105 protein-coding genes, 4 tRNA genes, 1 other RNA gene and 1 other annotated feature are annotated in these 99052 nt (G+C 52.5%); of the genes, 93 read left to right on the plus strand and 17 right to left on the minus strand.

Annotated elements, in window-relative coordinates; genetic code table 11:
• Positions 1 to 49: 49 nt before the first annotated feature.
• The 4 genes from AC3WJN_RS10735 (at position 50) to AC3WJN_RS10750 (ending at position 2652) form a co-directional block, all read left to right on the plus strand.
• Positions 50 to 358 carry a hypothetical protein gene (locus AC3WJN_RS10735; protein WP_007776236.1) on the plus strand — a complete coding sequence of 103 codons (309 nt, stop codon included), beginning with the start codon at positions 50 to 52 and terminating at the stop codon, positions 356 to 358.
• A complete protein-coding gene (locus AC3WJN_RS10740) occupies positions 303 to 845 on the plus strand; it encodes a hypothetical protein (RefSeq protein ID WP_007776239.1) in 543 nt (180 codons plus the stop codon). The genes AC3WJN_RS10735 and AC3WJN_RS10740 overlap by 56 nt, the downstream gene beginning before the upstream one ends.
• Before the next feature lie 139 nt (positions 846 to 984).
• Complete coding sequence (locus AC3WJN_RS10745; RefSeq protein WP_157179487.1) at positions 985 to 1518, plus strand: hypothetical protein; 534 nt, start codon at positions 985 to 987, stop codon at positions 1516 to 1518.
• A gap of 474 nt (positions 1519 to 1992) precedes the next feature.
• Positions 1993 to 2652: a hypothetical protein gene (locus tag AC3WJN_RS10750; RefSeq protein WP_492329262.1), complete on the plus strand. Its 660-nt coding sequence runs from the start codon at positions 1993 to 1995 to the stop codon at positions 2650 to 2652.
• A 106-nt stretch (positions 2653 to 2758) separates the two neighbouring features.
• Here AC3WJN_RS10750 and AC3WJN_RS10755 read toward each other — a convergent pair whose 3' ends face one another.
• Positions 2759 to 3169, minus strand: coding sequence for a DoxX family protein (locus AC3WJN_RS10755; protein ID WP_025848840.1), 411 nt, complete (start codon positions 3167 to 3169; stop codon positions 2759 to 2761).
• A gap of 200 nt (positions 3170 to 3369) precedes the next feature.
• On the opposite strand from AC3WJN_RS10755, the gene AC3WJN_RS10760 reads away from it, so the two are divergent.
• A complete protein-coding gene (locus AC3WJN_RS10760) occupies positions 3370 to 3720 on the plus strand; it encodes a winged helix-turn-helix transcriptional regulator (RefSeq protein WP_005830589.1) in 351 nt (116 codons plus the stop codon).
• Between the two features lie 176 nt (positions 3721 to 3896).
• Here AC3WJN_RS10760 and AC3WJN_RS10765 read toward each other — a convergent pair whose 3' ends face one another.
• On the minus strand, positions 3897 to 4259 hold the full coding sequence (locus tag AC3WJN_RS10765; RefSeq protein WP_005830587.1) for a helix-turn-helix domain-containing protein: 363 nt from the start codon (positions 4257 to 4259) through the stop codon (positions 3897 to 3899).
• A gap of 167 nt (positions 4260 to 4426) precedes the next feature.
• Here AC3WJN_RS10765 and AC3WJN_RS10770 point away from each other — a divergent pair, with 167 nt between their 5' ends.
• Both AC3WJN_RS10770 and AC3WJN_RS10775 read left to right on the plus strand, forming a co-directional pair.
• Positions 4427 to 4645, plus strand: coding sequence for a helix-turn-helix domain-containing protein (locus AC3WJN_RS10770; protein ID WP_005830585.1), 219 nt, complete (start codon positions 4427 to 4429; stop codon positions 4643 to 4645).
• Positions 4646 to 4670: 25 nt separating this feature from the next.
• Positions 4671 to 4880: a hypothetical protein gene (locus tag AC3WJN_RS10775; protein WP_237716569.1), complete on the plus strand. Its 210-nt coding sequence runs from the start codon at positions 4671 to 4673 to the stop codon at positions 4878 to 4880.
• Between the two features lie 141 nt (positions 4881 to 5021).
• On the opposite strand, the gene nagE is transcribed toward AC3WJN_RS10775, so the two are convergent.
• The 6 genes from nagE to AC3WJN_RS10805 form a co-directional block, all read right to left on the minus strand.
• Positions 5022 to 6461: an N-acetylglucosamine-specific PTS transporter subunit IIBC gene (gene nagE / locus AC3WJN_RS10780; protein ID WP_026556980.1), complete on the minus strand. Its 1440-nt coding sequence runs from the start codon at positions 6459 to 6461 to the stop codon at positions 5022 to 5024.
• A 153-nt stretch (positions 6462 to 6614) separates the two neighbouring features.
• The gene (ptsP, locus tag AC3WJN_RS10785; RefSeq protein WP_221843006.1) at positions 6615 to 8333 is read right to left on the minus strand and encodes a phosphoenolpyruvate--protein phosphotransferase; all 1719 of its coding nucleotides are present in this window, start codon (positions 8331 to 8333) and stop codon (positions 6615 to 6617) included.
• Between the two features lie 24 nt (positions 8334 to 8357).
• Positions 8358 to 8624: an HPr family phosphocarrier protein gene (locus AC3WJN_RS10790; RefSeq protein WP_197187092.1), complete on the minus strand. Its 267-nt coding sequence runs from the start codon at positions 8622 to 8624 to the stop codon at positions 8358 to 8360.
• 28 nt (positions 8625 to 8652) lie between these two features.
• Complete coding sequence (locus AC3WJN_RS10795; protein WP_007776262.1) at positions 8653 to 9150, minus strand: PTS sugar transporter subunit IIA; 498 nt, start codon at positions 9148 to 9150, stop codon at positions 8653 to 8655.
• Positions 9151 to 9297: 147 nt separating this feature from the next.
• A complete protein-coding gene (gene glcT, locus AC3WJN_RS10800) occupies positions 9298 to 10158 on the minus strand; it encodes a glucose PTS transporter transcription antiterminator GlcT (RefSeq protein ID WP_005830572.1) in 861 nt (286 codons plus the stop codon).
• Between the two features lie 341 nt (positions 10159 to 10499).
• On the minus strand, positions 10500 to 10997 hold the full coding sequence (locus AC3WJN_RS10805; RefSeq protein ID WP_005830569.1) for a ribonuclease H-like YkuK family protein: 498 nt from the start codon (positions 10995 to 10997) through the stop codon (positions 10500 to 10502).
• Positions 10998 to 11300: 303 nt separating this feature from the next.
• On the opposite strand from AC3WJN_RS10805, the gene tadA reads away from it, so the two are divergent.
• Positions 11301 to 11780, plus strand: a complete 480-nt coding sequence (gene tadA / locus AC3WJN_RS10810; protein ID WP_035988327.1) for a tRNA adenosine(34) deaminase TadA — start codon at positions 11301 to 11303, stop codon at positions 11778 to 11780.
• Positions 11781 to 11843: 63 nt separating this feature from the next.
• Here tadA and AC3WJN_RS10815 read toward each other — a convergent pair whose 3' ends face one another.
• Positions 11844 to 12563 (minus strand): pseudouridine synthase, encoded by a 720-nt coding sequence (locus tag AC3WJN_RS10815; RefSeq protein ID WP_005830564.1) that lies wholly within the window; start codon positions 12561 to 12563, stop codon positions 11844 to 11846.
• A 160-nt stretch (positions 12564 to 12723) separates the two neighbouring features.
• On the opposite strand from AC3WJN_RS10815, the gene AC3WJN_RS10820 reads away from it, so the two are divergent.
• The 10 genes from AC3WJN_RS10820 to AC3WJN_RS10865 all read left to right on the plus strand — a co-directional run bounded on the left by AC3WJN_RS10820 (position 12724) and on the right by AC3WJN_RS10865 (position 19270).
• Positions 12724 to 12812: transfer RNA gene (locus tag AC3WJN_RS10820), tRNA-Ser, on the plus strand.
• Positions 12784 to 13191 carry a hypothetical protein gene (locus AC3WJN_RS10825; protein WP_005830562.1) on the plus strand — a complete coding sequence of 136 codons (408 nt, stop codon included), beginning with the start codon at positions 12784 to 12786 and terminating at the stop codon, positions 13189 to 13191. The genes AC3WJN_RS10820 and AC3WJN_RS10825 overlap by 29 nt, the downstream gene beginning before the upstream one ends.
• Before the next feature lie 668 nt (positions 13192 to 13859).
• A complete protein-coding gene (locus AC3WJN_RS10830) occupies positions 13860 to 14447 on the plus strand; it encodes a sulfurtransferase TusA family protein (protein ID WP_007776268.1) in 588 nt (195 codons plus the stop codon).
• Positions 14448 to 14460: 13 nt separating this feature from the next.
• Complete coding sequence (locus tag AC3WJN_RS10835; RefSeq protein WP_007776271.1) at positions 14461 to 15621, plus strand: MBL fold metallo-hydrolase; 1161 nt, start codon at positions 14461 to 14463, stop codon at positions 15619 to 15621.
• Between the two features lie 14 nt (positions 15622 to 15635).
• Entirely contained in the window at positions 15636 to 15860 is a 225-nt protein-coding gene (locus AC3WJN_RS10840) for a sulfurtransferase TusA family protein (protein ID WP_007776275.1), read from the plus strand.
• Between the two features lie 324 nt (positions 15861 to 16184).
• The gene (locus AC3WJN_RS10845) at positions 16185 to 16973 is read left to right on the plus strand and encodes a sulfite exporter TauE/SafE family protein (RefSeq protein WP_007776291.1); all 789 of its coding nucleotides are present in this window, start codon (positions 16185 to 16187) and stop codon (positions 16971 to 16973) included.
• Between the two features lie 88 nt (positions 16974 to 17061).
• Positions 17062 to 17553 carry a DsrE/DsrF/DrsH-like family protein gene (locus AC3WJN_RS10850; protein ID WP_005830548.1) on the plus strand — a complete coding sequence of 164 codons (492 nt, stop codon included), beginning with the start codon at positions 17062 to 17064 and terminating at the stop codon, positions 17551 to 17553.
• Positions 17554 to 17663: 110 nt separating this feature from the next.
• Complete coding sequence (locus AC3WJN_RS10855; protein WP_005830547.1) at positions 17664 to 17930, plus strand: metal-sensitive transcriptional regulator; 267 nt, start codon at positions 17664 to 17666, stop codon at positions 17928 to 17930.
• A 21-nt stretch (positions 17931 to 17951) separates the two neighbouring features.
• Positions 17952 to 18341 carry a rhodanese-like domain-containing protein gene (locus AC3WJN_RS10860; RefSeq protein WP_005830545.1) on the plus strand — a complete coding sequence of 130 codons (390 nt, stop codon included), beginning with the start codon at positions 17952 to 17954 and terminating at the stop codon, positions 18339 to 18341.
• 293 nt (positions 18342 to 18634) lie between these two features.
• A complete protein-coding gene (locus AC3WJN_RS10865; protein WP_005830543.1) occupies positions 18635 to 19270 on the plus strand; it encodes an NAD(P)-dependent oxidoreductase in 636 nt (211 codons plus the stop codon).
• Between the two features lie 83 nt (positions 19271 to 19353).
• Here the strand turns inward: AC3WJN_RS10865 and AC3WJN_RS10870 are convergent, their stop codons facing one another.
• Positions 19354 to 19662 (minus strand): DUF4870 domain-containing protein, encoded by a 309-nt coding sequence (locus AC3WJN_RS10870; RefSeq protein WP_007776298.1) that lies wholly within the window; start codon positions 19660 to 19662, stop codon positions 19354 to 19356.
• A 239-nt stretch (positions 19663 to 19901) separates the two neighbouring features.
• On the opposite strand from AC3WJN_RS10870, the gene AC3WJN_RS10875 reads away from it, so the two are divergent.
• Both AC3WJN_RS10875 and AC3WJN_RS10880 read left to right on the plus strand, forming a co-directional pair.
• A complete protein-coding gene (locus AC3WJN_RS10875) occupies positions 19902 to 20489 on the plus strand; it encodes a class I SAM-dependent methyltransferase (RefSeq protein WP_007776301.1) in 588 nt (195 codons plus the stop codon).
• Between the two features lie 22 nt (positions 20490 to 20511).
• Positions 20512 to 21168 carry a DedA family protein gene (locus AC3WJN_RS10880; protein ID WP_007776306.1) on the plus strand — a complete coding sequence of 219 codons (657 nt, stop codon included), beginning with the start codon at positions 20512 to 20514 and terminating at the stop codon, positions 21166 to 21168.
• A gap of 51 nt (positions 21169 to 21219) precedes the next feature.
• Here AC3WJN_RS10880 and AC3WJN_RS10885 read toward each other — a convergent pair whose 3' ends face one another.
• Positions 21220 to 22116 (minus strand): EamA family transporter, encoded by an 897-nt coding sequence (locus tag AC3WJN_RS10885; RefSeq protein WP_007776309.1) that lies wholly within the window; start codon positions 22114 to 22116, stop codon positions 21220 to 21222.
• A 222-nt stretch (positions 22117 to 22338) separates the two neighbouring features.
• Here AC3WJN_RS10885 and AC3WJN_RS10890 point away from each other — a divergent pair, with 222 nt between their 5' ends.
• The 10 genes from AC3WJN_RS10890 (at position 22339) to AC3WJN_RS10935 (ending at position 31030) form a co-directional block, all read left to right on the plus strand.
• Positions 22339 to 24111, plus strand: coding sequence for an HD domain-containing phosphohydrolase (locus AC3WJN_RS10890; protein ID WP_007776312.1), 1773 nt, complete (start codon positions 22339 to 22341; stop codon positions 24109 to 24111).
• A gap of 55 nt (positions 24112 to 24166) precedes the next feature.
• An RNA gene (ffs, locus tag AC3WJN_RS10895) (signal recognition particle sRNA large type) lies at positions 24167 to 24431 on the plus strand.
• A 230-nt stretch (positions 24432 to 24661) separates the two neighbouring features.
• Entirely contained in the window at positions 24662 to 26092 is a 1431-nt protein-coding gene (locus AC3WJN_RS10900; protein ID WP_007776315.1) for a PAS domain-containing sensor histidine kinase, read from the plus strand.
• A gap of 129 nt (positions 26093 to 26221) precedes the next feature.
• Positions 26222 to 27931 (plus strand): DNA polymerase III subunit gamma/tau, encoded by a 1710-nt coding sequence (gene dnaX, locus AC3WJN_RS10905; RefSeq protein WP_007776318.1) that lies wholly within the window; start codon positions 26222 to 26224, stop codon positions 27929 to 27931.
• A 48-nt stretch (positions 27932 to 27979) separates the two neighbouring features.
• Positions 27980 to 28291 (plus strand): YbaB/EbfC family nucleoid-associated protein, encoded by a 312-nt coding sequence (locus AC3WJN_RS10910; RefSeq protein WP_005830527.1) that lies wholly within the window; start codon positions 27980 to 27982, stop codon positions 28289 to 28291.
• A 27-nt stretch (positions 28292 to 28318) separates the two neighbouring features.
• Complete coding sequence (recR, locus tag AC3WJN_RS10915; protein WP_005830525.1) at positions 28319 to 28915, plus strand: recombination mediator RecR; 597 nt, start codon at positions 28319 to 28321, stop codon at positions 28913 to 28915.
• 64 nt (positions 28916 to 28979) lie between these two features.
• Positions 28980 to 29468: an SRPBCC family protein gene (locus AC3WJN_RS10920; RefSeq protein ID WP_003843412.1), complete on the plus strand. Its 489-nt coding sequence runs from the start codon at positions 28980 to 28982 to the stop codon at positions 29466 to 29468.
• Between the two features lie 59 nt (positions 29469 to 29527).
• Positions 29528 to 30502: a CPBP family intramembrane glutamic endopeptidase gene (locus AC3WJN_RS10925; protein WP_005830521.1), complete on the plus strand. Its 975-nt coding sequence runs from the start codon at positions 29528 to 29530 to the stop codon at positions 30500 to 30502.
• Positions 30503 to 30517: 15 nt separating this feature from the next.
• The gene (locus AC3WJN_RS10930) at positions 30518 to 30748 is read left to right on the plus strand and encodes a DUF2508 family protein (protein WP_007776336.1); all 231 of its coding nucleotides are present in this window, start codon (positions 30518 to 30520) and stop codon (positions 30746 to 30748) included.
• Positions 30749 to 30760: 12 nt separating this feature from the next.
• A complete protein-coding gene (locus AC3WJN_RS10935; RefSeq protein WP_005830517.1) occupies positions 30761 to 31030 on the plus strand; it encodes a pro-sigmaK processing inhibitor BofA family protein in 270 nt (89 codons plus the stop codon).
• Positions 31031 to 31036: 6 nt separating this feature from the next.
• Here AC3WJN_RS10935 and AC3WJN_RS10940 read toward each other — a convergent pair whose 3' ends face one another.
• Positions 31037 to 31567: a hypothetical protein gene (locus tag AC3WJN_RS10940; protein ID WP_005830515.1), complete on the minus strand. Its 531-nt coding sequence runs from the start codon at positions 31565 to 31567 to the stop codon at positions 31037 to 31039.
• Positions 31568 to 31961: 394 nt separating this feature from the next.
• On the opposite strand from AC3WJN_RS10940, the gene AC3WJN_RS10945 reads away from it, so the two are divergent.
• The 12 genes from AC3WJN_RS10945 to rsmI all read left to right on the plus strand — a co-directional run bounded on the left by AC3WJN_RS10945 (position 31962) and on the right by rsmI (position 40783).
• Positions 31962 to 32978 (plus strand): Rossmann-fold NAD(P)-binding domain-containing protein, encoded by a 1017-nt coding sequence (locus AC3WJN_RS10945; RefSeq protein WP_007776340.1) that lies wholly within the window; start codon positions 31962 to 31964, stop codon positions 32976 to 32978.
• Between the two features lie 59 nt (positions 32979 to 33037).
• Positions 33038 to 33220 carry a sigma factor G inhibitor Gin gene (locus tag AC3WJN_RS10950; RefSeq protein ID WP_005830511.1) on the plus strand — a complete coding sequence of 61 codons (183 nt, stop codon included), beginning with the start codon at positions 33038 to 33040 and terminating at the stop codon, positions 33218 to 33220.
• Between the two features lie 131 nt (positions 33221 to 33351).
• Positions 33352 to 34824, plus strand: a complete 1473-nt coding sequence (locus AC3WJN_RS10955) for an aminotransferase class I/II-fold pyridoxal phosphate-dependent enzyme (protein ID WP_005830509.1) — start codon at positions 33352 to 33354, stop codon at positions 34822 to 34824.
• Positions 34825 to 34872: 48 nt separating this feature from the next.
• Positions 34873 to 35514: a dTMP kinase gene (gene tmk, locus AC3WJN_RS10960; RefSeq protein WP_005830508.1), complete on the plus strand. Its 642-nt coding sequence runs from the start codon at positions 34873 to 34875 to the stop codon at positions 35512 to 35514.
• A gap of 132 nt (positions 35515 to 35646) precedes the next feature.
• The gene (darA, locus tag AC3WJN_RS10965) at positions 35647 to 35976 is read left to right on the plus strand and encodes a cyclic di-AMP receptor DarA (protein WP_005830506.1); all 330 of its coding nucleotides are present in this window, start codon (positions 35647 to 35649) and stop codon (positions 35974 to 35976) included.
• Positions 35977 to 36120: 144 nt separating this feature from the next.
• The gene (locus AC3WJN_RS10970; protein WP_005830505.1) at positions 36121 to 36567 is read left to right on the plus strand and encodes a YaaR family protein; all 447 of its coding nucleotides are present in this window, start codon (positions 36121 to 36123) and stop codon (positions 36565 to 36567) included.
• A 16-nt stretch (positions 36568 to 36583) separates the two neighbouring features.
• On the plus strand, positions 36584 to 37564 hold the full coding sequence (gene holB / locus AC3WJN_RS10975) for a DNA polymerase III subunit delta' (RefSeq protein WP_035316603.1): 981 nt from the start codon (positions 36584 to 36586) through the stop codon (positions 37562 to 37564).
• A 3-nt stretch (positions 37565 to 37567) separates the two neighbouring features.
• On the plus strand, positions 37568 to 38383 hold the full coding sequence (locus AC3WJN_RS10980) for a PSP1 domain-containing protein (RefSeq protein WP_005830502.1): 816 nt from the start codon (positions 37568 to 37570) through the stop codon (positions 38381 to 38383).
• A gap of 28 nt (positions 38384 to 38411) precedes the next feature.
• On the plus strand, positions 38412 to 38783 hold the full coding sequence (gene yabA / locus AC3WJN_RS10985; protein ID WP_005830500.1) for a DNA replication initiation control protein YabA: 372 nt from the start codon (positions 38412 to 38414) through the stop codon (positions 38781 to 38783).
• 95 nt (positions 38784 to 38878) lie between these two features.
• Positions 38879 to 39646: a tRNA1(Val) (adenine(37)-N6)-methyltransferase gene (locus tag AC3WJN_RS10990; protein ID WP_005830499.1), complete on the plus strand. Its 768-nt coding sequence runs from the start codon at positions 38879 to 38881 to the stop codon at positions 39644 to 39646.
• The gene (locus AC3WJN_RS10995; protein WP_005830497.1) at positions 39597 to 39896 is read left to right on the plus strand and encodes a GIY-YIG nuclease family protein; all 300 of its coding nucleotides are present in this window, start codon (positions 39597 to 39599) and stop codon (positions 39894 to 39896) included. The genes AC3WJN_RS10990 and AC3WJN_RS10995 overlap by 50 nt, the downstream gene beginning before the upstream one ends.
• Positions 39893 to 40783, plus strand: a complete 891-nt coding sequence (gene rsmI / locus AC3WJN_RS11000; RefSeq protein WP_005830496.1) for a 16S rRNA (cytidine(1402)-2'-O)-methyltransferase — start codon at positions 39893 to 39895, stop codon at positions 40781 to 40783. Before AC3WJN_RS10995 ends, rsmI begins: the two co-directional genes overlap by 4 nt.
• Before the next feature lie 153 nt (positions 40784 to 40936).
• On the opposite strand, the gene AC3WJN_RS11005 is transcribed toward rsmI, so the two are convergent.
• Positions 40937 to 41188 carry an AbrB/MazE/SpoVT family DNA-binding domain-containing protein gene (locus tag AC3WJN_RS11005; protein WP_007776347.1) on the minus strand — a complete coding sequence of 84 codons (252 nt, stop codon included), beginning with the start codon at positions 41186 to 41188 and terminating at the stop codon, positions 40937 to 40939.
• Positions 41189 to 41613: 425 nt separating this feature from the next.
• Positions 41614 to 41869 (plus strand) — a binding site (T-box leader).
• 53 nt (positions 41870 to 41922) lie between these two features.
• On the opposite strand from AC3WJN_RS11005, the gene metG reads away from it, so the two are divergent.
• The 11 genes from metG (at position 41923) to spoVG (ending at position 51605) form a co-directional block, all read left to right on the plus strand.
• A complete protein-coding gene (gene metG, locus AC3WJN_RS11010) occupies positions 41923 to 43947 on the plus strand; it encodes a methionine--tRNA ligase (RefSeq protein ID WP_007776349.1) in 2025 nt (674 codons plus the stop codon).
• 27 nt (positions 43948 to 43974) lie between these two features.
• Positions 43975 to 44745 carry a TatD family hydrolase gene (locus tag AC3WJN_RS11015; protein ID WP_005830491.1) on the plus strand — a complete coding sequence of 257 codons (771 nt, stop codon included), beginning with the start codon at positions 43975 to 43977 and terminating at the stop codon, positions 44743 to 44745.
• A 369-nt stretch (positions 44746 to 45114) separates the two neighbouring features.
• Positions 45115 to 46212, plus strand: coding sequence for a resuscitation-promoting factor (locus AC3WJN_RS11020; protein ID WP_007776352.1), 1098 nt, complete (start codon positions 45115 to 45117; stop codon positions 46210 to 46212).
• 177 nt (positions 46213 to 46389) lie between these two features.
• Positions 46390 to 46938, plus strand: coding sequence for a ribonuclease M5 (gene rnmV / locus AC3WJN_RS11025; RefSeq protein ID WP_025848799.1), 549 nt, complete (start codon positions 46390 to 46392; stop codon positions 46936 to 46938).
• A 3-nt stretch (positions 46939 to 46941) separates the two neighbouring features.
• Positions 46942 to 47838 (plus strand): 16S rRNA (adenine(1518)-N(6)/adenine(1519)-N(6))-dimethyltransferase RsmA, encoded by an 897-nt coding sequence (gene rsmA / locus AC3WJN_RS11030; RefSeq protein WP_005830486.1) that lies wholly within the window; start codon positions 46942 to 46944, stop codon positions 47836 to 47838.
• Positions 47839 to 48127: 289 nt separating this feature from the next.
• Positions 48128 to 48400, plus strand: a complete 273-nt coding sequence (veg, locus tag AC3WJN_RS11035; protein ID WP_005830485.1) for a biofilm formation stimulator Veg — start codon at positions 48128 to 48130, stop codon at positions 48398 to 48400.
• Positions 48401 to 48519: 119 nt separating this feature from the next.
• A complete protein-coding gene (locus AC3WJN_RS11040; protein WP_005830483.1) occupies positions 48520 to 48699 on the plus strand; it encodes a small, acid-soluble spore protein, alpha/beta type in 180 nt (59 codons plus the stop codon).
• A 233-nt stretch (positions 48700 to 48932) separates the two neighbouring features.
• Positions 48933 to 49811 carry a 4-(cytidine 5'-diphospho)-2-C-methyl-D-erythritol kinase gene (gene ispE, locus AC3WJN_RS11045; protein WP_025848795.1) on the plus strand — a complete coding sequence of 293 codons (879 nt, stop codon included), beginning with the start codon at positions 48933 to 48935 and terminating at the stop codon, positions 49809 to 49811.
• A gap of 55 nt (positions 49812 to 49866) precedes the next feature.
• Complete coding sequence (gene purR / locus AC3WJN_RS11050; RefSeq protein ID WP_007776362.1) at positions 49867 to 50700, plus strand: pur operon repressor; 834 nt, start codon at positions 49867 to 49869, stop codon at positions 50698 to 50700.
• 6 nt (positions 50701 to 50706) lie between these two features.
• Entirely contained in the window at positions 50707 to 51090 is a 384-nt protein-coding gene (locus AC3WJN_RS11055) for a RidA family protein (protein WP_005828663.1), read from the plus strand.
• A 227-nt stretch (positions 51091 to 51317) separates the two neighbouring features.
• Positions 51318 to 51605: a septation regulator SpoVG gene (spoVG, locus tag AC3WJN_RS11060; protein WP_005828662.1), complete on the plus strand. Its 288-nt coding sequence runs from the start codon at positions 51318 to 51320 to the stop codon at positions 51603 to 51605.
• A 56-nt stretch (positions 51606 to 51661) separates the two neighbouring features.
• Here the strand turns inward: spoVG and AC3WJN_RS11065 are convergent, their stop codons facing one another.
• Entirely contained in the window at positions 51662 to 52672 is a 1011-nt protein-coding gene (locus tag AC3WJN_RS11065) for a CobW family GTP-binding protein (protein WP_005828660.1), read from the minus strand.
• Positions 52673 to 52867: 195 nt separating this feature from the next.
• Here AC3WJN_RS11065 and glmU point away from each other — a divergent pair, with 195 nt between their 5' ends.
• The 12 genes from glmU (at position 52868) to AC3WJN_RS11125 (ending at position 68431) form a co-directional block, all read left to right on the plus strand.
• Positions 52868 to 54253 (plus strand): bifunctional UDP-N-acetylglucosamine diphosphorylase/glucosamine-1-phosphate N-acetyltransferase GlmU, encoded by a 1386-nt coding sequence (gene glmU, locus AC3WJN_RS11070; RefSeq protein ID WP_005828658.1) that lies wholly within the window; start codon positions 52868 to 52870, stop codon positions 54251 to 54253.
• Between the two features lie 22 nt (positions 54254 to 54275).
• Entirely contained in the window at positions 54276 to 55226 is a 951-nt protein-coding gene (locus AC3WJN_RS11075) for a ribose-phosphate diphosphokinase (protein WP_005828656.1), read from the plus strand.
• Positions 55227 to 55317: 91 nt separating this feature from the next.
• On the plus strand, positions 55318 to 55923 hold the full coding sequence (locus AC3WJN_RS11080; protein WP_007776371.1) for a 50S ribosomal protein L25: 606 nt from the start codon (positions 55318 to 55320) through the stop codon (positions 55921 to 55923).
• A gap of 112 nt (positions 55924 to 56035) precedes the next feature.
• On the plus strand, positions 56036 to 56605 hold the full coding sequence (gene pth, locus AC3WJN_RS11085; protein WP_005828653.1) for an aminoacyl-tRNA hydrolase: 570 nt from the start codon (positions 56036 to 56038) through the stop codon (positions 56603 to 56605).
• Between the two features lie 106 nt (positions 56606 to 56711).
• Positions 56712 to 56942, plus strand: a complete 231-nt coding sequence (locus AC3WJN_RS11090; RefSeq protein ID WP_007776375.1) for an anti-sigma-F factor Fin — start codon at positions 56712 to 56714, stop codon at positions 56940 to 56942.
• Positions 56943 to 57096: 154 nt separating this feature from the next.
• Positions 57097 to 60645, plus strand: coding sequence for a transcription-repair coupling factor (gene mfd / locus AC3WJN_RS11095; RefSeq protein WP_007776378.1), 3549 nt, complete (start codon positions 57097 to 57099; stop codon positions 60643 to 60645).
• A 37-nt stretch (positions 60646 to 60682) separates the two neighbouring features.
• Positions 60683 to 61759, plus strand: a complete 1077-nt coding sequence (locus tag AC3WJN_RS11100) for a peptidylprolyl isomerase (protein WP_005828647.1) — start codon at positions 60683 to 60685, stop codon at positions 61757 to 61759.
• Positions 61760 to 61997: 238 nt separating this feature from the next.
• On the plus strand, positions 61998 to 62540 hold the full coding sequence (gene spoVT, locus AC3WJN_RS11105) for a stage V sporulation protein T (RefSeq protein WP_005828646.1): 543 nt from the start codon (positions 61998 to 62000) through the stop codon (positions 62538 to 62540).
• 162 nt (positions 62541 to 62702) lie between these two features.
• On the plus strand, positions 62703 to 64337 hold the full coding sequence (locus tag AC3WJN_RS11110; RefSeq protein ID WP_007776380.1) for a putative polysaccharide biosynthesis protein: 1635 nt from the start codon (positions 62703 to 62705) through the stop codon (positions 64335 to 64337).
• Between the two features lie 5 nt (positions 64338 to 64342).
• The gene (gene yabN, locus AC3WJN_RS11115) at positions 64343 to 65848 is read left to right on the plus strand and encodes a bifunctional methyltransferase/pyrophosphohydrolase YabN (RefSeq protein WP_051353861.1); all 1506 of its coding nucleotides are present in this window, start codon (positions 64343 to 64345) and stop codon (positions 65846 to 65848) included.
• Between the two features lie 2 nt (positions 65849 to 65850).
• Positions 65851 to 66147, plus strand: a complete 297-nt coding sequence (locus tag AC3WJN_RS11120) for an RNA-binding S4 domain-containing protein (RefSeq protein WP_005828643.1) — start codon at positions 65851 to 65853, stop codon at positions 66145 to 66147.
• A gap of 124 nt (positions 66148 to 66271) precedes the next feature.
• A complete protein-coding gene (locus AC3WJN_RS11125) occupies positions 66272 to 68431 on the plus strand; it encodes a GDYXXLXY domain-containing protein (protein WP_237716570.1) in 2160 nt (719 codons plus the stop codon).
• A gap of 31 nt (positions 68432 to 68462) precedes the next feature.
• On the opposite strand, the gene AC3WJN_RS11130 is transcribed toward AC3WJN_RS11125, so the two are convergent.
• Complete coding sequence (locus AC3WJN_RS11130) at positions 68463 to 69752, minus strand: MFS transporter (protein ID WP_221842998.1); 1290 nt, start codon at positions 69750 to 69752, stop codon at positions 68463 to 68465.
• Between the two features lie 107 nt (positions 69753 to 69859).
• Here AC3WJN_RS11130 and AC3WJN_RS11135 point away from each other — a divergent pair, with 107 nt between their 5' ends.
• The 18 genes from AC3WJN_RS11135 to nadA all read left to right on the plus strand — a co-directional run bounded on the left by AC3WJN_RS11135 (position 69860) and on the right by nadA (position 89793).
• The gene (locus AC3WJN_RS11135) at positions 69860 to 71650 is read left to right on the plus strand and encodes an SgrR family transcriptional regulator (protein WP_007776385.1); all 1791 of its coding nucleotides are present in this window, start codon (positions 69860 to 69862) and stop codon (positions 71648 to 71650) included.
• Between the two features lie 164 nt (positions 71651 to 71814).
• Entirely contained in the window at positions 71815 to 73839 is a 2025-nt protein-coding gene (locus AC3WJN_RS11140; protein WP_122952821.1) for a copper amine oxidase N-terminal domain-containing protein, read from the plus strand.
• Between the two features lie 103 nt (positions 73840 to 73942).
• Positions 73943 to 74227, plus strand: coding sequence for a sporulation protein YabP (gene yabP, locus AC3WJN_RS11145; protein WP_005828636.1), 285 nt, complete (start codon positions 73943 to 73945; stop codon positions 74225 to 74227).
• A complete protein-coding gene (gene yabQ, locus AC3WJN_RS11150) occupies positions 74224 to 74796 on the plus strand; it encodes a spore cortex biosynthesis protein YabQ (RefSeq protein ID WP_005828634.1) in 573 nt (190 codons plus the stop codon). The genes yabP and yabQ overlap by 4 nt, the downstream gene beginning before the upstream one ends.
• A 17-nt stretch (positions 74797 to 74813) precedes the next feature.
• Positions 74814 to 75122, plus strand: a complete 309-nt coding sequence (locus AC3WJN_RS11155; RefSeq protein WP_005828633.1) for an FtsB family cell division protein — start codon at positions 74814 to 74816, stop codon at positions 75120 to 75122.
• 43 nt (positions 75123 to 75165) lie between these two features.
• Entirely contained in the window at positions 75166 to 75531 is a 366-nt protein-coding gene (locus tag AC3WJN_RS11160; protein ID WP_005828631.1) for a S1 RNA-binding domain-containing protein, read from the plus strand.
• 292 nt (positions 75532 to 75823) lie between these two features.
• On the plus strand, positions 75824 to 78298 hold the full coding sequence (gene spoIIE, locus AC3WJN_RS11165; RefSeq protein WP_007776400.1) for a stage II sporulation protein E: 2475 nt from the start codon (positions 75824 to 75826) through the stop codon (positions 78296 to 78298).
• Positions 78299 to 78362: 64 nt separating this feature from the next.
• Entirely contained in the window at positions 78363 to 79124 is a 762-nt protein-coding gene (locus tag AC3WJN_RS11170) for a vWA domain-containing protein (protein ID WP_005828628.1), read from the plus strand.
• On the plus strand, positions 79114 to 80052 hold the full coding sequence (prkT, locus tag AC3WJN_RS11175; protein ID WP_026556965.1) for a serine/threonine protein kinase PrkT: 939 nt from the start codon (positions 79114 to 79116) through the stop codon (positions 80050 to 80052). The genes AC3WJN_RS11170 and prkT overlap by 11 nt, the downstream gene beginning before the upstream one ends.
• A 15-nt stretch (positions 80053 to 80067) precedes the next feature.
• The gene (locus AC3WJN_RS11180) at positions 80068 to 80814 is read left to right on the plus strand and encodes a threonine/serine exporter family protein (RefSeq protein ID WP_005828626.1); all 747 of its coding nucleotides are present in this window, start codon (positions 80068 to 80070) and stop codon (positions 80812 to 80814) included.
• A gap of 5 nt (positions 80815 to 80819) precedes the next feature.
• Positions 80820 to 81272, plus strand: a complete 453-nt coding sequence (locus AC3WJN_RS11185; RefSeq protein WP_005828624.1) for a threonine/serine exporter family protein — start codon at positions 80820 to 80822, stop codon at positions 81270 to 81272.
• A complete protein-coding gene (gene tilS / locus AC3WJN_RS11190; protein ID WP_007776407.1) occupies positions 81244 to 82671 on the plus strand; it encodes a tRNA lysidine(34) synthetase TilS in 1428 nt (475 codons plus the stop codon). The genes AC3WJN_RS11185 and tilS overlap by 29 nt, the downstream gene beginning before the upstream one ends.
• Positions 82668 to 83207: a hypoxanthine phosphoribosyltransferase gene (hpt, locus tag AC3WJN_RS11195; protein WP_005828622.1), complete on the plus strand. Its 540-nt coding sequence runs from the start codon at positions 82668 to 82670 to the stop codon at positions 83205 to 83207. Before tilS ends, hpt begins: the two co-directional genes overlap by 4 nt.
• A 69-nt stretch (positions 83208 to 83276) precedes the next feature.
• Positions 83277 to 85202, plus strand: coding sequence for an ATP-dependent zinc metalloprotease FtsH (ftsH, locus tag AC3WJN_RS11200; RefSeq protein WP_005828620.1), 1926 nt, complete (start codon positions 83277 to 83279; stop codon positions 85200 to 85202).
• Between the two features lie 95 nt (positions 85203 to 85297).
• Complete coding sequence (locus tag AC3WJN_RS11205; protein WP_492329264.1) at positions 85298 to 86167, plus strand: HAD family hydrolase; 870 nt, start codon at positions 85298 to 85300, stop codon at positions 86165 to 86167.
• 446 nt (positions 86168 to 86613) lie between these two features.
• The gene (locus AC3WJN_RS11210; protein ID WP_492329263.1) at positions 86614 to 87450 is read left to right on the plus strand and encodes a helix-turn-helix domain-containing protein; all 837 of its coding nucleotides are present in this window, start codon (positions 86614 to 86616) and stop codon (positions 87448 to 87450) included.
• Between the two features lie 54 nt (positions 87451 to 87504).
• Positions 87505 to 88713 carry an alpha/beta hydrolase-fold protein gene (locus AC3WJN_RS11215; protein ID WP_081494673.1) on the plus strand — a complete coding sequence of 403 codons (1209 nt, stop codon included), beginning with the start codon at positions 87505 to 87507 and terminating at the stop codon, positions 88711 to 88713.
• Positions 88714 to 88848: 135 nt separating this feature from the next.
• Positions 88849 to 89793 carry a quinolinate synthase NadA gene (gene nadA / locus AC3WJN_RS11220; RefSeq protein WP_007776421.1) on the plus strand — a complete coding sequence of 315 codons (945 nt, stop codon included), beginning with the start codon at positions 88849 to 88851 and terminating at the stop codon, positions 89791 to 89793.
• A 205-nt stretch (positions 89794 to 89998) separates the two neighbouring features.
• Here nadA and AC3WJN_RS11225 read toward each other — a convergent pair whose 3' ends face one another.
• Entirely contained in the window at positions 89999 to 90490 is a 492-nt protein-coding gene (locus AC3WJN_RS11225) for a PCYCGC domain-containing protein (protein ID WP_005828610.1), read from the minus strand.
• A gap of 193 nt (positions 90491 to 90683) precedes the next feature.
• Here AC3WJN_RS11225 and AC3WJN_RS11230 point away from each other — a divergent pair, with 193 nt between their 5' ends.
• The 7 genes from AC3WJN_RS11230 to AC3WJN_RS11260 all read left to right on the plus strand — a co-directional run bounded on the left by AC3WJN_RS11230 (position 90684) and on the right by AC3WJN_RS11260 (position 97436).
• Complete coding sequence (locus tag AC3WJN_RS11230; RefSeq protein WP_007776422.1) at positions 90684 to 91691, plus strand: metal ABC transporter substrate-binding protein; 1008 nt, start codon at positions 90684 to 90686, stop codon at positions 91689 to 91691.
• 180 nt (positions 91692 to 91871) lie between these two features.
• Positions 91872 to 92642, plus strand: coding sequence for a metal ABC transporter ATP-binding protein (locus AC3WJN_RS11235; protein ID WP_005828605.1), 771 nt, complete (start codon positions 91872 to 91874; stop codon positions 92640 to 92642).
• Between the two features lie 37 nt (positions 92643 to 92679).
• A complete protein-coding gene (locus tag AC3WJN_RS11240) occupies positions 92680 to 93519 on the plus strand; it encodes a metal ABC transporter permease (RefSeq protein WP_005828603.1) in 840 nt (279 codons plus the stop codon).
• Between the two features lie 38 nt (positions 93520 to 93557).
• Positions 93558 to 93983 carry a Fur family transcriptional regulator gene (locus AC3WJN_RS11245; RefSeq protein WP_005828601.1) on the plus strand — a complete coding sequence of 142 codons (426 nt, stop codon included), beginning with the start codon at positions 93558 to 93560 and terminating at the stop codon, positions 93981 to 93983.
• Between the two features lie 218 nt (positions 93984 to 94201).
• On the plus strand, positions 94202 to 95824 hold the full coding sequence (gene nadB / locus AC3WJN_RS11250; RefSeq protein WP_005828599.1) for an L-aspartate oxidase: 1623 nt from the start codon (positions 94202 to 94204) through the stop codon (positions 95822 to 95824).
• Positions 95814 to 96659, plus strand: coding sequence for a carboxylating nicotinate-nucleotide diphosphorylase (nadC, locus tag AC3WJN_RS11255; protein ID WP_005828597.1), 846 nt, complete (start codon positions 95814 to 95816; stop codon positions 96657 to 96659). Before nadB ends, nadC begins: the two co-directional genes overlap by 11 nt.
• 12 nt (positions 96660 to 96671) lie before the next feature.
• Positions 96672 to 97436 (plus strand): type III pantothenate kinase, encoded by a 765-nt coding sequence (locus AC3WJN_RS11260; protein ID WP_005828595.1) that lies wholly within the window; start codon positions 96672 to 96674, stop codon positions 97434 to 97436.
• 59 nt (positions 97437 to 97495) lie between these two features.
• On the opposite strand, the gene AC3WJN_RS11265 is transcribed toward AC3WJN_RS11260, so the two are convergent.
• A complete protein-coding gene (locus tag AC3WJN_RS11265; protein ID WP_007776427.1) occupies positions 97496 to 97924 on the minus strand; it encodes a GNAT family N-acetyltransferase in 429 nt (142 codons plus the stop codon).
• 790 nt (positions 97925 to 98714) lie between these two features.
• Here AC3WJN_RS11265 and AC3WJN_RS11270 point away from each other — a divergent pair.
• The 3 genes from AC3WJN_RS11270 to AC3WJN_RS11280 all read left to right on the plus strand — a co-directional run bounded on the left by AC3WJN_RS11270 (position 98715) and on the right by AC3WJN_RS11280 (position 99052).
• Positions 98715 to 98807: transfer RNA gene (locus AC3WJN_RS11270), tRNA-Ser, on the plus strand.
• Between the two features lie 11 nt (positions 98808 to 98818).
• Positions 98819 to 98892 (plus strand) — tRNA-Glu (locus tag AC3WJN_RS11275).
• A gap of 84 nt (positions 98893 to 98976) precedes the next feature.
• Positions 98977 to 99052, plus strand: a tRNA-Val gene (locus tag AC3WJN_RS11280).

The raw sequence follows: 99052 nt of genomic DNA on the forward strand, positions 1-99052 counted from the left end.
GTTATATTTTGCCTTGTAAAAAATTACATTTTTAGAAGGGTTGTACAAAATGAAAAAATTCCTTTCTGCATTCCTTGCTTTTTCTATGCTTGCGCTTGCTGTCACACCAGTTTCAGCAAGCAAAAGTCAAACAGCAATAACAAGCGAAACACAAGTTCAGGCCGAAGCGTACAAGGGTGTCAAGCACTTGAACGAAGAGTCCGACGAGTCTTTAATTAAGTTGAACGAAAGAACAGAAGATATTGGCGTAAATCAATCTGAAAGTAAAAACGAACTAAGAAGAGGAGGAGTCATAAACACAGTTGCCAGGATTATCCTGTATTCAAAACATAAAATTCATATTAAAAAATGGAGATGAACTTTTCTTTGACCAAGAAGATCCAGATAAAGCGGGTGAGGCTCTAAAAGAGTACTATCTGGACAATGGCACTTTTGATAGAGGAGACATTCGTGATCGAGGAGAAGGATTACCAAAATCTTCGGCTATCATTAGGTTTTATGATTTACCGAATAGTTCAGAACAAGTGTACTTAGCCTATGGGGACGTAACTATGGGAATGCTGCACATTGTTACGAGACACTTCCCAGAGTACTGGTCGACATTTAGTACATATCAAAAGGCAAAAAATTCATTTTTTAATCCGGGTACTGAATTCTCTTACGTTGAAGATGTTATTGAAAGCGTGATTGATTATTCGTTTAACGGGAAGGAAATGGCGAAAAACATCAATAACAAAAAAGTAATCCCATATGATGGATATCATAAAGGCAAGGTATACAGAGTCATCATGTCAGGTGAGCGTGTGGTTTCTGTATTCCCTATTAGTTATAATCAAGCGGAATAGATAACAAATCCCAACGAAAAGAAAGCCTTTATCTAGAATGGATAAGGCTTCTTTCTCACATTTCACGAAAAATATCGCGAAAATACCGTACTATAGTGTGGAATATAACGAAAAATAAGATAAGGGAGTTCCTATGAATATGATTGATATGAAGCTATACATTACTCTCCCCTCAGATAACATCGATTTTCGCTGTATCGAAAAAGTTCTTATCCCTATTCAAAACAAAACTGAAATTCAGGGAGCTATTGATCCAAGCGATAGCAATTTTATGGAAGCACTGGTGATTACGAGTCAGGGTAAACAAGTATCTGATTTCCGGTTTTGCGAAGCCAGGCTGCTCACGCAACTGATTGCATTGGTTGAGGATTACTACCTAAGTGCTGAAAAAGCAATTAGCGATAACGTTTACGGGTTAAGTGTAATCACAATTGGTTTGAGGAAAACAGGTGAAAATAAGCTGTTGTTGACAGCAACAAGAGACGGAAACAGGATTGTACAGGTTGAACTACCAGAGAAAGAATTGATAGATAATCTGTTTTCACTAGCTAAGGAATATTTCTCCTATCTTATTGAATATGGGATTTCTACGTCATTTCATGCAAAAGAACTATCCATTGTTTGCGAGTATGAAACCAGGTACAAGGATATTTACAGAAAAAGTCTTGATTAAGATTAACCCGAGTGATTTCAAGGAAGGAATCACTCGGGAGTCAAAAGTAGTCTCGTCTGCTTGACTGACATTTATATACAGATCATCTAGAATTCTAAATGCTAATGGACGAAAATACCTTTGTGGATCACTCCGTTTTTTAGCCAATTGAAAACAAAGTAACGTTCAGAAAAATCGTTTTTTTTTTTGGAAACAAAACATCATCAAACAACGTACTAACATTAGTGAAAATCATCCCGCCCTCTTGAATCATATCCTTCATCGAGCGAATTGCGATTGTTATTGTCGATGAGCAATGTTTGCTTCTTCCTTTTCGCTCTCCAATCGACTAAGCTCCCAATCAGCAAAAGACCCACGCAAATGATTGTGACCAGTAACCAGACAGGCATAGCTAGCACCTCCGTTCTTATTAGTTCGACTCTAAAAATGTAAAAATGTTGCAGCGATGAAAAGATAAAGCAGGAGGCATGACCCATGAGACGATTAGTATGTATGGCAATGGCCGTAATGACAGCGAGCATACTTGCAATCGGCTGTTCCCCCGAGGCGAGTGTTCCCGTGCCCCCGGAGGCCAAACCGACAGACGGGCAGCAGCCAAAACCAGAGTCCCCTGTCCAAAACGAGAACAACGGAGCGGGGCAAAACGAAGCGAACAACGAGAAGCCATTGCCAGCAGAGCAGCCGGGTTTAACAGCGCAACTGATTTTAGACGACAACTTTTTAAAGCTGCTCGCAAATAACGAAATCAACGGCTTCGATATTTCAATCGGAATGAAAAAGGAAGAAGTCGTCAAGCGGTACGGCGCGGTGGTCAAGAAAGACTTCTTGGATGGCGGGCAGTATGCTGTCCTGGAAAAACTGGACGATGGCATCGTCTTTTTTGACGGGGCGGATCGCGTATATGCGATTGACTTGGAGGGCAGTCGCTTGGGGACGGCCACACTGGAAACGATTCAGCAGGGATGGGGTACGCCTGTAGATGAAGGCGAAAGCATGGTAGACGGGGAGTATCTGCTTCTGTATGAAGCGGGGGACAACTCGGTGTTTATCAGTGCGGAAAACAAGAACTCGCCGCCAGAAAAGATCAGGATCATCAACAAAAAAATGCTGGATGAGTTCCCGCAAAAATTTTAATGGCTCCCCGGTTCCGGCCCATTGTGAAAAAGCCAGTGGAGAAGGCAGACACACCGCCTTTTGCTCACTGGCTTTTTTGCGTGGGATCAAGAGGCTACGCTACACCTTACTCAACCGATCTTTTTCCAAACAAAATTTGATCGAGTCCAAACTTGGAGCTGCCGCTAATGCTGAGCGCGAGCAGGATGGCGAACAGCGCAAGCTCCAGCTCATAGCCAGCGCCGCTTTCTCCACCCATGAAGCCGGCTGCCAGCTTTGCTTTGGCAACGGCACCAATCATGACGACAGCCAGCGCGGCGGAAAAGACGCGAGTGCCAAGTCCGGCGATCAGGGCGATCCCGCCGACAACCTCCAGGAAAGCAACCAGATAGGCGATAAATGCAGGCAATCCCAGCGTGCCAAAGAATCCGGCCACGTTTTCGAGTCCCATCTGAAATTTGGCGACGCCGTGGATGGCAAACGTAAGGCCAACGACGATGCGCAAAACAAGAGCGCTCCATTCAAAACGATTTTCCATGTATGATTACCTCCGAATCAGTTTATATCAGTAACATAGTTACTTTTCGTTAGTAAGTATATATTAATTATTGTATATGTCAATACGTTATGGAAAATTTACAAACGCTGGAAAGTGCGAATTATTAGGCACAAAGTAATCATTCATTTTGATGGATTGAAGAAAGAGCGGTATACTGAAAGGAGAATGAGGTGATACGAATGAAACAGTCTTCCCTCTGTCCGAAGTTTGAAAAAGGCATGCAACTGCTGGGAAAACGATGGACAGGGTTAATCTTGTACCAGTTGCTTTCTGGACCACAGCGTTTCTGTGCGTTGGAAGGGGCCCTGCCGGTAAGCGGAAGGCTACTTTCTGAACGGCTGAAAGACCTCGAAAAAGAAGGGCTTGTGCATCGGCAAGTGTTTACAGACTCGGCGCCTGTACGGGTAGAATATTCTTTGACAGAGATGGGGAAGGCTCTGGAGCCAGTAATCAAGGGGATCGAATCATGGGCCCAGAGCTGGATTGAGCTGGACCAGACGACAGCGCAGAGTAAAGCAGAACATACATGAAAAAAAGGCTTCGCCGGGCTGTTGACGGAGCCTGTGTTGTACGTATTTCATTCCACGCAAAAACCCCTGTGGCCCAGGGGTTTTCTAATGCCTATACCATTTGAACGCGATGACGAAGCGCTTCAGCGTCCGTTTGCCCCTCCACGATCAGGTTGGAGAGAGGTTTTCACGGTTCTCTAGTTGTCTTCTTGCGACCCGTTCTGTCTCGATTTCCATTTTACAAATTCGATATGCCGCTTGATTTCGGTAAGTTCCTCTTCCGTTAACCCGTCTATGTCCAAGAAGGGAATAGGTGTTTCCCGCACAGATGCTTGCCGCCAAAATGGCGTGGGGTTATCTGTTCTTCCATGAAGGTAATCGGTCGATACGTCAAACAGGTCGGCGACTTTGGAGATCAACTGGGAATCTACGCCTTTCTTTTCGCCCGATTCAATTCGCGACAAAACTGTGTTGTGAATGCCAAGCTTTTCAGCTAATTGGATTTGTGACCACTGCTTTTGCTCGCGCAGCCATTTTATCCTTTGACCGACTATGGACATCGTGAAACCACCTTTTTCGTTTTGGCAATATCATTCTAACAATTTTCCATAACGGAAAAAACAAGATTGCTAAAACGACAAATAATGTGTTGACTTTGCTGAAATTGAAACGATATCATGTAACTATAAATATTTGCCATTTCTGCAAAGGAAGAGGGAAACTGAATATGGAACGTCTAAACCTCCCATTTATCGCAAAACGTAGGAGTGAGTGCAAGCTCACGCTGCAGGAAATGGCGGAGTCACTCGGTTTTCGCAATGCTTCCACATACTTGAAGTACGAGAAGGGAGAGTACGATTTCAAGGCAAACCATCTGCCGATTTTAGCAAAGAAGCTGAAATGTAGCCTGAATGAACTTTTTATGAGTTTGTTTTTGTTGTTTTAGCAAAGGTATATCAGATAAGGGGTGGGTGGAATTGGAAGCATGGGAGGCGAATAGGAGACAGCTTGAATTATGGAAAAAAACATTATCCTACGAAATCGAGATGATGGCGCCATACAGCGAATCGGCATGCGCAGGATTTTTGGATCGGCTCATGCGGTTTGAAACCGAGTTGGAGCAAAAGGAGCTGTTCCCGTCAGAACGGGCGCTCGTTGGCTCCAATGCCCGGCATTTTTAGAGAAGCTGCGTCATTTTTTCCGGGTTCATGAGGCAGGCAAAACCAAGCATCTCATTCGAACGAGGGGACTCTATGCCAATACGAAAAAGCCCGGTACGGCTGTTGCCAATACCGGGCATATTTATTGGGGAAAAGCAAAGCCTACAGCTTTTTGATTTCGTCCTTCAACAGCTCGGACTGCGTCCCGAAGACGACCTGCACGCTGCCCTGGCCGAGCTTCATGACTCCTGCTGCCCCCAGGTCTTTCAACCCTTTTTCATTGACGATCTTGTCGTTTTTCAGCACGAGGCGCAGGCGGGTAATGCACGCGTCGACGCTGACGATGTTTTCTTTTCCGCCGATGAGGGCGAGCACTTTTAGCGCCTTTTCCTGCGTGGAGTTGCTGCCGGAAGCTGCGCTTTCCACTACTTCATCGTCTTCGCGCCCCGGCGTTTTGATGTTGAACTTGACGATCAGGATACGGAACAGGAAGTAGTAAACGACGGCAAACGCCAGACCGATCGGAATGATCCACCATGCGTTTGTGGAGAGCGGGAAGTTCAGTCCGTAGTCAATCAGACCCGCGGAGAAGCCAAATCCGTGCTTGATGCCCATCGCGGTCACGATATACCCGGAAACCCCGGTCAAAATCGCATGCAGCACATACAGCAGCGGAGCGGCGAACATGAACGCGAACTCCAACGGCTCGGTAATCCCGGTCAGGAAGGAAGCGAGCGCGGTACCGATGAACACAGAAGCGATTGCTTGGCGTTTTTCCGGCTTGGCTGAGTGAATGATGGCCAAGGCGGCCGCTGGCAGCGCGAACATCATGATCGGGAAGAAGCCTGTCATGAACATGCCTGCTGATTTGTCGCCAGCGAAGAAGCGGTGCAGGTCGCCGTGTACGACTTTCCCGGTCGTGTCGGTAAAATCGCCAATCTGGAACCAGGCAATTGCGTTGAGCACGTGGTGCAGACCGAATGGAATGAGCAAACGGTTAAAGAAGCCGAACAGACCTGCTCCAAGAGCGCCAAGGCTGACAATCCAGTTCCCCATATTGTTGAGCGCGTCCTGGATCGGACCCCAGATGATCCCGAACAACAGACCGATGATAACCATGCTAAGCGAAGTGATGATCGGTACGAATCGTTTGCCGCCGAAAAATCCGAGCCACTCCGGTAGCTTGATGTTATGGTAGCGGTTGTAGCAGTAGGAAGCGACTCCGCCCGCCAAAATACCGCCAAGCACTCCCATGTTCAGCTTGACGTCGTCCGCGATAAACGGCATGGCAGCGGGAACTTTGGAAAGCACCGAGGTTAACACCATGTAGGCGATCACGGCAGCCAGTGCGGCGACGGCATCCCCGGCAAGCCCGATCGCGACACCGACGGCGAAAATCAGCGGCAGGTTGTCAAAGATGGCCGATCCGCCTGCGAACAAAAAGGGCGCGATGTACTGATTCAAAAAACCGCCAACAGATTCGCCGAGACGAAATTCAGTCACGTAGTTGATGGCGCCAAAGCGGAGCAAAAGCGCCGCTGCTGGCAAGGTGGCGACGGGAAGCATGAGTGCTTTCCCAATCCGTTGCAAAAAGGCAAGCATAAGTAAAACCTCCTTGGAATGAGATGTCTATCAAAAAAGCTGCTCTCCGGATGAGTACAAGAGATGAGGACATAACAAACAGGCCGGAGAGAAACTGTTTTGATCGGAAAAAGAACGGTGAAATCGCTTACAAACAATGAGGGACAAAACCGTTTATTCGGTTTTGTCTCGCAAAAACTGCACGACCTCTTCCACGGTCGAAAGCGTCAGAGCGTACTCTGCGAGTCGCTTCGCTTTTTCCATGCTTGTGGCACGAATGCGCTCCTTGACCTTTGGCATTACCGAGGCCGCACCGCTGAACTCGTCGAGGCCCAGGCCAAGCAAAAGCTCGGTCGCGAGCGAATCGCCCGCCATCTCTCCGCATAGCCCGGTCCATATTCCCGCGCGGTGAGAGGCTTCGATGACGTGCGAGATGAGGCGCAGCACCGCAGGGTGGTAGTAGCTGTAGAGGCTGGCTACGTTCGCGTTCATTCGGTCTACGGCGAGCGTGTATTGCACGAGATCGTTGGTCCCGATGCTGAAGAAGTCTACCTCTTTGGCAAAGGCGTCCGCTTGCAGGCAAGCGCCCGGAATCTCCATCATCATGCCGACTGCGATCTGTTCGTCAAAAGCGATCCCTTTTTCCCGCAGCTCCGCTTTTGCCTGTTCGAACAATTGCTTGGCTTGCCGCAACTGCTCCAGGTGGGAAATCATCGGGAACATGATGAGCAGGCGTCCAAAGGCACTGGCGCGCAATAGCGCCCGTAACTGAACGAGGAACAGCTCTGGCCGGGCCAGGGAAATGCGCATCGCCCGAAAGCCGAGGAACGGATTATCTTCCTGCGGCAGTTCGAGAGCCGGCAAATGCTTGTCGCCGCCGACGTCGAGCGTGCGAATGATGACAGGTTTTTCGCCAAAGGCTGTAGCGACCTGCTTGTAGGCCGCAAACTGTTCTTCCTCGTCTGGCAGCGTGCTGCGGTCCATGAACAAAAACTCGGAGCGGAACAAACCGATTCCTTCTACGCCGGAAGCGGCGAGCGCTGCTGCCTCTTCGGGAACCGCCATGTTGGCCATTAAATGAACGCGATGGCCGTCGATCGTTTCGGCGGGCAATTCCTTCAATACCGCGTAGGCTGCACGCTCAGCGGCTTCCTTGGCGGCTTTTTCCTCGTAGCGTGCCAATGTTTTCGCGTCTGGCGCTGCGATCAGCTCGCCTGTAGCGCCATCGAGAATCAGCAGGCTGCCAGCAGCTACTTTTTCCAGCAGTTGTTCCCCGGCGCCCATGACAGCCGGAATCCCCAGAGAACGGGCCAAAATCGCTGCGTGCGAGGTCGCGCCGCCTTTTGCCGTGACAATGCCCCGCACAAATGCGAGCGGAAGCTGCAGCGTTTCCGAAGGAGTGACATCCCACGCGGCCAAAATAAACGGTTCTTCCGGGAAGACTGCCTCCTGTCCTGTGCCGGAGAGGTTGCGAATCAGGCGGCGGCTCACATCGCGAATATCGTCCGCCCGTTCTTTCATATAGGCGTCGTCCATGCTTTCAAACAGGGCGACAAACTGGTCGGACACTTGCTGTACGGCAGCAGCAGCGGCCACCTGCCTGTTTTCGATCAGAGAGGTCATTTCCCCGACAAAAGCGGGGTCCTCCAGAAAAGCAATATGCGCGGAGAGAATCGCTGCTTTTTCTGCGCCTAATTGCTCCTCTGTTTGCTCTCTCAACTTTTCCAACTGTTCGCGCGACTGCTCCACGCTTCTGGCGAGCAGCTCCAGCTCTTTGCTTGTGTCTGCCGGCGCGCCTTGCGCGGTCACAGCCGGAGCAGCCGGAGCATCGTGTGCCAAAATGACGACAGGGGCGATCGCGATGCCAGAAGAAACCGGGATTCCTTTCAACATGCCTGTTTCACCTTCTTTCACCGCTCATTCGCTCTCAAAAGACTGTTCAAAAAATTGCTGGAGCGAGGAAGCTACTTTTTCCTCATCTTCTCCCTCCACCGAGACGATCAGCTTGTCGCCTTGGGTCACGCCCAAGGTCATGATCCCCAAAATGCTGCGGCCGTCCGCTTGCTTGTCACCTTTGCTCAAGGTGATTTTCGCTTGGGATTGCGCCGAGCGATTTACCAAAAGAGCGGTCGGGCGAGCGTGCAGCCCGCCTTCAACCGTGACCGTTACTTCGAATTGAATCATGGTGTACCTCCCCCAACAGGTGCTTCTTCTATTTCAGGACAACAGTCATCAGCGGCTCCTGGCCTGCCGCGACATTGCCTTGTGCTACCACGTTTTTTTCCGCGACGACATCGCCGTTGGTAATGACGATCGGGGTGACGATCGGGCATCCTGCCTCCTGCAAGACGGCGATATCGAACTGAATCAGCTTGTCGCCTGCTTTCACCTGGTCACCTACCGAGACGAACGGGGTAAAGCCTTTGCCCTGCAATTTCACGGTATCAATCCCGATATGCATGAGCAGCTCCACGCCGCTGTCTGTCGACAAGCCAATGGCGTGATGGGTAGGGAACAGATGAGTGACCTTTGCGTCGACAGGAGCGTACAAGACGCCCTCCGCAGGCAGAATCGCAGCGCCGTCGCCTACGACCTTCCCGGCAAAGACGGGATCGGGCACTTCCGACAAAGGGACAACACTCCCGGTCAAAGGAGCGAGGAAAGTGATTTCTTGTTGTTGTTTTTTACGGGAAAACAGACTGCGTAGCATAAGTTCCTCCTTTTGCGTCTGAACGAAAATAGGCATGAGACGGTCTGATCCATACGACGACATACTTACTATGTCCGTATGATCTCACCGCTCATGCCTAGTCGAACTAGTAACACGCAGGATTATCATCAATTTGAATTTGTGGGATTACGGTTGTTGCTGCAACAAGCGATAAACATGCAAGGCCATGTAGCCGACCTCGTCTTCCGGGACAGTGACCTCCAGCCGGTTGGAAATATAGGCAGCCAGCTCGGACGCCAGCTCGTAGGCTTCCGGAATCGTCGTTTTGACCCGGTCGAGAAGCGGGTTGTGAATGGTCTTTTGCTGGCGGATGCGCTCCACAGCAAAACGCAGATGGGTAATGAGCCGGACGTAATCGACGGTGCTTCGTTCGATGGTTCTGTCTGTCCGCTGCTCGATCATGCTGACCAATTCGCTGATGACGTTCGTAAACTGTACCGCCTTTTTGACAGGCAAGTAACTGATCGCCGAGTGAATGTGCAAGGCGAGAAAACCGATTTCGCTATCTGGAATATCCAGATCGAATGCCTTTTTAATCATGTCCGCTGCCCGTTTTGCCAGCGTGTACTCTTTTGTGTAGAGCGTCTGGATTTCAAACAGGAACGGATTCACGATCTCCATGCCGTTGCGCAAGCGGTAAATCGCGAACTGGATATGGTCGGGCAGAGCGACGTGGACGTGTTCGTTGAGCTGCGGTGTAATTTCACTGGCGATGAGCGCGATAATTTCTTCCGCGATCCCTACCACAGCAGGATCGACCTGACTGAGTATGGTTTGGTACTGTTTTTGGTGGCTTTCATTTTCCAGCCTGAAGCGCTTCTCCACACGAGGGTCATGGGCGGGGATCGTGTTCCCAGGCTTTGCGCCAAAACCGATTCCTTTTCCGAACAGCACAATTTCCAGCTTGGTGCCGGGTTCTTCCACCAGTACGACGTTATGGTTCAACACACGCGTAATCGCATATGTTTTTTCCTGTTCACGGGACACGTAATTCCACCACCTTTAGACAAAAAAGAGCCGAAAAAACCTTTTTCAAGAAAAAGATCTTCTCGGCTCATGCCTGCATTACCAGTAACACGCCTTGTGAAAACGCTTCAATTAATGCTTATAATAGCTTACATGCCCGAGCGTTGTCAATCACCCTGTTTTATACAGGATGTGTACCAAAAAACAGTCTATGTATCCGGTTATGGACCTGGCAGAAGGATTTTCGCCTGCTTGTCCAGAAGTACGTGACCCGATGAGCGAAGAATCCAAACAAAGCGGGCGGATGCGTCCAACAGCAATCCGCCTGCACGCTTTGTTCAAGGAAGAATGGATGCTCTTCATTACTTCGTGAACTTGTCAGCAATCGTAGACGCACAGAAGGAGTTTGGTTTGATTTCCGCCCGGAAGTGGTTGGTTTCTGCTAGGCTCAGAAGCGACTGGATAAACTTACGGGTAGGGCCATTCCTGCCGATGTCAAAGTGCAAGCGGATGGGGGCATCGAGCTGATGATCGCGCAAATATTGCCGAACCTCCGTAGCCAGACCTACCGCGTACATGGCCTCTTGAAAAATCCGCTGCTGCAAGGATGAATAGCGCCGTTCCTGAAACTTGTGATAAAAGAAGGTCCCACCATGTCCGGGGCGAATCACCGTAATGACCAAGGCGAAAAACGTTCCGCGACTTTTCAACTGGGAATCGGCTCCCACAATAATCTCAAACGGTCCATTCATTGAAGAGAGAGTTTGTTCAATGTGGGAAAACACGTCTTCTTTCGCCAGTTGTCCTCTCGTCGGACTGTGAAAACGATCAAACAAAGTGCTTGCAGAGGTTAAGCCCACTCGCATCCCTCCAGATAGAGGCTATCTGTGAATTACAAACATCTTCCGTACATCATTAATGTATGTAATCTCGCAGAGAGTATGTGAGCAGGTATGGACAAAAACTTCGCGATGCCACAATTTGCCCGGATTGCTGCTGATTTATGCGGGGATTGGCTGGTCATGTGAAGCGTTCCTAGCGCTTCAAGTGATCGAATGCCATGCTGCCGGCAAGCGCATACAAGCGCACAATCGACCGGGAAAAGGCAGGCTGTTCTCTGACCGTAATTTGAAAATGTCTATAAAGGAGTTTTAACCATCGTGATGGAAGCAAACAAACACGAAGCATACATGCGAGCCGCCATGGAAGAAGCGCAAAAGGCGGCGGCGCTCGGCGAGGTGCCGATTGGCGCTGTCATCGTCCGCGACGGGGAAATTGTCGGGCGCGGCTACAATTTGCGGGAAACGCAAAAAGACCCTACGCTGCACGCGGAAATGATCGCGATCCGCGAGGCCAGCGAACGGCTGGGCGGCTGGCGGCTGATCGGCTGCACGCTGTACGTCACACTAGAGCCTTGTCCGATGTGCGCCGGGGCGATCGTGCAAAGCCGCATCGAGCAGGTAGTGTACGGAGCGGGCGATCCAAAGGCAGGGTGTGCCGGGACATTGATGAATCTGCTGGCCGAGCCGCGCTTCAATCACCAGGTGCCTGTTTTGGCGGGCGTTTTGGCGGAGGAATGTGCCCAGATGCTCAAAGACTTTTTCCGCGGTTTGCGCAAAAAAAGACAGTCGGAAAAGTGCTGATCCGACTGTCGCGGGCGCCGTCCGGCTCGCTTGCAGGCAGCATGCCGGGCATCTGGCGCCTAATTATTTGTTTACGTTTTGCAGCAGGTGCAGCTCTTCCTCGGTCAGCTCGCGGTATTCACCGGGAGCGAGTGCCGGGTCGAGGTGGAGCGGGCCCATGCGGATGCGTTGGAGGTAGGTGACATGCAGACCGAAGGCGGCAAACATCCGTTTTACCTGGTGGAACTTTCCTTCCATAATCGTCACGCGTACCTCGGAAGTTTCTCCCGAAGACAAAATTTCCAGCTTTGCAGGCAGCGTGGTGAAATCCTCCAGTTCCACCCCTTTGGCGAACTCTTGTACATGCCGCTCTGTGACCGGGCCGTCGATGCGGGCAAAATACTCCTTGTCCACTTTCTTTTTCGGGGACAGCAGGCTGTGTGAAAGCTGGCCGTCGTTGGTCAAAAGCAGCAGCCCTTCTGTGTCGATGTCCAGCCTGCCTACCGGGTGCACCTTGACCGCCCATTCATAAGGAAGCAGGTCGACTACGGTTTGATGCACATTGTCTTCGGTCGCGGAAACTACCCCAGGGGGTTTGTTTAACAGGACGTAAACCCAGCGCTTGAAGTTGAGCGGCTCCCCGTCTACGGTGATATCCTGCTCTTCGGCAATGACGTGCATGCCCGGATCGGTCGCGACCACGCCGTCCACGACGACCAGTCCTTGCTTCACCAGCGCCTTCACTTCCTTGCGTGTGCCGAACGCCATATTCGCCAGCACCTTGTCCAAACGTTCTCGTTTCATGTATGTTCCTCGCTTTTCTTCTGGTCAAAAATCCCCATACTAGGTGTTGTTATTAGTTTGGCCTAATGCGGCGAGCAAATCAAGGGGAAGCACAGAAGTTGGCTCTTGCACTTTTTTCTCGGATTTGCTATAGTTAGTAATGTTTCTGACAAACAAATATGGAGAGATACCCAAGTGGTCATAAGGGGACGCACTCGAAATGCGTTAGGCGTCGTGAGGCGTGCGTGGGTTCGAATCCCACTCTCTCCGCTTACAAAGTGGCTCAACGGATAAATCCGTTGGGTCATTTTTTGTTGGAGTAGAGCGCTCCCGGAGAAACAAGCAAGCGCGAATATGTGAAAATACGTTGTGGATCTCACCGACAGAAGAAAGAATCCCGGTTCGTGAAATAGTTGAAATCTATGAACAAAAAGAGAAAATGGGGGAATTGTCTTCTCCTTCTCATGGCGGGAATTTAAGTCGTATCCGCTTCATAGTAGAGACGATAAATTACTTTGAAAAACGCTATGCGAAGCCATATCAAGAGGTCGTAAGCGAAAAAGGAAATCCGGATGACTCCGAGGATTGGATTTGGGCGAGGGAAGGAAAGGAATGGAAATCCCTTCTTAAAGAGATTGGTGATTTATGATCGGCAACCCTGCCACAAATTTGGAGGTTTTGAAAAAGACTTTTGGACATGCGATACAATTTATACATGACACGGACGGCACAGGCATGCGAAGCTCGATATTCGCCCAACGAGCAACCATTGTCTTTTCCGACAACTCCAGATTATATGTAACGGAAAAGCTTAATAAACAGCATCAAACCCGATTCCCTAATTATTATTACAATGACTTGTTCTCCATTGTCGAGGGCATATTTTTGTTTTACTTATTGCCGAACAAATCCAGCATCAAATGAATGTCAAAAGGACAGTGAACGAAAGCTGTCTTTTTTGTTTCCTCACCTCCTGCAAAAATAAGGCCCACACCATCCCGCCTCATGCGTCCGCACATACGTTCACGCAAACTGTTTGTCTACCACGTACACATCCGTTTCCTCCGCAGACAAATCAACAAAATGCCGGAATGGACGGATTCGTGACAGCCGCCAGCAACAGCCCGCCAGCCGTCACCTGTCACCCTTGCACCGGACAACACCCCCTTGCCAAAAACAAAGCGAATCCCTGTTGACAAAGAAAACCTCTGCACATATTATAATACCCATAGGGGTATATGTATAAAACAGACGCTGTAAACCGAAACCTGTCTTTCAACCAAAAACCCCATTCAAAACGCAAGGAGGAAACACAGCATGTCTGCACAAGCACGACCGAATTTTTCTGTCGATAAGGTTTTGGACTGCAAAGGGCTGGCTTGCCCGATGCCTGTCGTCCGCACCAAAAAAGCGATGGAACAAATCGCTCCAGGCCAGGTCATTGAGGTGCAAGCTACTGACAAAGGTTCGCTCGCTGACATGAAGGGCTGGGCAAACAATACCGGGCACCACTATTTAGGCTCGATCCAGGAGGGTGATGTTATGAGGCATTTTCTCAGAAAAGCCAGTCCGCAGGAGACGAAGGCAGAGAGGAAATACCCGTACACGATCACGAACGAAGAGCTGCAAGCCAGGCTTCAATCCCCGGAACCGTTTCTGCTGATAGACGTGCGTGAACCTGCCGAATACGCGTTCCAACGGATTCCTGCGGCCAAATCAATACCCCTAGGGGTATTGGAGCAGCATCTCGATGAGCTGCCGACGGACCGCGACATGTTTGTCATTTGCCGTTCTGGCAACCGCAGCGATCTGGCGTGCCAGTTGCTTGCGGGCAAAGGCTTTTCCCGTGTCAAAAACGTCGTTCCGGGCATGGCTGGTTGGGGTGGCCCGGTAGAAAACCAGTGAGGGGGAGATTGGCATGAGCAACCTGCAACACCAACAAACAAAAGTGAAAAAAATGACCGCGCACGAATTGACCCGGCTGCTTTTTGCGCAGGAGGAGCTATTCATTCTCGACGTGCGCAACAGAGAGGATTATGAAAACTGGCGCATCGAAGGCCACCGGGTCGAGAGCGTCAATGCCCCGTATTTCGAGCTGATGGACGGAGTGGAAGAGATCGTCGGCAAGCTCCCGGTGAATCAAAAAATACTCGTGGTCTGCGCCAAGGAGGGCTCGTCCGTTTTCGTGGCGGAGCAACTGGCGGAAACGGGACTGCGTGACGTGTACTACCTGCAAGGCGGGATGAAGGAGTGGAGCGAGCATCTGGAGCCTGTCAAAGTGGGCGACTTGCGCGATGGCGGGGAGATTTATCAATTTGTCCGCATCGGAAAAGGGTGCCTGTCCTATATGATCGTCTCCGGCCAGGAAGCAGCCATTGTCGATTCCGTGCGCATGACAGGCGTCTATGAAGCGTTTGCCAAAGAGCGCAACCTGACCATTACCCATACGATTGACACGCATTTGCACGCCGACCATATATCAGGCGGCAGGAAGCTGGCGGAAAGCGCAGGCGCTACGTACTGGCTCCCGGAAAAAGACGCGGAGGAAGTCACGTTTGCATACGAAAAGCTGGAGGAAGGCAAGGTCATCCAGGTTGGTACGACCAGCATCTCGATTTTGCCGATCTATTCCCCGGGACATACAATCGGCAGCACGTCCTTGCTTGTAGACGACACGTACTTTCTCACAGGCGACATTTTGTTCGTGGCATCAATCGGGCGGCCCGATTTGGCTGGCAAAGCGCAAGATTGGGTAGGAGACCTGCGCGACACCTTGTATAATCGTTATCAAGGGCTGTCCAAAGAGCTGCTGGTTTTGCCCGCTCATTTTGGCAGCTATGTCGAGCTGGGGCCGGATGGAGTCGTATCAGCGCGCTTGGGCGATTTGTACCGAGACAATCCAGGCTTGAACATTGCGAATGAAGCCGAGTTCCGGCGCGTCGTTACCGAGCAGTTGCCGCCGCAGCCTAACGCCTATCAGGAAATCCGTCAAGTCAACATGGGCAGATTGCAGCCGGACGAAGAAGAGCAGCGTGAGATGGAAACGGGGCCGAATCGTTGCGCCGTTCACGATAAATAAGGGGGAAAACAGACATGGCAGATATCGTCGTAGATACAAAAGGTCTCGCTTGCCCAATGCCGATTGTGAGAGCGAAAAAGGCGCTGGATACGCTGAAGCCGGGGCAAACCATGGAAGTGCTTTCGACGGACAAAGGATCGCTCCAGGACTTTACCGCATGGGTGAAGCAGACCCATAACGAGCTGGTGGCTCATGAAGTAGAGAACGGGGTGTACAAGTTTTTGGTGAAAAAGCTGTAAGCGAAAAGACTAAGCGGGCACGCGCAAGAAGTGTTCGCTTAGTCCTTATTTTCATAGACAATGCGAACGCCGAGGTGAGGGTAGACTTCCTCGCGAAAATGGCCGTTGGGGCAAATTTTTTCGCAAAGCAGGTTGTTGCGCTGGGAGCGCAGCGGTTCTTTGCAAGTGGGGCAGCGATGCTGAAAAATGGTTTTTAAATAACGGACCATTTATATCACCTTAATCACAGTTATTTACTTGGTTTTATTTTACCTGACGAGTGAGCATTTGAAAAGTGGCTAGGGCATTCCCGTGTCATTTTTGCGTGGAATGCGGGGAGGACTTATGGACATCTTGCTGTTTTTACTCATGATTACTCTTGGCTTTGTCGGTTCCTTTTTCTCCGGGATGCTGGGGATTGGCGGAGCGATCATCAACTATCCATTGCTTCTGTTCGTTCCGGCAGGGCTTGGACTCGCTCATTTCTCCGCGCAGGAGGTATCGTCCATCTCGATGTTCCAGGTGTTTTTCGCGTCCCTGTCCGGGGTTATTGCTTTTCGCAAGCGCAACGGCAAAGGCTCGCCTCTGGTGCACAAAGGACTTGTCAGAGACATGGGAATCAGCATTTTGGTCGGAAGCCTCCTGGGCGGCCTGACTTCCAAGTACATGTCAGGCGACAGTATCAACCTGGTGTACGGGATTTTGGCTGTCGTCGCCGTCATTTTGATGCTGAAAAAGAACAAGGGGACGCAGGAACAAGCGGATGAGATCGAATACAATCGCGCCGTAGCGATTCCGGCAGCCTTCGTCGTGGGAATTGTCTCCGGAATTGTGGGAGCGGGCGGCGCCTTCATCCTCATTCCGATCATGCTGACGGTTCTCGAGATTCCTACACGCGTCACCATCGCTTCGTCACTGGCTATCGTATTCATTTCTGCCATCGGTGGTGTCGCAGGCAAGCTGTACGCGGGGCACATCCCGTTGCTTCCGGTGTTGTTCACGGTCATTGGCAGCATCCTCGGAGCGCCGCTTGGCAGTATGGTCAGCGCCAATATGGACGTCAAATATTTGCGCTATGGCTTGATCGTGCTGATTGCTGCGACGGCCATCAAGGTTTGGAGCGATATTTTGTAACGCGAAGAAGAGGTCTTTCTTTTTAAGGAAGCTTCTTTTTGTCCGCTTGAATACCTATAGGAGTAATAGTATAAGGGAGGATTCTGCAATGATGGAAAACCAAAACCAGAAAGAAAAAACGACGATTGTTCTGTTCAGCGGCGATTTGGACAAAGCGATCGCAGCGTTTATCATCGCAAACGGGGCAGCCGCCTACGACCACGACGTGACGATTTTCTTTACCTTCTGGGGCTTGAACACGATGCGCAAGAACGAGATCGTCAAGGTCAAAAAGGGCTTTTTGGAGAAAATGTTTGGCTGGATGATGCCGAGAGGGGCGAAGAAGCTGGGGCTGTCCAAAATGAATATGCTCGGGATGGGCCCGGAAATGATTAAGCATGTCATGAAAAAGCACAACGCCCTGACGCTGCCCCAGCTCATTGAGCTTGCACAGGAGCAAGGAGTCAAGCTGGTCGCCTGCACGATGACGATGGACCTGTTGGGGTTGAAGCAGGAGGAGCTGATCGACGGGATGGAGTACGCGGGCGTGGCAGCCTACCTGGGCGATGCGACACAGGCAAAAGTCAATCTGTTTATTTGAACGGACAATTCGAAGGGACAAAGCATGCGCGCTCGCTTGACAAAGCCTGCTTTTCGCATAAGATACCTGTATATGTATCCGCGATCCTAAAAACAGGAGGAGGACTTCACATGGATTACAACTACGGTGACGATATCAAAAGACGTTTGCGCAAAATTGAAGGACAAATCCGCGGCGTGTTGAAAATGATGGACGAGCAGAAAAGCTGCAAGGAAGTAGTCGCTCAGTTGTCTGCAGTCCGCAACGCGTCTGACAAGGCCATCGCGCAGATCGTAGCAGAGAACTTGCAGCGCTGTCTGCTGGAGGAGCAGGCGAACGGCGGCGACACGAGCAAGATGGTAAAAGAAGCGGTTGAGCTTTTGGTGAAAAGTCGCTAATTCATTAGGAAGGATGTTCACATGGACTTCACGACGATTTTGCTTATTATCGCGTATGCTTTGACAACCTGGTATTTGATCTCCCGCTTCATGCCCGTCAAAGGGCTGGAAAATTTGCGGGCAGAGCAATTCAAGGAACGGGTAAACCAAAAAAGCAGAGTGATGCTGATTGATGTGCGCGAGCCGCATGAATTTAAAAACGGGCACATCCCTACGGCTGTTAATATTCCCCTCTCCCAGTTGAACAACAGAGTGAAGGAGATTTCTCCGAAAAACGACATTCTCCTCTACTGCCGCAGCGGGCTGCGCAGCAAGCAGGCGGCAAAAATTTTGAAGAAACACGGCTTTACGCAAATGGCGCACCTCCAGGGCGGGCTGATTACCTGGCAGGGGCCGACAAAACAAAAGTGACGCTACGAATCAGGGCATCTGCCGCATCCGGGCAAAAAGTGAGGCTGTAAGCAACATTCAGCAGCCGCATTTCCGGGTAAAGCAGATGCTTTTACATACAGGCGTACAGGCGGGAAAAAACAGTATTGACAGATGACTTTGTTGTAACTAAAATGATTACAACAAGACGAGCAAGTCCAGGCCGCAAATTTTTTTGTGCACGATGTAACTGTTTTAGTTACAACAAAAAGCGGCCAATCGCTTATATTCGCACGCATGACCACTCATTCTATTTCGATGGAGGGAACAAAACGATGAAAATTGCAATTGTAGGCGCAAGCGGTAAAGCTGGTAAGCTGATTATGAAGGAAGCATTGGATCGCGGGCATGAAGTAACGGCGATCGTCCGTGACGCGTCCAAAATCGACGAGCCAAAAGCAGCCGTTGTGGAAAAAGATATTTTCGCGCTGACAGCAGCAGACTTGAAGGACTTTGACGCAGTGGTGAACGCGTTCGGCGCTCCTGCTGGCAAAGAACATCTGCATGTCGAGGCTGGCAATGTTTTGATCGAAGCGATGAAGGGCGCTCCGGCGACTCGCTTGCTCGTAGTTGGCGGCGCAGGCAGCTTGTTCGTCGACGAAGCGAAAACGACGCGCGTGATGGAAGCGCCTGATTTTCCAGAGGCGTACCTGGCGACTGCGCAAAATCAGGGAGAGAACCTTCGCATCCTGCAAGCAACGGAAGGGATTCAATGGACCTTCATCAGTCCTTCCGCCTTCTTCGATCCTGAGGGCGAGCGAACAGGCACGTACCAGCTCGGAAAAGACCACCTGCTGGTCAACAGCAGCGGACAAAGCTATGTGAGCTACGCGGACTACGCGATTGCGGTACTCGATGAAATCGAAAATCCGCAGCATCTGAACCAACGTTTCACAGTCGGTTCCAAATAATAAAAGACAAGCAGGCAGCACAGCAAAAAGACCAGCGACCCTAAAACGGGCGCTGGCATTTTTGCGTTTGACACGGACTAGGCTTACCCCACGATCGAACCGATGACCGGGTAACGGAACGGTCGGCCTTGCAACGAATAGATGATCCCTTTGATCGGGTAGTAAATCGCCATCAAGCCAAACACGATCAAAAACGGAATCCCGATCAGCACGAAGGAGAGAACCCAGGAAATGCTGATGAGAATACTCATGAACAGATGGAACAGCAAGGCTTGGAGAGCCATATTTTTCGCGTCGCGTTCTTGCATGAGCAGCCAGACGACGATGGGCACCAGAAACGGTGCGAAAAATGCGCTGGCGTGAGTGATTGCTTTTACCCCTCTATAATCCATGGAATAGTCCTCCTCGTCTTGTGTGACGAATGATCTTGTTGACCTTATTGTAACGCACATGTCGATCCCATCGTAACCATCAAAAGCGTGATCTGTAACTCCGACCCCAGACGGAGGCGTTTTGATTTCCAAACGTTTACTGTTATAGTATTAAGAAAATCTTTCGTTTTTGGAAAGATAATTCTAAATGTTTTCTGGATATGATGAGAGGTAAGGAAACGACGAAGGGAGCGTCTTACATGATGATCGATTGTCATCATCCGGTTAGCATCAAGGACCGGCTGATGTTTTTCTATAATTTTTTACAGTCACCCGGGCAAGTAGGTAGCATTACGCCTAGCTCCCGAGCGTTGGCAAAGCAGATGATGAAGCCGATTGACTGGAGCCAGGCCCATACGATTGCAGAGCTGGGCGCGGGTACAGGGATTTTTACTACCTGGATCGAGCAGATGAAGCGGCCGGAGGCGACACTGGTTTCCTTTGAAAAAGAAAACAAAATGCGCGAAAAGCTAGAGCAGCAATTCCCCAACGTGCTTTTTCATGAAGATGCGGTCGATCTGACCCGCGTGCTGGGTGAAGCCGGTTTGGGCAAGGCTGACTGTATTGTGTCGGGGCTGCCGTTTGCCAACTTCCCGCAGGAGCTGCGCGATCAAATTATGGATGAAGTATATGCTGCGTTGAAGCCGGGCGGGGTATTTGTCACCTTTCAATATTCGCTCCAGATGAAAAAGCAACTGTCCAGCGTGTTTGAAAACATGACTGTGAAGCTCGTTCCGCTCAATCTGCCGCCGGCATTTGTCTACGTCTGCCGCAAAGGGCACGAGTAGCAGCCGGATAGGAGGACAAGCGATGATTGTGGAGATGCTGACCGAATCGGTTGGTCAGTTTGGCTATTTTGCCCTTTTTTTCATGTTATGGCTAGGGATTGTCGGAATGCCGATTCCGGATGAAGTGATTGTGCTGTCGGCGGGCGTATTGACCTCGCTCGGAATCTTGAATGTGTTTCCGGCTTTTGTAGCGACCTATCTGGGGGTTGTCTCCGGTCTGTCGCTCGGATACGTGCTGGGGAGATGGCTCGGCGCTCCGGCGCTGAACTGGATCGGCAAGAAAAAAGGGATGCACAAGTACGTGGACCGGGCGCAGGCGCTGCTGGACCGTTACGGCAGCTACGCCTTGTGCATCAGCTACTTTTTGCCTGTCGTCCGGCATGTGGTGCCGTATTTGGTGGGCATCGGAAAAATGACGTTCCGCCGTTACGCCCTGTTTTCCTACACGACGGGACTTGTCTGGACGCTGGTTTTGTTTTTCGCCGGCAACCTGATGGGCAACAACGTCGAGCATCTCAACGCATTTGTGGGCATGTTCAATCAAACGATGATCGTGGCAGCGGCAGGTCTGCTTATTTTGGCTGCCATCAGCTATTACGGATATTCGCTATGGAAAAGACAAAGGAGCCAGGCTCCAGGTGCGGCCTCGCTGACGGTAAAACGCGAAGGAACCGAATAAAGAAACCCATCCCGCGCAGATTTTTCTGCACAGGATGGGTTTTTTGCGTATTCAGCGGAGGGAGGAACTGCGCTGTTTTTGCCTTTGGCGCTGGCGCAGCCACTCCGGGAGCACGATTCCGAGCAGGATGACGGCGACGCCTGCCACCTGCAGCGCCGATACGGACTCATGCAGGATGATGTACGAAGAAAATACTGCCATAGGCAGCTCGGCCGCACCGAGGATCGCAGCCATCCCCGGTCCGGTATGCGGAATGCCGAAGTTGAAGCAGACTGTCGGAATGAAGATGCCGAAAAGGGCCAGTAAAAATACGTACGGAAACAATCCGTCCAAAAGCGAGCCGTTCCAGAGAAACACAGGCGTGTAGACGAGCGCCGCCAGCAAAAACGACCCGGTAGACATGCTCGCGCTGCGCACCCACGGATTGACGCTGACCGCAGCTTTGCCGCTGAACAGCAAAAACAGCGTGTAGGAGACGCCAGAAAGCAGTCCGAGCACCACACCCATGATGTGAAATTGGGCGATTCCGCCTGTTTCCCATACTCCGCCGGCAAGCAATGTTCCGAACAGCAGCAGGACAAGCGAAAACAGCGTGGGCTTATCCGGAATCCGCTTGGTCAAAATCGCCTCGGCCAGCACTCCCATCCAGGTGAACTGAAACAGCAGGACGATCGCAATCGAGGCCGGAATGAAGCGCAAGGCATTGTAGTACAAAATGCCCGTGGAGCCGACAGCCAAGCCGACGCCGACCAGAAGCAGCAGTTGTTTTTTTCCCGGTTTTGTCCGCAGGAAAAAGAGAGCGGGTATCCAGGTGAGGACGAAGCCGAAGAACATCTGGCCGCCGATGACTTCTGCCGGGGAATACCCTTGACCGTAGGCAAGCTTGACGATTGTCGACAAAATGCCGTAGCTGCATGCCCCCAGAAAAACAAGAAAAATATATCGCATGGGATGGATCTCCTTACTATTAGAAAGTAATTCTTAGCTAGGATAATATGCATGAGACAGCTTTGTCTATTTGTGTGATGAAAAGAAGCCAAATCTGGTAAATTAAAGGTTTACGTTTCGTGCTAACGCGGTAATAGGGATAAGGACGCAAAATAAGCATACCCAACAGCAGAAGGTATAGCTTTGTGAGCGCGATCAACCAGAAGAAAAAGGGGGAGGCTTGTGTTATTGAAGTTGAAAGACCGATTATTTGCAACCTTTTTATTGCTGAGCCTGTTCCCCATCCTGCTCATCTGTTTTCTCTTCTACAAGGAAGCCCAGAAGGCAGTTTTTGAGCAATACGAAACGAGCATCGGGGGGCATCTCGATTCTGTTGACAGGCGGCTGAACACGATTTTTCAGACGATCCAACACGACACGAATCAGTTGGCAAACGATCCGGTCTTGCGAATGTCAATACCCAAGTCTCAGGAGAATCGACTGGAGGACCCTCTCGCCGCAAACGATCGGGAAGCTCAACGAAGCAAGGTACGGGATGCCTTCGAAAATTTTACATACTTTCGCAATCTGATCCGCAACGTACATTTTGTGCGCGATGATAAGCAAGTCATTTCCTTGCAGCCGGAGGATGGCTGGGAGGAGAAGCGACAGCCGTCGGAGTTGAAAAAAGAGGCGTGGGGGACCGGAGAGAGCCAGATTTGGCTGCTCAGCCGCACAGATGAACAAGGGAACCCGAAATCGCTGTTTGTTTCGCAGCGCGTGGAAGGCCACAGCGAAGAGGTGTCAGGACTCTTGTTCGTTGAGATCAAGCTAGACGAGCTGGCCAGTTGGGTGAACAACAGCCCGATCGCCAAGTACAACAACCTGATGGTGCTGATGCCTTCCGGGAAAATATTGGTTCACCCGGATATGGAGCTGATCGGGAAAAACGTTTCCGTAGCGCCCGAGTACGGAAGCCTGAGCAAGCACTTGCTCGAATCCGAGGAGAAAAAAGTGTTTGCTGTCCACCTTCGCAACGAGAGTGTGTACGCGTACCATCAGACGTCGCCAACGAGCGGGATCACCTATGTGGAATGGCTGCCCGACCAGGATATCGCCAATCGGCTGGAACGGATGAAATTCATTTTGTGGTTCACGATCTGTCTCGTGGTCATCTTCTCCGGTTATGTGGCCCACCGCATTTCCCGCTGGATTAGCAAGCCGATCTACACGCTGGTTGACTCAACCGATGCTTTGTTAAAGGGCGACTTTTCCATACGCGTACCGATTGAAGGCATGCGCGAGATCACGTTTTTGGAAAAGAAGTTCAACATGATGGCGGCCCAGATACAGTCGCTGATCGAACGGGAGCGGGAATACTCCCAAAAAGGGCTCGATCAGATTGTCCGCAGCTTTTACTTGGCGGTGGAGATGAAGGACCCTTATACAGCCGGGCACACAGAGAGGGTGACCCAGTACGCACTCATTATTTACGATCAAATGCTGGACAAGGAGCAGCTTGGATTTACCCGTGATGATTTGCGCTATGCCGGTCTGATGCACGATATTGGCAAAGTGGCGATTCCCGATCACGTGCTGCTGAAAACGGGCAAGCTCACCTACGAGGAATACGAATTTATGAAGCGGCATCCGTCGATTGGGGCCGATATCGTGGAGCAGATAGAGAGCCTGGCTCATGTCAGTCCGGGCATCAGGCACCATCATGAGCGCTGGGACGGAAAAGGCTATCCGTACCAGTTGAAGGGAGAAAATATTCCCCTGATCGGCCGAATACTGGCAGTCGCCGATACGTTTGATGCCATGACCTCCACCCGTTCCTACCGCAATGCCATGTCGGGAAAAGAGGCGTACGAGGAAATCATGCGCTGCAAAGGAACCCAGTTTGATCCGGAGATCGTCGCCATTTTTCAAAGGGCGTATTTGAGCGGCGCCATTCAGGTGCCACAGCCGACCGAAAACAGTGACAGTATTGTCAAGGAAAAAGCCGCTACCTAGTATTGGATGGCTTTTCACCTTGCTATCGGCTCGTATCTTTGGTATTCTAATCGTACCGTGCTAGACGGGGAGGTTGCGGTGCCCTGTAACCTGCAATCCGCAATAGCAGGGTTGAATTCCTATCCTAGGTTTTCTTATGTGAGGCTGCCTTATGGCGGCGGTGTTGAGGAGCGGGTCCTGTGCAACGCGAACCCATGAACCTGGTCAGGTCCGGAAGGAAGCAGCCATAAGTGGATCATCGCGTGTGCCGCAGGGTAGCCTGCTCTGAGCTGCTACCATGAGTAACGCTTGGATAAGAATTATCGAAGATAGGTGCACGGTACCTATACGAACGTTCAATAGCATGTTTCCTGCGGGAAGCATGCTATTTTTATTTGCCGATCCATATATTTTTTGTTGGAATTTGACGATAACTAGCGAAACATTTCTCTGGAGAGGTTTGCCTTGGAGGGCAGGTGTTGAGCTTTTTTTCACGAAGTTTCATAATAGTTGAGAAATGACATGGGTTTCTTTGCTCATGAAGTACGTCATAGGCCAGGAGGGACAAGCTGTGAGTGCACCTTTTTCGTTACATCTCGTTGGCTCGTCCGGACGATTGCAGCGGTTCATGCATCAACTGCCTACTGCCGTTTTATTGGTGAATCAATCGGGTAGTATCGTGGAAGTAAACGAACAACTGCTTCGTGTTACCGGATATTCACGCGATCAGCTTATCAAGCAACCCGTAGCGACCATTCTCCCTTATCAGGGCTCCATGGAGCAGATGTACGAGGAGCTTTTGCAAAGAGAAGAGGAGACGGGAGCGAATGTGGAAGTAGAATGGCGTGACAAACAGGGGAAAAGCAGGAAAACGCCTGTGATGATACTGGTTCAGCAAGCAGAGAATCCCTTGTACTTGGTTCATTTTTACCAATTGGCTAAAGAAACCGATCAGGTCTTGTCTCAGCGGCTCATGACCAAGCTGACCTACGATACGAGCATAGGGCTGTTTATTCTCGATGAGCGTTCGCGCATTGTCGAGGCCAGTCAGACAGCCTGCAAGCTTTTGGGGATGGAGCGGCTCAATGTCATCAACAAGCACGTGGATGAAGTATTCAGCGGGATTCCGGAGCCGCATCGGCTGATTAAAAAAGAGCTTCTGGAAGGCGTGAAGCTGCAAAACGTCGCGACGTCCTGGACGAATGACAATCAGCGCTATGAGCTGATCGTCGACGCCAATACGCTGCAGGACGAGTCGGGCAAAACGGTCGGAGCTTTTATCCTGTTTAAAGACATTACCAACCTGCGTTCTTTTGAGCAAAAAATCGAGCGGAACGAGCGGTTGGCGATGATCGGGCAGATTGCCGCTGGCACGGCCCATGAAATTCGCAATCCGCTGACCTCCATCAAAGGGTTTTTGCAGATGTTTCTCAAGTCTTTTACCGACAGCGGCATGGATCGGGAAAAGACTTATACGGAAATCATGCTGACGGAAATCAATCGGATCAATTCGCTGGTCAGCGAGTTTTTGCTCCTGAGCAAGCCGCGTGATATTCAATATGCCATGGTCGACCTCAATACGGTTTTTGATGAAATCATGCCGATTGTCGAATCGCAGGCACTCCTGTACGGAATCGAAGTTCGGTTCACCTCTCGCGGCAAGCTTCCGATGGTAGTGGGCGATACCGAGCTGCTGAAGCAAGTATTCATCAACATATGCAAAAACGGAATCGAAGCGATGGGCGAGCAGGGAACTTTGCAAATTTCCCATCATCTCGACCAGGACGGAGACAAGATGAGCATCGACATCCACGATACAGGGCCGGGTATTCCGCTCTACATTATCGACAAGATTTTCGATCCGTTTTTTACGACAAAAGAAGAAGGGACAGGGCTTGGCTTGTCTGTCTGTCAAAAAATCATCCACGACATCGGCGGCCAGATTCGCGTGTCGTCCAAAGGGTACGGGACGACCTTCCACATCATGCTGCCGTATCTGTAAAGGTCCAGTCTCGACAAAAGCGTCCCGCACACTTGTGAACGGGGCGTTTTCTTTGTATGAACGGTACCAATCGTGTATAATGAATAGGATATGGAAGAGGACTGTGCAGATGGGGAGTGTCACACGAACATGGCTTATACCGCGCTATACCGCGTATACCGGCCGCAGACGTTTCAGGATGTAGTCGGACAAGAACATGTGACGATAACCTTGCGTAATGCTTTACGCGAAAATAGGCTTTCTCATGCTTATTTGTTCAACGGTCCCCGAGGTACGGGAAAGACAAGTGCGGCCAAAATTATGGCCAAGGCAGTGAACTGCGAGCAGCCGATTGATGGCGAGCCGTGCAATCAATGTGAGACATGCAAAGCGATTTCCAATGGTTCGGTAACTGATGTGCTGGAGATCGACGCCGCCTCCAACCGCGGGGTCGAGGAAATCCGGGACATTCGCGATAAGGTGAAGTTTGCTCCGAGCGACGTCAAGTACAAGGTGTACATCATTGACGAGGTGCATATGCTGACGACAGAGGCATTCAACGCCCTGTTGAAAACGCTGGAGGAGCCGCCTTCCCACGTCATCTTTATTTTGGCCACGACAGAGCCGCACAAGCTGCCGGCAACGATTATCTCCCGTTGCCAGCGCTTCGATTTTCACCGGATTCCGTTAAAGGTGATGGTCAATCTGCTGCAGCGGATTTGTCAGTCGCAAGGAGTGCAGGTCGAAGAACAGGCCTTGCAGCTCGTGGCGAAGATGGCGGAGGGCGGGGCGCGTGACGCGCTGAGCTTGCTGGACCAGGCGATCAGCTACAGCAAGGATCAGGTGCGCGCCAGCGATATCATGCAGATCACGGGTACGGTGGCCCAATCGTATTTTTCCGTCCTCGCGAGATATATTGCCCAAAACGATGTCGCGCAGGTGATGGAACAATTCGATCGGGTAATGGTGCAAGGAAAAGACCCGGAGCAGTTCTTGCACGATTTTCTCTACTATTACCGCGACATGCTGTTGCTGAAAACAGCGCCGCAACTGGAGGAGATTGTGGAGCGAACCATGATCGACGACCAGTTCCAGGAGGTTGCCAAGCTGTATTCTTTGCCAGCCCTGTATGCGACGATCGAGACGTGCAACCAGGCGCTGTCCCAGTTGAAATGGTCGACGTATGCGCGGGTGCTGGTGGAGCTGACACTGGTGAAGCTGTGCCAGCCAAACGCCCAGGTAGCGGCGGCGACAAGCGGAACGGCGCCAGCGGTCGGCAACGAGGAACTGACCGTTATGGCGACACGGCTCAGTACTTTGGAGCAGCGGCTGAATCAGGTGCTGCAAGGCCAAGTCAGCTTGCCCGGCCAGCAAAAGTCCGAGGAGCCGCGCAAAAGCGAGCCGAGACGCGTGGTAGCAGCCGCAGGCGGCGGTTCGCGAACACCGCTCAATCGCGTCAGGGAAGTAGCCAAGGCGCTGGATGAGAATTTGACCAGACAGGTTCGGGGGCAGTGGAGCCAGATTTTAACCGAGCTGAAAAAGATCAAAATCCAGTATCAGGCGTGGCTGGTCAACGGTCAGCCTGTAGCCGCCGGGAACGATGCGGTGATCGTCACTTTTTCCAGCGCGATCCATTGTGATAAAACCATGGAGCCTGAACTGAAGGGCGTCGTGGAGCGAGTCATGTCTACTGTGCTGGGAAGGCCGTTGCAACTGTTGTCCGTCATGGAGGAAGAATGGCAAGGCATCGACCAGCAGGCGGCAGCGCAAAAAGACGGCCCGGCCACAGAGCAGGAAGATCCGTTTCTGGCAGAAGCGATCAAGCTTGTAGGGGAAGGACTCATAGAAGTAAAAGACTAGCCAGTCCAAACAATCGACAATCATAGGGAGGATACCTGAATGAAAAACATGCAGCAAATGCAACAGATGATGAAGCAAGTGAAGAAAATGCAGGAAGAAATGCAAAAAACGCAGGAAGCGCTGAAAGACAAAATCGTCGAAGGCTCTGCGGGCGGCGGCGCGGTAATCGTCAAAGCCGATGGACACAAGCAAGTCAGAGACATCGTCATCAAGCCGGAAGTCGTTGATCCGGAAGATGTGGAAATGCTGCAAGACCTGGTGCTGACAGCCGTGAATGACGCGCTGCGCAAAGCGGATGAAATGATGGGCAAAGAAATGGGCAAATTCACCGGAGGCATGAACATCCCGGGCCTGTTCTAAAATCGGGCAGGAAAAGAGGTATTCGCGATGTTCTATCCAGAGCCGGTCTCCAAGCTGATCGAAGGCTTTATGAAACTGCCCGGCATCGGTCCCAAAACCGCTGGGCGGCTTGCTTTTTTTGTGCTGAACATGAAAGAAGACGACGTGCTTGATCTGGCAAAGGCGTTGGTCAACGCCAAGCGCCAGCTTCACTATTGCTCGGTCTGCAACAACATTACTGATCTTGATCCGTGCCACATTTGCCGGGACAAACGCAGAGATGGCTCGATCATTTGCGTCGTCCAGGAACCGCGCGATGTCGTGGCGATGGAAAAGACGAAAGAGTTCGAGGGCTACTATCACGTGCTGCACGGCGCGATTTCTCCGATGGACGGCATCGGGCCGGAGGACATCCGCATTCCTGATCTGCTGAAGCGACTCGGCGACGAACAGGTGAAGGAAGTGATCCTCGCCACCAATCCGAACATCGAAGGCGAAGCCACGGCGATGTACATATCGCGGCTCATCAAGCCGTTCGGAATCCGCGTGACGCGAATCGCGCACGGATTGCCAGTGGGTGGAGACCTGGAATACGCGGACGAGGTTACCTTGAGCAAAGCGTTGGAAGGCAGGCGCGATCTATAAGAGTGAAAAAGAAGACGGGGGAACTGCCTGTCTTTTTTTCGTTTAGGCGACAAGGAGGGGCACGATGCCTGTTATTCGCATGGAGTTTACGATTCAGGCGCCGCAGCAGATTTGCTTTGATGCGGCGCGCAGCATTGACTTGCACATGGAGTCTACCGCCAGTACGCGGGAAAAGGCGATCGGCGGGGTCACCAGCGGATTAATCAACCTGGGCGAGACGGTTACGTGGGAAGCGGTCCATTTTGGAATCAAGCAGCATTTGACTGCCAAGATTACGGAAATGGAAGCGCCCCGTTATTTTGTCGATGAAATGGTCTCCGGCGCGTTCAAGCGTTTCCACCACACGCATGAGTTCGTGCCGCTGGGCGAGAACGAAACGAAAATGCTGGACACTTTTGACTATTCCTCTCCTTTTGGCATCTTGGGAAAGCTGTTTGACTGGCTGGTGCTTGAGGCGTACATGACCCGTTTTTTGCGCACGCGAAACGAGTACATCAAGCAGGCAGCCGAAGCAAAGGCCCGGGCTTTGCAGCAGGAAAGCAAGAAATCGTGAGAAGACGGCGGACTTTTTTTCGTGGACGAGACATAGAGTTGAAGTAGGAGCGTGAGGAAATGCTGACAGGACCAGGACCGTCGCTTGCGAGTTGGGCTGGGCGACAAAAGTCCACGCCGTGGGCGATCATGCTGTTTATCGGGTATTGGCTGATGTTTGCGGCCGAGTTTTCCATGATTCGCTTTCGTCTCGGAGAGGACGGCAAGTGGATTGCTTCTACGGCAGACCAACCACAGGCATGGGTAGGGCTGCTTGTTTTTGGGGTCGCGGTGCTTAGCGTCATCGCAGCCGTCGGCTTCATTTACGGCCTCGCGCGTGAAAGCAGGCAGACCTTGTGGCTATGGGGAAATCGCGAGCTGACAGGCAACGACGTGGTGCACATCGTGGCGTGGATGCACGTGTTTCAGACGGCGGTGCTGATCTTGTACGGTTTCGTGCTGGAAGACTCGCTATTTGCTGTCGGAACGGTTGCGGGCACATTGGAGTCGGCTGTCTTTCAATTGTTTCTGCTCATCCTGATTCCGCTGTGGTTTCGCGGACGGCTAGGGGAAATCGGGGTGTGCCGACCCGTTCGGATCAAGCAAATGCTCGTCTTGCTGTTGGTGCTGTTCCTGCTGATTGTGCTTTTGCTGGACGTGCTGGTGACCAATCCGATAGCCGACTGGCTTGGGCTGTCGCTGTCTTCGGAGCGAGAGCAGCAGATTGAAAAGGAGATTGTTTCGGCGAAGGATACCGATTTGCTGGCGGCGCTGGCATCGCTTGCGGTCATAGGGATCATGGTGCCGATCGCAGAGGAAATTTTGTTTCGCGGTGTGATTCAGACTTATCTGGTTCGGCGCGTAGGAGCAGTGGCAGGCATTGTGCTCAGTAGCTTCTGGTTTGCTCTTTTGCACATTGACGTGGCGTTGTTTGCGCCGCTGTTTGTCATCGGGCTTTTGCTGGGCTTTGTCCGGCACCGCTACCAGTCGATCTGGGGAGCTGTGCTGCTGCACGCGGTGAACAACATGACGGGGGTTTTGTATTACTTTAACTAAAGGAGGGTCTGCAGGTTGAGCAGGTGGGGCAAAAAAGAGCGGGTTGTCATTGACTGGGATGCCGAAAGTCTGGATGTAGCCGTGAATCAGGCCCGTGAGGATTGGCAGTATGCCCGCCATCTCGTCGAGGTCAGCGAGCCGGATGGCGGTTTGGAGGATGTCATCTACTATTTGCACGTAACGGAAAAGCGGTATATGTACTTGCTGGCACAGGCAAAACGCGAGCGGCATCGCAAGCACGCGTAGGAGGGGGCAATCATGGCTACGGGGTGGATCATCGCTCTGATTATTGTCGGGATTTTGCTTTTGACAGCGGCAAGCAAGTCTGTGACTACGCCGATCAGGTGGATCGGCTTTGGAGTCATGCAGGTTGTCATTGGCGCCATTTTGTTGTTTTTCACCAATCTGGTTGGCGAGTTGGCCAGCTTCCACATTCCGATCAACCCGGTCACCGCGCTGGTCGCCGGATTTCTCCGCCTGCCAGGACTCGCCGCCCTGATCGTCATCAAGCTGTGGATCATGTCCTGACGATTTTTAACCATCTGTTTTCAAAAAGGCAATGCCGCGGTTCTCGTATTTGACCCGGCTTTCGCTGGGTTGGCGAAAAGAAGCGAGCAGGGCAATCAAGCGAGGCAACGCCACGATCACGACACCGCCGAGCAAAGTAAGCCCGTAGTCGGCCGAAAGCCAGACGTACGCTCCGGCCGCAATGAAGACGCTGCCGAACAGCACCGTGCACTCGCTGGCCCGATAAACGGACAGCGGCACGGGAAGCAGGTACCCGGCCCCCCACCATGGAGAGACGAGCATGTCGGCGGTTGTCCGTGGCTTTTGCGAGCGCAGGCGGGCGTAGAGCCGAAAAATGAACAGGTGGCAGATCGGCACAACGGGCAGGATCGCCAGCGTGACGACGAGCGAGGCGACAGGCACCTGCAACAGCATGGAGCTGCCGATCAGGGACAGGCCGATCAGCACGAGCTGAAGCAAATACCCGATCAGCCCCCAGCGAAAACGGTAGAGCAGCTTGTAGCTGTAAATCGTATGTTGGTGGGCATGTCCCTTCATAAAAAGTCACTTCCTTTGCGGTCTGGTTGTCGAGACTGGCATGTATGTACGACAGCGATCACGCTGTTGCTGTTCTTTTCCCCATTATCGCACAGTCGCAAATCTTGAGAAAGCCAGTACCTGATGCTGACAAGCCGTTGGTCCTTTGCCGGACTGGCGGCTTTTTTGTACAGATAAGTGCAACTATGGCTGCGCCAAGCCATTGGCGCAGCCAAGTTTTCTAACCGTTTGCGGCCTGGAAAACAGTACGCTTCCGGCAGGCAAACGAAGCCGCTGATGTGATGGGCAAGCGGTTTATGGGTACGCTAAAAAGGAATGAATTGGGATCGGCCGTGATTGGGCACGAAAGATGCGGCGAAACATGCCGCCAAGCCAGAGGGGAGGAGGAGGACATTTGCGCCATCAGCGTATGAAGTTATGGGTCGCTGCTGAGCAAACCTTACACAAGTGGGGCGAGTCGCTAAAAGAATGTGGAATTGATCTGCTCGTCGCGCAAAAAGAGGAACCCGCCGAAGAGGTGGACGGGCTTTTGCTGACGAGGCTGGGCGATTACAGCCGCCTGCAGGAGCTCGGCGGAAACAGCTTGCGCCAGGAAAACAGCCCCGTTTTGCTGCTTGTATTTGGAGACGAAGCGCCGTATGGCTGGGCTGATGAGCTGGCGGCAGCGTGCGAGGCCAGCCAAAAGCCGTATGAAGTGGTGCGGATGAGCCTGTGGTCAGGAAAGGAACGGGTGCTGCTCGGGGGCGGTCCGGTCGGACAACAGATGCGCCGCCTCTGTCGGCTGCTCGCTGACCACGGCAAATTGTCCATGGTATGCGGACGGCGGGAGGTAGATGAAGCGATCCGCCAGCTCCCCCGCTATTTGGCGTGGAAGGAACGATTTTATTGGGAGATGGGCGAGGCGTGTGACGACAACGGCGTATCGCTCAAGCAGGTGTCCCGGGCGTTGGGGCTGGACACGCGAGTCGGGCAAGGCTGGTTAGACCCCGTGCACCAGGATCATTCGCTTGTCTGCGCGTGGCTCGTGCGGGAATGCCAACATGTCCTGCAAAAAACGAAAATCGAGCGAATCGCGCTGATTGGCCCGGCAGACTTGTGGAACAAAATGCCCCAAGGCTGGCTTGCCGATAAGGCGGTCGCTGTGTACACGGGGACGGACGAGCCATTTCCGAACGAGGCACGTCCGGGGTGGGTCCGTTGCGATTCCTGGAAGGCCGCTGTGCAGGAAGCCGATTTGCTTGTGATCGGTGACGGGCTGGAGGTGGCCGCCGAGCTGTCCTTGCAAGAGCTGGCCCACACGATGCGACAATCGCTGGTCGTTGATGCAGCCTCCTGTTTTCCTGCCCAAGAAGCCCAGCTCTTTTGCAAAGGTTACCGAGCTGTCGGCGAAAAGACGAACGTTTGGGAATGATGCCGATTATAATGGGGTATAATGGTTGGTAGATTGAGGAAAAGGGCAGGCGTTTTACTATGGAAAAAGTTGCTCAGCGATGTATCGTCTGTGAACAGGAGCAAAATGACGGAATCGCCATTTGCGAGCAGTTTATTTGCCAGAAATGCGAACAGGAAATGGTAAATACCGACGTCCAGGACGAAAAGTATCCGTTTTTTATCCACCAGATGAGACGTATTTGGCTGCGAAAAGATGCGTGACGGAAAAAGGCATCGGCATTCCCGGTGTCTTTTTTCGTTTGCCAAAAAGCTTGGCAAAATTCCGTTATTCCCTTGTCAAATCATGCTAAAATAATGGGTAATTCATTCATGACAAAGGACGTGAGTCGCGCGTGCTTACGAGAGATGCTGAATTTCGGGAGCGGCAAAAGCGTGCGCCCCTGTATGAACATCTGGAACGGCACGCGAGGCATCGCCCGCATCCGTTTCATGTGCCAGGACACAAGATGGGCCACAGCTTTGACAGCCACGCCAAGCAGCGGTTTCAATCCATACTGGAGCTGGATTTGACAGAAATCACCGGAACCGATGACCTGCACCAGCCCCAGGGCGTGATTGCAGAAGCCCAGGCGTTGGCTGCGGAGGCTTTTTCAGCCGAAGAGACGAGATTTTTGATTGGCGGCAGTACAGTCGGAAACATCGCCCTCATCATGACGGTATGCCGGCCTGGAGATAAAATTTTGGTACAACGCAACTGCCATAAATCTGTTTTTCACGGAATCATCCTGGCGCGGGCGACGCCTGTATTTTTGGTGCCGGCCGTAGATTTGGCAACAGGCGTGGCTGCGGGAGTCAGACGCGAGGATGTGGAGCGTGCCCTGCAAGCACACCCGGATGCCAAGGGTGTTTTTTTGACGAATCCAACCTACTACGGGATGGGGATCGACTTGGCAAAAATGGCGGCAATCGTGCATCGGTACGACATTCCGCTGTTGATCGACGAAGCGCATGGAGCGCACTTTGGCTTCCATCCGGCTTTTCCTCTCTCGGCGATGCAGTCGGGGGCGGATGCGGCCGTGCAGTCCACGCATAAAATGGCTTCGGCCATGACGATGTCCTCCATGCTGCATTTGCAGGGCGAACGAATAGACCGGGAACGGCTGTATCGGCAGCTTGCCATGCTACAGTCTTCCAGCCCGTCGTATGTTTTGATGGCTTCGCTCGACCTGGCCAGACGCCATCTGGCGTTGGAGGCTCACGAGGAATGGGAGCGGCTGCTGCCGCTTTTGGACAAGCTGCAGGAGCGAACAGCCCAGATGGAGTGGCTGGAGTGGCCGCAGCCGTGCGCAAGCCGGGTGTACACGACATTTGATCCGTTGAAGCTGTTTTTGCATTTGCGAACCGGACAGATGAGCGGGTTTGCCCTGCAGGAATTGATGGAAAGGCACGGACTTTTTCCCGAGCTGGCCGACGAATCGCACGTGCTGTTGGCCGCGTCAGCGGGAACCTCTCTGCGGGATCTGGAGGCGCTCCTTCGCTTGCTGGAATCCATCTCGCCGGAGGTAGAGCTGGAAGAGGAGCGGATTTTGCTGCATGGCGTAGTCTCCTCGCATTACTTGCGCAAGCAGGCTGTGCCGATGCACGAGGCTGTCGACCGTCCGCGGGAGACGATTCCGCTGGAGCGGGCGTTGGGACGGGTAGTTGCGGAGATGGTCATCCCTTATCCGCCAGGCATTCCGGTGTTGGTGCCGGGAGAGCGCATGGACGAGGAAGGCTTGGCGATGCTTGCCGAGCTGCGGAGGGGACATACCCGTTTTCACGGGGTACAGGATGATCGGCTGCAAACGATTCAAGTATTGCGTTAATTTATAGCTGGCAAGCATGCGGCCTGTGACAGCAGGTACGGAAGGAGTATGGAAGTGACAACAGGACAAAAAGGCCGATTTTTTACAATCGAAGGCGGCGAAGGAGCGGGGAAATCGACCGTGATCGCCAAGCTGTACGAGGAGCTGAGCGCGCGCGGAGTGGACGTGCTGTTGACGCGCGAGCCGGGCGGTATTGATATTGCGGAGAAAATCAGGGAAATCATCCTCAATCCGGCGCATACACAGATGGACGAGCGGACGGAAGCGCTGCTGTACGCTGCGGCGAGACGCCAACATTTGGCGGAAAAAGTGCTGCCGGCTCTGGCGGCTGGCAAGCTCGTGCTGTGCGACCGTTTCATCGACAGCAGCCTTGCTTACCAAGGCCATGCGCGGGGACTTGGCATTGATGCAGTGTACGAGATCAACCGCTTTGCCGTCGGGGATTGCATGCCGGAGCTGACGCTGTTTTTTGACGTGAAGCCCGAGACGGGGCTTGCGCGGATCAACAAAGCGCGCGGCCGGGAGGTCAATCGCCTCGATCTGGAAGACATCCGCTTTCACCATCTGGTCAGGGAAGGGTACCGACTGGTGATGGAAAGAGAGCCGGAGCGCTTTGTCGTCATTGATGCCGAGCAACCGATGGAGCAGGTGTACGAGTCGGCACTGCGCGCATTGCTTGCCAGATTGTAAGGTTCGCAGTACCGCATGTACAGGTACATACTGTATAATATGTTTAGGCGAAATATCGTACCAAGCCTACGTGTTTTTCATACAATGAAGCAAACCATGCGGGATTGATTCTTGCGGAAAGGGTGATAGCCGATGAAAATGGTAGTTGCGGTCGTCCAGGACAAAGATAGTGGTCGTCTGTCTCAACAACTGGTGAAGAAAGGGTTTCGCGCGACGAAGCTCGCCAGTACCGGAAGCTTTTTGCGAGCTGGCAACACAACGTTTTTGATCGGTACGTCTGACGAAAGCGTGCCGGAAGTAATCGACATCATTGCGCACCACTGCAAATCCCGCAAGCAAATGGTCACTCCCGTTTCCCCTCTCAGCAATGCGGTAGATTCGTTCATGCCGTACCCGTTGGAAGTGCAAGTGGGCGGAGCCGCTGTGTTTGTGCTCGACGTCGGAGAGTTCCACTCGTTTTGACGCAATGCGACCCGGCGCAACTGCAATCTGCAATGAATCCTTCTTCCAATCTACAGGTTCCTGCTCTCTTTTTTCGCCGCTTTCGTTTATACTTGATCTAACGGGGAAAAAATCCTCTACTGATCGGTTCTGTGGGGTGGCGTGATGAAAATCGGCGACGGGCCAAGACCTAAGCTGGACATGATAAAAACCGCGGATTCGCGGAGAAATCCTCAGCTCGAAAAGCTGAATTTTGGCACGATGATGCAAGGAGAAGACGAGCGCATGTCCCAGGAGCTGCTCAACCGGCTGCTCGGCGACATTGACAGGATGGGGCAAATTCTCGCCAGATCCCGCTCGGTTCGCGACTTCTATTCCTATAAAAACCTCGTCAAACAGTTCATGGAGGAAGCCGTCAAGTACGGCGTCGCCCTGGATGACCGGCGAGGAATGAATCGGCGAGGCCGTAGCAGGCTTTACAAAATCGTCAAACAGGTCGATGCCGAGCTGTTGCGTCTGACAGACGAGTTGCTTAGCGATCAGGCACCGACGATTGATTTGTTGGCCCGGATTGGTGAAATCCGCGGCATGCTGATTAATTTGTATTTTTAGTGGGTGTGAAACCATTATGACATGGACCCGTTTTTCCCAGCAGCCACGCGCTTCGGAGCTGCTGTACCATAGCCTGCTCAACAACAGACTGGCGCACGCTTATTTGCTCGCCGGTCCGAAGGGAGCAGGCAAAAAGCAGATGGCCCTGCATCTGGCGAAGTCCCTTTTTTGTCCGGAAAGGGAAGCGGACGCCTGCGGGGCCTGTGTTACATGCAGGCGGATTGAAGGGGGAAACCACCCCGATGTGCTGTTTATTACACCGGACGGGGCCTCAATAAAAATCGACCAGATTCGCGCGCTGCAAAAAGAAATGGCGATGCGTGCGGTAGAGTCCGGGCACAAGGTGTACATCGTTGAACACGTCGACAAAATGACGACCCAGGCCTCCAACAGCCTGCTGAAGTTTTTGGAGGAGCCGCCCGCTGGCGTGCTTGCCTTGCTGTTGACGGAACACAGCCACTCGATCCTCCCGACGATTTTATCCCGATGCCAAATCGTTCAATTCTCGCCACTTTCTGCCGAAGCGATCGCCGAACAACTCCGGGCAGACGGCATTACAGCCGGGATGGCGCAGGTTGCCTCCCACATTACGACAAATGTGGAAGAGGCCAAGGCACTCAGCCAATCAGAATCGTTTGCACAGCTAAGAAATCTAGTGATACAATTGAGCCATGAGTGCAAACAGCGTCATTCGTCTGCGCTCTTCACCATCCATGATATGTTGCAAAAGAGCGACAAAATCAAAGAGGAACTACCCCTCTTTTTAGATTTGCTCATCCTTTGGCTGCGCGATATCCTGTATGTGCAAGTAGGCAGGCATGCCCATCTCATTAACAGCGACCAACAGGATGTGCTGCAAGGACAAGCACTGGTATGGACAAAAGCTGAGCTCTTGCATGGGATAGATTTGGTCATGGATACGAAAAATCGGATAGAGCGAAACGCCAACGCACAGTTGGCTCTTGAGCGGTTGGTTCTTCAATTCCAGGAGGGATAACCCTTGTATGAGGTTGTTGGGGTCCGTTTTAAAAAAGCGGGCAAAATATATTACTTCGACCCTGACCGACTGCCGATAGAGAAAGATTGCACCGTAATCGTCGAAACGGCGAGAGGGGTCGAATATGGCAAGGTCGTCATCGGCAAAAAAGAAGTCGCTGAGTCCGATGTGGTGTTACCGCTCAAAAAGGTCATTCGTATGGCTGACGAAAAAGACGCAAAGCAGGTTGATGAAAACAAGCAAGCTGCCAAGAATGCCTTTGCCGTGTGCCAGACGAAGATCAAGGAGCACAAGCTCGATATGAAGCTGGTCGATGTGGAGTACACATTTGACCGCAACAAGATCATTTTTTATTTTACCGCGGACGGCAGGGTTGATTTCCGCGAGCTGGTAAAAGACCTCGCTTCCGTGTTCCGCACTCGCATTGAGCTGCGTCAGATTGGCGTGCGTGACGAAGCGAAGATGCTGGGCGGCATTGGCCCCTGTGGCAGGCTGCTTTGCTGTTCGACTTTCCTCGGCGATTTCGAGCCTGTTTCGATTAAAATGGCCAAGGATCAAAACCTTTCGTTGAATCCAGCAAAAATCTCCGGTCTGTGCGGTCGGTTGATGTGCTGTTTAAAATACGAGAATGACAACTACGAAAGCACGCGTGATGAAATGCCGGATGTCGGCAAAATGGTCACTACCCCGATGGGAAATGGACGAGTCGTTTCCGTTAACGTACTGGATCAGTCCGTTCAGGTGGAGCTTTCGATCGACAAACGCATCACAGAGTTTGGTTTAGATGAGATTGCGATAGGGCTCCCCACCTATGAATAAAGTGTGGGGGTAGGGGAGAGGTGAGCTAGTGGACAAACGGGAAATCTTCGTCAAGATGGCGAGCATTGAAGAACGAATTGGGGACCTGTACAAAGAGATCGGTGAGTTGAAAGACGTCATCGTCGTTTTGATGGAGGAAAACGCCCAATTACTCGTTGAAAACCAGCATCTTCGCAACCGACTGGAAAAGAAAAAGACTGGCTCTCCGGCAAAACAAAAGGGAGCAAACCCTGTCGCCAAGGAGAAAGCGAAAAAAGCCGTGGTCGGGGAAGGGTACGACAACCTTGCCCGCCTGTATGCAGAAGGGTTTCACATCTGCAACGTGCATTTCGGCAGTCTGCGCAAAGAAGGGGATTGTCTGTTCTGTCTCTCGTTTTTGAGCGGAGGACCTCAAAAATAAAAGGTGACGAGCGATCACCACATGGAGAAAGCGACCTGTGCCACGTGTCAGGTCGCTTTTTCCAAGACAAGGAAAAAAGGAGTAGGGAACAAAGGATGGAACCAGTCATTAACGTGCCGCTCTATGATGCGGAGCGCATTGACGATTTATTGACTCACGAAATGAAAATTATCCAGAGCCACGAGGTGTTCTGTTTTTCGATGGACGCCGTGCTGCTGGCGCGGTTTGCGTCCGTTCCCAAGCGCGGGAGAGTGCTCGACATGTGCACGGGCAACGGAGCGATCCCGCTTATCATGACCACGCGCACACCGGAAGCGCGTTTTGATGGCATCGAAATTCAGCAGCGGCTGTTCGACATGGCGAGCCGCAACGTGACGCTCAACGGACTGACGGAGCGGATCGAGATGCACCACGGAGATGTCAAGGACGCGGTATCGCTTTTCGGGCACGGGAAATTCGATCTGATTACGTGCAATCCGCCTTATATGCCTGCGACGAGCGGGGAGAAAAATGTAAGCGAGCATTTTGCAATCGCCCGTCATGAGATTTTGCTCTCGCTGGAAGACGTCATTCGCGTGGGCAGCCAGTTGTTGAAAAACGGCGGCAAGCTTGCTCTCGTTCACCGTTCGACGCGGTTGATCGACATTATTTCCTTGATGCGCCAGTACGGAATCGAGCCGAAGCGGATGCGTCTGGTTTACCCGCGCAAGGAAGCCGAGCCGAATATGGTGCTGATCGAAGGAATCAGGGGTGGCAAGCCGGAGCTGAGGATTCAGCCGCCGCTGATTGTCTATGAGAATGGTGAGGAATACTGTGAAGAACTGCAAGAAATTTACTTCGGCAGACGAGATTCCCTCGCATAAAAGCCATTTTGTCTACATTCTCGCCTGCGCGGACGGCTCCTTGTACACCGGCTATACGACGGAGTTGCTGCGCCGCCTGGCGATGCACAATGAAGGCAAAGGGGCGAAATACACCAGAGGGCGCGGGCCGCTTGCGCTTGTCTTTTGGGAAGAAGGGCCTGACCGTTCGTGGGGCTTGAAGCGCGAGGAAGGAATCAAACGGCTGAATCGCAAGCAAAAAGAACAGTTGATTGGAGGGACGCCGCGATGAATATACAGCGCAGCTTTGCGCAGGAAGAAACAGGTGTCCTGTATCTGGTCGCTACGCCAATCGGCAATCTCGATGATATGACGGTCCGTTGCCTGGAAACGCTGCGGGCGGTTGATGTGATTGCCTGCGAGGATACGCGTCAAACAAGGAAGCTGTTGAACCATTTTCAAATCGAAAAGCGCACCGTGAGCTATCACGAACATAATAAGGAAGCGAGCGGTCAGGGGCTGCTGCAATGGCTGGCCGAAGGAAAACAGATCGCGCTGGTGAGCGACGCCGGACTTCCGGCGATATCCGATCCGGGCGCTGATCTCGTGCGCGATGCGGTCGCTGCCGGATACCCTGTCGTTCCGGTGCCAGGAGCCAACGCAGGGCTGACGGCGTTGATCGCTTCGGGGCTGCCGACAGACCGCTTTGTCTTTTGCGGCTTTATCGGCCGGGAAAACAAGGAGCGGCGCGAAGAGCTGGAACGACTCAAGCGCTACCCGGAGACGCTGATTTTTTATGAAGCGCCGCACCGCATCGAGAAGACGATTGCGGCCATGCGGGAAGCGTGGGGGAATCGGCGGGCCGTGCTGGCGCGCGAGCTGACCAAGCGCTACGAAGAGTTCGTGCGCGGCACTTTTGATGAGCTGCTGGAATGGCTGGGCAATGGCGAAGTGCGCGGCGAGTTTTGCGTGATTGTCGAAGGCTTTACAGGCACAACCGCTGCTGAAGCAGACGAGGAAAACATCTGGTGGCAGCAGTTGAGCATTGTCCAGCATGTCGAGCATTACTGCGAGCAAGGCTTGAGCAAAAAAGAGGCGATCAAACAGGCGGCAGACGATCGCGGTTTGCCCAAGCGCGACGTCTACAACGAATACCACCGCGACCAGGAAGACGAGTAAGATGAGCAGGAAGCTGACCGAACGGGTCGGCTTTTTCTTTTCGTCCGATCAACCAGCGCAGCAGCGACGCAGGCAGTACAAATAGCCTCCGCGAAGCTTGTCCCTTTGCGAAGGCATATCGTATGTAAATCAAGTACGTATGGAAATGAGTGTTTAGCGTTTAACAACAGGCATCTCGGTCAGGCAATCCTGGCACACGATTTTACCTTTAAAATGAGATACTTTATCAGCGTTTCCACAGAAGATGCAAGCAGGCTCGTATTTTTTCAGGATGATGCGCTCGCCATCTACGTAAATTTCCAAAGCGTCTTTTTCCGCGATGCCCAGTGTGCGGCGCAATTCGATCGGAATAACGACACGACCCAGTTCATCTACTTTACGAACAATCCCTGTTGATTTCATCATAGTAAATTCTCCTCTCAAGTCTTCATATGTCGATGTATTGGTAAACGCTCATCATTAATCGTCAATATTCGACATTATCTGTTGGGATTATCATACCAGCGATTCCCAAAGGTGTCAACATCATTTTGACAAATCTTTGAAAAGCAAAGTTTTTTTTGAAAACAGGAAAGCTGATATATCAGCGTTTCGTAGAAAAATGGAAACGGTATGGAAAATTTTATGGATAAAATTAACTGGGAGAAATGCGTGTCGAATCGGTCACTTTATGTCGAATAAAGCCGCGCCCATTCGACAAAAAAGCCTTGTCTTCTCTTTTTTGCCTTTTCCTGTCATGTATAAAATAAATCGTAGCCGTTCGGCCCTCCTGGATGTTTACAAAACAAGTCGGTCGTGTACAATAGAGGGTAAATGAGGGAATTGATAGCAAAACGACTATGATGGGAAGAGTAAGCCGATCCTCCTTATCCCAGAGAGCCGGGGTAGCTGAAAACCGGCATAAGCGAGCAGGCTGAACATGGCCCCAGAGTCTTGCAGATGAACAGCCACGGAAATGACCGTGCCCAGTAGTTTGTGACGTCGGCCCACGTTACGGGCAGAGTCTGTTTCAGACTCACCAAGTCCGTTGTCCGCGAGGGGAACGGAGCATTTGGGTGGTACCGCGAGTTAGAGCTCGCCCCAATTTTTGGGGTGGGCTTTTCTATTTTTCTAAACGTTATCAGGAGGGGCTAGGTTGCATGAAACCAACATATTACATCACCACACCGATTTACTATCCAAGCAACAAGCTGCACATCGGCAATGCCTACACGACAATTGCTTGTGATGCTCTGGCGCGCTACAAACGTTTGCGCGGCTATGACGTCTACTACCTGACAGGTACGGACGAGCATGGACAAAAGCTTCAGGAGCGCGCAGCCGAAGACGGCAAACAGCCGCTGGAGTTCATCGATCCGGTTGTTGACTGGATTCGCGACCTGTGGCAAAAACTGGACATCTCCTACGACGATTTCATCCGCACCACGCAGCCGCGTCATAAGGAAGTCGTGCAAAAAGTGTTCCAGCGTCTGCTCGATCAGGGCGACATTTACTTGGGCGAGTATGAGGGATACTACTGTGTGCCGGACGAGGCTTTCTGGACCGAGACACAATGTAAGACCGACAAAGGCTACATTTGCCCGGATTGCGGCCGCGAAGTGAAAAAAGTGAAGGAGAAAAACTACTTCTTCCGCTTGTCCAAATACCAGGACAGATTGCTCGCGCACATCGAGGCGAACCCTGACTTCATCCAACCGGAGAGCCGCCGCAACGAGATGATTAACAACTTCCTCAAGCCGGGCCTCCAGGATTTGTCCGTATCCCGCAGCACGTTTGACTGGGGGATCAAAGTGCCGAGCGATCCTGAGCACGTCATTTACGTCTGGATCGACGCGTTGACCAACTACATTTCCGCGCTCGGCTACTTGTCTGACGACGACAGCAAATACCGCCGTTTCTGGCCTGCGAATGTGCATATGGTGGGAAAAGACATTTTGCGCTTCCATACGATCTACTGGCCGATTTTGCTGATGGCGCTCGATGTGCCGCTGCCAAAACAAGTTTTCGGTCATGGCTGGCTGCTGATGCCGGACGGAAAAATGTCCAAATCCAAAGGCAACGTCATTGATCCGAAGCTGCTGATTGATCGCTATGGCTCCGATGGCGTGCGCTACTTCCTGCTGCGCGAGATCAACTTCGGCCAGGATGGCATTTTCACACCGGAATCGTTTATCCAGCGTCTGAACTACGATCTGGCAAACGACATCGGCAACCTGCTGAGCCGTACCACTACGATGATCGAAAAATATTTCGATGGCATCGTGCCAGCCGCACAAGATGCCGGAGAGCCGGATGACAGCCTGATCGGCCTGGCGATGAAAACAAAGGCGCTGGTCGAGGAGCATATGGAAGAAATGCGTTTCTCCAACGCGCTTGCCCACATCTGGGAGCTGGTAGGACGCACCAACAAATACATCGACGAAACGATGCCGTGGAATCTGGCAAAATCGGAAGAAACCAAGGGACGTTTGGCAACGGTCATGTACAATCTTGCGGAGAGCATCCGCATCACCTCCATTTTGATTCAGCCGTTCATGACCAAAGCTCCGGCGAAAATCTGGGACCAACTCGGAATCCTGGGCAACGAGCAGGCAACAAGCTGGGAATCTGCCGGCGTCTGGGGCGGATTGCCTGCCGGAAGCACTGTCAGCCGCAAAGAGCTGCTGTTCCCGCGCCTGGACGTGCAGGCTGAGCTGGCCTTCATCGACGAATCGACAGCAGAAGCGCGCCGCCAAGCAGAGGAAAACAAGAAAAAGCAAGACGCATTGAAAGGGGAAGCACCTGTGAACGAAACGACTGCCAACCAAGCTGAAGTAACGGAAAAACCAGCAGATGCCAAAGACGAGATCGGCATCGACGATTTTGGCAAAGTAGAGCTGCGTGTCGCACAAGTAGTAGAATGTGTGAAGCATCCAAACGCCGACAAGCTGTTGATTTTGCAACTCGACCTCGGCTATGAAAAACGCCAGGTTGTATCCGGTATCGCCAAATACTACACTCCGGAAGAAATGGTCGGCAAAAAAGTAATCCTCGTCGCCAATCTGAAGCCAGTCAAGCTGCGTGGCGAGCTGTCGCAGGGCATGATCCTGGCAGCATCCGCAGGCGACCAACTGACGCTGGCGACAGTCGATCCGAGCATGCCAAACGGAGCGATTGTGAAGTAACGAGGGCTAGGAAAGGAAGGACCTATTTTGCTATTTGAAACGCACGCGCATCTGAACGCGAAGGAATTCGACGAGGATCGCGAGGAGGTCATTGCCCGCGCGCGGGAAAACGGCGTCAGCACGATCGTGAACATCGGGTTTAACGCGGAAACCATCCCGACCTGCATGGAGCTGGCGAAAACCTATGATTTTATTTACGCAGTCGTAGGATGGCACCCTCAGGACGCAAAAGATATGACAGACGAGCATCTGGAATGGATCGAGGAGCTGAGTCGTGATCCGAAAGTAGTGGGGCTGGGCGAAATGGGCCTCGACTACTACTGGGATACGTCGCCAAAAGACGTGCAGGCCGAAGTGTTCCGCAAGCAGATTCGTCTGGCGCGAAAACTCGACATGCCGATCATCATCCACAACCGGGACGCTCACCAGGATGTTTTGACGATCCTCAAAGAAGAGAAGGCAGCAGAAGTCGGGGGAATCATGCACTGCTTCTCGGGTAGCTGGGAGACAGCGAAGCAGGCGCTGGACATGAATTTTTACATCTCGTTCGGCGGCCCGCTGACTTTCAAAAACGCGAAGCAGCCAAAAGAAGTAGCGGCAAAAGTACCGCTCGACAAGCTGTTGATAGAAACAGACTGCCCGTACCTCACTCCTCACCCGTTCCGCGGCAAGCGAAATGAGAGTGGCTACGTGCGCTACGTCTGCGAAGAAATGGCGAACATTCGCGGCCTGTCTTACGAAGAAATGGCGCAAATCACGACGGAAAACGCAAGGCGTCTGTTCCGCCTTCAACCGTAAACAAACCGCAAGCAAAAACGGGAAATCACGACATATCACGTGATTTCCCGTTTTTTTGTTCCTCGATCTTGTTGTTCTACTCGTTTTTGGTGGCGCATACCTTGAACAATGTGTCGAACGATTATTGTCCATCCGACACGGCTCCTCGACAGGAATCTGCTACCATTCGCCATCTGTTTTTTGCTAGTCTGTTAGCATTATCGCTTCGGCCAAGGGAGGGTAAATTTGACAAAGCCGGGAAAGTGACATACAATCAAAGCCGACCTTGCTAAGTACTGGCCACTTCCAGAATATTAGTGCAATTACATCGACCCTTACCTGGCTAGACAGGAGAAGCCTCGTGCTTTTCTAGGAAAAGGAGTGTGGGAAATGGAGTTACGCGCGATATGGGAAAGGTATAAGAATCGGGGACTTGTTCTTTTTGGCGTCCTCTCTCTTGTTCTCATTCCCATGATTGGCTATTTCTCTGCCCAGGCTACCCAGCCAAAACAGGTCACTTTTTCGTTGGACGGAGAAAGCCAGACGGTAGCTACCAAAGCGAGTACCGTTGAGCAGTTCTTGACCGAGCGAAACATTACGGTAACGGAAAAGGATTCCCTTCAACCAACACCTGAGACGAAGCTATCAGACGGAGCAATGATTACTTTACATACAGCCTGGTCCATTCCGGTCCAGGTTGACGGGCAGACAAAAACGATACTGACGCTTAGCCGCGATGTTGCTGGCGCGTTGAAGGACAGCGGCATTGCGCTAGGTGAAAAGGACCGGGTGGAGCCGGCCTTGAGCGCCTCGCTGACCAAAGACTCGACAATCACGATCAAGCGCGTATTCGAGCAGATGGTAAAAGTCGAGGAGCGAGTTACTTTCCAGGAAATACGCAAAAACGATCCAGCGTTAGAGAAAGGCAAGTCCCGTGTATTGCAAAACGGGCAAGAGGGTAAGGCAATTGCACACTACAAGCTGGTTATGGAAGACGGGAAGGAGGTCTCCCGTGAACTGGTGACAAGAGACGTGCTTGTGCCGAAGAAAGACCAGATCGTGGCGGTGGGAACGGCAGTTCCTGCGCTGCAAAACAACGATCCGTCGCAACGGGTCCTGGTCGCTTCAGCAACGGGTATGGTCTCGCGTGGTGGAAAAGTATTTAGGCCGAAAAAAGTACTGAACGGGGTTACCTTGACCGCCTATTCTCCTGCGGGGGGAGGCAAACACCCTAGCTCGCCAGGCTACGGCCGCACGGCGACGGGCGTGAAGGCCAAGGCAGGTCATACCATCGCTGTAGATCCAAAAGTGATTCCGTATGGCTGGTGGGTTTACATCGAGGGCGTTGGGTATCGCCGGGCAGAAGACACGGGCGGAGCGATGCGTGGCGGCAAAATTGACGTGTTTGTAAGCACGGAGGCAGAGGCTGTTCAATTTGGCCGCAAGCGCAACAAAACCGTCTATATAATCGGGCCGCAGAAACCGTAAGACAGGGGCGAACAGCTCCTGTCTTTTGTCTTTGGCGTTTTGGGAATAGTCGTGATAAGCTGTTTGATAGTTAGACGGTTCAAAGCGCAGAAACGTTTCGCGAAACAAGGGCTTTTCGCCTGATTTTTTTGGAACACTATGACCAAAAGCGACATCGTACGAAAGTGGGAGTACATGATGAAGATAAAAGAAGTGATTGTGGTGGAGGGGAGAGACGATACCGCTGCGATCAAGCGGGCAGTTAACGCGGACACGATTGAGACAGGCGGCTCCGCCATCCACGCCAGAACGATCGAAAAAATCCGGCTGGCACAGCAAAAGCGCGGTGTCATTATTTTTACCGACCCGGATTACCAGGGGGAGCGCATCCGCAAAATTATCAGCCGATCGGTGCCGGGCTGCAAGCACGCCTTTATCACGCAAGAGGACGGCACGAAAAAGGGCGATATCGGGGTAGAGAACGCTTCTCCTGACGTGATTGTTCGCGCGCTCTCGGAAGTCCGCACAGAGATGGCGGAAACGGTCGGGGAGATTACGGCTGACGATCTTCTGAAAAACGGATTGACGTCAGGCGGCGACGCCAAGGAGCGGAGAATCAAGCTGGGCGAAGCATTGGGCATCGGATACGCCAACGCCAAGCAAATGCTGCAACGGCTCAATGCCTTTCAGATCAGTCGCGCGGAATTTGAGGCGGCGATAGAAGCCATCAACAAAGAGAGGGAGTAAGCGATGACGCAAGCAACAGGCAAGGATATTGCCACACCTACGCGAACGAAGGAAATTTTGGAGAAGTACGGCTTCTCCTTTAAAAAGAGCCTGGGACAAAACTTCTTGGTGGACACGAACATTTTGCATAACATTGTCGCCGAAGCCGATCTGACGAAGGACAAAGGCGCAATCGAAATCGGGCCAGGCATCGGCGCTTTGACCGAGCAATTGGGACGAGCAGCAGGCAAGGTCATGGCGATTGAGATTGACCAGCGGCTTCTGCCTATTTTGCAGGATACGCTGTCGCCCTATGAAAATATCGAAGTCGTGCATGGAGACGTGCTGGAGCTTGATCTGAAAGCGCTGATTGCCGAGAAGCTCTCCGGGGTAGAGAAGCTGAGCGTCGTAGCCAATCTGCCCTATTATGTGACGACGCCGATTTTGATGAAGCTCCTGGAAGAAAGGCTGCCGCTTGAGAACATCGTCGTGATGATCCAAAAGGAAGTGGCTGAGAGAATCGCGGCCAAGCCCGGAACGAAAGACTACGGCTCTCTCTCGGTAGCGGCGCAGTTTTATGCGGAAACAGAAGTCGCGATGATCGTCCCGGCCAGTGTGTTTATTCCTCGTCCGAACGTCGATTCTGCAGTGATCCGGCTCAAGGTCAGAGATCGTCCGCCTGTCGATGTGGACGACCAGGACGTGTTTTTCCGCGTGGTGCGCAGCTCGTTCGCCCAGCGCCGGAAAACGTTGTTGAACAACCTGATGAACGGTCTGTTTCTCAAAACACAAAAGGATGAAGTAATACAGATGCTCGCCGACATCGGCATCGAACCGACCAGACGCGGCGAAACCCTCAGCATCGAAGAGTTCGCCCGCCTAGCCAACGAAGGCTTGCGGCGCGGCCTGATTGGGCAATAAGACAAACTTGGCCTCCGTTTTTGTACTGAAAAAGCCAAAAACGGAGGTTTTTTTGTCGATTTTGGCGTAAAAAAAGGCTTCGCAGCGGGCAAGCTATCACCGGAAAGCGTTGCGGGAGCAAGGTTTTGCAAAAGCCTGCACATACTATGCAGAAGTGGTGACAAATATCTACTTTTTTTATGAAAAAAACCCCGTTGACAAAATATCTACAGGGTTGCTATAATTTTTTATTTCTTTGACAAAATATATGTGAGCTGTTATAATAGATGTAAGCGAGGTGGATGGAACAATGGCAAGAAACGCGTTACTTGACATTAAACGCAGTTTAGACGGGCACATTGGTGAGCGCATCCTTCTGAAAGCCAATGGAGGTCGCCGAAAAACCGTCGAACGAAGTGGCATCCTCGAAGAAACATACCCATCTGTGTTTGTGGTAAAGCTTGATGACGATCAACTCTTTGAGCGGGTCTCTTACAGCTACGCTGACATCTTGACGGAAACAGTAGAGTTGACGGTGTGCCGCGAAAACGAGCACATCCGCATCACATTTGTACAACAGTAGAGCCCTTTTGGGTTCTACTGTTTTATTTTTGCTATCAAAAGGTTGTAAATATTTGGGTGACAAGATGAAAAGTCTGGACTTGGAGCACACTATACCTGTCAACGGGAAGGGAGGATGCTATGGGTCGCAGACGAGGAATGATGTCGGAGCAGTTCAAGATGGAACTCGCCAAGGAGCTTGGCTTTTACGACAAGGTACAAGCAGAAGGTTGGGGAGGCATCACGACGCGTGACGCGGGAAACATGGTGAAGCGGGCTGTACAGCTTGCTGAAGAGGCGCTGGCCGCAAGACGGTCATAGCCCGGTGTTGGACGCAGGCGGACACATCCAATCTCACGGAGAAGACCATACAGACTCGTTGACAGGGCCGGGGCTTCCCGGCTTTTTTGCTGCCGAAAACACTGCTGAATTTTCGAAATAACCATAATGATCTCGATCCTGTTCTTTTTGGGGGGTTCAAGTGGCAGGAGAGAGATTGGCTATGCTACAATAAGAGACTAGGAAATTTAGTAAAGTAGGCAGAGGTGAACAACGTGCGTATCTCGGTCAAAGCTCCGGCCAAAATCAACCTGACCCTTGATGTGCTTGCCAAACGGCCGGACGGTTATCACGAAGTAGAAATGGTGATGACTACCGTCGACTTGGCAGATCGTGTAGACCTGACTCTGCGCGAAGATGGTGAGATTACGCTGGACTGCTCTGCCAGCTTCGTACCGGATGATATCCGCAATCATGCTTATAAAGCGGCAGTGCTTTTAAAAGAACGCTATCAAGTGCGCCAAGGTGTACGATTGTATATCGACAAACAGATCCCGGTCGCAGCCGGACTGGCGGGCGGCAGCAGTGATGCGGCAGCGACGCTGCGCGGTTTGAACCAGTTGTGGAATCTCGGCTTGACCGTGGACGAGCTTGCGGAAATCGGCGCAGAAATCGGTTCTGACGTCCCTTTTTGCGTCTATGGAGGAACCGCGCTGGCAAAAGGGCGCGGCGAGCAAATCACGCATCTGGAAACGCCCGCTCCTTGCTGGGTCATCCTGGCGAAGCCGCCAATCGGCGTGTCCACTCCTGATGTATATGGAAACTTGCGTGTCGACAAAATCGACAATCATCCCGATACAAAACAAATGCTCCGGGCTGTTTCCGAGCAAGATTTTTCCCTGATGTGCCAGTCGCTCGGAAACGTGCTGGAAAACGTCACGCTCTCGCTCTATCCGCAAGTGCGGCAAATCAAGGAGCTGATGATCGCTTCCGGAGCCGACGGAGTATTGATGTCCGGCAGCGGACCGACAGTATTTGCCCTCGTGCAAAAGGAAGCGAAAGTGCATCGGATCTACAATGCGCTCAGAGGATTTGTCAAAGATGTGTTTGTTGTCCGAATGTTAGGCTCCCAAGAAGGGGAAATACTTGCATGAACACGTATAAAAATGATACATTAGCAGCATAATATTCGGTTTTGGAGGAAGAGCCATGAAGAAATTGCGCAGAAGTGCACGTCTGGTAGACATGACGCAGCACTTGCTCGCCCATCCCCATACGCTGACTCCTCTCACTCTGTTTGCGGAACAGTACGGCGCGGCGAAATCATCCATCAGTGAAGACCTGTCGATCATCAAGGAAGCGTTTGAGGTTCAGGGTGTCGGCTTGTTGAAAACGGTGGCGGGAGCGGCAGGCGGAGTGAAGTATATTCCCCAGGTAAAAACGGAAGAGGCTCTTCACTTCATGCGCGAACTGATCGAGCAATTGGCCAATCCGGAAAGACTTTTGCCAGGCGGTTATTTGTACATGTCCGACATTCTCGGCAATCCAGCGACTATGGCGAAGATCGGCAAGCTGTTTGCCACCGCTTATGCGGACAAAAACGTCGATGTCGTCATGACGGTGGAGACGAAGGGGATTCCGCTCGCTTATGCGACCGCCATGTTTTTGAACGTGCCCGTTGTCATCGTGCGTCGTGACAACAAAGTAACGGAAGGTTCTGTGGTTAGCATCAATTACGTATCTGGTTCGAGCAAGCGGATTCAGACGATGTCTCTTGCTCGCCGCGGATTGGCCGAGCAGTCCCGCGTCCTGATCGTGGACGACTTCATGAAGGCGGGCGGCACGCTGCGCGGCATGATAGATCTGCTCCAGGAGTTCCGGGCGACTGTCGTAGGCTGCGGAGTGCTGGTAGAGACGACCGCAGATGTTTCCGAGCGTTTGATTGATGAATACGTGTCTCTTGCCAAGCTGCAGGATGTCGACTTCAAGGGCAAGCAGATTGAAATTGAGCTAGGCAGTTTTTTTGAAAATAGAGGGGAGTAGATAAGAATGGCAATCTCTTTTGTTTCAACTGACAAAGCTCCGGCAGCAATCGGCCCGTACAGCCAGGCTGCAAAAGTTGGTCCGTTTCTGTTTGCATCCGGTCAAATTCCGCTGCGTGCAGACGGCACTCTGGTAGAAGGCGACATCGTGGAACAAACCCACCAAGTATTTTCCAATATCCAAGCCGTCCTGGCGGAAGCAGGAGGAACCCTTTCCAACGTGGTGAAGGCGACTGTTTTCATCAAGGACATGAACGACTTTGCGCAGTTGAACGAAGTGTACGGCCAATATTTTGGCGACCACAAGCCAGCTCGCTCCACCGTAGAAGTGGCACGCCTGCCGCGCGACGTAAAGGTCGAGATCGAAATTGTCGCTTATATCGAGGCGTAAACATAACCCGGTCCAATCAATGAAAGCATGAAACAGCCTGATGCAGTTGCGTCAGGCTGTTTTTGCGTTGGATATACCCTTAGTAGTACGAAGAAGCATGTGTAAAGCGGTGATGTTATGAACATATTTATATATTTTTTTAAAAATTGCATAACATCAGCAGGAATATTTACCCAGAGGGTGGAAATACTCCTAAACGCGTTTCATAGATAAAGGGAGTGAACTAGATGGAAGTTACAGACGTAAGACTGCGCCGAGTGAATACGGATGGTAGGATGAAAGCGATTGCATCCATTACAATTGACCATGAGTTCGTGGTTCATGATATCCGTGTCATTGACGGAAACAACGGTATGTTTGTTGCAATGCCGAGCAAACGTACACCTGACGGAGAATTCCGCGATATCGCCCATCCGATTTCTTCGACTACCCGTGAAAAGATCCAAGCTGCTGTCTTGACCGAGTATGAACGCGTGGGTCAAGAAGAAGAGAGCACGATCGAAGCGGGTGCGTAATAGTACCCCCATACAAAAGCACCCTGTCATTACTGGCAGGGTGCTTCGGCGTCTGGTTAGGCGTAACATTTGGATAAATTGTTTTTTATTTCTTCCTGATCCATTCCTTCCCCAATAAACACGGCGACCATTTTCGGCCCGAAGTTCTCAAATGGAAAGAACAGTACCTGATTGTCCGTGTGCTGGAAGGAGATCAGTTCTTTTTTTCCGTGGAAGAGCACGTACCCCTTTGCCCGATACACGTTTTTGGGCAGATCGTAGAGGAAGTCCTCGAATTTTTTCTCGTCTACTGGACCTGTGAAGGTGTAGGAAAAAGTTTCAATACTATTGTACAGGGAAGGCGTGCTTGTTTTCAGGCCGAGCGATTGTTTGAGCCTGTCCATGGTCGACATGCGGCCGATTGTTTTTTGCACAGGAACAGTGGGTACTGCTTCGGCATCGCGCACATGCTCGAATCGCTTGAGCGATTGCAGCCGGTTGAGGTCGATATTCGCTTGAACGGCTGTGTGGATCGGCGCCTGCGGGTTCAGCTCGATGAGCTTCTGTTTGACGCGCTGGAGCTGTTCATCGCTGACCATATCCGTTTTGTTCAGGAGAATGAGGTCGGCGTACTTCACCTGGTTGCGTACCGTTTTGACCAGCGAGCCTGTGGAGGAAAAGCGCGAGTTGAGGTCCAAAAAGCGGGACGCGTCCACGACGCTGATCGTGCCCTTCAGCTCGATGCGATCGTACAGCTCCGGATGGGTCAGCGTGTCGATCACGTCGATCGGGTCTGCGACTCCCGTCGTTTCGATCAGGATGCGATCCGGCTGCAACGAGTTCAAAATTTCGCGCAAGCCTTCTGTCAGCTCCCCTTTGATCGAGCAGCATATGCAGCCGTCGAGCAGCTTTTTGACAGGGAAACCAAAGCCTTGCAACTGTTCGCCGTCGATATCTTCCTCGCCCATCTCATTCATCAGGACGACTACGTTTTCGTTCTGGACGCGTAGATGAGTCAGCCATTTTTGCAAAAGGGTCGTTTTTCCGCTGCCCAAATATCCGGTCAGCAAGTAGACATCTGCTGGCATTCCTTCCTGCCTCCTTTTCAAAACCTCTTTCGCCCATCAATATATCATTTTTTATCAGATTATTAAATGTTGTCTGTTAGATGAACAACTTTCAGGCAATGTCAGGGAAACGGCGATAATCCTGCATCGATTGTCTTGAAATCCACATATGATTAAGATATAGTCATTGTGGAACTTCTACGATGGAGGGTTGACATGTCTAAGATCCATGCCGTGGTTCTGGCCGCTGGTCAGGGTACGCGGATGAAATCGAAGCTGTACAAGGTCCTGCACCCTGTTTGCGGGAAGCCAATGGTCCAGCATGTTGTGGATACGCTTGGCTCCATGCAGGTTGAGGACATCGTTGTCGTCGTAGGTCATGGTGCTGACGCGGTCCGCGCCAAACTAGGCGAGGGCGTCACTTACGCACTGCAAGAAGAACAGTTGGGAACGGCACATGCCGTTTCGCAGGCAGCGCCGTTTTTACAAGATAAAGAAGGCACTACGTTTCTTTTGTACGGAGACGTCCCTCTCTTGTCTGCACAGACGTTGTCCGCCTTGCTGACCTATCACGAAGAGCAGCAAGCGGCTGCGACTGTATTGACCGCCGTGCTCCCCGATCCGACAGGCTACGGGCGCATCGTGCGCAACGAGGCGGGCGAAGTATTGCGAATCGTGGAACATAAGGATGCGACTGAAGCGGAACGGGCGGTCCGCGAAATTAACACAGGCATATACTGTTATGACAATCGCAAATTATGGAAGGCCTTGGCGGAAGTGAAAAATGACAACGCGCAAGGCGAATACTATGTCACAGACGTTGTCGGCATTTTGCGAGAGGCAGGCGAAAAGGTAGTGGCGTACGAAGCCGTTGACCCTGACGAGACGATGGGCGTCAATGATCGTGTGCAGCTATCGGAAGCGGAAGCGTACATGCGGAAGCGGATTGCCACCAGACATATGCGCAATGGAGTCACCATTATTGACCCGGCCTCTACGTATATTGAAGCCGATGTTGTCATCGAGGCAGATACGGTAATCCAACCGGGAACGATTCTGCGCGGGCGGACAACCATTGGTGCCGATTGCGTGATTGGGCCGCAGGCTGACTTGACGGATGTGCAGGTTGGCTCTGGCGTTACCATTTCTTATGCGGTCATGGTAGAGGCAAGTGTGGAAGCGGAATCAACCGTTGGGCCATTTGCCTATATTCGTCCGGGAACACAGATCGGCCGCAAAGCCAAGATCGGAGACTTCGTCGAGTTGAAAAACGCCAAAATCGGCGAAGGCTCAAAAGTACCTCACCTCAGCTATATTGGTGACGCGGAGATTGGCGATGGTGTGAACATCGGCTGTGGAACGATCACCGTCAACTACGACGGGGCCGTCAAGCATAAAACGACCGTCCAGGACGGGGCGTTCATCGGCTGCAACACCAATCTGGTAGCTCCGGTTACCGTTGGACAAAATGCGTATGTAGCAGCAGGCTCGACCATTAATCAGGATGTTCCAGACAATGCGCTTGCGATCGCACGCGAGCGTCAAGTGAATAAACCAGATTACGCTAGCAGAATGCCTCGCAAGGGCAAAAAGCAATCATAACGGGAGGTTCTAAGAGAAGATCATGGCTAATTACCGCGACCCCAAACTGAAGGTATTTACGTGCAACGCAAACCCTGAATTGGCAAAAGAAATCGCTGAACACATCGGCGTGCCGCTCGGTAACGCGCAAGCTGTGCGTTTTAGTGATGGCGAGTGCCAAATTAAATTGAACGAAAGCGTTCGCGGTTGTGACGTATTTGTTATTCAGCCAACGTCTGCTCCCGTTAATGAGCATTTGATGGAGCTTTTGGTAATGGTCGACGCATTGAAACGCGCTTCCGCAAAAAGCATCAACGTTGTCATCCCTTACTACGGCTATGCCCGACAAGATCGCAAGGCGCGCGCACGCGACCCGATCACGGCGAAACTGGTTGCCAACCTGATCGAAACAGCAGGAGCGCAACGCGTGATTACCATGGATTTGCATGCGACGCAAATTCAAGGATTCTTCGACATTCCTGTCGATCATCTGCTGGGTGTGCCGATTTTGGGCAAACACTTCTCCGAAAAAGGCTTGAAGGATATCGTCGTAGTGTCGCCTGACCACGGCGGCGTTACGCGTGCCCGCAAGCTGGCCGAACGTCTGGAAGCGCCAATTGCCATTATTGACAAGCGCCGTCCTGAACCAAACGTAGCGGAAGTCATGAACATTGTCGGTAACATCGAAGGCAAGACAGCGATCATTATTGACGATATCATTGATACAGCGGGAACGATCACGCTGGCAGCCAATGCGCTCGTGGAAGCAGGTGCGCGTGAAGTTTACGCATGTTGCACGCATCCGGTGCTGTCTGGTCCTGCGATTGAACGGATTGCCAACTCGAAGATCAAAGAGCTGATCGTCACCAACTCGATTCCGCTCACCAAAGAGCAACTGATTGACAAAATCACCGTTCTGTCCGTGGCGCCGATCATTGGCGAAGCGATCATTCGCGTACACGAAGAGCTGTCTGTCAGCAAGCTGTTCGATTAAGGCAAGCATCCCCTTTTTAGGGGATTGAAATAAACCTCCTTTGGACAAGCTAGAAAGGAAACTTTTACTAGCGGCCCAAGGAGGTTTTTTTGTGGAAGCGATTCAGGCTCAAGTACGAAATCAGACGACAGGCAATTCTGTGAGGATGCTGCGTCGAGAAGGCTGGGTGCCAGGTGTTGTGTACGGAAGTGACGTGACCAGTCAGTCGATTCAAATCAATGGCCGTGAGCTGGATGCCGCCCTGCGTCAGCAGACGACAAACAAGCCGTTCCGACTGGTTGTGGATGGGACCACTCATGATGTGATGGTGAACGAATTGCAGCGTCATCCAGTCATGGGCAATATTTTGCACGCTGATTTCAAGAAGATCAATATGAATGAAAAAATACACACCTCTGTGCCTGTGCTCATGACAGGCGACCCGGAGCTTGGCGTAGCGACGCTCGTGCGCCACAACGTCGACGTCCACTGCTTGCCTGGCAACATCCCGGAGTCTTTTTTGGTGAATGTCGACGGCTTCAACATTGGAGACGTCGTACTGGCAGCGGATCTGGAAGTTCCGGCGGGCGTAGAGCTTTTGGTTGAGCCTACGGAAGTGCTGATTAGCGTCCTGCCAGTGAAAGCCAAGTCCGAAGAGTCCATCGAAGCCGAGCAAGAGGCTGAGGCTGTAGCAGAAAAAGCGGTAGCTACCGAATAAGGCAAAAGTCGAATCACGGCGAAAGGGTCCGGGTATTTTACTGCCGGGTCCTTTTTCTTTTGTTCGCGATACCATTCTAGTACAATGGGGGAGAGAGTAGGAGGGAATGAACGTGAAAGTAATCATCGGATTGGGCAATCCAGGCAAAAAATATGAAGACACAAGACATAATGCGGGCTTTATGGCCATAGATAAGATTAGCGACAAATGGGGCATTCCCGTTGCGCAAAACAAGTTTCGCGCGCTTGTCGGAGAAGGCAGGGTGGAAGGCGAAAAGGTGCTGCTCGTCAAACCGCAGACGTACATGAATCTTTCCGGGGAATCAGTCGCTGAAGTCCTGAAGTTTTACAAGCTGACTCCAGATGAGCTGGTCGTCATTTTCGATGACCTCGACCTGCCAACGGGGCAGTTGCGCTTGCGGGAAAAAGGCAGCGCAGGCGGCCACAACGGCATCAAGTCGATGATTCAGCATTTGGGGACACAGGAATTTAAGCGCATCAAAGTCGGGATCGGGCGTCCGGAGCCGGGGCGAAGCGTGAGTGATTACGTGCTCCAGTCGTTCCCAGCGGCGGAAAGACCGCAGATTCAGGAAGCGGTGGGGCATGCTGCCGATGCGGCGGCCATGTGGACAAGAGAGCCTTTTATCAAGGTCATGAACCATTTCAACAGCTTGCAAAAATAAGCGGGGCGTTGCAGCAGCCAGGATGGCGCGGATGTATTGCGCTAGTATGATTTTCCACCCAACCGACCATACTAAGCGATATGAAAGGTATGGGGGTGGCATATACATGAGCATACGCTACACGTGTCGCTGCTGCGGCATGAAGATCGCGGAATTTGACGAATCGCAGGTGACAGAAGCGCGGCTCGGGTTTGATTTCTTGACCCCGGAGGAACGTGCTCTTATAATATCGAGAGAACAAAGTGGAGATACGGTCGTCAGCATCACGTGCGACTACTGCCGTGAAGCGCTGATTCAGCATCCAGAGCTTTCGCTAGTCGGAAATCCACTTCAATAAACAGGAGTGGATACTCGTTAGGAAGGCTTGCACTGACAAGGCCTTAGCTTGGGGAGCTAAGGCTTCTTTTCGCATGGTCGACCTGCGGCAAAAATCGCACGTCCAGTCAGGCTCTGGCTGCAGATGACAGAAGAATTAGAGAGGGGATTAGTGAATGCAAGTCATCATTAACCCGATGAAACAAGACTCGAACGTCGGGACAATTGTGGCTGGTTTGGAGAAAGGTCTGCACGAGCAGCTCGTCTCCGGTCTGGCAGGTTCGGCCCGGCAGGCACTGATGGCGGCACTGAAGCAAATAACCGGACGCCCGGTCTGTGTCGTCACGCATAACATGTACCAAGCGCAAAAAGTTTACGAGGACCTGATTGAGCTGGTTCCCTCCGATCAAGTGCTGCTCTATCCCGGAAACGAGCTGATCGGCTCCGAGCTTGCCATCGCCAGTCCGGAGATGCTGGTGCAGCGCATTCATGTATTCAACCGTCTGGCCCAAGGCTTTACGGGTTTTTTGGTTGCGCCGTTTGCAGGGTTGCGCCGTCTGGTCGTCCCGCCGGAGGTGTGGAAAGAAGCGCAGATTACGCTGTCAGTCGGTGACGAGCTGGATGTTGAATCGTTTTTGTCCCGTTGTATCGAGCTTGGCTACGAGCGCGTCGATATGGTCGAGCGAAAAGGCGAGCTGAGTGTCCGCGGCGGCATTATCGACTTGTATCCGATCGATTCGGAGTGGCCTGTGCGCATCGAGCTGTTCGATGTGGAAATTGACTCGATCCGCACGTTTGACATGCTTTCCCAGCGCTCGCTGGAATCCGTCCAGACCTATATTTTGGGCCCGGCAAAAGAAATGATCGCGTCTACGCAACTGCTGATGGAATCGGCTGTCCGCTTAGAGCAGAAGCTCGGTGAAACCGTTGCCAAGCTGAAAGATAGCGCAGCCAAGGAAAAAGTAGTGGAGCGCATCGGTACCGATATTGAACGGATGAAGGAAGGGCAACGCTTTTCCCAGTTGTACTCGTACATCTCGGTGATCTATCCGTCGCAGGACACGCTTTTGTCCTACATGCCGTCCGAGACTCTGCTGATTATGGATGAGCCTTCCCGCGTCCTGGATACGGCTGCCCAGTTGCAAAAAGAAGAGGCGGAGTGGCTGACGGGACGAATCATCCAGGGCGAGTACATGGCTAACCTCAGCTTGTCCCGCACGTATGAAGAGATTGTCTCCCACAAAAAACGGCAGATTGTCCACCTGTCTCTGTTCCTCCGGCAGTCGCCGAAAACCCAGCCGCAAAACATCGTCAACCTGACCTGTCGCACCATGCAAAACTTCCACGGGCAGATGAACGTGCTGAAGACAGAGCTGGCCCGCTGGAAAAAGTCCCAGGATCAGATTGTGTTTGTCGCCGCCGATCTGGAGCGCGCAAAGCGTCTGGAACGCGTCCTGCACGATTATGAGATGGAGGCGGACGTGTTGACCGAAGCGGTCGAGGTAGTGCCGCCAGGGCGGCCTACGATCATTCTGGGGAACCTCCAGACAGGCTTCGAGCTGCCGTTAAACAAGCTGGTCGTTATTACGGAAGGCGAAGTATTTACTGCGAAGCAGCGCAAGGCGCGCAAAGTGCAGCAGACGATGAACAACGCCGAGCGGATCAAAAATTATTTGGAGCTCAAGCCCGGCGATTTCGTGGTGCACGTGAATCACGGGATTGGAAAATACCTCGGAATTGAAACCAAGGAAATACTCGGAATTCATAAAGATTACCTTCACATTCAATATGCGGCAGGCGACAGCCTGTTTGTCCCGATCGACCAGATCGACCACGTGCAAAAATACGTGGCGAGCGAGGAAGCGCAGCCGAAAATCTACAGCCTGGGCGGTACCGAATGGAAACGGGTCAAAAACAAAGTCCAGTCTTCCGTCAAGGACATTGCCGAAGACTTAATCAAGCTGTACGCCGCGCGCGAAGCAGCCGTTGGCCACGCTTTTTCTCCCGATACGACCGAGCAGCGGGAATTTGAAGCGATGTTCCCGTATCAGGAGACGCCGGACCAGCTTCGGGCAATTGCAGAGGTCAAAGCGGATATGGAACGCAGACGGCCGATGGATCGTCTAGTATGTGGGGACGTAGGCTACGGAAAAACCGAGGTCGCGATTCGCGCAGCGTTCAAGGCTGTCATGGACGGCAAGCAGGTGGCGGTGCTGGTGCCGACGACGATTTTGGCCCAGCAGCATTACGAGACGTTCCGCGAGCGTTTTGCCGAGTATCCGATTCGCGTCGAGGTGCTCAGCCGTTTCCGTTCGCGCAAGGAACAGAACGCGACGCTAAAAGGATTGAAGGAAGGCACGGTCGATGTCGTCATCGGGACGCACCGCCTGCTCTCCAAAGACTTGATGTTCCGCGAACTGGGACTGCTCATCGTCGACGAGGAGCAGCGCTTCGGTGTGAGCCACAAGGAAAAGCTGAAGCAAATCAAGACAAACGTCGACGTCATTACGCTGACAGCGACGCCAATTCCGCGTACGTTGCACATGTCGATGCTCGGCGTGCGCGATCTGTCCGTCATCGAAACGCCGCCGGAAAACCGCTTCCCGGTACAGACCTACGTCATGGAATACAGCCCTGCGCTGGTGCGCGAAGCGATCGAACGCGAGCTGGCGCGCGACGGCCAAGTCTTTTTCCTCTACAACCAGGTACAGGGCATTGAGCAGATGGCGGAGCAAATTTCCATGCTCGTCCCTGATGCGCGCATTGCGGTTGCGCACGGGCAGATGAACGAAAGCGAGCTGGAGGGCGTCATTCTCGACTTCCTCGAAGGCAATTTTGACGTGCTCGTCAGCACGACGATCATCGAGACAGGGGTCGACATCCCGAATGTCAATACGCTCATCATCTACAATGCTGACAAAATGGGCTTGTCCCAGTTGTATCAGCTTCGCGGACGGGTTGGCCGTTCGAACCGGATTGCCTATGCCTATTTCACGTATCAACGGGACAAGGTGCTGACAGAGGTCGCGGAAAAACGTCTGCAAGCTATCAAGGAGTTTACGGAGCTTGGCTCCGGCTTCAAGATCGCGATGCGCGACTTGTCCATTCGCGGTGCGGGGAACCTGTTGGGCGCGGAGCAGCACGGGTTTATCAACACGGTCGGTTTTGACCTGTACAGCCAGATGCTCAAGGAAGCGATTGACGAGCTGAAGGGCGAGGTCAAGCAGGAAGCGGTGACGCCTGTGGAGATCAATCTGCAGCTCGATGCGTACATTCCTTCCATGTACATTACCGACAGCCGGCAAAAAATCGAGATGTACAAAAAGTTCGTCGCCGTATCCACGCTGGAAGATGTCGACGATCTGGCTGAGGAATTGCTTGACCGTTTCGGCCCTGTTCCGAAGCCGGTCGACAACCTGCTGACCATTTCCCGTTTGCGGGTCTACGCCTTGCAGCACCACATCACCGAGATCAGCCAAAAAAATCCGGACGAAATCAAGCTCGTTTTGCATCCTAGCCAAAACAACAACATTGACGGCGGCGCTCTGTTCGCGCTTGCCAGTAGTTGGAGTCGCAGGCTGGGGCTCTCGGGTGGACAACAGATCACCATTACTGTTAAAGTAAAGGGGTTAAGAGAAGACGAGGGCGTACAGCTTGTTGAAAAACTGCTGCGCCAATTTCATCAGGTGCGTAAAGACACCGGTACGGAAAGCCCTGTGTCCTAAGGGACAGGGGGGCTTGCCGGGAAGGGAGATTCCTACTATGAAACGTTCTGTAGCGATTTTATCTTCTGCTGTTCTGGTCGTGGCGCTCATGACCGGCTGCGGAAAGGCAGAAGATAATGCGCAGCCGAATCAAAACGCAGCCAGTCAGACAGACGGAAATAAACAAGGAAACGAAGCTGCCGATGCCAACGATCCACTCACACAGTTCCCCAAGCTGACCCTGCCATATACAGGAGATGCGAAGGCTGCTTTTGTCGAGTATCAGGGCGGCACGGTGACAGGCCAGGAGTTCGAAGAGTTCCTGCGCGTCATCAACTTCATGAATCCGCAGCAAGGCACCATGATCGAGGCAGCCGACAACGAAGCGCTGAAAGCTTTTGCGCGCGAGTACACGGCGACCAAAATTTTGGCGAGCCGCTCCGACGATGCCATGAAGAAGGAAGCCAAAGACTTGGCGGATAAAACCTTTGAGAAAATCAAAGGCCAGTACATGGGCTTCTTGGGCAAGGACGAGGCCAAGTTCAACAAGCTGATGGAAGGCCAGGGCGTAACCAAAGAAATGGTGACCAACCAGATGGCGCTCATCAACGAATCCATTACGGTGCTGAAAAAGAACATCAGTGACGATACATTGAAGCAGAAGTATGACCAAATGGACAAAGCGTCCCGCACAATCGCGTCGGTGCGCCACATCCTGATTTCCACCGAGCAGCGCAAGCCTGAAGAAGCGCTGAAGATCGCCAACGACCTCGAAGCTCGTCTGAAAAAGGGCGAGGACTTCGCGAAGCTGGCGAAGGAGTTTACCGATGATCCGGGCAGCAAGGAAACCGGCGGCCTGTACGAAAATGCCGACGTAAGCCAATGGGTGCCTGAGTTCAAGGATGCGGCTCTGACACAAAAAGTCGGGGAAGTGGGTCCTCCGGTAAAAACAAGCTTTGGCTACCACATCATCAAGGTTGAAAACCGCAAGGAAAAAACCTTCGATGAAATGAAGGAAGAGCTCCGTGCAAACGCGCTGGAGGCTGGCTACGATGCTTTTGGCAAAAACGAGCTGGACAAGCTGATCGTGAAGTACAACCTGCCGCAGTCCAAAAACGAGGCAGCGAAAAAGTAAAAACCGTTTGGAGCGAAAACAGGGAATTCATTTCCCTGTTTTTTCGTTTTCTCGCATATTCTTGAAACAAGGGCAAATACTATAATCACTCGCTACCACCCGGGGGAGAGTAACTGAAGCAACTGGTAAAAATTGATGCAAGCACCCATAGTTAAAATTAGAATTTGAGGAAAAAATACAAGTAACCAACCACCATTTATTCACTACCCACTTCTCAGGGAAAGCGAGGCAACATGACATGAAAGCAACTGGTATCGTTCGTCGAATTGACGACCTCGGTCGGGTCGTGATTCCTAAGGAGATTCGTCGTACACTGCGCATTCGTGAAGGCGACCCGCTTGAGATTTTTGTGGATCGTGACGGAGAAGTCATTCTCAAAAAGTATTCACCGATAGGAGAACTGGGTGATTTTGCAAAAGAATACGCTGACTCCTTGTATGAAAGCTTGAATCATACCGTATTGATCTCAGATCGGGATACCGTCATCGCCGTAGCTGGGGCATCGAAAAAAGAGTACCTGGAAAAAGCCATTGGCAGCATTGTGGAAAAATGTTTGGAGGAACGCAAAACCCGACTGGAGAAAAACGCCGGTACTTATGAGATTTGCCGCGATATGAACGAGACATACGGCTCGTTCGTCGTCGCTCCTATCGTGGCCGGGGGTGACCCGATCGGTTCCGTGATTCTCCTGAACAAAAACGAATCGACCAAGATGAGTGATCTGGAGATGAAAATGGCGGAGACCGCAGCCGGTTTTCTGGCGAAGCAAATGGAGCAATAGCAAGCATGCATGAGAACAGCCTCGATTTTGCCGGGGCTGTTTTTTTGCTGCTGACAAGCTTGCCTCGTCTGTTGCGAACGAGCCTTCCCAAATTTTTTCTCGCCGATTTCCTTGTGGTATAATGGACGAAGTTTCAGGTTGGAGAGGAGAAATTTCACGCACATGGCTCAAGAAAAGGCATCTGTTCAATTTGTGAAAGGCGCCGCGATACTCGGGGTTGCCGGTCTTGTCTCCAAGCTGCTTGGCGCAGTATACCGCATTCCATACCAAAACATTGCCGGAGATATCGGCTTGTACGTATATATGCAAGTATACCCGCTATACACCACGTTATTGATTCTGGCGACGGCTGGCTTTCCTATCGCCATCTCCAAAATCGTCTCGGAGCGCATCGCAATCGGCGATGCGCTGGGGGCGCGAAGAGCGTTCCGCGTTGCCAGCTTTTCGCTGGTCGTGCTTGGCTTGTTTTTCTTTTTGCTGTTGTACGGAGGCGCTCCGCTCATTGCCCGGTTCATGGGGGACGAGCATTTGACGACTCCGCTGCGGGCTGTAGCCTGGTCTTTGCCGCTCGTGCCGATGGCAGCGATTTTGCGCGGATATTTTCAGGGGCACCAAAACATGATGCCGACAGGAGTATCGCAAGTCATCGAGCAGTTGGTTCGGGTTATTTTCATCTTGCTCGCGGCTTTCTGGGCGATGAACGTTTACCAGGACGCCTATCTCGCAGGGACCGGAGCGGTATTTGCTGCTTTTCCTGGGGGCGTGGCTGCTATTCTCGTCTTGCTGTGGTATTGGAGAAAAGACAAGCAGGGCGCTCAACTGATCCCCGAGCAAACACAGCGAGCAGGAGTGGGGGCCTGGACCAACCGTCAGGTGCTGCGCAGCCTGTTGATGTACGCTGTTCCGATCTGCATGGGCGCGCTGGTTTTGCCGCTCGTTCCGCTGGTCGACTCCATTACCGTCGTCAACATGCTGCAAGTAAGCGGCACACCGGAAGATTTGGCCAAGTTGTTAAAAGGGGCATTTGACCGCGGCCAGCCGCTCATCCAGTTCGGTACGTTCTTTGCGACGTCGCTGTCTTTGGCGCTTGTGCCTGCGATCAGCGAGGCTGTGGCGCAGAGGCAGCATCACATGATCGCGAACCGTTCCGAAATCGCCATTCGCCTGACCTTTTTGCTGGGACTCCCGGCCTCGTTCGGCCTCGCTTTGCTCGCGGAGCCGATCAACGTCATGCTGTACGGCGACAAAAACGGAACCGAAGCGCTCGCCGTACAATCGTTCACGATTATGTTTGCCACGTTGAGCATCGCCAGCGCAGGCATCCTGCAAGGGCTGGGGCGCGTCATGCGGCCAGCGCGCAACCTGTTTATCGGCGTCATGGTCAAGCTCATTTTAAACCTCGCGCTCGTCCCGCTATGGGGGATTGCCGGTGCCGCCTTGTCTACGGTGTTTGCCTATCTCGTGGCGATGGGGCTGAATGTGCTCGCAGTTAAAAAATATACGGGAGCGCAAATTGGATTGCGCCAAACGGTTCATAAGCCGTTTTTGTCTGTCATTGTCATGTCGGTGGTCGTTCTGCTTGTAGAATGGGGAGCAAGCGCCCTGCTCGGCAAGACAGGAATGTCCGAGCGCTTGTATCAAACGTTGGTCGGGCTGATTTCCGTTGGCGCCGGAGCGGTCGTTTACTTGCTGGCCCTGTTAAAGACAGGCGGCCTGACGCGCAACGATATTCATTTTTTGCCAAAAGGAAAGCGAATTGCAGCGCTGTTGACACGGTTCCAGCTTCTTCCTAAATAAAAGGCATGTCGGAGGCGAAACGATTGGATACGAACAAGAAAACGATTACCGTAGTCGGGCTGGGCGCAGGCGATCTCGACCAGTTGCCATACGGCATTTATCGGACGCTCAAGCAAGCCAACCAGCTTTATTTGCGGACAAAAGAACATCCGGTGGTGGCTCAACTGGCCAGCGAGGGCATCGCGCTGACGTCGTTTGACGAGGTGTACGAGCAGCACGACGGCTTTGCCGAGGTGTACGCCGAGATCGTGCAGCGGCTTTTTGCCAAAGCAGAGGAAGCGGGCAGCATCGTTTACGCTGTTCCGGGACATCCTCTGGTGGCGGAGCGCACCGTTCAGCTTTTGCTTGCCGAAGGGCCGGGGCGCGGGGTGCAGATTGAGATTGGCGGAGGGCAGAGCTTTATTGACCCGCTCTTTGCCCGTCTGCACATCGACCCGATCGAAGGCTTCGCCCTGCTGGACGGAACGGCGCTGGCTGCCCATCAAGTATCGCCGGGCCTGCACACGATTATCGCCCAGGTGTACGACGCTTTTGTCGCCTCTGACGTGAAGCTGACCTTGATGGAAGTGCTGCCGGATGATTATGTGGTGACAGTTGCGACAGCAGTAGGGGTAGCCGGACAAGAGCGCATCGAGAGCGTGCCGCTGTACGAGCTGGATCGAGTCGATCATTTTGGCAACTTGTCTTTGGTGTACGTTCCGCCGACTACGGACGAGACGGTATCGTACCGCCAGTTTTCCTATTTAAAAGAAATCGTCGCGATTTTGCGCAGCCCGGACGGTTGCCCGTGGGATCGCGAGCAGACGCATCAGAGCATTCGCAAAAACTTGATCGAAGAAACGTACGAAGTGCTGGAGACAATCGACGACGAAGACCCGGACGCGATGTGCGAGGAGCTGGGCGATTTGTTGATGCAGATTATGCTGCACTCGCAAATGGCAGCGGAGGACGGGTATTTTACTGTCGACGATGTGGTTGCGACCTTGAACGAAAAGCTGGTTCGCCGCCATCCGCACGTTTTCGGGGAAAAAAGCGCGAACGACTCGGACGAAGCGCTCGCGAACTGGCAGGAGATCAAAGCCCAGGAAAAAGCGGCAAAAGGCATTGACGTGGCCGCCGTGTCCAAGCTGTCCGGCATTCCGCGCGATCTCCCTGCCCTGATGTACGCCTACAAGCTCCAGAAAAAAGCGGCAGAGGTCGGCTTCGACTGGGACGATATTGCAGACGTCTACAAAAAGGTAGAAGAGGAATACCGCGAACTGCGGGAAGCTTCCGAAGAAGAACGCGCGGGAGAACTGGGCGATCTGCTCTTCGCTGTCGTCAATCTCGCCCGTTTCCTCAAGCTTGATCCGGAGGAAGCGCTGGCCTTGACGAACAACAAGTTCAAAAAACGCTTTGCCTATATCGAAAGCAAGCTGCAAGAGGCGGGTCGCACGTTTGAGCAGACAGACCTGCAGGAAATGGACAAATGGTGGGAGGAAGCCAAACACCAGACAAAAGGGAGAGGGTAAGGATGAGACTGGATAAATATTTGAAAGTATCCCGCCTGATTAAGCGCCGCACGCTCGCCAAAGAAGTGTGCGACAAAGCCCGGGTAGAAATCAACGACCGTCCGGCCAAAGCGTCCAGCAACGTCAAAATCGGCGACAAGCTGGCGATCCGCTTCGGACAGAAGATCGTCTCCGTCAAAGTGGAAGACATCAAGGAAAACCCGCGCAAAGAAGAAGCGGCTTCGCTCTACACCGTCATCGGCGAAGTGCCTGTCCCGCGTGACGAGAAGGAAGAAGACGCTTATCTCAAAGGACAATAAAGTGCAAGCGTTGTTGTGCAGACTGCCGTTAGGGGCAGTCTTTTTTTCGACATGATGGCAGGCATAAAAAACCCCAGGACGCTTTTGCCCAAAAGAAGGATATAATGGGAGTACATGAAAGCAAATGAGAAGGGATGTGGTGCAGATGGAGCAAAAGGCTGTTCAGACGGGATACTTCTTGGCCATTTCACTTTTGCTTTCAGCTTTGTTCTACTTTTTTGCCTCCAACTGGCCTGTGATGGACCGATGGGAGAAAATTGGCGTCAGTGCCGCCGTATTGGCTCTTTTTTATCTGTCTTCGTATGTGGCCTCGCTTGTATGGAAGCGTCATTCGTTTCTCAGCAACTGGCTGCTGGTTGCCGGAGGTCTGGCATTTGGCTTGTGTGTCGCTTTATTGGGGCAAATCTACAATTCCCACGCGGATAGCTACATGCTGTTTGTCGTTTGGCTCATCCCCAATTTGCTTTTCGCCATTTTCACGCGCTACCAGCCGTTTTATGTTATCAGCTACGTCCTTGCGCACCTCGCGCTCGGCTTTTTCCTCGATCCTGCCGTCGTGCATGTGAGCCATGAAGAAGAGTGGTGGTACATGATTTATTGGCTGATCGCGCTGGGCAACATCGTGTTGTTTTACTTGACCGCTACACGGAAGCTGCAGTCCCGGCCGATCTACTATTTGTCCTTCCTCGTCTTTTCCGTCAGCCTGTTCTGGTCGGCGTTTGTCGACGTGTACGGAGCGCTGCCGGAAACGCTGTACCTGTTGATGGGGGCACTCCTGTTTTTCGTCTTTCTGAAATGGCGGCCCAATCGCGGCATGCTGATTGTCACGGCTTCCTTGCTGGCGCTGTTTGTACTCGGGAAGTTTTTCCGGTTTATGCTGGAGTATTACTCCGAAGGCTTTTTCCTCATCGCGCTTTTGGCCGCTGCGGGCATCGTCTGGGGAGCGGTCGTCGGCATCAACTGGCTGCGCAAGGAATCCGCCCACCAAACAAGCAAATGGGTGCAGTTTTTTCAAGAGGCTTTTACGGTACTCGTGACGACAGTCGCGGCATCAATCGGAGCGATCTCGTTGACCGGACTGCTCATGCTTATTTTCGAAGATGAATCGGTCGTCTACTTTCTCTTCTTTCTGTCTCTGATCGGATTTGTTGGTCCTGTCCTCTTCATGGAAAAGATGAATTCGACGGTGCGCTACACGTTGCTCACGATGGGCTACATGCTTGGAGTCGCTTCCTCGCTTTATTTGGAACAGTTTTTCTGGATATTGTTCCTCGCCGTTTTGCTTTACGTATGGAAGGCAGTATCAAGCATTCCCGCGCGGCTTTTGACTCAGTTCGCCTTTTTGCTGGTGCTGTTTTTCAAGCTGACGAACTTGCATGTGCCGGAAACGACGGTCTTGCTGATCGTATTTGTGTTTCAAATGGCGATGTACTACGTCAAACGCTTGCCTGCTGTCTTGCAGAACAGCTCTCTCGTCTACGCATTGCTCGCGCTGATTGCGCTGACCAAGATGCATTTTGACGCGTTTGCCACGAATCTGCTGGTCAATATCGGATTTTTCGCCTTCACCACCTACTTGCTGTACCAGACCTTGCGCAAAAAAGGGAAGAGCGCTTTCGGGATCGTCCTCGCCTTCTGGTTTGCCTTCCTGCTGATGAAGTACTACGACCTGCTGTGGAGCTTGCTGCACAAGTCGCTGAGCCTCTTCCTTTTGAGCGTCGTGTTTTTCCTGGTCAGCTACTGGCTGGAACGCCGGATGCAAGGAGAGTGGGCTGCACCGACGCCAGCCGTATTCACGCGCCGGCCGATGATCCTTGTGCCGATTATTTTGCTGCAATTTATATTGGCTGGCTACCAGGTATACAGCAGCGAGTCGATCCTGTCCAAAGGAACGTCTGTCAAGCTGGAGCTGGTTCCGGTTGATCCGCGCTCGCTTTTGCAGGGCGATTACGTCAGGCTCGGCTACACGATCTCGACACTGGCGGACGAAGATTTTTCTTCCGGAGAAAAAATTCGCGTGGTGCTGAGAAAGCAAAGCGATAACGTGTACAACTACGGCGGCTACTACGAAAAAGAAGGAAAATGGAACAAACCGTATGCGGCTGAACCGACAGATGTCATCATCAACGGGAAAACAGTCGGGGCAAGCCAGGTCGAGTACGGGATCGAGAGCTACTTCGTCCCGGAAGGAACCGGCCTGGAGGTAGAGCGAAATGCGAGGTTTGCCACGATTAAAGTCGGGGCCAACGGAGATGCTTTGCTGGAAAGCCTGTCGCCGCAATAAATCGAGAAAAGCAAGAAGCTGCCCGACAGCATTATCGGGCAGCTTCTTTTGCGTGAGCGAGAGGAAAACGAGTGTGTTCCAACTGCGATACGACATGGCGAACGATCAGCAGACCTGCGACCCCAAGCAGGAAAAACAGCAGCGCCATCAAGTAAGACGGCAAAATCGCTCCCAGAGTGATGCCTACGGCTCCCATGATTTTGGCTCCTTGCAGCACAAGCCCGTTTACCGCCATGTAAGAGCTGCGGGCATCGTCGCGGACGATCTGTGCCAGGTAGGTTTGCCGGGTCGGAACGTGAATCAGCTCGCCCAGTGTAGCGATCAACGCAGCCGCCATGATGATGACGAGCGAGTTGCTGTACAAAATCACCGCATAGCCGGATATATACAAAAGCCCGCCAGCGTACATGGACGAAGCTTCTTTTCCATGCTGGATCAGCCGGGTGATGAACAGCGAGAGCAAAACGACGAGGATCGTATTTTCCACTTGAATCAGACTGAACATTTTCACCCCGGTCAGTTCCAATGCGAACCAGTCGAAAAGCCGGATGTGCTGGACAGGGAACTCCTGGGCCAGCCTCACTGCGACGTAATTCGCAGTCTGGAACTCCAGCGAGAAGAGGAACAGTCCTCCGAGCGAAAACAGCAGAAATAACCGATCCGTCAAAACCTGCCTGTAGCTGCGCATCACGTCCAGGATAACTCGTGTACCTGCAAAAGATACCCGGGCGGCACCATCGTTTTGCGGAAAAAACGATTCTTGCATGCGTACCACAATCATGTACAAGGTAAACAGGCTAACCAAAGTCAGGACGAGGAGCAGCTCAAAGCGGTGTGTCGCAAACAGCAGTCCGCCAAGAATCGAGCCGATCGCAATCGACAAATTGCTGGCCCAGTAGTTGATGCTGTACATGAAGGGGCGATTTTCCCTGGTGCTCACATCAATCAGCATCGCATCGGCGGCCGGGCTTATCATCCCGTTGCTCGCGCTTTGCAAAAGCATCATGGCATACGTGAGCCAGGCCGAATCGAGCCAGGGGGAATTGGCGATGGTCATGACGACGAAAGCGACGCATTGTGCCCCTTGGCCGTAAGCCATCACCTTTTTTCTGCCCCACCGATCAGCCAGATAGCCTCCGTAAAAGCCGAGCAAAATCTGCGCGCAAATGGTCAGGCTGAGCAAAACGCCAGTCAGCGCCTGCCCGAGCCTGGCAGAAAAGTAAATGGCCATGAACGGAAAAATCATCATTCCTACCAGCCGTGTCAGAAAGGAAGTCACAATGCGGATGCGGATATTGGGATGCAGTTGTAAAAAGTTCATAGGCGACCACCTTTCCCTTTCGTTTCTTTCCTAAATTGTAGCTGTCAAAAGGAGAAGAAAAAGGGTAAGATCGGAATAATAATTTCACCTTTTGGGGATGGATGACCATGAAAAGCCATGAACACTTTCTGCAAATGCTGCTCGGTCTTCCCGAGTGGGAGCCAGGGCTTGCGCAGCGGATCGGGATCAAGGAATTGTCCGAGCTGCTTTGCTGCACGCCGCGCAACGTGAAGCTGATTTTGCGCAAATGGGAGAAGCAAGGGCTGCTGAAGTGGCAGCCCGGAGTAGGAAGAGGCCATCATTCGACGCTGACGATTCTTTGCGACGTCGGTCAGTTTTTGAGCGATTCTTTTCAGCAGTTGCTGGCAGAAGGCAGCATCCGGGAAGCGGTGGAGCTTTTGCAGCATAAAAGCTTGCCTGTCAACGTCAAGCTGCGCTTGCACGAGGTGTGGAACGCTCAGTTCGGTTTTGTGGCTGAAGAGGGCGAGGCCAGGCGCCAGGACGTTTTGCGCATTCCGCGGGAGCGCGCTTTTTCGACCGTTGATCCGGCATTCGTCGCGGTATCGGCCGAGAGCCACTTCATCCAGCAAATTTGCCATACGCTCATCATTTTTGATCCGGCTACCCAAAGCTTTCGGCCGCAGCTCGCCCACGCGTGGGAAAGCGACCGGGAGATGACCTCCTGGACGTTTTATTTGCGAAAAGGCGTCCGTTTTCATCATGGGCGCGTGCTGACCGGAAAAGATGTAGCTTACACGGTGCAGCGACTCATCGACCTCGATTCGCCCTATCGCTGGCAGGTCGAGGATATTGCCAGCATCGAGCATCCCGACGATTATACGATTATCTTTCATTTGCGCGAGCCAAACGGATTTTTTCTGCATTTGGCGGCGTCGATCGCCCTGTCGGTTTTGCCGTACGATGTGCCGTTTTCCGAGCAGGCGATTGTGGGGACGGGACCTTTTCGCATGATGGAATTTACGGAGGACAGACTCGTCCTGGGCGCATTTGACGATTACTACCGGGAGCGGGCTATTCTGGACCGGGTAGAAATATGGCGCGTAACAGCCGCTGAGCAAACCGGGATGCGCTACCAGCTTCCGGAAATGCCGGCATCGTCGTCCGCCACTCGCGAGTGCGGGGACAGCCTGAATATCGAGTTTCAGGAGATCGGCTGCCATTATATGAACTTCAATTTTCGCAAGCCGGGCATTCAGCACGACTTTGCTTTTCGCCAGGCGATCAAGCATTTGCTCGACCCGGTTCAGATGATTGCGGAGCTGAAAAAAGAGCATTACTCCCCGGCAGGCAGCTTTTTGCCGGAAAGAAGCCGGCAAATGACTTTTGCGCCCTCGACGTTGGAAGAAGCGGCTGCGTGGCTGCAAAAAAGCGCCTATCAGGGAGAGGCGGTTGCGCTTTTTTACGGCGAAGGCAAGAAGTGCGAGGGGGAAGCGAAGTGGCTGCAGCAACGTTGTCAGCAGATTGGCATTCGGCTGGAGCTGAGAAGCATGACGAAAGCCGAGTTTTTGTCCGAGCTTCCCGATCGGCACGCCGATATGTGCATGATGGGAGAAGTGCTGCAACGTGATATCGAGCTGGGCTTGATCGAGGTGTACAAAAACAAATGCACGATGGTCCACCGCTTTTTGGACGACGAAAAAAGAGCGAGGATGGATGAACGTCTGTCAGCAGTGCTCAGCCTGGGCAAGCGTGACGAGCGGATGGAAGCGTTGGCCAAAATTGAGGATGAGTTGAAGGACGAGCTGTGGCTTTTGTTCATTTACCACGCCAAACGAATCGATCGCTATCACCCGGCACTGCGAGGAATTACGCTTGATTCCTTTGGCTGGATTGATTTTTCCAAACTGTGGGTAAAGTCGTTCGTTACCAGTCTGTAACCCTTTCTTGCCGAACTTTTCCTATCATAGAAGGAATTGCAGAACACGGTCATCACCATGTGCTGCAGGCCGCTTGCGGTCACATCCATATTTGAAAAACGGCGAGCTGTTCGCCCCCCGAAACGAACCGGGAAAGTTTTTCACAGGAGAAGGAGGCGTTACCGTTGAACAAAAGCGCGAAGAAAGGTATCTCTGTCCTGCTGGCGACTACGGTGCTAACAAGTCCATTTGTGATGGAGCCAAAAGCCGCTCATGCTCTTTCCATTGAGGAGGTTTCGGCAGACGATACAGACGTGGATGAAGAAACCGAATATACGATTGAGTTTGAAATCGCCAAGGAACTGGCGTCGGGAGACCTCATCTACGTCCGTTTCCCTTCCGACTTTACCGTTGACAAAAAGCTGAAAAAATCCGACGTATCGCTGAAGGACGATGGCGACAAGGTCACGATCGACAGCGTATCCGTCAACAAAAATGTGGTGGAAATCGAGGTCGGGGAACGCATCAAAAAAGGCTCCGTAGTCACCGTGACGATCGACAACGTCACCAACCCCGAAGACAAGGGAAGCTATTCGATTGAAGTCAAGACAAGCAGTGAAAGCACGTACAAGAGCAAAAAAGTCACGATCGGAAAGTCGTCATCCAGCAGCAGCAAGGGAGACTTCGAGGCTTCGCACAGCAACAAAAATGCAGAAGAAAGTATTTCCCTGACGCTGGGCAAATTCACGCTGGCGTCAAAAAGCAGCAAGCTGAAAGAGGGCAAGTACATTTACGTTGATTTCCCAACCAAAGACATGCTGCCCAAAAGCATCAGCAAGTCGGATGTGAAAGTGAACGGCTACAAAGCCGAGTACGTCTCGATTCTCGACAGCGATTCGATTCGCATCGAAATTCCGAGCGGCGCGGATGGCGACAACTACATCAAGCTGGAATTCAGCTCGTCTGCCGGAATCGTCAACCCGTCCACTCCCGGCAAGTCCTACTACTACACCGTCGAGTATGACAGCAAGGAGTACAAATCCAAGGATGTAGAAATTACGGGTGCAAGCAGCACGCCGTTCTCCGTCTCCTTGTCCGACAATTCGGCAGGAGCGAGATCCAGCTACACGTTTGACATTGACCTGGCTTCCAAGCTGTACAGCAATACAGAAATCCAGGTAGAGTTCCCGAACTGGGAGATGGTGCCGCCTGTAATCACAAACTCTAACGTAACCGTCAACGGCGATCAGGTGACGGGACTTAGCGTGAACGGGAACAAGGTGTTTTTCCGCACGCCCAGCGGCTTTTCCAGCACGAACCGCCTGACGATCAAATTCGCTTACGAAGGCTACCTGACCAATCCGAAGTCGTCGGGAACCTATAACATTACGGCAAAAATTGATAACAAAACGTACAAATCCAAAGATTTTCAAATTACCGGCGTAACCGCACCTGTGCCTGTCGACAATACGCTGGCAACTATCGGCCTGACCCGAGCGACTGCATCGACACCGGCAGGCTTGCAGGTAGGCATCAAAGGAATCGGCGTTCCGATCGTGCGCAACCAGGGCTTCATCGAGATCGTGTTCCCTGTCGGATTCCGCGTGCCGGCTTACGTGCCAGCCAATACGGTAACAGTGAACGGCGTAGCCGCAAACTACGTAGGCGCGCGCGGGCAAAACCTGATTATCGTTCCTTCGACGGACATCCCGGCGCGAGCAGCGGTGCAAGTCAACATCGCGGAAACAGCGGGAATTGTGAACCCGGCCACTCCGGGCGTGTACAGCATCGGCGTCTACACGTCCGAGGAAAAAGGCTTGATCTTTGCACGTCCGGCCACTGTCGTCGCGCTGAACGGCGTGAGCTTCAAAGCCAATGTCGCTTCGTTTACAAAATCAGGAAAAACGACAGCGCTGGCAGCCGCTCCTTACACAGTCAATGGCCACACGCTCATCCCGACGACGTTCTTCCGCGACGCGCTCGGCTTCTCGGTCAGCTATACGAAAACAACGGCCAAAGTCGTCAGCGGCAACACCGTGATGCAGTTCAAGGTCGGCTCCAACATCATGAACGTCAACGGCCAAAACGTCACCTTGCCGACAGCGGTTCAGTTGAAAAACAACATCCCGGCCTTGCCGCTCAAAGCGATTGCGGATCGCACCGGCTACAAAATCATCTACGTAAACGGAAACTACACGGTGTACAAATAAGCTTGAACAGAAGGAACCCCGCTTCCCCGCGGGGTTTTTTGTTCTAAAAGGACATCCCCCTCCATACGATGGTACAAGAAGGGTACGTAAGGGGGGAGTAATCATGAACGAGCACACGAAGCGGCCGCGCCACGAAATCGTGATGATTAATCGACGCAGTTTGGCGATTTCGGGAGTAAAAAACGTCGAAAGCTTTGACAGTGAAGAATTCCTCTTGGAAACGGACGGCGGCTTTTTAACCATACGAGGCCAAAACCTGCATATGAAAAATCTGAGTCTGGAAACCGGAGAAGTAGCGATCGAGGGCCTGGTTCACGAAATGGCCTATCTCGAGCAGGGGCAGGCCGGGGATCGGTCGAGAGGATTCTTCGGCAAGTTGTTCAAGTGAATATCATCCTTCAACTGCAGACGGTTTTGGCCATGTCGACGTGCGGAGCGCTTATGGGGATGGGTTTTGATACGTACCATGTGTTCAAAGGGAAGAGCAGGCTGCCGCTCTGGCTGGTCTTCTTCTTTGATATCCTGTTTTGGGTAGGCAGTATGGGGGCGGTCTTCTGGATTTTAGTGAAGGTAAACGACGGAATTATTCGCTTCCCCATCTTTTTTGGAATGATTTTCGGTGCGTGGCTGTATTTTTTATTAGGCAGTAAGAAGTATATCCTTTTCCTACACCGCATGATAAAATTCTGTCAGTGGTTATACCGAACGGTGCTGCAAATCATTGACACCCTGGTTGTGCGTCCTGTGCTCTTTCTTTACCGAGTGATCCTCATGGTACTGACATTTTTGTACTCCATGTTGCTCATGATCCTCGGCTTTTTGTGGAAAGTGACGCGTTTTGTCACCGCTCCTTTTGCCAGATGGGGTCAACATTTGGGGAAAAAAATGTTCGGAAAAACAACAGGAATCTGGACCAATTGGAAGAATTGGTTTCACTCAAAGAGAAAGCGGGAGTAAACCGAGGTGGCGAGATGATGAAAGAAGCAAAAACCTCTCCAATCAATCGAAAAGGGCAAAGACGGAGAATGCGGCTCTTTTTCTTTTTTATCCTCTGCTTTTTCGTCTGGACTGGCTATACGCTTTATTTGCAAAGCGGAGTGCTGGCCGAGAAGAAAAGCGAGCTGGAAGCTCTCAAGCAGGAAGCGGTTGTCCTGCAGCAAAAGCAAGAGGAGCTGACTTACGAGGCAAGCCGGCTGAACGATCAGGAATACCTGGCGGAACTGGCGCGCAAACGGATTTATTACACGAAGCAGGGCGAGAGCATTTACGTGATTCCGGAATAAGCTCACAGTGTGATCTTCTAGGAGAGGGAGGCTTTCCACGTACATGGGAGTCGAGATCGGGAGCAAACTGGAAGGAAAAGTCACAGGTATCACGAAGTTTGGCGCGTTTGTAGAGCTGCCGGGGAATGTGACCGGACTGGTGCACATCAGCGAGATTGCCGACGTCTATGTCAAAGATATTCATCAGTTTTTGAAAATCGGCGACATCGTAACGGTCAAGGTCCTCAGTGTCAAAGAAGGCAAGATTGGACTGTCGATCAAAAAGGCACAGGAAAAGGAACGGCAGCCCCGTCAGCCGCGGGAGCGAACGGAAGGCTTTGAGGATAAGCTGAACCGCTTCCTCAAAGAAAGCGAAGACCGCCTGTCCTCTCTGAAAAAGAGCGGAGACAAGAAGGGACGCGGTCGGTAGAATATCATCGGAAAATTATGACTTTTATTTTTTTGCCAAAAGCGCATTTTGACAGAAAAAAGAGGAAGGTCATTTGAAAGTAGTGACGAATAAGGTATCGTAAGCCCGTTTCGCAAAGCGCGAATCACCTGTCAGCCGACGTTATCCGCCATAACGTCGGTTTTTTTTGTCCAAACTCGCGGGTTAATTTGTCGCACGATTCTGTGAATACGCGCTGGTTTTTTGACAAATTTTACAATCCCACCTCCGTATAATGGAGAAACACATTGAACAAGAACGGGGTGGAGCTAAAATGATCGCAAACAAGAATGTGTCCCAGGTTGGTCAAGCATGGGCGCGCCAAGTGTCTGACCGAATGGATACTACCGCACGAACATGGGGAGACAAAGTCGCTGACGCCGTACAGAGATGGAATGTGCTTCCACTTTTGATGGGGTTTTTGCTCGGGCGGGCCTTGATCTTGGAAGAGCTGACGCCTTTTGCTATACCGTATTTTATCGTCATGTTCTATCTTCGCAGGGACTGCCTGCTCATCACGGGACTGGGGCTTGTTCTCGGGGCCTTTACCCAATCGGTTCCGATCGGGCTGCAGACGATCCTCAGTATCGTGCTGGCCCTCTTTGCTTGCAAAATGATGGAGCGGCTGCGCAGGAAAGACTTTTCGCGCACGCCACTGCTCGTCGTCATCACAATCTTCGTCAGTCGGCTGCTGTACGCCACGCTGACCAACCAGGTGAACACGTATGAGCTGGTCATGGTCGCTGTCGAAGCTGTACTCGGCTTCGTGCTGACGCTCATCTTCATCCAGTCGCTGTCGATCATTCACTTGGCCAAGCCTTACGAGCCGCTGAAAAATGAGGAAATCGTGTCGCTCGTCATTCTCCTCGCCTCGCTGATGACAGGCACGGTCGACTGGATGGTAGAAGGCATCTCGATGGAACACGTCCTCTCCCGCTATTTGCTGCTCGTCTTCGCCTTCGTCGGGGGCGGGACCGTGGGGGCCGCTGTTGGCGTCGTAACCGGGCTTATCCTCAGTTTGGCAAATGTAAGTGCCCTTCTGCAAATCAATTTGCTGGCGTTTTCCGGTCTTTTGGCAGGATTGCTCAAGGAAGGCGGAAAAGTAGGCGTCTCCGCAGGTCTGCTGATCGGGACGGCCATCCTGGCAATCTACGGCGGTGCGGAAGAGACGCTGTACTACTCCTTGATTGAAACCTCCTTGGCTATTGTTGCCTTCATCCTCACGCCTGCCGTGCTCTGGAAAAAGGTAGCCCGCTTCATTCCAGGCACGCCCGAAAATTTGCAATCCCATCAGGAATACATGCGCAGAGTCCGCGATGTGACGGCGGGCAAAATTCAGCAGTTCTCCGATTTGTTTACCCAGCTCTCCCGCAGCTTTGCGCAAACGGCAGAGCAGGAGGAAATCGAGGAGCAGGCAGATGCATTCCTCAGCCGCGTCTCGGAGTTCACGTGCCAAAAATGCTGGAAGAAGGAACAATGCTGGGAAAAGGACACGCAAGCCACATATGAAGGCATGCGTTATCTCATGGACAAAGTGTACGAAAACGGCACACTCGCGGGTGTAACCCCGCCGCGCGACTGGGAGCGAAAATGCGTCAAGACGGAAAAGGTGCTGACCGTGATGGAGCAGGAATACGACCGCCAGCAAGCTTTTGACCAGTTGAAAAAGCAAGTGAAGGAAAGCCGCAAGCTGGTGGCCGATCAGCTCTCGGGCGTTTCTCGGGTCATGAGCGACTTTGCCCGCGAAATCCAGCGGGAAGGGATGGAGCTGTCTTTTCAGGAGAAGCAAGTCTCGAAGGCGCTGGAAGGCTTGGGGCTGTCCGTGCGCCGGGTGGAGATTCACAGCCTGGAAGAAGGCAAGGTCGATATCGAAATCAGTCAGCCGACTTGCTACGGGCATGACGAGTGCGGCAAAATCGTCGCGCCGATGCTGACGGAAATTTTGGGCGAGAACATTGTGGTACGCGAGCGGCAATGCGAAGCGCAAAAAGACGGTTCATGCACGATGTGCCTCGCTTCCGCCAAAACATATGAAATCGAAATCGGCGTGGCTGGCGCTGCCAAGGACGGCAAGCTGCTGTCCGGCGACAGCTTCCGCACGATGGATCTCGGCAATGGCAAGATGGCCCTGGCGATCAGTGACGGCATGGGCAATGGCGAGCGGGCCTTTTTGGAGAGCCAGTCCGCCCTCGACATGCTCCAGCAGTTGCTGCGCTCCGGTATGGACGAAAAAATTTCGATCAAGACGGTCAATTCCATTCTGGCGCTGCGCTCCACAGACGAAATGTTCGCGACGGTTGATTTGGCGCTGATCGATTTGCAGACAGCCCACACCCGTTTTATCAAAATCGGCTCCACGCCGAGCTTCGTCAAACGCAAAAGCGATGTCATCACGATTACAGCCAACAACCTGCCCGTCGGCATTCTCGAAGAAATCGAGGTCGACGTCGTGTCGAGAATGCTCAAGCCGGGCGATCTGCTGGTCATGATGTCCGACGGCATCTACGAGGCGCCGCGGCATATCGAAAACAGGCAAGCGTGGATGAAGCGGATCATCGGCGAGCTGGAGACAGACGACCCGCAGGAAGTCGCCGATCTGCTCCTGGAAAAAGTCATTCGCCAGCACTCCGGCAAAATTGTCGACGACATGACCGTCCTCGTGGCGCGGATTGACCGCTTTGTGCCGCAATGGTCCGCCATCCAGGTACACGGGATGGAGAAGCTGGAGCGGCCGCGGATTGTAAGCTAGGGGTATGTTTTCCCATCAGAGCGTCGATACTGTTGCTAAAACAGGCTGAATGGGGAGATTATTTGTGAAAGAAGCGACACTTCGTCAAATTCTGGTAGTAACGGACGGCTGCTCCAATTCGGGGATGAGCCCGGTTGCAGCCGCTGCTCTTGCCCGCGAGCAAGGGATTACGGTAAACGTCATTGGCGTCATTGACAAAAGCGAACTGGGCGAAAAAGGGGAGCGTGAAATCCGCGAAATCGCCGAAGCGGGAGGCGGGCTGTGCGACATCGTCTATCCGCAGCAGCTTGCGCAGACGGTGCAGATGCTGACGCGCAAGGCGATGACGCGAACCATCCATCAAGTGGTCAATAAAGAATTGAAGGAGATTTTGGGCGATTCCGGAATAGAGGAGCTGGCTCCCGACAAGCGCGTGCAGGTGGCAGGCATGGTGGACGAGCTGGGGGAAAAAAGTAGCCTGAACGTCGTGATGTTGGTCGATACATCGGGCAGCATGAAGCCAAAGCTGTCGGCGGTTCAGCAAGCCATTCACGATTTTAGCATCAGCTTGCACTCCCGAAGCGGGAAAAGCAGAATGGCTGTGGGTTCATTTCCTGGGAAACAAAAGTATTTGGATATACGCATCCCTTGGACAGACAAGGTGGAGCAGGCGCATCAGTTGACCAGCGATTTGGCCATGAGCGGAATTACCCCGACTGGGCCTGCGATTGTCGAGGCGATTGCCTTGTTTGAGCAGGATAAACTCCCAAGTTCGCTGCAGGAGCGCTATCGCGACGAAGAAGAAAATGACGACATGAACGGAAGTTTGCGCGACCATGTCTTCTAAGGCAGCGACTCCCGATCTGCCCACACATTTTCAGGGCAAATGGAACCGGAGGTCGTACCACGTTCTGCGGGAGTTGGGGCGTGGTGCGAACGGCACCGTCTACCTCGTTTCCCAGGACGGCGTGCGTCGCGCTGTCAAGGTAGGCGTGGAAGGCATGGATATTTTAATGGAAGTGAACGTGCTGAAAAGCATACAACAGGGGCGGGATTCCAAAGTGGGACCGCTCCTGTGTGATGTGGACGACCTCGTCGTGAACGGCAAGCCGTGTACGTTTTACGCCATGGAGTACCTGGAAGGCGAGCAGTTGGACCGATACATCAAAAAAGAAGGGGCGGAATGGGTGCCCGTCATGATCGTCCAGCTTTTGGCGAGGCTGGACGTCTTGCACAAGCACGGCTACATTTTCGGTGACCTCAAGCCGGAGAACATCATGGTGAGCCAGAAGGACAAAACGGTGCGGCTGATTGATTTTGGCGGCGTGACGAAGCATGGAAATGCCGTCCGCCAGTTTACGGAGGAGTACGATCGGGCTTTTTGGCACGCAGGGGACAGGCGGGCCGAAACGGGCTATGATCTGTTTTCCGCAGCCGTCATGATGGTGCGTCTGACTGTTGGAAACGAGACGTGGAAAAGCAGCCTCAGTGAACCGCGTCACACGGGATTGCTCTGTGATATAATACGGAAAAGTGACAGCCTTTACCCTTATCGAGTGCCTTTGTTGAAGGCTTTTCACGGGAAGTTTGCCACAGCCCAGGAAATGAGATCCGAGCTGTTGGCGGTGCTTCGGGAGCGAACGGTCGCGAAGCCGCAAAAGAAGGCTCCGGCTGCCGCCGGGAAAGCGGGGAAAGTAGGCGGAGGCATTAGCGGTTTGTTCGTCGCCTCGCTCTTGCTGTTGGCTGGCACTTTGTATTATGCATGGTTCATGTGAAGGATGTGACGGTTTGTGTCCTCGGATTTGGTGATGGATACTTGCTTGTTGGCAGGATCAATTATATTGAAAAATGGTGGTGAAACATACCGGACGGAAGAGACGATGACATTGATCGCGGAGGCGGCGGGCATGGATGACGTCAACAGCTCCGCTACGCCAACGAGCATCATTTTGTCTTTCCGGTGCAGCGGGCTCGATCATACCCGTATGGTGCGGACCCCTAAGCGGACTACCAATTTGAATAAAATTACACTCGTAAACGATGTGTCCCGGAGGTTCGTCGGCGGAAAAATCAATTTGGAGCAAGCGTATCGACTGCTGCGCCAAATCGACCAGGAAAAGCCGATTTATCCGAAATGGATGCAGCATATCGCAGCCGCTATCGCCAGCGGCTCCTTCGCCATGCTGGCGGGCGGTACATGGTTTGACCTCATCCCGTCCGCATTGGCGGGGCTGATCGTCAATCTCAGCCTTGAATATTTGGAACAGTTTGTTCGAATGAAGTTTTTTACGGAATTTTCGGCTGCCTTGCTGGGCGGGCTGTTCGCCTTGCTGGCCGTAACCGTCTTTCCACAGTTGCACATTAGCATCATTATTATCGGTGCCATGCTTCCGTTGTTCCCAGGGATCGCGATCACCAACTCGCTGCGGGATTTGCTGGCGGGTGATCTGGTTGCAGGTGTGTCACGGGGAGTCGAGGCCATGTTGACGGCCGTCTCCGTAGCGGTAGCCACAGCGATTATTCTCTGGGTGGGGTGAGAAGTATGTTTTTTCAAGGTTTGGCGCTGAGCTTCGTCTCGTCAATGGCGTGGTGTGTGCTGTTTAACGTCCCGGTCCGCACGATTTTGGCCGGCGGATTGGCAGGTATGGTCGGTTTTTGCGTGTTCTCGCTGTTGCCGATCTTGGGCGCGGAAGTGTTGCTTTCGACATTTGCTTCCGCGGCGATCGTCTCGTTGCTGAGTCAATTTTTATCCATCTTGCTTCGCGTTCCTTCGACCAACTTTAGCGTTGCGGGCATCATCCCGCTCGTTCCGGGGTCTTTGGCTTACAAGTCGATGCTCGCTTTCGTGAACAACAACTACGTGGAAGGCATTACCCTGGCGACCAAGACGATGATGGTGGCCGGAGCTATCGCATCTGGACTTATTTTTGGTATTTCCGTCGTGACGATCTGGAAAGGAGCCCGCTATGCTGGCAAGCGTACACAACGAGATTGAGGCTTCCGGGCTTTTGCTTCCCGGGGAAACGATTGTGGTAGGGGTTTCCGGCGGCAATGATTCTACAGCTCTTTTGCATATATTGGCTTCTCTCAATAAACAATATCAATACGGCTGGAAGCTGCATGCCGTACACCTGAATCACGGCTTTCGCGGAGAGGAGGCCAGGCTGGACGCACAGTACGCAGAGGCGTTGTGCAGCGAGCTTGGCGCAGTTTTTCACCTGTTTGCGTACGATGTCCCCTCCTATATGAAAAAGACGGGAAAAGGGAGCCAGGAGGCGAGCCGCGAGCTTCGCTACCGCTTTTATCGCGAGGTAGGCAGCGCGCACGGGGCGAGCAAGCTGGCATTGGCGCATCATGCAGACGACCAGGTCGAGACGATTTTGTTTCGCCTCGTTCGCGGCAGCAGGCTGCAGGGACTTACAGGCATGCCGCAGCGTCGCATGCTGGAGGACAGCGAGATGGAACTGGTGCGTCCTCTGTTGCATAAAACGCGTCAGGAACTGGAAGCCTATTGCCAGGAAAATCGTCTTGTCCCGCGTGAGGACAGCAGCAACCGATCGCGCAAGTACAAGCGCAATTTGCTGCGTCTTGACGTGATGCCGTTGCTTGCCGAGGTGAACGAGAGGTACCGCGAGCATATTCTCGATCTCGCCAGGGCGATTTCGCAGGATGAAGCTTTTTTGACACGGCTGGCCCGCGAACGTCTGGATGAGGCCACGATCGAAAAGACACAGGAAGCATTTATGATTGACAAAGACAAGTTTCAAACTTGTGACGTTGCTTTACAAAGGAGAATGATTACTCTAATATTAAGTTATCTCTCAAAACATACCGAATGGTCTTCGCAGCATGTGGAGACCGTTTTGCACATGCTAGGGGGGAGTCGCCCTTCTGCGGAACTGCATTTGCCCGACAACATGGCGGTAAGCCGGATGTACGGACGAGTACTTTTTAGTCGTAGGAAGCGGCAAGACTGCATACATACCTATAGTTACGAACTCGCAGTTCCAGGGGTGACCCGGATCGACGAGAGCAATGCCACGGTACATATTTCTTACCTTGAAGGTCCCATGGATTGGGGGCGACTCCCGGGCAATGAAGCGGTGTTTGACGCCGATCAGCTTCCAGGAGCGCTGTATTTGCGTAACCGGAAACCAGGAGACCGTCTCACCCTGTTTGGCTCGGCAGATGGAAAGAAGCTGAAAGATCTACTCATTGATGCCAAAATTCCGCGAGCATGGCGGGACAAACTTCCGCTCTTGACGGCGGGCGATGAGGTAATTTGGGTACCAGGCGTGCGCCGTTCCGCCGTGGCGCCGGTAAATGGACAGACCAGGCGTTTTCTACACGTGCGGGTAGAGTTTGGAGAAGATTGGCGGGAGGTTTTTTCATGAATCAAGACATCGAGAAGATTTTGCTATCAGAAGAAGATATTGCAGGAAAGGTAAAGGAATTGGGCAAGACACTGGCTGCCGAATACAAGGACAAAAATCCGTTGGTGATTTGCGTTCTGAAAGGCGCGGTTGTTTTCATGGCTGACCTGATCCGCCACATGGATATTCCGTGCGAAATGGATTTCATGGCGGTTTCCAGCTACGGAAGCGGAACCGAGTCCTCCGGCATGGTGAAAATTCTGAAGGACCTTGATACCTCCGTGCAAAACAGACATGTGCTGGTAGTAGAAGACATCATGGATAGCGGATTGACACTGAGCCGATTGGTAGAGCTGTTGCGCCATCGGGAAGCTGCCTCTGTGAAAGTCGTGACACTCCTCAACAAACCGGAGCGTCGCAAGGTGGATATTTCGCCAGACTACAGCGGTTACGATATTCCGGACGAGTTTGTCGTCGGATACGGTCTGGACTACGCCGAGCGGTATCGTAATTTGCCGTACATCGGGGTATTGAAGCCTGAAGTCTACACCAAGTAGCTTTGTTGTGGAGACTCGGCAAAATATGATAAAATGTGAAAAGTGTCTGTTCGTGAGAGGAGGTAAGGAATGAATCGCTTTTTTCGTAATACCGGGTTCTACCTGCTGATTTTTCTTGTCACGGTCGGGATCGTGAATTTCATCCTCTCCGGTACTGATAAGGTTGGGAAACTTACATATCAGGATTTCCGGGTACAGCTTAAAGCTGACAATGTTACAGAGCTATCCATGCGCCCTGAAAATGGTACATACAGGGTAGAGGGTACACTAGCTAAAGCTATTCCGGGACAGGAAAGCAACAAATTTTTTACCAACGTTCCTTTGTACGACTCTGATGTTGTAAAGCTGGTCGAGACGAAAATTGATGAACAAAAACTGAAAAAGGTAGAGTTCAATCCAGCGGAGGGCAACAGCATTTGGCTCACGTTCCTGACCTCGATCATTCCTTTTGTCATCATTTTCATCCTGTTTTTCTTCCTTCTGAACAATGCCCAGGGTGGCGGCAGCCGAGTGATGAACTTCGGAAAAAGCCGCGCGAAGCTGTACAACGAAGAGAAGAAGCGCGTTACGTTTGACGATGTAGCGGGTGCAGATGAAGAAAAAGCGGAGCTGGAGGAAGTCGTTGAGTTCCTGAAAGACCCGCGCAAATTTAACGCCGTTGGTGCCCGTATTCCAAAAGGGGTCCTGCTCGTAGGTCCTCCAGGTACTGGTAAAACCTTGCTCGCCCGCGCTGTTGCTGGTGAGGCAGGCGTTCCGTTCTTCAGCATTTCCGGTTCTGACTTCGTGGAAATGTTCGTCGGGGTGGGTGCATCCCGCGTGCGTGACCTGTTTGAAAACGCGAAGAAAAATGCTCCGTGCATTATCTTCATCGACGAGATCGACGCCGTAGGTCGCCAGCGTGGAGCTGGTCTCGGCGGTGGTCATGACGAGCGCGAGCAAACCCTCAACCAGTTGCTCGTAGAGATGGACGGTTTCGGCGGCAACGAAGGCATCATCATGGTGGCTGCGACCAACCGACCTGACATTCTCGACCCGGCGCTTCTGCGTCCAGGACGTTTTGACCGTCAAATCACAGTGGATCGTCCCGACATCAAAGGCCGTGAAGCGGTGCTCAAGGTTCATGCCCGCAACAAGCCGCTTGGCGACGACGTGAAGCTGGATGTGATTGCCCGTGGTACTTCGGGCTTCACAGGTGCTGATTTGGAGAACTTGCTGAACGAAGCTGCTCTCCTTACTGCCCGCAAAAACAAAAAGCAAATCAGCATGAAGGAAGTGGACGAAGCGATCGACCGCGTCATTGCTGGTCCGGCGAAAAAGTCTCGCGTTGTCAGCGAGGACGAAAGACGCCTGGTTGCTTTCCACGAAGCCGGTCACACCATTATCGGCTATCACCTGAGAAATGCAGAAATGGTACATAAGGTAACGATCATTCCGCGCGGCCAGGCTGGCGGATACACCGTGATGCTGCCAAAAGAAGACCGTTTCTTTGCTACCAAAACAGATTTGCTCGACAAAATCGTCGGCCTCTTGGGTGGACGAGTGGCTGAGGAGCTGGTGCTCGGGGATATCAGTACCGGGGCACACAATGACTTCCAGCGCGCGACCGCGATTGCCCGCAGCATGATTACCGAATACGGGATGAGCAGACTCGGTCCGATGCAGTTCGGCAAGAGCCAGGGACAGGTATTCCTGGGCCGCGATTACGGCAACGAGCGCAACTACTCCGACAAGATCGCCTATGAGATTGATCTGGAAATGCAAAACATCATCAACGAATGCTACGCCAAGTGTAAAGAGTTGCTGACCAAGCACCGCGATCAGCTCGATCTGATTGCGAACACTCTGCTGCGCGTAGAAACACTTGATGCAGATCAGATCAAACAACTGATCGAGACGGGCAGAATGGACAACGATCCAGACAATCCGGATAACGGCGATGTGGTCGTCAACATTCAACCGAAGCAAGACGAAACAAACGAAGAACCGAAACAATAAGGGGCGCCTCAGGTGCCTCTTTTCTTCATAAAAGGACAAGAGGTTTGCTTTTGCAAAATCATAATCAACCGAATCGATCTGGAGGAGGAGAAATGATGCTGCTTACACCGGGAATGGCTGCATTTGATATGGACGGTACGTTGTTGAACGAGGCATCACAAATGACAGAAGGGACGAGAGCGGCACTGTTCAAGCTGCAAGAAAAGGGCTGCAAGCTGGTGCTGTCGACAGGCAGAATGTTCGGCTCCGCCCAAGTCCCGATTGACTCGTTTCCATTTGACGGATACGTATGCAGCAACGGGGCAGCGATTTATGAAAAAGACGGCACGCTGGTTCGCCGCTTTTACTTGTCCAAGGAAATGGTGATTGATGCGATCCATGCGCTGCGACAAGAGCCGATTTACTACGAACTGCATGATACGAACAGCAACCGCTGGATGGTGCAGGAGGATCGTGAGCGTCTGGAGGCGATCATCGAGCAGGATGCATCGGTGGAGGGAGTCTCCATGCGGCAGTTTGCGTTTTACAGGCTCGCCCGCGTCGCGCCGCTTGCGGAAATGCTGCAAAAAATCGAAAGCGGAGAAGCGGAAATCGTCAAGTTTTTCGTCTGGGACAACAATCCGGAACGGCTGAAGCGGGTTGCCGAGCAGTTCAGCCCGTGGCAGGAGCAGGTGACGATCACTTCGTCCGGCAAGCAAAATATCGAGGTCATTCCCCACGGCGTCTCCAAATGGGAAGGACTGCTGTATTTTTGCAAGACGTGGGGAATAGCGCCCGAACAGGTGATGGCGTTCGGCGATGCGGAGAACGATCGTGAGGCGTTGACCGGGGCTGGCTATTCGGTGGCGATGGAAAACGCAACGCCTGCGATCAAGGAGATTGCCAAATATATCGCGCCGCATCATAACGACGATGGCGTAGCCCGATTTATTTTGGAACGCGTGCTTGGCGAGCCGACGATATAGCCGACAAAGTGGAATCATAGCTGCAAAAGTCTTTAAAAGCGGTAGCAAAACTCTCTCTGCCGAGAAACCGTCCTTAGCCTGGGCGGTTTTTGTTGTTGTTGAGAATGGTTATCAATTATAATGAGCGTAGCTATTCGGAGAGGAGAGAGTACCCCTATGATGCAAAAAGAGCTTTTTCTTCTGTGGAATCACGCTTCCGTCAAAGTCATGGACGTACGCCACCAGATTGTGCAGCCAGGGGAAAAACAGAGGTTTGATCCGCTCCCTTCGAGTGTGTTTCTGTATTTCATTCGCGGTCGCGCCGAGGTGTTGCTGGATGAGCTGGCGTATTCTGTGCGCAGCTTTCACGTCATTCACGGCGGCAAGGGACTGACGCTCGAAATCACGGCCTGCGAAAACGACGCGGAATACTACATTCTTTTTTATAAATCGGTTATTTCTTTGCCATGCCGCGAGGAAATCATGCAGCTTTTGGAGCGGCGCAACTGGTTTTTGGCTCCGTATGCCTTTATTCCCCAACAGTCTGTCGCCCTGTTCGATCAGGTGGAAAAGCTGCACGCAGTTTGGCAGGCGAACGACGCCGATCCTGTGCGGCAACTGCGGGCGAGAGGGCTGTTTCAGCTTTTTGTCTCCGAGCTGTTGCGGCAAATGGACGAAGAAGCGCGAGGCTACGGAAAAGCCGACCTTGTTTCCCAGGCGAAGCAGTTCATCCACACGCATTACAGCAAGCCGATTACGCTGGAGACGATGGCGAAAAGCTTACCTACAGCATTCCGTATTTGTCCAGGCTGTTCAAGCAGCAGACGGGGCACAGCCCGATCGACTACCTCATCAGCGTGCGGCTGGACAGGGCAAAGGCATTGCTCGCGCAAACCGATGCCTCTTTGCAGGAGGTTGCCGAAGGCGTCGGGTACAGCGACCTCTCCTACTTTATCCGCGCGTTCAAAAAACATACGGGTGTCACGCCGGGACAGTTTAAGGAACAGGCGGCCAGCGTGCGTGCAGGCTCAGAATATCCTGTGAAAAGGCTAAGATCATCCCTTGTACGAATCTCCCCGCACAACTACAATCTGTTTAATAATGAAAATCATTATCGAAAAGGTGAGGGAGAGAAAGTGCAGCTATTCAGAAATGGAACCAAAGGCAAAATGCACAAGCTGATGCTGGGGCTCGCGTTGCTCTTGAGTGCATGCTCCAGTCCTGGGAATGGCGGGGCAGTCAACAGCAGTCCTCCGCAGTCGACGCAGCAAACAACAGAAGCTTCGGCCGCAGCGAATGCCTAGCAAGCGAAGCAGCAATGGCCGCGAACCTATGTGGATGCGACAGGAAAAGAAGTGGTGATTGCCAAGCAGCCACAGCGTGTTGCCGTTACTCACTTTGGAATGATGGAGTATTTCTTTGCGCTGGAAACACCGCCGATCGCCTCTACACTGGCAGAGCGCATGCTGGGATCGTTTGAAACGTTGAAGCCTTACGCCAAAACAGCCACAGTCAAAGATATCGGTGAAGTGACTACACCGAATCTGGAGCTGATGACGGAGCTTGAACCGGATTTGATTGTAGCTTTTTCCGGGACGCACAATGACGTCTACGAAGATTTGAGCCATATTTCCACCGTTGCGATGATTAACAATACAGAGGAGCGAACCTGGGCAGAGACGCTCCGCGAATACGCCAAACTGATCGGCAAAGAGCAGTTGGCCGAGGACTATATCACGAAGCTGGAAGCGCTGATGGCAGAAGCCGGAGAAAAATTGGCCGCGAAAAAGGACAAAACCGTGACGTTCCTGCGGGCATCGGGTGACGGCAGCACTTTTTACGTGCTCGATGACAATGACGTCTCGAACTTTCCTGACGGTTATGCGGACAGCGACCAGCGTTACCCTGTCGTCTATTTGCAGGACAGCGGAGATTTGATTGAGCCAAACGATAGCGACACCTTGCTGAAAGTGCGGGAGCTGACGGCGAAGGGCGAGTTGCCAGGCATGATTTTTGTCGGAGTGGCTTCGTTTGATCGCAACGACGAATACACGCCGTTTGTTTCGCCCAACGTGTTTGAGCCAGGCAAGATGTTTGGCGGCAATGCATCCGTCTACGCCCGTTTTCTGGCGAACGAGCTGAAGCCGTACATCGACAGTAAGCTGCGGACGCTGCCGGACAGAGAGCATACGGGGATTATGGGCTTTTCGTTTGGCGGGCTTATCTCCGTCTACACGGCTTTCGCGTATCCGGATTTTTTTGGGCGAATCGGGAGCTTTTCCGGCTCCTTCTGGTTTCCGGGCATCATCGAATGGCTGGAGCAGTTGCCCATCCGCCAGACAGGCCAGCGCCTCTACATGAACCTGGGACATGCAGAAGGTGCAGGCCGCACGAACGGACAACAGTGGATGGTGCCCAACAGCAAAAAGGTGTATGAACTTTTGCTGCAAAACGGCTTTACCGAAAGCACGGTGCGCCAGGTGATTTACGAGAGCGAGTACCATTCCTTCGATTTGGGGGTGCAGTACGTCCCGGAGGCGCTGCAATGGTTGTTCCGGGCAGAGTAGACGAGAGCGACAGGCTCATATCCTTTTTAAAAGGAAAGGATAGGCAAATCATGTAACAACGCTTACATTGACAAGACCCAGTAATCAGCTTACAATGACCGTAAATTATGACACCACCGTAGGGGGATTTTTTCCATGGACGCTTTAGCGTTAGAAAAAAAAGCCCAGCGCAACGCTGAGTTACGTGAACGACTGATGCAGTTGAAGAAAGAACGTAATGCCATCATTCTTGCTCATTTTTACCAACGTCCTGAGATTCAGGAAGTAGCCGACTTCATTGGAGATTCCTTTGGACTGGCACAAAAAGCAAAGGAAACCGATGCAGATGTGATCTTGTTCTGCGGAGTTCACTTCATGGGAGAAAGTGCAAAAATTCTCAATCCCCAAAAGAAGGTTATCATTCCTGATGAGCGCGCAGGCTGTCCAATGGCGGACATGGTGAACGTAGAGGGGCTGCGCAAGCTAAAGGCACAGCATCCGAATGCGAAAGTAGTGGCGTACATCAACACTTCTGCTGACGTCAAGGCAGAAACACACATCTGCTGTACGTCGTCTAACGCAAAGCGAGTGATCGAATCTGTGGACAGCGAGGAGATCATCTGGGTTCCGGACAAAAACCTGGGCCACTACGTCTCCCAGTTCACAGACAAGAAAATGATTATTTGGGAAGGCTACTGCAATACGCATGACCAGTTGTCCGTCGAAGACATCATGACGTTGAAGCAGCAGCATCCAGAGGCAGTGGTCGTCGTGCATCCGGAATGCCGCCCGGAAGTGGTTTCCTTGGCCGACTACGTAGGCTCCACAACCGGAATCCTCAAATACTGCCGCGAATCGTCCCACAAGGAATTTATCATCGGGACCGAGGACGGTACACGCTACATGCTGGAAAAGGACAGCCCGGACAAGACGTTTATTTTCGCGTCCAAATACCTCGTCTGCCCGAACATGAAGGTGAACAACCTGAAAAAATGCGTCGAGGCGTTAGAGACCATGAAGCCGGAAATCTACGTGCCAAAAGAAATCGCAGACGCGGCGCGCGCGTCGCTGGAGCGGATGCTGGAAGTAGCTCCGGCGTAAGCGGATGGCCTGTTGATCGGCAATCATTTTTATGAAAAGAGAGAAGGGAGCAGAGCTTGTTGCAAGCTTTGCTCCCTTTGTTGCTGTCTCGCGTGCGAAGCAGTCTACGACTCCGCCAGAGGCTGAAATCCTTTCTGCTATCCCCAAAAAGCTCCCTCGTGAGGAAGCGACAGCGTGCCAGTCCCTGATGAAAACTGCCCGATGCTCAAGACGGCATAGGAGTCGGTGTCGGTTTTCCGTAGCCTTCTTTGTAGGTGTGGTCGATGTAGTCGCGGATTTCTTTTGTCGATTTTCCAGCCTGCTTCAGCTTGGAAGAAATAACGGCAATCTCCATGCAGACGCCGCAGCGTGTCCCGTGGTCATCCCAGACGATGGAGCCATCCGGCTTTTCCTCTTTGATAAAGCAGTTGCCGTTGTGCAGATGTCCAGCGCTCTCTCCGCAGCCGCAGTAGCAAGGGATGGATTTGAGCAGCTCGCGGTTGGCGCCGGCGATTTTGTACGATTCGATAATGACGGGGTCTTGATTATCTAAAAACTTCGGAAGCTGATCGACGGAAGCTGTCATTTCCTGCAGGTCACCATTCGGAGCGTGCTGTGCGTGATTCGCGTGATCCTGACCAGCTTGATCGTTAGAGCCACAGCCAGCAAGCAGAGCTGCGGTGATGAAACTGATCGCTAACCATGATTGTCGTTTCATTTTGGACATACCTCCTGCCTTTTATCTTATCATAACGGCATGGAGAAATTGTGAAGCTATGATCGACGTTGCAAACAAATGACAATTAAATCGGAATAAATCCTATTTACTTTTTGGGCTTCAGTCCTTATAATGAAAAACGATCATGAAACTAAATCGGAATCATTTTGAATTGGGTAGGAGGAGCACAGAGATGAAAAAGGGCCTGATGGCGATCGTTAGCCTGATTGCAGCGGTCAGCATTGCCGGATGCGGCGCAGCCGAGCAGACAGCAAGCACACCTCAAACCGGCGGCGATGCGAGTGCCAAGCCAAAAGTATATACGACTATTTATCCGCTCGAATACGTAGCCAAGCGTATCGGGGGCGACCATGTGGAAGTGACCAACATCATTCCGCCCGGAGTGGAGCCGCACGATTACGAGCCAACTGCAAAAGACATGGTGGCGTTGGCGAACGCAGACATTTTTGCCTACAACGGCAGCGGCCTGGAGCTTTGGGTCGATAAAGCGGTAGGCAACCTCGACAAAAACAAGACTGTGATCGTCAATGCGTCGGAAGGTCTGGACTTGCTGAAAGCGACAGAACATGAACACGAGCACGAAGGGGAAGCAGCGACGGAAGAAGGGCACGAGCATGAGGGAGAAGCCGCGACCGAGGAGCACGGCCATGACCACGGCGAATTTGACCCGCACGTCTGGCTGGACCCTACGAAGCTGAAGGCGCAGGCGGAAAAAGTGAAAAATACGCTGGTGCAAAAAGACCAGGCGCACGCTGCCGATTATGAGAAAAACTACGCGCAATTGGCTGCCGACCTGGATCAGTTGGACCAGGAGTTTAAAAACATGGTCTCGCAAGCTGCCAAAAAAGAATTTATGACCTCGCACAGCGCATTCTCCTATTTGGCGAATCGGTACGGACTGGAGCAAGTATCCATTTCCGGGCTGAATCCGGCTGACGAGCCGTCGCCAGCAGAATTGAAAAGTCTGGTCGATCATGTGAAGGAGCACAACATCTCCTATGTCATGTTCGAAACGCTCGTCTCGCCAAAAGTAGCGGAAGTGATCGCGAAGGAAGCCGGCGTGAAGACGGCGACGCTCAATCCGCTTGAAGGTTTGACTGAGGAGGATGTAAAAGCTGGACGTGACTACTTGTCCATCATGCGTGACAACCTGGAGACTTTGAAAGTCGCATTGAAATAAGCTTGCAGCAAAAATGTCGCTATCTACAGCGGCATTTTTTTCTTTGCCTGCCCGCGATTTTGTCCTGATAGCCGGGCTTCAGGCGTTTTTGCCAAATAGGAGGGTTGTGGTTCGGGCAAAATCGTAGTAGGATGAAAGGTAACAAATCAGAACAAATCCGATTTAAAGGATGATTATTGCATGGAACCAATGACCCAAGGAGTGCCTGTGGTAAAGCTCACGGACGTCTCCTTTCAATATGAAGACAAACTGGTTCTGGACGGGGTGGAGTTTTCGCTGGAACGGGGAGAGTTTGTCGGGATTGTCGGCCCGAATGGCTCGGGAAAATCAACGCTGATGAAGCTGATCCTTGGGCTGCTCACCCCGAACAAGGGAAAAGTCGAGCTGTTCGGTCAGCCTCTGTCCAAATTCCGCGAATGGAACCGGATCGGGTATGTAGCACAGCAGGTAGCTCACGGAGCTGGCGGCTTTCCCGCGACGGTGCAGGAAGTCGTGGCTTCCGGTCTGGTGGGGAAGGTCGGCCTTTTCCGCAGACTGAACGCCCAACATCATGCGAGCGTGCGGGCTGCCGTCGAGCGTGTCGGCTTGGCGGAAAAGCTGAATCAGCGCATCGGCAGCCTGTCTGGCGGGCAATTGCAGCGCGTATTCATCGCGCGTGCGCTCGTGGCGGAGCCGGAGCTGTTGATTCTCGATGAGCCTACTGTCGGTGTCGACCAGGAGTCGATTGAGCAGTTTTACGGTCTGCTTCGCTCGCTCAAAGAGGAAAACGGCCTGACGATGATGATCGTGAGCCACGACGTCGGCGTCATGTCGCAATGGGTGACAAAAGTAGCTTGCGTGCAGAAGAAGATTCATTTTCATGGAACGGCTCACGAGTTTGAGCACAATCAGGAAAAAATATTGCAGAGCATGTATGGTGATTCTGTCCGGCTTTTGTCTCATCACCATTAAGCCGTTGCAAACGAGATAACAAAGAAGGAGTATGAACATGCTGGCTGATTGGTGGCAGTATGATTTTTTGCGGTACACCCTGTTTTCGGGGATTTTGATTGGCCTGATTTGCCCGTTGCTCGGGACGTTTCTCATCGTTCGGCGCTTGTCGATGATGGCCGACGGTCTTTCTCACGTCACGCTCTCGGGCGTGGCGGCGGGGATGCTGGTCTCGAAAAAAATTGCCTTTTTCTCGGCAGTAAACCCGCTGTTTTTCGGGATGCTTTTTGCGGTAGTCGGCTCTTTGTTCATTGAACGGCTGCGCAAAGTGTACAAAGCGTATCAGGATTTGGCGATCCCGATCATTTTGTCCACAGGTCTGGGGCTGTTTACGGTGTTAATCAGTGTGGCGGACGGATTCAACGCTGACCTGTACTCGTATTTGTTCGGGAAAATTGTCACTGTCTCCATCGAGGACTTGTATGCGCTGATTGGCGTAGCAGTCGTTGTGCTGGGCACCGTCTTTTTGATTTACAAGGAGCTGTTCGCCGTCTCCTTTGACGAAGAGTTCGCCCGGGTGTCCGGTGTCGCGCGCAGATCGATCAACCTGTGGTTCATGGTGCTCGTGGCGCTTACGATTGCCGCTTCCATGCGGATTGTCGGCGTGCTTTTGATTTCCGCGCTGATTACGCTTCCGGTTGCGGCGAGCCTGCAAATTGCCCGAAGCTTTCGCCAAACGATCTTTTTCTCGATTCTGTTCGCAGAAATCTCCGTGTTGAGCGGTTTGTATTTTGCCTATCTCTTCGATTGGGCATCTGGTGGTACAATTGTGTTGATGGCCGTTTTGATTATGCTCGTTGTCTTGGGAGTCAAAAAGCTGCGTGTGATAATGCGATAGAGTCATCAGGTTAAGACAAAAGGAAGGAGTGTTTGTCGATGAAAGTGGAAGAAGCCCTGCAAATTTTGAAGGAGCACGGGTACAAATATACCGGCAAGCGGGAGGAAATGATCCGCATCTGCGCAGCCGAAAAGCGCTACTTGTCTGCCAAGGATATTATGGAACGAATCAAGGAGCAGTATCCGACGCTCAGCTTCGATACGGTTTATCGCAACATCTCCACTTTTGTTGAGCTGGGGATTTTGGAGGAGACGGAGCTGGAGGGAGAAGGCCGTTTTCGTCTCGCTTGCTCCGCCGACGGGCATCACCATCACCACGTCATCTGTACGGAATGCGGGAAGACCTCTTCCCTGCCAGGCTGTCCGATGAACGTCATGGCGGCTGTCCCGGAAGATTTCCAGGTGACCGGGCACAAGTTTGAAGTGTACGGAACCTGCAAGGAATGTGTCGCCCAATCCAACTGAAGCTAGTTTGCCTGCAAAGAGTGTTCGCCTGAGGGCGGGCGCTCTTTTTTTTTGCAAGAACAGCCTTTCGCCAAAACGCGATCGTTCATCCTTGAGAAGCCTTTCGATACAGGTTTTCTTACGCCTGAAAAGGAACTCTTCCAATGTAGTTTTCATCCGGTCGGTATTTGCTATAATGGGTGGGAAATCATCAGTTACGGAGAGAAGGGACAGCAGCCATGATTCCCCGTTATATCGCGGATTTTGATTTGCAGTCGTTGCCTCGATTGAAAACAGACGTAGCCGTTGTAGGAGCAGGGATAGCCGGGTTGTATACGGCATTGCAGACGAGTGAGTTTGCGGATGTAGTTCTGATTAGCAAAAAAGGGCTGGATGACAGCAATACCCGCTGGGCACAAGGGGGGATTGCCGCCGTTACTGCCAAGTCGGATTCTCCTGCCTTGCATCGTCAAGATACGCTGATCGCCGGAGCTGGACTTTGCTCGTACGAAGCGGTGGAAGTGCTCGTACACGAAGGCCCTGATCGCTTGAAAGAACTGATTGCATATGGGACGGAGTTCGATCGGGATGAACAAGGCCAGTACGAACTGACGCAGGAAGGGGCGCACAGCAAGCGGCGCATTTTGCACGCAAACGGGGATGCAACCGGAGCAGAAATCGTCCGCGCTCTGTCCAAGCGGGTGATGGAGCAGGGGAACATTCGGGTGCTGGAGCATCATTTTGCCATTGATGTGGTCACACAGGATGGAGAGTGCGTGGGGGTCATCGTGCAAAAGCCGGAAGGGGACATGTTTTTCCTGGAGGCAAAAGCAACCGTGCTGGCGACCGGGGGAGCGGGGCAACTGTACCGCTACACGACCAATCCGGAAATCGCCACCGCTGACGGAATCGGCATCGCCTACCGGGCCGGGGCGCGCATTAAGGATGTGGAGTTCATCCAGTTTCACCCTACGGCGCTGTACTATCCGGGGGCGCCGCGCTTCCTGATCTCCGAGGCCGTACGGGGGGAAGGCGCGATTTTGCGCAACAGCAACGGCGACCGCTTCATGGACAAGTACCACCCGCAAAAAGAGCTGGCGCCGCGCGACATCGTAGCCCGCGCCATCGTCTCGGAGATGGAGCAGACCAAATCGTCGTTTGTGTATTTGGACATCACGCACGAACCGGAGGAGCTTATCAAGCGCCGCTTCCCGACGATCTACAACTTTTGCCTGCAATACGGACTGGACATGGTGACGGACTGGATTCCGGTTGCCCCTGCGTGCCACTACATCATGGGCGGCGTCCAGACCGATCTGAACGGCGAGACGACGACAAAACGGCTGTTTGCCTGCGGGGAGGCGTCCTGCACAGGGGTACATGGAGCCAACAGGCTGGCGAGCAATTCGTTGTCGGAAGCGGTCGTGTTCGGACATCGTATCGCGCAGCGGATCAAACAGTTGCCTGCGCTGCCTGACATTCGTCCGGTCCGGGCTGTATCTGCAGATCGGGATGCGCGCACGTTTAGTACACGTGAACAAAGAGTGAAGCTGCAAAAGCTGATGCTGCGGCATGTCAGCGTCAAACGCGACGAAAAAGGCTTGTTGAAAGCGCTGGCAGAACTGGAGCGAATGGAGCGGTTTTACCAGTACGCGGCGCAGGACCGGGAGGCGTTCGAGTTTTTGAACCTGTTGAACGCAGCGGTGCTGACGACGAGAGCCGCATTGCTTCGCGAAGAAAGCCGCGGCGGGCACTATCGCAATGATTTTCCGAATAAAGACGATTTGTTATGGCGCAAGCATTTGATCCAGACGTTTGAAGACGGCGTCCAAGAGGAGTGTGGAAAAAACGATGTGGAATAAACGGGAGCTGGAGCGAAAAATCGAAGAGTGGCTGCAGGAGGATCTGGGCTTTGGCGATGTGACGACGCTGAGCACGATCCCCGAGTCCGAGCAAGGAACGGGAATTTTGTACGCAAAGGAAGCGGGAGTGGTAGCCGGGCTGCCGATTGCCCGGCAAGTGTTCGCGACGGTTGATCCCGCGCTTGTGTTTACGGCAAAAGTAGAAGAAGGACAGCGGGTGGAAGTCGGCCAGGAGCTGGCAGAGGTGCGCGGCTCCGTGCGTTCCATCCTGAGCGGCGAGCGGCTTGCGCTCAATTTAATGCAGCGCCTGTCCGGCATCGCGACGAAGACGAGCGAATACGTGGCAGCGGTAGCGGGAACGAAAGCGCGGGTAGTGGATACGCGCAAAACGACTCCGGGACTGCGTTTTCTCGAAAAGTACGCCGTTCGCGTCGGAGGCGGCCACAATCACCGTTTTGCCTTGTACGATGCGGTGATGATTAAAGACAATCACATCAAAGGAGCGGGCGGCATCGCACAGGCGGTCGCTTCGGCGCGGGCAGCGATTCCGCACACGATGACGGTAGAGGTGGAGGCGGAGTCGCTGGACCAGGTGCGTGAAGCATTGGAAGCGGGCGCGGACATTATCATGCTGGACAACATGTCTTTGGAAACCATGAGAGAAGCGGTGGCGCTTATTGATGGCCGCGCGGTTGTCGAGGCTTCCGGTGGCGTCAACCTGGAGACGATCGGAAATATTGCCAAGACGGGCGTGGATGTCATCTCTGTCGGCGCTCTGACCCACTCGGTCAAGGCGTTTGATATCAGCCTGGATTTGAATACGCGCAAACGGTAAGGAGCGACCTGTATGCTACTGGTGATCGACATAGGCAACTCCAACATCGTCCTCGGTTTGTACGAGGGCGAGGTGCTGCGGCATCATTGGCGGATTGCCGCCGACCGGAACAAGACAGAAGACGAGTACGGCATGCTGGTAAAAAGCTTGTTCAGCAGTGCCGGTCTGACGATGGAGCAGGTCAGGGGAATTATCTTTTCCTCAGTCGTGCCGCCGTTGAACACGGTGATTGAGCGCATGTGCGGCAAATATTTGCGCCAAAAACCGCTGATCGTCGGGCCGGGGGTCAAGACCGGGCTGAACATCAAATACGAGTATCCGCGCGAAGTAGGCTCGGACCGAATCGTCAATGCGGTGGCGGCCATTCACGAGTACGGGGCTCCGCTGATTGTTGTCGATTTTGGGACGGCGACGACTTTTTGCTATGTGGACGAGCGCGGGCAGTATTGGGGCGGAGCGATTGCGCCGGGCATCGGAATTTCCACGGAGGCGCTGTTCAGCCGCGCGGCAAAGCTTCCGCGCATCGAAATCACAAAGCCGGCAAGCGTCGTAGGGCGAAATACGATTGCGGCCATGCAGGCGGGCATTTACTACGGTTTCGTGGGCCAGGTCGAGGGGATTGTGCGGCGGATCAAAGCGGAGTACCAGACGGAGCCGACGGTAGTAGCGACAGGAGGGATGGCTTCGCTGGTAGCAGACGAGACATCCTGCATTCAAGTGGTCGATCCTTATTTGACATTAAAAGGGCTGCGCCTGGTTTATGAGCGCAATCAGTGAATTGGTGAAAAACAGCCGTGGAAGGCAAGCGCTGCGGCTGTTTTTGATTGGAGATTTTGCTACACCATTTTGCAATAAAACAATTCCGGATCACCAGGGTCCAGGTGGCTGATGGTTCCGCTGTACTCGTAGCCGAGCTTTTCGCAGAGCTGCTGCATTTTTTTGTTCGATAGGTTAGTGGAAGTGAACAGCTTTGCGGTAGGGCATATTTTTTCCATGTGGAGCATCAGGGCTTTGCCGATCCCTTTTTGCTGATGCGTGGGATGGACGACGACGAGGTGGATAAAGCTTTGCTGAAAAAACGATTGGTTCATGATGGCGAAGCCTGCGACATGCATGTCCAGGGAAGCGACATGACAGTGACCGGCTGCAATAGCGGATTGCAGCTCTTGCTCGCGACTGGCGGAGCCTAGCACGGCGGCATCTATTCGACAGACAGCGTCGATATCGTGAGACGTTGCTGGACGAATCGTTACTATGGCTTTCACGTCCTTCCATCATTTTTTGAGCCGTTTCCTTTCTTGTATGAAGAAGGGCAAGGGTGTTAAACTGGGAGTATAGACTTTGCGTTTTTCGGCATACGATGAAAAGGAGCCAACGCCGTTGCAGCGGCATTGGACTCCCGGGACAAGAAGCTGTGGCACACCCACGGCGCGCATGATTACAAAACCAGCGAACCCACCGTCGGGCGGTCAACCTTAGGCGGTGGGTTTTCGCTTGTTACGCCGTTTTCTTGCCCATCGGTACAGCTTTCTGCCACTAAACCAGAGGCTGAGCAGCGTTGCCAGTACTTTCAGGCAAAGGTAGAGCGTGCCGAGCGAGACCATCAGCGTCACCTCCTTTGCAGGAAGCTGCGCCGCGGCCTTCCACCGCCAATCTTGTCCTATGGTAAAGTATACCATTGTTTGGTGTGGCAGCCATCCCAAAAAGCTCGTTTGCTCTGTCCTATTTGGTGTAGGCGCGATTGCAGGCGTGCCTGTGAAAGATGGATGGATGGTCCATGGAGTAAAATTCGGTTTCGCGGGCAATTATAAATGCGTAGCTCGCAAAGGGGGCGTGACGTAATCAGAGAAAAAGAAAACGGATTTTGTTATTTTTTCGTTGACAGCGCGTGGCTCACGCGCTAAAATGGCTATTGTGCCTAGCAGAAAAGTTATATGACAGTGAACTTTTTAAATGAAATCAAAAAACTTCTTGCCAAGTCGATGAGCTTGTGATAACATACGAAGTCTGAAAGGCAAACAAGGTGGATCGCTTTGATCTCTTTCATATGTACATGGATGGATGTCCGAGCGGCCGAAGGAGCACGATTGGAAATCGTGTAGGCGGGGTTGACCCGTCTCGTGGGTTCAAATCCCACTCCATCCGCCATTAATTCTCATGGCCCGTTGGTGAAGCGGTTTAACACAGCAGCCTTTCACGCTGTCATACAGGGGTTCGAATCCCCTACGGGTCACTTATACACCCACCTAGTTGTTGGGGTCCCCGCAAAGTACTCGGTGTTGCTATAACGCAATCTCTTCTCTTTGTGGGGTACTTTGGAGGCTTAGCTCAGCTGGGAGAGCATCTGCCTTACAAGCAGAGGGTCGGCGGTTCGATCCCGTCAGCCTCCACCA

Source organism: Brevibacillus sp. FW306-2-1A-C05A, from assembly GCF_058781555.1.

Bases quoted from the DNA above. Each gene is read 5' to 3' on its own strand.
- AC3WJN_RS10735 (WP_007776236.1), top strand. From the start codon at position 50: ATGAAAAAATTCCTTTCTGCATTCCTTGCTTTTTCTATGCTTGCGCTT.
- AC3WJN_RS10745 (WP_157179487.1), top strand. From the start codon at position 985: ATGATTGATATGAAGCTATACATTACTCTCCCCTCAGATAACATCGAT.
- AC3WJN_RS10750 (WP_492329262.1), top strand. From the start codon at position 1,993: ATGAGACGATTAGTATGTATGGCAATGGCCGTAATGACAGCGAGCATA.
- AC3WJN_RS10755 (WP_025848840.1), bottom strand. From the start codon at position 3,169: ATGGAAAATCGTTTTGAATGGAGCGCTCTTGTTTTGCGCATCGTCGTT.
- AC3WJN_RS10760 (WP_005830589.1), top strand. From the start codon at position 3,370: ATGAAACAGTCTTCCCTCTGTCCGAAGTTTGAAAAAGGCATGCAACTG.
- AC3WJN_RS10765 (WP_005830587.1), bottom strand. From the start codon at position 4,259: ATGTCCATAGTCGGTCAAAGGATAAAATGGCTGCGCGAGCAAAAGCAG.
- AC3WJN_RS10770 (WP_005830585.1), top strand. From the start codon at position 4,427: ATGGAACGTCTAAACCTCCCATTTATCGCAAAACGTAGGAGTGAGTGC.
- nagE (WP_026556980.1), bottom strand. From the start codon at position 6,461: ATGCTTGCCTTTTTGCAACGGATTGGGAAAGCACTCATGCTTCCCGTC.
- ptsP (WP_221843006.1), bottom strand. From the start codon at position 8,333: ATGTTGAAAGGAATCCCGGTTTCTTCTGGCATCGCGATCGCCCCTGTC.
- AC3WJN_RS10790 (WP_197187092.1), bottom strand. From the start codon at position 8,624: ATGATTCAATTCGAAGTAACGGTCACGGTTGAAGGCGGGCTGCACGCT.
- AC3WJN_RS10795 (WP_007776262.1), bottom strand. From the start codon at position 9,150: ATGCTACGCAGTCTGTTTTCCCGTAAAAAACAACAACAAGAAATCACT.
- tadA (WP_035988327.1), top strand. From the start codon at position 11,301: ATGGAAGCAAACAAACACGAAGCATACATGCGAGCCGCCATGGAAGAA.
- AC3WJN_RS10815 (WP_005830564.1), bottom strand. From the start codon at position 12,563: ATGAAACGAGAACGTTTGGACAAGGTGCTGGCGAATATGGCGTTCGGC.
- AC3WJN_RS10830 (WP_007776268.1), top strand. From the start codon at position 13,860: ATGTCTGCACAAGCACGACCGAATTTTTCTGTCGATAAGGTTTTGGAC.
- AC3WJN_RS10835 (WP_007776271.1), top strand. From the start codon at position 14,461: ATGAGCAACCTGCAACACCAACAAACAAAAGTGAAAAAAATGACCGCG.
- AC3WJN_RS10840 (WP_007776275.1), top strand. From the start codon at position 15,636: ATGGCAGATATCGTCGTAGATACAAAAGGTCTCGCTTGCCCAATGCCG.
- AC3WJN_RS10845 (WP_007776291.1), top strand. From the start codon at position 16,185: ATGGACATCTTGCTGTTTTTACTCATGATTACTCTTGGCTTTGTCGGT.
- AC3WJN_RS10850 (WP_005830548.1), top strand. From the start codon at position 17,062: ATGATGGAAAACCAAAACCAGAAAGAAAAAACGACGATTGTTCTGTTC.
- AC3WJN_RS10855 (WP_005830547.1), top strand. From the start codon at position 17,664: ATGGATTACAACTACGGTGACGATATCAAAAGACGTTTGCGCAAAATT.
- AC3WJN_RS10860 (WP_005830545.1), top strand. From the start codon at position 17,952: ATGGACTTCACGACGATTTTGCTTATTATCGCGTATGCTTTGACAACC.
- AC3WJN_RS10865 (WP_005830543.1), top strand. From the start codon at position 18,635: ATGAAAATTGCAATTGTAGGCGCAAGCGGTAAAGCTGGTAAGCTGATT.
- AC3WJN_RS10870 (WP_007776298.1), bottom strand. From the start codon at position 19,662: ATGGATTATAGAGGGGTAAAAGCAATCACTCACGCCAGCGCATTTTTC.
- AC3WJN_RS10875 (WP_007776301.1), top strand. From the start codon at position 19,902: ATGATGATCGATTGTCATCATCCGGTTAGCATCAAGGACCGGCTGATG.
- AC3WJN_RS10880 (WP_007776306.1), top strand. From the start codon at position 20,512: ATGATTGTGGAGATGCTGACCGAATCGGTTGGTCAGTTTGGCTATTTT.
- AC3WJN_RS10885 (WP_007776309.1), bottom strand. From the start codon at position 22,116: ATGCGATATATTTTTCTTGTTTTTCTGGGGGCATGCAGCTACGGCATT.
- dnaX (WP_007776318.1), top strand. From the start codon at position 26,222: ATGGCTTATACCGCGCTATACCGCGTATACCGGCCGCAGACGTTTCAG.
- AC3WJN_RS10910 (WP_005830527.1), top strand. From the start codon at position 27,980: ATGCAGCAAATGCAACAGATGATGAAGCAAGTGAAGAAAATGCAGGAA.
- recR (WP_005830525.1), top strand. From the start codon at position 28,319: ATGTTCTATCCAGAGCCGGTCTCCAAGCTGATCGAAGGCTTTATGAAA.
- AC3WJN_RS10920 (WP_003843412.1), top strand. From the start codon at position 28,980: ATGCCTGTTATTCGCATGGAGTTTACGATTCAGGCGCCGCAGCAGATT.
- AC3WJN_RS10925 (WP_005830521.1), top strand. From the start codon at position 29,528: ATGCTGACAGGACCAGGACCGTCGCTTGCGAGTTGGGCTGGGCGACAA.
- AC3WJN_RS10935 (WP_005830517.1), top strand. From the start codon at position 30,761: ATGGCTACGGGGTGGATCATCGCTCTGATTATTGTCGGGATTTTGCTT.
- AC3WJN_RS10940 (WP_005830515.1), bottom strand. From the start codon at position 31,567: ATGAAGGGACATGCCCACCAACATACGATTTACAGCTACAAGCTGCTC.
- AC3WJN_RS10950 (WP_005830511.1), top strand. From the start codon at position 33,038: ATGGAAAAAGTTGCTCAGCGATGTATCGTCTGTGAACAGGAGCAAAAT.
- tmk (WP_005830508.1), top strand. From the start codon at position 34,873: ATGGAAGTGACAACAGGACAAAAAGGCCGATTTTTTACAATCGAAGGC.
- darA (WP_005830506.1), top strand. From the start codon at position 35,647: ATGAAAATGGTAGTTGCGGTCGTCCAGGACAAAGATAGTGGTCGTCTG.
- AC3WJN_RS10970 (WP_005830505.1), top strand. From the start codon at position 36,121: ATGAAAATCGGCGACGGGCCAAGACCTAAGCTGGACATGATAAAAACC.
- holB (WP_035316603.1), top strand. From the start codon at position 36,584: ATGACATGGACCCGTTTTTCCCAGCAGCCACGCGCTTCGGAGCTGCTG.
- AC3WJN_RS10990 (WP_005830499.1), top strand. From the start codon at position 38,879: ATGGAACCAGTCATTAACGTGCCGCTCTATGATGCGGAGCGCATTGAC.
- rsmI (WP_005830496.1), top strand. From the start codon at position 39,893: ATGAATATACAGCGCAGCTTTGCGCAGGAAGAAACAGGTGTCCTGTAT.
- AC3WJN_RS11005 (WP_007776347.1), bottom strand. From the start codon at position 41,188: ATGATGAAATCAACAGGGATTGTTCGTAAAGTAGATGAACTGGGTCGT.
- metG (WP_007776349.1), top strand. From the start codon at position 41,923: ATGAAACCAACATATTACATCACCACACCGATTTACTATCCAAGCAAC.
- AC3WJN_RS11020 (WP_007776352.1), top strand. From the start codon at position 45,115: ATGGAGTTACGCGCGATATGGGAAAGGTATAAGAATCGGGGACTTGTT.
- rnmV (WP_025848799.1), top strand. From the start codon at position 46,390: ATGAAGATAAAAGAAGTGATTGTGGTGGAGGGGAGAGACGATACCGCT.
- rsmA (WP_005830486.1), top strand. From the start codon at position 46,942: ATGACGCAAGCAACAGGCAAGGATATTGCCACACCTACGCGAACGAAG.
- veg (WP_005830485.1), top strand. From the start codon at position 48,128: ATGGCAAGAAACGCGTTACTTGACATTAAACGCAGTTTAGACGGGCAC.
- AC3WJN_RS11040 (WP_005830483.1), top strand. From the start codon at position 48,520: ATGGGTCGCAGACGAGGAATGATGTCGGAGCAGTTCAAGATGGAACTC.
- purR (WP_007776362.1), top strand. From the start codon at position 49,867: ATGAAGAAATTGCGCAGAAGTGCACGTCTGGTAGACATGACGCAGCAC.
- AC3WJN_RS11055 (WP_005828663.1), top strand. From the start codon at position 50,707: ATGGCAATCTCTTTTGTTTCAACTGACAAAGCTCCGGCAGCAATCGGC.
- spoVG (WP_005828662.1), top strand. From the start codon at position 51,318: ATGGAAGTTACAGACGTAAGACTGCGCCGAGTGAATACGGATGGTAGG.
- AC3WJN_RS11065 (WP_005828660.1), bottom strand. From the start codon at position 52,672: ATGCCAGCAGATGTCTACTTGCTGACCGGATATTTGGGCAGCGGAAAA.
- glmU (WP_005828658.1), top strand. From the start codon at position 52,868: ATGTCTAAGATCCATGCCGTGGTTCTGGCCGCTGGTCAGGGTACGCGG.
- AC3WJN_RS11075 (WP_005828656.1), top strand. From the start codon at position 54,276: ATGGCTAATTACCGCGACCCCAAACTGAAGGTATTTACGTGCAACGCA.
- AC3WJN_RS11090 (WP_007776375.1), top strand. From the start codon at position 56,712: ATGAGCATACGCTACACGTGTCGCTGCTGCGGCATGAAGATCGCGGAA.
- mfd (WP_007776378.1), top strand. From the start codon at position 57,097: ATGCAAGTCATCATTAACCCGATGAAACAAGACTCGAACGTCGGGACA.
- AC3WJN_RS11100 (WP_005828647.1), top strand. From the start codon at position 60,683: ATGAAACGTTCTGTAGCGATTTTATCTTCTGCTGTTCTGGTCGTGGCG.
- spoVT (WP_005828646.1), top strand. From the start codon at position 61,998: ATGAAAGCAACTGGTATCGTTCGTCGAATTGACGACCTCGGTCGGGTC.
- AC3WJN_RS11110 (WP_007776380.1), top strand. From the start codon at position 62,703: ATGGCTCAAGAAAAGGCATCTGTTCAATTTGTGAAAGGCGCCGCGATA.
- yabN (WP_051353861.1), top strand. From the start codon at position 64,343: ATGTCGGAGGCGAAACGATTGGATACGAACAAGAAAACGATTACCGTA.
- AC3WJN_RS11120 (WP_005828643.1), top strand. From the start codon at position 65,851: ATGAGACTGGATAAATATTTGAAAGTATCCCGCCTGATTAAGCGCCGC.
- AC3WJN_RS11125 (WP_237716570.1), top strand. From the start codon at position 66,272: ATGAGAAGGGATGTGGTGCAGATGGAGCAAAAGGCTGTTCAGACGGGA.
- AC3WJN_RS11130 (WP_221842998.1), bottom strand. From the start codon at position 69,752: ATGAACTTTTTACAACTGCATCCCAATATCCGCATCCGCATTGTGACT.
- AC3WJN_RS11135 (WP_007776385.1), top strand. From the start codon at position 69,860: ATGAAAAGCCATGAACACTTTCTGCAAATGCTGCTCGGTCTTCCCGAG.
- yabP (WP_005828636.1), top strand. From the start codon at position 73,943: ATGAACGAGCACACGAAGCGGCCGCGCCACGAAATCGTGATGATTAAT.
- AC3WJN_RS11155 (WP_005828633.1), top strand. From the start codon at position 74,814: ATGAAAGAAGCAAAAACCTCTCCAATCAATCGAAAAGGGCAAAGACGG.
- AC3WJN_RS11160 (WP_005828631.1), top strand. From the start codon at position 75,166: ATGGGAGTCGAGATCGGGAGCAAACTGGAAGGAAAAGTCACAGGTATC.
- spoIIE (WP_007776400.1), top strand. From the start codon at position 75,824: ATGATCGCAAACAAGAATGTGTCCCAGGTTGGTCAAGCATGGGCGCGC.
- prkT (WP_026556965.1), top strand. From the start codon at position 79,114: ATGTCTTCTAAGGCAGCGACTCCCGATCTGCCCACACATTTTCAGGGC.
- AC3WJN_RS11185 (WP_005828624.1), top strand. From the start codon at position 80,820: ATGTTTTTTCAAGGTTTGGCGCTGAGCTTCGTCTCGTCAATGGCGTGG.
- tilS (WP_007776407.1), top strand. From the start codon at position 81,244: ATGCTGGCAAGCGTACACAACGAGATTGAGGCTTCCGGGCTTTTGCTT.
- hpt (WP_005828622.1), top strand. From the start codon at position 82,668: ATGAATCAAGACATCGAGAAGATTTTGCTATCAGAAGAAGATATTGCA.
- ftsH (WP_005828620.1), top strand. From the start codon at position 83,277: ATGAATCGCTTTTTTCGTAATACCGGGTTCTACCTGCTGATTTTTCTT.
- AC3WJN_RS11205 (WP_492329264.1), top strand. From the start codon at position 85,298: ATGCTGCTTACACCGGGAATGGCTGCATTTGATATGGACGGTACGTTG.
- AC3WJN_RS11210 (WP_492329263.1), top strand. From the start codon at position 86,614: ATGCCGCGAGGAAATCATGCAGCTTTTGGAGCGGCGCAACTGGTTTTT.
- nadA (WP_007776421.1), top strand. From the start codon at position 88,849: ATGGACGCTTTAGCGTTAGAAAAAAAAGCCCAGCGCAACGCTGAGTTA.
- AC3WJN_RS11225 (WP_005828610.1), bottom strand. From the start codon at position 90,490: ATGAAACGACAATCATGGTTAGCGATCAGTTTCATCACCGCAGCTCTG.
- AC3WJN_RS11230 (WP_007776422.1), top strand. From the start codon at position 90,684: ATGAAAAAGGGCCTGATGGCGATCGTTAGCCTGATTGCAGCGGTCAGC.
- AC3WJN_RS11235 (WP_005828605.1), top strand. From the start codon at position 91,872: ATGGAACCAATGACCCAAGGAGTGCCTGTGGTAAAGCTCACGGACGTC.
- AC3WJN_RS11240 (WP_005828603.1), top strand. From the start codon at position 92,680: ATGCTGGCTGATTGGTGGCAGTATGATTTTTTGCGGTACACCCTGTTT.
- AC3WJN_RS11245 (WP_005828601.1), top strand. From the start codon at position 93,558: ATGAAAGTGGAAGAAGCCCTGCAAATTTTGAAGGAGCACGGGTACAAA.
- nadB (WP_005828599.1), top strand. From the start codon at position 94,202: ATGATTCCCCGTTATATCGCGGATTTTGATTTGCAGTCGTTGCCTCGA.
- nadC (WP_005828597.1), top strand. From the start codon at position 95,814: ATGTGGAATAAACGGGAGCTGGAGCGAAAAATCGAAGAGTGGCTGCAG.
- AC3WJN_RS11260 (WP_005828595.1), top strand. From the start codon at position 96,672: ATGCTACTGGTGATCGACATAGGCAACTCCAACATCGTCCTCGGTTTG.